The sequence below is a fragment of the Marivivens sp. ABH4_498 genome (assembly GCF_056160585.1).
This window is the reverse complement of the sequence record NZ_JBSWXL010000003.1, coordinates 281734-395818: the sequence shown is the minus strand read 5'-3', so window position 1 is coordinate 395818 and position 114085 is coordinate 281734. Positions and strand designations below refer to the sequence as shown.

General features: G+C 57.4%; 118 protein-coding genes (2 of these 118 running past the window's edge). 71 read left to right on the top strand and 47 right to left on the bottom strand.

Annotation, left to right across the window (positions count from 1 at the left end):
* Positions 1 to 199: the 5' portion of a histidine--tRNA ligase gene (gene hisS / locus ACXAGA_RS09315; protein WP_475117203.1), read on the bottom strand. Its footprint begins 1298 nt before the window's first position; 199 of the gene's 1497 nt are visible here — the first part of the coding sequence; the start codon lies at positions 197 to 199; its stop codon lies beyond the left edge, outside the window.
* A 117-nt stretch (positions 200 to 316) separates the two neighbouring features.
* Between hisS and ACXAGA_RS09310 the strand changes: the two genes are divergently transcribed.
* Positions 317 to 520, top strand: a complete 204-nt coding sequence (locus ACXAGA_RS09310) for a SlyX family protein (RefSeq protein ID WP_475117202.1) — start codon at positions 317 to 319, stop codon at positions 518 to 520.
* A 19-nt stretch (positions 521 to 539) separates the two neighbouring features.
* Here ACXAGA_RS09310 and ACXAGA_RS09305 read toward each other — a convergent pair whose 3' ends face one another.
* The 3 genes from ACXAGA_RS09305 to dnaE all read right to left on the bottom strand — a co-directional run bounded on the left by ACXAGA_RS09305 (position 540) and on the right by dnaE (position 5100).
* Positions 540 to 740 carry a YgaP family membrane protein gene (locus ACXAGA_RS09305; protein WP_475117201.1) on the bottom strand — a complete coding sequence of 67 codons (201 nt, stop codon included), beginning with the start codon at positions 738 to 740 and terminating at the stop codon, positions 540 to 542.
* Positions 741 to 828: 88 nt separating this feature from the next.
* Positions 829 to 1530, bottom strand: coding sequence for a hypothetical protein (locus ACXAGA_RS09300; protein ID WP_475117200.1), 702 nt, complete (start codon positions 1528 to 1530; stop codon positions 829 to 831).
* Positions 1531 to 1596: 66 nt separating this feature from the next.
* Positions 1597 to 5100: a DNA polymerase III subunit alpha gene (dnaE, locus tag ACXAGA_RS09295; RefSeq protein ID WP_475117199.1), complete on the bottom strand. Its 3504-nt coding sequence runs from the start codon at positions 5098 to 5100 to the stop codon at positions 1597 to 1599.
* 244 nt (positions 5101 to 5344) lie between these two features.
* Between dnaE and ACXAGA_RS09290 the strand changes: the two genes are divergently transcribed.
* From ACXAGA_RS09290 to ACXAGA_RS09260, 7 genes are read left to right on the top strand one after another with little or no spacing between them, the layout of a single operon-like run.
* Positions 5345 to 6688, top strand: coding sequence for a xanthine dehydrogenase small subunit (locus tag ACXAGA_RS09290; RefSeq protein ID WP_475117198.1), 1344 nt, complete (start codon positions 5345 to 5347; stop codon positions 6686 to 6688).
* Entirely contained in the window at positions 6685 to 8967 is a 2283-nt protein-coding gene (xdhB, locus tag ACXAGA_RS09285) for a xanthine dehydrogenase molybdopterin binding subunit (protein WP_475117197.1), read from the top strand. The genes ACXAGA_RS09290 and xdhB overlap by 4 nt, the downstream gene beginning before the upstream one ends.
* Entirely contained in the window at positions 8957 to 9880 is a 924-nt protein-coding gene (gene xdhC / locus ACXAGA_RS09280; RefSeq protein ID WP_475117196.1) for a xanthine dehydrogenase accessory protein XdhC, read from the top strand. Before xdhB ends, xdhC begins: the two co-directional genes overlap by 11 nt.
* Positions 9877 to 11388, top strand: coding sequence for an ABC transporter ATP-binding protein (locus ACXAGA_RS09275; protein ID WP_475117195.1), 1512 nt, complete (start codon positions 9877 to 9879; stop codon positions 11386 to 11388). Before xdhC ends, ACXAGA_RS09275 begins: the two co-directional genes overlap by 4 nt.
* Positions 11381 to 12466 carry an ABC transporter permease gene (locus tag ACXAGA_RS09270; protein ID WP_475117194.1) on the top strand — a complete coding sequence of 362 codons (1086 nt, stop codon included), beginning with the start codon at positions 11381 to 11383 and terminating at the stop codon, positions 12464 to 12466. The genes ACXAGA_RS09275 and ACXAGA_RS09270 overlap by 8 nt, the downstream gene beginning before the upstream one ends.
* On the top strand, positions 12466 to 13539 hold the full coding sequence (locus ACXAGA_RS09265; RefSeq protein WP_475117193.1) for an ABC transporter permease: 1074 nt from the start codon (positions 12466 to 12468) through the stop codon (positions 13537 to 13539). Before ACXAGA_RS09270 ends, ACXAGA_RS09265 begins: the two co-directional genes overlap by 1 nt.
* Positions 13540 to 13589: 50 nt before the next feature.
* Entirely contained in the window at positions 13590 to 14672 is a 1083-nt protein-coding gene (locus tag ACXAGA_RS09260) for a BMP family ABC transporter substrate-binding protein (RefSeq protein WP_475117192.1), read from the top strand.
* 54 nt (positions 14673 to 14726) lie between these two features.
* Here ACXAGA_RS09260 and ACXAGA_RS09255 read toward each other — a convergent pair whose 3' ends face one another.
* Positions 14727 to 17231, bottom strand: coding sequence for a GcvT family protein (locus ACXAGA_RS09255; protein WP_475117191.1), 2505 nt, complete (start codon positions 17229 to 17231; stop codon positions 14727 to 14729).
* A gap of 185 nt (positions 17232 to 17416) precedes the next feature.
* On the opposite strand from ACXAGA_RS09255, the gene panC reads away from it, so the two are divergent.
* The 4 genes from panC (at position 17417) to ACXAGA_RS09235 (ending at position 20199) form a co-directional block, all read left to right on the top strand.
* Positions 17417 to 18274, top strand: coding sequence for a pantoate--beta-alanine ligase (gene panC / locus ACXAGA_RS09250; protein ID WP_475117190.1), 858 nt, complete (start codon positions 17417 to 17419; stop codon positions 18272 to 18274).
* Positions 18271 to 19083, top strand: coding sequence for a 3-methyl-2-oxobutanoate hydroxymethyltransferase (gene panB / locus ACXAGA_RS09245; RefSeq protein ID WP_475117189.1), 813 nt, complete (start codon positions 18271 to 18273; stop codon positions 19081 to 19083). The genes panC and panB overlap by 4 nt, the downstream gene beginning before the upstream one ends.
* 111 nt (positions 19084 to 19194) lie before the next feature.
* Complete coding sequence (locus ACXAGA_RS09240) at positions 19195 to 19749, top strand: hypothetical protein (RefSeq protein WP_475117188.1); 555 nt, start codon at positions 19195 to 19197, stop codon at positions 19747 to 19749.
* Positions 19750 to 19836: 87 nt separating this feature from the next.
* A complete protein-coding gene (locus ACXAGA_RS09235) occupies positions 19837 to 20199 on the top strand; it encodes a YbaN family protein (protein ID WP_475117187.1) in 363 nt (120 codons plus the stop codon).
* On the opposite strand, the gene ACXAGA_RS09230 is transcribed toward ACXAGA_RS09235, so the two are convergent.
* Both ACXAGA_RS09230 and ACXAGA_RS09225 read right to left on the bottom strand, forming a co-directional pair.
* On the bottom strand, positions 20196 to 20657 hold the full coding sequence (locus ACXAGA_RS09230) for a pyridoxamine 5'-phosphate oxidase family protein (protein ID WP_475117186.1): 462 nt from the start codon (positions 20655 to 20657) through the stop codon (positions 20196 to 20198). The genes ACXAGA_RS09235 and ACXAGA_RS09230 overlap by 4 nt on opposite strands.
* Before the next feature lie 22 nt (positions 20658 to 20679).
* A complete protein-coding gene (locus ACXAGA_RS09225; protein WP_475117185.1) occupies positions 20680 to 21666 on the bottom strand; it encodes a 2-hydroxyacid dehydrogenase in 987 nt (328 codons plus the stop codon).
* Between the two features lie 117 nt (positions 21667 to 21783).
* On the opposite strand from ACXAGA_RS09225, the gene ACXAGA_RS09220 reads away from it, so the two are divergent.
* Together ACXAGA_RS09220 and ACXAGA_RS09215 are read left to right on the top strand one after the other, a co-directional pair.
* Positions 21784 to 22305: an SH3 domain-containing protein gene (locus tag ACXAGA_RS09220; RefSeq protein ID WP_475117184.1), complete on the top strand. Its 522-nt coding sequence runs from the start codon at positions 21784 to 21786 to the stop codon at positions 22303 to 22305.
* Positions 22306 to 22341: 36 nt separating this feature from the next.
* Entirely contained in the window at positions 22342 to 23247 is a 906-nt protein-coding gene (locus ACXAGA_RS09215) for a cation diffusion facilitator family transporter (protein WP_475117183.1), read from the top strand.
* Here ACXAGA_RS09215 and ACXAGA_RS09210 read toward each other — a convergent pair.
* From ACXAGA_RS09210 to nth, 4 genes are all read right to left on the bottom strand, one after another.
* Positions 23241 to 24323, bottom strand: a complete 1083-nt coding sequence (locus ACXAGA_RS09210; protein ID WP_475117182.1) for an alpha/beta hydrolase — start codon at positions 24321 to 24323, stop codon at positions 23241 to 23243. The genes ACXAGA_RS09215 and ACXAGA_RS09210 overlap by 7 nt on opposite strands.
* Entirely contained in the window at positions 24323 to 26341 is a 2019-nt protein-coding gene (locus tag ACXAGA_RS09205) for a M3 family metallopeptidase (RefSeq protein WP_475117181.1), read from the bottom strand. The genes ACXAGA_RS09210 and ACXAGA_RS09205 overlap by 1 nt, the downstream gene beginning before the upstream one ends.
* Before the next feature lie 125 nt (positions 26342 to 26466).
* A complete protein-coding gene (locus ACXAGA_RS09200) occupies positions 26467 to 27459 on the bottom strand; it encodes an adenosine kinase (RefSeq protein ID WP_475117180.1) in 993 nt (330 codons plus the stop codon).
* A complete protein-coding gene (nth, locus tag ACXAGA_RS09195; RefSeq protein WP_475117179.1) occupies positions 27456 to 28100 on the bottom strand; it encodes an endonuclease III in 645 nt (214 codons plus the stop codon). The genes ACXAGA_RS09200 and nth overlap by 4 nt, the downstream gene beginning before the upstream one ends.
* Before the next feature lie 173 nt (positions 28101 to 28273).
* Here nth and ACXAGA_RS09190 point away from each other — a divergent pair, with 173 nt between their 5' ends.
* On the top strand, positions 28274 to 28927 hold the full coding sequence (locus ACXAGA_RS09190; protein WP_475117178.1) for a YiaD family glycine zipper/OmpA-like lipoprotein: 654 nt from the start codon (positions 28274 to 28276) through the stop codon (positions 28925 to 28927).
* Between the two features lie 120 nt (positions 28928 to 29047).
* Here the strand turns inward: ACXAGA_RS09190 and ACXAGA_RS09185 are convergent, their stop codons facing one another.
* The 5 genes from ACXAGA_RS09185 to ACXAGA_RS09165 form a co-directional block, all read right to left on the bottom strand.
* On the bottom strand, positions 29048 to 29620 hold the full coding sequence (locus ACXAGA_RS09185) for a F0F1 ATP synthase subunit B (RefSeq protein ID WP_475117177.1): 573 nt from the start codon (positions 29618 to 29620) through the stop codon (positions 29048 to 29050).
* A 4-nt stretch (positions 29621 to 29624) separates the two neighbouring features.
* A complete protein-coding gene (locus ACXAGA_RS09180) occupies positions 29625 to 30152 on the bottom strand; it encodes a F0F1 ATP synthase subunit B' (RefSeq protein ID WP_475117176.1) in 528 nt (175 codons plus the stop codon).
* 80 nt (positions 30153 to 30232) lie between these two features.
* On the bottom strand, positions 30233 to 30469 hold the full coding sequence (locus tag ACXAGA_RS09175) for a F0F1 ATP synthase subunit C (RefSeq protein ID WP_067550029.1): 237 nt from the start codon (positions 30467 to 30469) through the stop codon (positions 30233 to 30235).
* Between the two features lie 57 nt (positions 30470 to 30526).
* The gene (locus ACXAGA_RS09170; RefSeq protein ID WP_475117175.1) at positions 30527 to 31273 is read right to left on the bottom strand and encodes a F0F1 ATP synthase subunit A; all 747 of its coding nucleotides are present in this window, start codon (positions 31271 to 31273) and stop codon (positions 30527 to 30529) included.
* Position 31274: 1 nt separating this feature from the next.
* Positions 31275 to 31607 carry an AtpZ/AtpI family protein gene (locus ACXAGA_RS09165; protein ID WP_475117174.1) on the bottom strand — a complete coding sequence of 111 codons (333 nt, stop codon included), beginning with the start codon at positions 31605 to 31607 and terminating at the stop codon, positions 31275 to 31277.
* A 227-nt stretch (positions 31608 to 31834) separates the two neighbouring features.
* Here ACXAGA_RS09165 and ACXAGA_RS09160 point away from each other — a divergent pair, with 227 nt between their 5' ends.
* On the top strand, positions 31835 to 32188 hold the full coding sequence (locus ACXAGA_RS09160; protein ID WP_475117173.1) for an ArsR/SmtB family transcription factor: 354 nt from the start codon (positions 31835 to 31837) through the stop codon (positions 32186 to 32188).
* On the opposite strand, the gene ACXAGA_RS09155 is transcribed toward ACXAGA_RS09160, so the two are convergent.
* Both ACXAGA_RS09155 and ACXAGA_RS09150 read right to left on the bottom strand, forming a co-directional pair.
* Positions 32151 to 33038, bottom strand: a complete 888-nt coding sequence (locus tag ACXAGA_RS09155; RefSeq protein ID WP_475117172.1) for a DMT family transporter — start codon at positions 33036 to 33038, stop codon at positions 32151 to 32153. The genes ACXAGA_RS09160 and ACXAGA_RS09155 overlap by 38 nt on opposite strands.
* Positions 33029 to 33904 carry a LysR family transcriptional regulator gene (locus tag ACXAGA_RS09150; RefSeq protein ID WP_475117171.1) on the bottom strand — a complete coding sequence of 292 codons (876 nt, stop codon included), beginning with the start codon at positions 33902 to 33904 and terminating at the stop codon, positions 33029 to 33031. The genes ACXAGA_RS09155 and ACXAGA_RS09150 overlap by 10 nt, the downstream gene beginning before the upstream one ends.
* A gap of 260 nt (positions 33905 to 34164) precedes the next feature.
* Between ACXAGA_RS09150 and ffh the strand changes: the two genes are divergently transcribed.
* The 10 genes from ffh to rpmE all read left to right on the top strand — a co-directional run bounded on the left by ffh (position 34165) and on the right by rpmE (position 40368).
* A complete protein-coding gene (gene ffh, locus ACXAGA_RS09145) occupies positions 34165 to 35676 on the top strand; it encodes a signal recognition particle protein (protein WP_475117170.1) in 1512 nt (503 codons plus the stop codon).
* A 3-nt stretch (positions 35677 to 35679) separates the two neighbouring features.
* Complete coding sequence (locus ACXAGA_RS09140) at positions 35680 to 36189, top strand: GNAT family N-acetyltransferase (RefSeq protein ID WP_086449912.1); 510 nt, start codon at positions 35680 to 35682, stop codon at positions 36187 to 36189.
* A complete protein-coding gene (locus ACXAGA_RS09135) occupies positions 36190 to 36486 on the top strand; it encodes a chorismate mutase (RefSeq protein WP_475117169.1) in 297 nt (98 codons plus the stop codon).
* 41 nt (positions 36487 to 36527) lie between these two features.
* Positions 36528 to 36893 (top strand): 30S ribosomal protein S16, encoded by a 366-nt coding sequence (gene rpsP / locus ACXAGA_RS09130; RefSeq protein WP_475117168.1) that lies wholly within the window; start codon positions 36528 to 36530, stop codon positions 36891 to 36893.
* A gap of 102 nt (positions 36894 to 36995) precedes the next feature.
* A complete protein-coding gene (gene rimM / locus ACXAGA_RS09125; protein WP_475117167.1) occupies positions 36996 to 37508 on the top strand; it encodes a ribosome maturation factor RimM in 513 nt (170 codons plus the stop codon).
* Entirely contained in the window at positions 37501 to 38301 is an 801-nt protein-coding gene (locus tag ACXAGA_RS09120; protein ID WP_475117166.1) for a hypothetical protein, read from the top strand. The genes rimM and ACXAGA_RS09120 overlap by 8 nt, the downstream gene beginning before the upstream one ends.
* 20 nt (positions 38302 to 38321) lie before the next feature.
* The gene (gene trmD, locus ACXAGA_RS09115) at positions 38322 to 39134 is read left to right on the top strand and encodes a tRNA (guanosine(37)-N1)-methyltransferase TrmD (protein WP_475117165.1); all 813 of its coding nucleotides are present in this window, start codon (positions 38322 to 38324) and stop codon (positions 39132 to 39134) included.
* Between the two features lie 80 nt (positions 39135 to 39214).
* Entirely contained in the window at positions 39215 to 39475 is a 261-nt protein-coding gene (locus tag ACXAGA_RS09110; RefSeq protein WP_475117164.1) for a hypothetical protein, read from the top strand.
* A gap of 272 nt (positions 39476 to 39747) precedes the next feature.
* On the top strand, positions 39748 to 40134 hold the full coding sequence (gene rplS / locus ACXAGA_RS09105; protein ID WP_475117163.1) for a 50S ribosomal protein L19: 387 nt from the start codon (positions 39748 to 39750) through the stop codon (positions 40132 to 40134).
* Positions 40135 to 40146: 12 nt separating this feature from the next.
* Entirely contained in the window at positions 40147 to 40368 is a 222-nt protein-coding gene (rpmE, locus tag ACXAGA_RS09100; protein WP_475117162.1) for a 50S ribosomal protein L31, read from the top strand.
* 109 nt (positions 40369 to 40477) lie between these two features.
* On the opposite strand, the gene ACXAGA_RS09095 is transcribed toward rpmE, so the two are convergent.
* Complete coding sequence (locus ACXAGA_RS09095) at positions 40478 to 41785, bottom strand: DEAD/DEAH box helicase (protein WP_475117161.1); 1308 nt, start codon at positions 41783 to 41785, stop codon at positions 40478 to 40480.
* Between the two features lie 333 nt (positions 41786 to 42118).
* On the opposite strand from ACXAGA_RS09095, the gene ACXAGA_RS09090 reads away from it, so the two are divergent.
* The 21 genes from ACXAGA_RS09090 (at position 42119) to hypE (ending at position 62131) form a co-directional block, all read left to right on the top strand.
* Complete coding sequence (locus tag ACXAGA_RS09090; RefSeq protein ID WP_475117160.1) at positions 42119 to 42928, top strand: division plane positioning ATPase MipZ; 810 nt, start codon at positions 42119 to 42121, stop codon at positions 42926 to 42928.
* Between the two features lie 88 nt (positions 42929 to 43016).
* Positions 43017 to 44294 (top strand): sensor histidine kinase, encoded by a 1278-nt coding sequence (locus ACXAGA_RS09085; protein WP_475117361.1) that lies wholly within the window; start codon positions 43017 to 43019, stop codon positions 44292 to 44294.
* Positions 44294 to 45286 (top strand): NADH-quinone oxidoreductase subunit B family protein, encoded by a 993-nt coding sequence (locus tag ACXAGA_RS09080; protein WP_475117159.1) that lies wholly within the window; start codon positions 44294 to 44296, stop codon positions 45284 to 45286. The genes ACXAGA_RS09085 and ACXAGA_RS09080 overlap by 1 nt, the downstream gene beginning before the upstream one ends.
* The gene (locus tag ACXAGA_RS09075; RefSeq protein WP_475117158.1) at positions 45283 to 46710 is read left to right on the top strand and encodes a nickel-dependent hydrogenase large subunit; all 1428 of its coding nucleotides are present in this window, start codon (positions 45283 to 45285) and stop codon (positions 46708 to 46710) included. The genes ACXAGA_RS09080 and ACXAGA_RS09075 overlap by 4 nt, the downstream gene beginning before the upstream one ends.
* Positions 46710 to 48932 (top strand): carbamoyltransferase HypF, encoded by a 2223-nt coding sequence (hypF, locus tag ACXAGA_RS09070; RefSeq protein ID WP_475117157.1) that lies wholly within the window; start codon positions 46710 to 46712, stop codon positions 48930 to 48932. Before ACXAGA_RS09075 ends, hypF begins: the two co-directional genes overlap by 1 nt.
* 205 nt (positions 48933 to 49137) lie before the next feature.
* Positions 49138 to 50226, top strand: a complete 1089-nt coding sequence (locus ACXAGA_RS09065) for a hydrogenase small subunit (RefSeq protein ID WP_086449897.1) — start codon at positions 49138 to 49140, stop codon at positions 50224 to 50226.
* 3 nt (positions 50227 to 50229) lie between these two features.
* Complete coding sequence (locus ACXAGA_RS09060) at positions 50230 to 52020, top strand: nickel-dependent hydrogenase large subunit (RefSeq protein ID WP_475117156.1); 1791 nt, start codon at positions 50230 to 50232, stop codon at positions 52018 to 52020.
* A 15-nt stretch (positions 52021 to 52035) separates the two neighbouring features.
* Positions 52036 to 52215: a DUF6732 family protein gene (locus tag ACXAGA_RS09055; RefSeq protein ID WP_086449895.1), complete on the top strand. Its 180-nt coding sequence runs from the start codon at positions 52036 to 52038 to the stop codon at positions 52213 to 52215.
* 3 nt (positions 52216 to 52218) lie between these two features.
* A complete protein-coding gene (gene cybH / locus ACXAGA_RS09050; RefSeq protein WP_475117155.1) occupies positions 52219 to 52995 on the top strand; it encodes a Ni/Fe-hydrogenase, b-type cytochrome subunit in 777 nt (258 codons plus the stop codon).
* Positions 52996 to 53290: 295 nt separating this feature from the next.
* Positions 53291 to 53902: a HyaD/HybD family hydrogenase maturation endopeptidase gene (locus ACXAGA_RS09045; protein WP_475117154.1), complete on the top strand. Its 612-nt coding sequence runs from the start codon at positions 53291 to 53293 to the stop codon at positions 53900 to 53902.
* Complete coding sequence (locus ACXAGA_RS09040; RefSeq protein WP_475117153.1) at positions 53902 to 54222, top strand: HypC/HybG/HupF family hydrogenase formation chaperone; 321 nt, start codon at positions 53902 to 53904, stop codon at positions 54220 to 54222. Before ACXAGA_RS09045 ends, ACXAGA_RS09040 begins: the two co-directional genes overlap by 1 nt.
* Before the next feature lie 7 nt (positions 54223 to 54229).
* Positions 54230 to 54613, top strand: coding sequence for a thioredoxin domain-containing protein (locus ACXAGA_RS09035; protein WP_475117152.1), 384 nt, complete (start codon positions 54230 to 54232; stop codon positions 54611 to 54613).
* 1 nt (position 54614) lies between these two features.
* Positions 54615 to 55448 (top strand): hydrogenase expression/formation protein, encoded by an 834-nt coding sequence (locus ACXAGA_RS09030; protein ID WP_475117151.1) that lies wholly within the window; start codon positions 54615 to 54617, stop codon positions 55446 to 55448.
* The gene (gene hybE, locus ACXAGA_RS09025) at positions 55445 to 56236 is read left to right on the top strand and encodes a [NiFe]-hydrogenase assembly chaperone HybE (protein WP_475117150.1); all 792 of its coding nucleotides are present in this window, start codon (positions 55445 to 55447) and stop codon (positions 56234 to 56236) included. Before ACXAGA_RS09030 ends, hybE begins: the two co-directional genes overlap by 4 nt.
* Positions 56237 to 57091 carry a hydrogenase expression/formation protein HupK gene (locus ACXAGA_RS09020; protein ID WP_475117149.1) on the top strand — a complete coding sequence of 285 codons (855 nt, stop codon included), beginning with the start codon at positions 56237 to 56239 and terminating at the stop codon, positions 57089 to 57091. It abuts the gene before it with no gap.
* The gene (locus ACXAGA_RS09015) at positions 57084 to 57413 is read left to right on the top strand and encodes a hydrogenase maturation nickel metallochaperone HypA/HybF (RefSeq protein WP_475117148.1); all 330 of its coding nucleotides are present in this window, start codon (positions 57084 to 57086) and stop codon (positions 57411 to 57413) included. The genes ACXAGA_RS09020 and ACXAGA_RS09015 overlap by 8 nt, the downstream gene beginning before the upstream one ends.
* Positions 57413 to 58219: a hydrogenase nickel incorporation protein HypB gene (gene hypB, locus ACXAGA_RS09010; protein WP_475117360.1), complete on the top strand. Its 807-nt coding sequence runs from the start codon at positions 57413 to 57415 to the stop codon at positions 58217 to 58219. Before ACXAGA_RS09015 ends, hypB begins: the two co-directional genes overlap by 1 nt.
* Positions 58216 to 59688, top strand: a complete 1473-nt coding sequence (locus ACXAGA_RS09005) for a sigma-54-dependent transcriptional regulator (protein WP_475117147.1) — start codon at positions 58216 to 58218, stop codon at positions 59686 to 59688. Before hypB ends, ACXAGA_RS09005 begins: the two co-directional genes overlap by 4 nt.
* A gap of 3 nt (positions 59689 to 59691) precedes the next feature.
* Positions 59692 to 59973, top strand: coding sequence for a HypC/HybG/HupF family hydrogenase formation chaperone (gene hypC, locus ACXAGA_RS09000; RefSeq protein WP_475117146.1), 282 nt, complete (start codon positions 59692 to 59694; stop codon positions 59971 to 59973).
* A complete protein-coding gene (gene hypD / locus ACXAGA_RS08995) occupies positions 59970 to 61112 on the top strand; it encodes a hydrogenase formation protein HypD (protein WP_475117145.1) in 1143 nt (380 codons plus the stop codon). The genes hypC and hypD overlap by 4 nt, the downstream gene beginning before the upstream one ends.
* Positions 61109 to 62131 (top strand): hydrogenase expression/formation protein HypE, encoded by a 1023-nt coding sequence (gene hypE, locus ACXAGA_RS08990; protein ID WP_475117144.1) that lies wholly within the window; start codon positions 61109 to 61111, stop codon positions 62129 to 62131. Before hypD ends, hypE begins: the two co-directional genes overlap by 4 nt.
* Here hypE and ACXAGA_RS08985 read toward each other — a convergent pair.
* The 6 genes from ACXAGA_RS08985 to ACXAGA_RS08960 form a co-directional block, all read right to left on the bottom strand.
* The gene (locus ACXAGA_RS08985) at positions 62128 to 63198 is read right to left on the bottom strand and encodes an AbrB family transcriptional regulator (protein WP_475117143.1); all 1071 of its coding nucleotides are present in this window, start codon (positions 63196 to 63198) and stop codon (positions 62128 to 62130) included. The genes hypE and ACXAGA_RS08985 overlap by 4 nt on opposite strands.
* 72 nt (positions 63199 to 63270) lie before the next feature.
* On the bottom strand, positions 63271 to 63486 hold the full coding sequence (locus ACXAGA_RS08980; RefSeq protein WP_475117142.1) for a formate dehydrogenase subunit delta: 216 nt from the start codon (positions 63484 to 63486) through the stop codon (positions 63271 to 63273).
* Positions 63483 to 64205 (bottom strand): formate dehydrogenase accessory sulfurtransferase FdhD, encoded by a 723-nt coding sequence (gene fdhD / locus ACXAGA_RS08975; protein WP_475117359.1) that lies wholly within the window; start codon positions 64203 to 64205, stop codon positions 63483 to 63485. The genes ACXAGA_RS08980 and fdhD overlap by 4 nt, the downstream gene beginning before the upstream one ends.
* A 5-nt stretch (positions 64206 to 64210) precedes the next feature.
* The gene (gene fdhF / locus ACXAGA_RS08970; RefSeq protein ID WP_475117141.1) at positions 64211 to 67096 is read right to left on the bottom strand and encodes a formate dehydrogenase subunit alpha; all 2886 of its coding nucleotides are present in this window, start codon (positions 67094 to 67096) and stop codon (positions 64211 to 64213) included.
* The gene (locus ACXAGA_RS08965) at positions 67093 to 68610 is read right to left on the bottom strand and encodes a formate dehydrogenase beta subunit (RefSeq protein WP_475117140.1); all 1518 of its coding nucleotides are present in this window, start codon (positions 68608 to 68610) and stop codon (positions 67093 to 67095) included. The genes fdhF and ACXAGA_RS08965 overlap by 4 nt, the downstream gene beginning before the upstream one ends.
* Complete coding sequence (locus ACXAGA_RS08960) at positions 68607 to 69065, bottom strand: formate dehydrogenase subunit gamma (protein WP_475117139.1); 459 nt, start codon at positions 69063 to 69065, stop codon at positions 68607 to 68609. The genes ACXAGA_RS08965 and ACXAGA_RS08960 overlap by 4 nt, the downstream gene beginning before the upstream one ends.
* Positions 69066 to 69352: 287 nt before the next feature.
* Between ACXAGA_RS08960 and ACXAGA_RS08955 the strand changes: the two genes are divergently transcribed.
* Complete coding sequence (locus ACXAGA_RS08955) at positions 69353 to 69547, top strand: hypothetical protein (RefSeq protein ID WP_475117138.1); 195 nt, start codon at positions 69353 to 69355, stop codon at positions 69545 to 69547.
* On the opposite strand, the gene trxC is transcribed toward ACXAGA_RS08955, so the two are convergent.
* Positions 69548 to 69973, bottom strand: coding sequence for a thioredoxin TrxC (gene trxC / locus ACXAGA_RS08950; RefSeq protein WP_475117137.1), 426 nt, complete (start codon positions 69971 to 69973; stop codon positions 69548 to 69550).
* A gap of 231 nt (positions 69974 to 70204) precedes the next feature.
* On the opposite strand from trxC, the gene ACXAGA_RS08945 reads away from it, so the two are divergent.
* The 3 genes from ACXAGA_RS08945 to ACXAGA_RS08935 are packed head-to-tail and all read left to right on the top strand — an operon-like array spanning position 70205 to position 71592.
* Positions 70205 to 70411 carry a cold-shock protein gene (locus tag ACXAGA_RS08945; protein WP_475117136.1) on the top strand — a complete coding sequence of 69 codons (207 nt, stop codon included), beginning with the start codon at positions 70205 to 70207 and terminating at the stop codon, positions 70409 to 70411.
* Between the two features lie 41 nt (positions 70412 to 70452).
* Positions 70453 to 70989: a DUF4329 domain-containing protein gene (locus tag ACXAGA_RS08940; protein WP_475117135.1), complete on the top strand. Its 537-nt coding sequence runs from the start codon at positions 70453 to 70455 to the stop codon at positions 70987 to 70989.
* Positions 70990 to 71046: 57 nt separating this feature from the next.
* A complete protein-coding gene (locus ACXAGA_RS08935) occupies positions 71047 to 71592 on the top strand; it encodes a gamma-glutamylcyclotransferase family protein (protein ID WP_475117134.1) in 546 nt (181 codons plus the stop codon).
* Here the strand turns inward: ACXAGA_RS08935 and gltX are convergent, their stop codons facing one another.
* Positions 71593 to 72915, bottom strand: coding sequence for a glutamate--tRNA ligase (gene gltX, locus ACXAGA_RS08930; protein ID WP_475117133.1), 1323 nt, complete (start codon positions 72913 to 72915; stop codon positions 71593 to 71595).
* 60 nt (positions 72916 to 72975) lie between these two features.
* Here gltX and ACXAGA_RS08925 point away from each other — a divergent pair, with 60 nt between their 5' ends.
* Positions 72976 to 73350, top strand: coding sequence for a metallopeptidase family protein (locus ACXAGA_RS08925; RefSeq protein WP_475117132.1), 375 nt, complete (start codon positions 72976 to 72978; stop codon positions 73348 to 73350).
* A gap of 77 nt (positions 73351 to 73427) precedes the next feature.
* Positions 73428 to 74345 (top strand): MBL fold metallo-hydrolase, encoded by a 918-nt coding sequence (locus tag ACXAGA_RS08920; RefSeq protein WP_475117131.1) that lies wholly within the window; start codon positions 73428 to 73430, stop codon positions 74343 to 74345.
* On the opposite strand, the gene ACXAGA_RS08915 is transcribed toward ACXAGA_RS08920, so the two are convergent.
* The 3 genes from ACXAGA_RS08915 to ACXAGA_RS08905 all read right to left on the bottom strand — a co-directional run bounded on the left by ACXAGA_RS08915 (position 74340) and on the right by ACXAGA_RS08905 (position 78263).
* On the bottom strand, positions 74340 to 75698 hold the full coding sequence (locus ACXAGA_RS08915; RefSeq protein WP_475117130.1) for a glutamine synthetase family protein: 1359 nt from the start codon (positions 75696 to 75698) through the stop codon (positions 74340 to 74342). The genes ACXAGA_RS08920 and ACXAGA_RS08915 overlap by 6 nt on opposite strands.
* A 108-nt stretch (positions 75699 to 75806) precedes the next feature.
* Entirely contained in the window at positions 75807 to 76487 is a 681-nt protein-coding gene (locus tag ACXAGA_RS08910) for a DUF1236 domain-containing protein (protein ID WP_475117129.1), read from the bottom strand.
* A gap of 114 nt (positions 76488 to 76601) precedes the next feature.
* A complete protein-coding gene (locus ACXAGA_RS08905) occupies positions 76602 to 78263 on the bottom strand; it encodes an NAD+ synthase (protein ID WP_475117128.1) in 1662 nt (553 codons plus the stop codon).
* Between the two features lie 142 nt (positions 78264 to 78405).
* On the opposite strand from ACXAGA_RS08905, the gene ACXAGA_RS08900 reads away from it, so the two are divergent.
* Positions 78406 to 79875, top strand: coding sequence for an MORN repeat-containing protein (locus ACXAGA_RS08900; protein ID WP_475117127.1), 1470 nt, complete (start codon positions 78406 to 78408; stop codon positions 79873 to 79875).
* 12 nt (positions 79876 to 79887) lie between these two features.
* On the opposite strand, the gene ACXAGA_RS08895 is transcribed toward ACXAGA_RS08900, so the two are convergent.
* Positions 79888 to 81414, bottom strand: coding sequence for a cryptochrome/photolyase family protein (locus ACXAGA_RS08895; protein WP_475117126.1), 1527 nt, complete (start codon positions 81412 to 81414; stop codon positions 79888 to 79890).
* Positions 81408 to 82046: an SDR family NAD(P)-dependent oxidoreductase gene (locus ACXAGA_RS08890; RefSeq protein WP_475117125.1), complete on the bottom strand. Its 639-nt coding sequence runs from the start codon at positions 82044 to 82046 to the stop codon at positions 81408 to 81410. Before ACXAGA_RS08890 ends, ACXAGA_RS08895 begins: the two co-directional genes overlap by 7 nt.
* 265 nt (positions 82047 to 82311) lie before the next feature.
* Between ACXAGA_RS08890 and ACXAGA_RS08885 the strand changes: the two genes are divergently transcribed.
* Both ACXAGA_RS08885 and ACXAGA_RS08880 read left to right on the top strand, forming a co-directional pair.
* Entirely contained in the window at positions 82312 to 83871 is a 1560-nt protein-coding gene (locus tag ACXAGA_RS08885; protein ID WP_475117124.1) for a 2-isopropylmalate synthase, read from the top strand.
* A 150-nt stretch (positions 83872 to 84021) separates the two neighbouring features.
* On the top strand, positions 84022 to 84888 hold the full coding sequence (locus tag ACXAGA_RS08880; RefSeq protein ID WP_475117123.1) for a hypothetical protein: 867 nt from the start codon (positions 84022 to 84024) through the stop codon (positions 84886 to 84888).
* 40 nt (positions 84889 to 84928) lie between these two features.
* On the opposite strand, the gene ACXAGA_RS08875 is transcribed toward ACXAGA_RS08880, so the two are convergent.
* Genes ACXAGA_RS08875 through flhA form a run of 3 tightly spaced genes read right to left on the bottom strand, consistent with a single transcriptional unit; the run spans position 84929 to position 88862 of the window.
* Positions 84929 to 85648: a sigma-70 family RNA polymerase sigma factor gene (locus ACXAGA_RS08875; RefSeq protein ID WP_475117122.1), complete on the bottom strand. Its 720-nt coding sequence runs from the start codon at positions 85646 to 85648 to the stop codon at positions 84929 to 84931.
* A 43-nt stretch (positions 85649 to 85691) separates the two neighbouring features.
* Positions 85692 to 86711, bottom strand: a complete 1020-nt coding sequence (locus ACXAGA_RS08870) for a P-loop NTPase family protein (protein WP_475117121.1) — start codon at positions 86709 to 86711, stop codon at positions 85692 to 85694.
* Positions 86712 to 86723: 12 nt separating this feature from the next.
* Positions 86724 to 88862 (bottom strand): flagellar biosynthesis protein FlhA, encoded by a 2139-nt coding sequence (gene flhA, locus ACXAGA_RS08865; protein WP_475117120.1) that lies wholly within the window; start codon positions 88860 to 88862, stop codon positions 86724 to 86726.
* Positions 88863 to 89047: 185 nt separating this feature from the next.
* Between flhA and ACXAGA_RS08860 the strand changes: the two genes are divergently transcribed.
* The 5 genes from ACXAGA_RS08860 to ACXAGA_RS08840 are packed head-to-tail and all read left to right on the top strand — an operon-like array spanning position 89048 to position 92245.
* Complete coding sequence (locus ACXAGA_RS08860; protein ID WP_475117119.1) at positions 89048 to 89656, top strand: LPP20 family lipoprotein; 609 nt, start codon at positions 89048 to 89050, stop codon at positions 89654 to 89656.
* Positions 89656 to 90759: a flagellar assembly protein T N-terminal domain-containing protein gene (locus ACXAGA_RS08855; protein WP_475117118.1), complete on the top strand. Its 1104-nt coding sequence runs from the start codon at positions 89656 to 89658 to the stop codon at positions 90757 to 90759. The genes ACXAGA_RS08860 and ACXAGA_RS08855 overlap by 1 nt, the downstream gene beginning before the upstream one ends.
* Before the next feature lie 3 nt (positions 90760 to 90762).
* On the top strand, positions 90763 to 91482 hold the full coding sequence (gene flgA / locus ACXAGA_RS08850) for a flagellar basal body P-ring formation chaperone FlgA (RefSeq protein WP_475117117.1): 720 nt from the start codon (positions 90763 to 90765) through the stop codon (positions 91480 to 91482).
* Positions 91483 to 91518: 36 nt separating this feature from the next.
* The gene (locus ACXAGA_RS08845) at positions 91519 to 91836 is read left to right on the top strand and encodes a flagellar biosynthesis anti-sigma factor FlgM (RefSeq protein ID WP_086449856.1); all 318 of its coding nucleotides are present in this window, start codon (positions 91519 to 91521) and stop codon (positions 91834 to 91836) included.
* Positions 91837 to 91855: 19 nt separating this feature from the next.
* Positions 91856 to 92245: a hypothetical protein gene (locus ACXAGA_RS08840; protein WP_475117116.1), complete on the top strand. Its 390-nt coding sequence runs from the start codon at positions 91856 to 91858 to the stop codon at positions 92243 to 92245.
* Positions 92246 to 92308: 63 nt separating this feature from the next.
* Here ACXAGA_RS08840 and ACXAGA_RS08835 read toward each other — a convergent pair whose 3' ends face one another.
* Both ACXAGA_RS08835 and ACXAGA_RS08830 read right to left on the bottom strand, forming a co-directional pair.
* On the bottom strand, positions 92309 to 92932 hold the full coding sequence (locus ACXAGA_RS08835; protein ID WP_475117115.1) for a hypothetical protein: 624 nt from the start codon (positions 92930 to 92932) through the stop codon (positions 92309 to 92311).
* Entirely contained in the window at positions 92932 to 93354 is a 423-nt protein-coding gene (locus ACXAGA_RS08830) for a hypothetical protein (protein WP_475117114.1), read from the bottom strand. The genes ACXAGA_RS08835 and ACXAGA_RS08830 overlap by 1 nt, the downstream gene beginning before the upstream one ends.
* Before the next feature lie 192 nt (positions 93355 to 93546).
* On the opposite strand from ACXAGA_RS08830, the gene ACXAGA_RS08825 reads away from it, so the two are divergent.
* Both ACXAGA_RS08825 and ACXAGA_RS08820 read left to right on the top strand, forming a co-directional pair.
* Positions 93547 to 94020: a hypothetical protein gene (locus ACXAGA_RS08825; protein ID WP_475117113.1), complete on the top strand. Its 474-nt coding sequence runs from the start codon at positions 93547 to 93549 to the stop codon at positions 94018 to 94020.
* Between the two features lie 47 nt (positions 94021 to 94067).
* Positions 94068 to 94235 (top strand): hypothetical protein, encoded by a 168-nt coding sequence (locus ACXAGA_RS08820; protein WP_475117112.1) that lies wholly within the window; start codon positions 94068 to 94070, stop codon positions 94233 to 94235.
* Between the two features lie 209 nt (positions 94236 to 94444).
* Here ACXAGA_RS08820 and ACXAGA_RS08815 read toward each other — a convergent pair whose 3' ends face one another.
* The 10 genes from ACXAGA_RS08815 to ACXAGA_RS08770 all read right to left on the bottom strand — a co-directional run bounded on the left by ACXAGA_RS08815 (position 94445) and on the right by ACXAGA_RS08770 (position 105685).
* Complete coding sequence (locus tag ACXAGA_RS08815; protein ID WP_475117111.1) at positions 94445 to 94786, bottom strand: hypothetical protein; 342 nt, start codon at positions 94784 to 94786, stop codon at positions 94445 to 94447.
* Between the two features lie 5 nt (positions 94787 to 94791).
* Positions 94792 to 95187, bottom strand: a complete 396-nt coding sequence (locus tag ACXAGA_RS08810; protein WP_475117110.1) for a flagellar export chaperone FliS — start codon at positions 95185 to 95187, stop codon at positions 94792 to 94794.
* 125 nt (positions 95188 to 95312) lie between these two features.
* Positions 95313 to 98516: an Hpt domain-containing protein gene (locus tag ACXAGA_RS08805; protein ID WP_475117109.1), complete on the bottom strand. Its 3204-nt coding sequence runs from the start codon at positions 98514 to 98516 to the stop codon at positions 95313 to 95315.
* Between the two features lie 59 nt (positions 98517 to 98575).
* Entirely contained in the window at positions 98576 to 98983 is a 408-nt protein-coding gene (locus ACXAGA_RS08800) for a response regulator (RefSeq protein ID WP_086449847.1), read from the bottom strand.
* Positions 98984 to 99043: 60 nt separating this feature from the next.
* Positions 99044 to 101539 (bottom strand): methyl-accepting chemotaxis protein, encoded by a 2496-nt coding sequence (locus ACXAGA_RS08795; RefSeq protein ID WP_475117108.1) that lies wholly within the window; start codon positions 101537 to 101539, stop codon positions 99044 to 99046.
* Positions 101540 to 101630: 91 nt separating this feature from the next.
* Positions 101631 to 102161, bottom strand: coding sequence for a chemotaxis protein CheW (locus ACXAGA_RS08790; protein ID WP_475117107.1), 531 nt, complete (start codon positions 102159 to 102161; stop codon positions 101631 to 101633).
* Positions 102162 to 102177: 16 nt separating this feature from the next.
* Positions 102178 to 103269 carry a protein-glutamate methylesterase/protein-glutamine glutaminase gene (locus tag ACXAGA_RS08785; protein ID WP_475117106.1) on the bottom strand — a complete coding sequence of 364 codons (1092 nt, stop codon included), beginning with the start codon at positions 103267 to 103269 and terminating at the stop codon, positions 102178 to 102180.
* Positions 103266 to 104078, bottom strand: coding sequence for a CheR family methyltransferase (locus ACXAGA_RS08780; protein WP_475117105.1), 813 nt, complete (start codon positions 104076 to 104078; stop codon positions 103266 to 103268). The genes ACXAGA_RS08785 and ACXAGA_RS08780 overlap by 4 nt, the downstream gene beginning before the upstream one ends.
* Positions 104075 to 105277: a chemotaxis protein CheA gene (locus ACXAGA_RS08775; protein WP_475117104.1), complete on the bottom strand. Its 1203-nt coding sequence runs from the start codon at positions 105275 to 105277 to the stop codon at positions 104075 to 104077. Before ACXAGA_RS08775 ends, ACXAGA_RS08780 begins: the two co-directional genes overlap by 4 nt.
* Positions 105278 to 105376: 99 nt before the next feature.
* Positions 105377 to 105685 (bottom strand): hypothetical protein, encoded by a 309-nt coding sequence (locus tag ACXAGA_RS08770; RefSeq protein WP_086449843.1) that lies wholly within the window; start codon positions 105683 to 105685, stop codon positions 105377 to 105379.
* 360 nt (positions 105686 to 106045) lie between these two features.
* On the opposite strand from ACXAGA_RS08770, the gene ACXAGA_RS08765 reads away from it, so the two are divergent.
* The 8 genes in view from ACXAGA_RS08765 to ACXAGA_RS08730 are tightly spaced (at most 52 nt apart) and all read left to right on the top strand, a layout consistent with a single transcriptional unit that may run on beyond the window.
* On the top strand, positions 106046 to 107182 hold the full coding sequence (locus tag ACXAGA_RS08765; protein WP_475117103.1) for a sigma-54 interaction domain-containing protein: 1137 nt from the start codon (positions 106046 to 106048) through the stop codon (positions 107180 to 107182).
* A gap of 10 nt (positions 107183 to 107192) precedes the next feature.
* On the top strand, positions 107193 to 107501 hold the full coding sequence (fliE, locus tag ACXAGA_RS08760; RefSeq protein ID WP_475117102.1) for a flagellar hook-basal body complex protein FliE: 309 nt from the start codon (positions 107193 to 107195) through the stop codon (positions 107499 to 107501).
* A gap of 28 nt (positions 107502 to 107529) precedes the next feature.
* Complete coding sequence (fliF, locus tag ACXAGA_RS08755) at positions 107530 to 109221, top strand: flagellar basal-body MS-ring/collar protein FliF (protein ID WP_475117101.1); 1692 nt, start codon at positions 107530 to 107532, stop codon at positions 109219 to 109221.
* 1 nt (position 109222) lies between these two features.
* On the top strand, positions 109223 to 110227 hold the full coding sequence (gene fliG, locus ACXAGA_RS08750; RefSeq protein ID WP_475117100.1) for a flagellar motor switch protein FliG: 1005 nt from the start codon (positions 109223 to 109225) through the stop codon (positions 110225 to 110227).
* A 3-nt stretch (positions 110228 to 110230) separates the two neighbouring features.
* Positions 110231 to 111031 carry a FliH/SctL family protein gene (locus ACXAGA_RS08745; protein WP_475117099.1) on the top strand — a complete coding sequence of 267 codons (801 nt, stop codon included), beginning with the start codon at positions 110231 to 110233 and terminating at the stop codon, positions 111029 to 111031.
* On the top strand, positions 111028 to 112377 hold the full coding sequence (locus ACXAGA_RS08740; protein ID WP_475117098.1) for a FliI/YscN family ATPase: 1350 nt from the start codon (positions 111028 to 111030) through the stop codon (positions 112375 to 112377). Before ACXAGA_RS08745 ends, ACXAGA_RS08740 begins: the two co-directional genes overlap by 4 nt.
* Positions 112364 to 112768: a hypothetical protein gene (locus tag ACXAGA_RS08735; protein ID WP_475117097.1), complete on the top strand. Its 405-nt coding sequence runs from the start codon at positions 112364 to 112366 to the stop codon at positions 112766 to 112768. Before ACXAGA_RS08740 ends, ACXAGA_RS08735 begins: the two co-directional genes overlap by 14 nt.
* A gap of 52 nt (positions 112769 to 112820) precedes the next feature.
* Positions 112821 to 114085, top strand: partial view of a flagellar hook-length control protein FliK gene (locus ACXAGA_RS08730; RefSeq protein WP_475117096.1) — the 5' portion only. 268 nt of this gene lie beyond the right edge of the window; 1265 of the gene's 1533 nt are visible here — the first part of the coding sequence; the start codon lies at positions 112821 to 112823; the stop codon falls past the right edge of the window.

Genomic DNA, 114085 nt, shown 5'->3' with positions numbered 1-114085 from the left:
CCACATCCGGCAGGAATTTACCCAAGGCTTCGACCGTTTCCACAGCCGATGTTTCCAGCGCCTCGAACCCGTATCGATGATACACTTCGGCGATCTGAGACAACATATGCGAACGCTCTGTTACCTCTGCACCGAAATAATCACGAAAGCCTTTGGGCGTGACTGCCTTTGGGCGGGGTTGTTTTTTAACCTTGGCCATCTGGTTCCTCGGGATTTGAATTCGCCCCCGCGTTTATAGCGGACAGGCCCCAAGGGCAACGGATAGGTTGAATATGTCGCGCTGGTATGACGAAACGGGACATGCTATCGCCAATTTATGACTGAGCACACCGCACTAGAAGAAAAAATCGCCCACCTCACCCGCACGGTAGAGGAACTATCGGACGTCGTCGCATCCCAAGGCAAAGAAATCGACGTATTAACTCGCCGCGTCGCCATGTTGCTGCAACGCGAAGCCGAACGCGAATTGGATATGGGTGACGGCATTCCGCTGGCGGATCAACGTCCCCCACATTGGTAAAACGATAGGCCCCTGCGGATTAACCGCGCGGGCAGGTATTGATACCGAAAATCGAATACAAAGGGCAGGTTTTCATCAGGCCCGTCGCCAGTGGCACGATACCGATCAGGTATAGCACACGATACTGCGCGTCCGCGTTCATGAAAAAACCAGCCAACAGTGCTAGTCCCACGACAATGCGTAGAACGCGGTCGATACTACCTACATTTTTGGAAAACATTTCGAGCTCCGAAATTACATTAGAATAATGCAATGTAATACCGAGCTGCATCAAAATCCAGCGATTCAACTGCGACAGAAACGCAGGGTCAGTGGTTGTGCACATCCACAGCAGACACAACGCCGTCTGATAGCAAAACGTTTATCCAATGCGAGTTGGTGCCGAAACGTTCATATAGCGTCAAAAACGTCGTGCGGTTCGCCAGCGCATCCAGTTGCGCGCCACACGGATCACCGTGCCCGGCACGGCAAAACCGTGCCTTGATCACTTCGTAGGCTTTGTCGGTTTCTGTGTAATCGTCGTTTGCAGTCGCGCTTTGATAGCGGACAAACTCATGTGTCCCCACATCGGCAAACAGTGCCATCGCGGCGGTAAACTGGCGCGCGCAGCCATCTGCAAAACCCGTCAGGTAATGGGTACGCGGCGATGCAGGATCACCGCCAGCATCGTATAGCGTATAGCCAGACTTTGTTTCGACCTTTTGGCCCAGATCGCGCGTCGACAACCCGCAAACAGCCGCCACATCACCATAGGTCAGAAACGCGCCTTGTTCGACCAATTCAACATTTCGGTCCGCAGTGGCGGCGCGGTTGCCGCGGAAAATCGACGACAAACCACGGCGAATGGCGCCCGAGTCCGGTGCATTCGTTTCGATCAGCGTGGCTTCGGTTTGTTGGTCTGGCAAATCAACGTCGTTCACGGTCGGAACGGGTTTCAACGACAGACATCCCGACAGACCAAACGCGGCTAGCATGACGCAAAAACGTGCTGAGAAACGAGTATTATTCATACAGACGGCATAGTCGCCCGCCATTTCGTCGTCCAGCCTAAAGACAGGCTGTGGGCGGCGATGCGCCTATGCTTCGACCACGTCCATAACCCCGTCCAAAGACCGCAGCGCGCCTTTGATTTCAGGGTTGATGGGGAAATCTTCGTTCAGTTCGACGTCAATTTCGCTAAGGTCGTCTCCATCGTTCAAAATCGTCAACGTCACCGGCCCGCGCGCGCCGCGCAGCTTTTGTTTGCGGGCATCCTCTAGCACGGCGGAAATATAGGTGATCGCTTGGGGTTCGTTGATATAGACCTGCAGCGCGGCTTCGTTCACGTCAGCGACGACCGTATCAATCGGCGAAATGGACCGCGCCAGCAATTTCAGCTGATCGGATTCCATCGTGGCTTCGACATTTAGAACAACGCGGTTGCCCGTTTCCAGATGATCGCGGCAGGCCTCTAACGTGTCGGAAAAAATCGTGACCTCATAGGCGCCCGTAGGGTCCGACAATTGGGCGAATGCAAAACGATTACCACGTGCCGATTTGCGTTCCTGACGGCCCGCAACATGGCCCGCCATTCGCATCACACCGGGGCTGTTGGCGGCTTTGGCGGTGACTTCGTCCAGTGTCAGGATTTTCTGGCGTTTCAGCGCGGTCATGTAATCGTCCAGCGGGTGACCAGACAGATAGAAACCGATCGCTTTGTATTCTTCGGTCAGGCGCTGCGCGGGCAGCCAATCGGGGGTGTTGACCAAACGCGGTTCGGGCAGGTCATCGCCCGCTTCGCCGAACAGAGACACCTGATTGGAATTTTTCTGTTCGTGGATCGCAGCCGAATACCCGACCAAGGATTCAAGGCTTTCGAACACGCGTTTGCGGTTGCTATCCAGCTGATCAAACGCACCCGCACGGGCCAGCATTTCCAGCGGACGTTTACCCACCCGTTTCAGATCCACGCGGCGGGCGAAATCGAATAGGGTCGCGAACGGTTTATCCCCGCGCCCTTCGACCACCAAATTCATCGCGTCCGCGCCCACGTTTTTCAACGCGCCCAGCGCATAGACCAGTTTCTGATCGACCACGTCGAACGTCGCCAGCGATCGGTTAACGCAAGGCGGGATATATTCGATGCCCAGACCTTTTTTGACCTCTTGGAAATAGACGGTCAGTTTTTCGGTCAGGTGGATATCGCAGTTCATGACGCCAGCCATGAATTCCACAGGGTGGTTCGCCTTGAGCCACGCCGTCTGATACGACACCACCGCATAGGCCGCCGCGTGCGATTTGTTGAAACCGTAGTTCGCGAATTTTTCCAAGAGGTCGAACACTTCGGACGCTTTTTTCTTGTCCACGCCGTTCTTGGCGGCGCCCTCTTCGAATTTGGGGCGTTCGGCGTCCATCGCCTCTTTGATCTTTTTACCCATCGCGCGGCGCAAAAGGTCAGCGCCACCCAGACTATAGCCCGCCATGACCTGCGCGATCTGCATCACCTGTTCCTGATACACAATGATGCCTTGGGTTTCGGCCAGAATATGGTCGATAGTCGGGTGGACGGATTCCAATTCTTTGCGGCCGTGTTTTACGTCGCAATAAACGGGGATGTTTTCCATCGGACCCGGACGGTACAGCGCAACCAGCGCAACGACGTCTTCAATACAGGTTGGTTTCATGCGCTTTAGCGCGTCCATCATACCTGTGGATTCCACCTGAAACACAGCGACCGTTTTCGCAGCGGAATAAAGTTTATAGGTCGCTTCGTCGTCCAACGGGATCGCGTTGATTTCGTTTTCCGCACCATGGGCAGGTTCATACAGCTGCGTGCCATCGGCGGCGACGTGCAGCGGGCGACCCGATTTGAAAATCAGGTTCATCGCCGACTGAATAACCGTCAGCGTTTTCAGACCCAGAAAGTCGAATTTCACAAGCCCCGCCTGTTCGACCCATTTCATGTTGAACTGGGTTGCGGGCATGTCCGAACGGGGATCCTGATACAGCGGGACCAATTCATCGGTCGGACGGTCGGCAATAACCACACCCGCCGCGTGGGTGGATGCGTTACGCAACAGGCCTTCGATTTTTTGGCCGTAGGTCAGCAGGCGATCCACGGTTTCATCGTTGCGCGCCTCTTCGCGTAGGCGGTCCTCTTGGATCAGGGCCTGTTCGATGGAAACGGGTTTGACGCCTTCGACGGGGATCATTTTTGACAGGCGATCCACCTGACCGAACGGCAGTTGCAACACGCGGCCTACGTCGCGCACGGCGGCCTTGGACAATAGCGCACCGAACGTGATGATCTGCGCCACACGGTCACGGCCGTATTTTTCCTGAACGTATTGGATCACCTCTTCGCGGCGATCCATGCAAAAGTCGATGTCGAAGTCAGGCATCGACACACGTTCGGGGTTTAGGAAACGTTCGAACAGCAACGAATAGCGCAGCGGATCAAGGTCGGTAATCGTCAGCGCATAGGCCACCAGACTGCCCGCACCCGAACCACGGCCCGGCCCCACTGGGATACCGTTATCTTTGCCCCACTGGATAAAGTCCGCAACGATCAAGAAATAGCCGGGGAACCCCATGCCTTCGATGATGTCTAATTCGAAATCCAGTCGTTCCTGATATTCTTCGGGCGTGACGGCATGCGGGATCACGGCCAGACGTTTTTGCAAACCATCATTGGCCTGACGGCGCAGTTCTGCGACCTCGTCATCAGCAAATTTAGGCAGGATCGGCGCGCGTTTGTATGCCTTGAACGCACAACGTTTCGCGATCTCAACAGTGTTTTCGATCGCCTCGGGCAGATCGGCGAACAGCGTGATCATTTCCTCGGCCGATTTGAAATAATGCTGAGGCGTCAGGCGGCGGCGCGGTTCGTTTTGGTCAACATAGGCGCCTTCGGCGATACAGATCAGCGCGTCGTGGGCTTCGTAAATGTCGGATTTATAGAAATAGACATCGTTGGTCGCGACCAGCGGAATATCCATGCCGTAGGCCATTTCAATGAACCCGCGTTCGGACAGGCGTTCGGCCTCTGGTGCGCCATCTTCGCCTGGGTGACGCTGGAGTTCGACGTACAAACGATCGGCAAATATCGACTTGAACGCCTGCATCAATTCTTCGGCTTTGCCGCGTTGCCCCATGCGCAGCAACCGACCCACGGGGCCATCAGGGCCGCCCGACAGACAAATCAGGCCTTCGTTATGGCGGCGCAGATCATCCAATTCGACCTGAGGCAGCCGCCCACCCGCGTCCACATACAGAACGCTGTTCAGCTTCATCAGGTTTTCGTAGCCGCGTTCGTTCTGGGCCAGCAGGACGATTGGCGCGGGGTCTTCGGGACGTTTGCCCGGTTCGGGTGCAATGAAACACATATCCACCTGACAGCCGATAATCGGCTGAATGCCAGCGCCCGACATATATTCGGAAAATTCCAGCGCACAGAACATGTTGTTCGTGTCTGTCACGGCAACGGCGGGCATGTTCAGGTGTTCGACCATACCGGCCAGTTTTTTCACCTTCACCGCCCCCTCTAGCAGGGAATATTCGGTGTGGGTGCGCAGATGGATAAAACGTGCAGAGTCGGTCATGCGCCAAAGCTATCCAATCCCGCCGCCTAGGGGAACAGGGACCGAACATTCATCCCCAACTTTGTCGTGATGCATATTTTTTCGGCATATGGCGCGTGAACGTGCGGGAAATTCGGGTTCAGGTCTTGCTTTGCGCGGTCAGTCAGGATTTGATCAACGGGACAAATTGGGTTGCCAGCGTCTACGCCGCATCGACGAACAGGCATACTCACGACGGATTTTGGTAAGGCGGCGGGTTTCACCGATGAATATTACGTTTCTTCTGAACGGAGAGACTGTCACAATGTCAGCGCCGCCAACGTTGACTTTGCTGGATTGGCTACGACAGGAAAAACACCTGACGGGCACCAAAGAAGGCTGCAACGAAGGCGACTGCGGCGCATGTACCGTCGTCGTACAGGACACCACCGGCGTTCGGGCGTTGAACGCGTGTATCCTGTTCATGCCTCAGATCGACGGAATGGCCATCCGCACCGTCGAAGGTTTCGGCGGCGACCATCCCGCACAAACAGCCATGGTCGAACACCACGGATCGCAATGCGGGTTCTGCACCCCCGGTATTGTTGCATCCATGGTGGCAGGTCACGCCAATGGCCGCACGGATCACGACACCGTTCTGGCGGGCAATCTGTGCCGCTGCACGGGCTATGCCCCGATCATCCGCGCGGCCAATGCGATGACAGGCGCACCCAAACCCGACTGGTTGGATACCGACCGCGAATGGGCATTGGGCGCGGCCCCTGCCCCGACGACCGTTGATGAACTGGCGCTGATCCTGATGGACACCCCTGATGCCACACTGATCGCAGGCGCGACCGATGTGGGGCTGTGGGTCACCAAACAACTGCGCGACCTGAAAACGCCCGTGTTCCTGAATAAATGCGAGGAACTGAAACAGATCACCGTCGGCGACGATACGATCCATATCGGCGCGGGCGTCACCATGTCCGACCTGCACCCCGTTATGGCCGAACACCTGCCCAGCTATGGCGAATTGATCCGCCGTTATGCATCCGTTCAGGTGCGCAACGCGGCGACCATCGGCGGCAATGTGGCGAATGGATCGCCCATCGGCGATAATCCACCCGCGTTGATTGCATTGGGCGCAACGCTGCACCTGCGCCGCGGAAACGTGCGCCGCGAATTGCCGATCGAAGACTTCTTTATCGACTACGGCAAACAGGACCGCCGCCCGGGTGAATTCGTGACAGGCATCACGATCCCGAAATCCGCGACGGATCTACAGTGCTACAAACTGTCCAAACGGTTTGATCAGGATATTTCAGCCGTTTGCGGATGTTTCAATATCACAGTGACGGATGGCACCGTGACCGCCGCGCGCATCGCGTTCGGCGGTATGGCTGGCACCCCGAAATTGGCGAAAACCGTGATGAAATCGCTGATCGGGCAACCGTGGACGCAATCGACCATCGATGCCGCCTGCGCCAAATTCGGTGACGATTTCACGCCTCTGTCCGACATGCGTGCATCTGCCCAATACCGACTGGACTCTGCCGCGAACATGCTGCGCCGCTACTACGCCCAAACCCAAGGCGTTCCCACCAACCTGTTGGAGCTGCGCCTATGACCGTCACCAAACCATTGCCCCACGACAGCGGGTCCATGCATGTGTCGGGCGCAGCGCGTTACGTCGATGACATCCCCATGCCGCCCACAACGCTGCACCTGTGTTTCGGCCAATCCCCTGTGGCCCATGGCGTCATCAAATCGCTGGACCTATCGGCGGTTCGCGCCGCGACAGGCGTTGTTGCCGTCCTGACCGCCGATAATCTGCCCCACGCCAATGACGTCAGCCCGTCGATCCATGACGAACCGCTGCTGTCCACCGGCACGGTCCACTACATCGGACAACCCGTATTTCTGGTCGTCGCCGATAGCCACCTGAACGCACGCAAGGCCGCACGGCTGGCGAAATTCGACATAACGGAACGGACTCCGATCCTGTCCTATGACGATGCCATCGCCGCGAAATCCTATTTCGAAGGCGGCCCGCGCACGTGGGAAAAAGGCAAAGCCAAACCCGCCATCAAATCCGCGCGTCATACCCTGTCGGGGCGCATTGAAATGGGCGGTCAGGAACATTTCTACCTAGAGGGCCAAGCCGCCGCCGCTCTGCCCCAAGAAAACGGTGATATGCTGGTCCATAGTTCGACCCAGCACCCCACCGAAATCCAACACAAAGTCGCCGAAGCCTTGGGCCTGCCCATGCACGGCGTCCGCGTGGAATGTCGCCGTATGGGCGGCGGTTTTGGCGGCAAAGAAAGCCAAGGCAACGCATTAGCCGTCGCCTGCGCCGTTGCCGCCGCGCAAACGGGCCGTCCGTGCAAAATGCGCTATGACCGTGATGACGATATGACGATCACGGGCAAACGCCATGATTTCCGCATCGATTATCAGGTCGGATTCGATGATCAGGGGCGCATTCAGGGCATCATTTTCGATCAATATACACGCGGCGGATGGGCGCAGGATTTGACCGCCGCCGTGGCTGACCGAGCGATGATGCATGCCGATAACGCCTATCTGCTGCCCAATGCGAAAATCACGTCGCATCGCCTGAAAACCAACATGCAATCGGCCACCGCCTATCGCGGGTTCGGCGGGCCTCAGGGGGTTGTGGGGATCGAACGTGTGATCGACCACATCGCCCATCATCTGGGCCGCGATCCTATCGATGTGCGCCGCGCCAATTACTATGCCGAAATGGGCTCTACCCCCGCGCAGCCCAACACGACCCCCTATAACATGGAGGTCAAAGATTTCATCCTGAACCAGATGACGGATCAGTTGATGGAAACATCCGATTACGCGGCCCGCCGCGCGGCAATTGCGGAATGGAACGCTAAGTCTCCGATCCTGAAACGCGGGATTGCGTTCAGCCCTGTGAAATTCGGCATTTCGTTCACGCTGACCCACCTGAATCAGGCGGGCGCATTGGTCCACCTATATGCCGACGGGTCCATCATGCTGAACCACGGCGGCACGGAAATGGGCCAAGGCCTGTTTCAAAAGGTCGCCCAAGTCGCCGCCCACCGTTTCGGCGTGACCACAGACCGCGTGAAAATCACCGCGACCGACACGGCCAAGGTGCCCAATACATCCGCCACCGCCGCATCATCAGGGTCTGACCTGAACGGCATGGCCGTGCTGGACGCCTGCAACAAAATCCGCGCCCGCATGGCCGATCATTTGGGCGGGGGTGCACCCGTGACGTTCGAAAACGGGCGCGTCAAATGGGCCGATCAGGACATCAGTTTCGCCGATGCCGCCCAGCGCTGTTATGCCAACCGCATCAGCCTGTCCGCGACGGGGTTCTACAAAACGCCCGACCTGTCATGGGATCGCGATGCTGGCACGGGCCGCCCGTTTTTCTATTTTGCCCATGGCTGCGCCGTGACCGAGGTCGTGATCGACACTCTGACAGGTGAAAACCGCATCCTGCGCGCCGATGTGCTGCATGACGCGGGCGCGTCCCTGAACCCTGCCATCGACAAAGGCCAAGTCGAAGGCGGCTATGTTCAGGGTGCAGGATGGCTGACCACCGAAGAACTGGTTTGGAACGATGCGGGCGTTTTGAAAACGCACGCGCCCAGCACCTATAAAATCCCCGCCTGTTCGGATCGCCCGCAGGTATTCAACGTCGATCTGATGAACACCGAAAACCCCGAGGCAACGATCTACCGATCCAAAGCCGTGGGTGAACCACCCTTTATGCTGGGGATTTCGGCCCTGCTGGCGCTGTCGGATGCCGTGGCTGCATGTGGGACCGCCTATCCCGACCTGAACGCGCCAGCCACGCCCGAACGCATCCTGAATGCCATCCAAAAGGTGCGCGATGGCGATTGATCTGGACACATTGACCAAAGCCACCGAACGCGGCCCCGTCGCCCGCGTGGTTATCACGCGTGTCGCCGGATCAACCCCGCGCGAGGCTGGCACCGAAATGTATGTCTGGGCTGACAAAACCGAAGGCACCATAGGCGGCGGACGTCTGGAATTTGACGCAATCGCCCGCGCTCGTGATTTGTTGGTGCATGGCGCCATTGCCGAACATGTCTATCCTTTGGGGCCGCGACTGGGCCAATGCTGCGGCGGGTCCGTCACCACAGTGACCGAAGTTTTCACTGCAACCGCTTTGCCCACGCTGCCCTATGTCCGATCGGCCACCCACCGCGGCCCCGTACCGCCACAGATCGCGCAAAAGGCCGATCGGTTATGCCCAACGGAACGACCCGTTCTTATGGATGGTTGGCTGATCGAAACCGCGCCGCCTACCGCGCGCAATTTATGGGTTTGGGGTGCGGGCCATGTCGGGCGCGCGTTGGTTTCCACCCTTGCCCCACTGCCTGATTTCAAAATCCACTGGGTCGATATTTCCGCGGATCGTTTTCCGGATCACATCCCAGACGGCGCGATGCAGATCATCGCAGCCGATCCCGCACGCATGGTTCAAAACTGCCCGCGCGAGGCCGAACACATTATCCTGACCCATGACCACGATATTGATTTTGCGCTGTGCCATGGCCTGTTGCACCATGGGTTTGGCGCGGCGGGGCTGATTGGGTCAGCCACCAAATGGGCGCGGTTCACCAGCCGTTTGATGCAACTGGGCCATGACAGACAATCGATCCACCGCATCGCTTGCCCAATCGGAGACCCAAGCCTAGGCAAACATCCTCAGGCTATTGCGTTAGGCGTGGGGGCCGCGCTACTGGCGCAAAATGTGATAACAACGACACCAAAGACGGGGACAGCGTGACGTTATTAAACCTAACAGGACTGACCAAAGCCTATCCGGGCGTTGTCGCGAATGACGACATCAGCTTTGCCGTGGGCAAAGGGGAAATTCATGCCCTATTGGGGGAAAATGGCGCGGGCAAATCGACGCTGGTGAAAACGATCTACGGATTGGTCAAACCCGACGCAGGCACCATGACGCTGAACGATGCGCCTTTCATCCCGCAAAACCCGCGCGAGGCCCGATCCGCAGGTATCGCCATGGTGTTCCAACATTTTTCGCTGTTTGACGCGCTGACGGTTGCTGAAAACATCGCGCTGGGCATGGAAACCCCGCCATCGCCCCGCGACCTAAGCGCTCAGATTACCAAAGTCTCCAACGACTACGGCCTGCCTTTGTCCCCCGAAAGCATCGTGGGCGATCTATCCGCAGGCGAACGCCAACGCGTCGAAATTATCCGCTGTTTGCTGCAAAACCCCAAACTGCTGATCATGGACGAACCGACCAGCGTTCTAACCCCCGGCGAGGTTGAAACCCTGTTCGGCACATTGCGCAAACTGGCGGATGAAGGCACCTCGATCCTGTATATCTCGCACAAATTGGATGAAATCCGCGCGCTGTGCCATCACGCCACGATCCTGCGTTTGGGCAAAGTCGTCGGCACCTGCAATCCGCGCGAAACGACCAGCAGCGCGATGGCCGAAATGATGGTCGGCTTTGCGTTATCGACCCCGAAAAAGGCATCGGATAGCACGGGCGAAACCGTGTTGGAACTGCGCGGCTTGTCGGCCCCTGCCCCGCATCGGTTTGGCACCGCTTTGCGCGATATTTCGATGTCTGTCAGCGCGGGCCAAGTGTACGGCATCGGCGGCGTCGCGGGTAACGGGCAAGACGAATTGGTTGCCGCGCTGTCAGGCGAAACCATGACCAAATCCGACATGGTGTGCCTGTCAGGCCAACCTATCGGCACCCTGCCCCCCAACGCCCGCCGCGCTGCTGGTCTGTGTGCCGCACCCGAAGAACGCAACGGCCACGCCGCGGCCCCCGATATGTCCCTGACCGAAAACGCATTGATGACGGGCAACACCCGCATGGGCCTGTCGAAAAACGGGTTCCTGAACTGGCACAAAGCCCGCGATTTCGCATCCCAGATCATCGAAAAATTCGACGTCCGCACCCCCAGCACCGAAACCGCCGCTCGTGCGCTATCAGGCGGGAACCTGCAAAAATTCGTTGTGGGCCGTGAAATCATGCAAAACCCCAAAGTGCTGATCGTAAACCAACCCACATGGGGCGTGGATGCAGCGGCGGCGGCGTCTATCAGGCAGGCTTTGTTAGATTTGGCGGATCAAGGGTCCGCCGTTGTCGTCATATCGCAGGATTTGGACGAAATTCTGGAAATCGCCGACAGCTTTGCCGCCCTAAACGAAGGCCGCCTGTCTGCCCCCGTCCCGACCCAAGGCCTGACCATGGAAAAAATCGGCCTAATGCTGGGCGGCGCTACAGAACCGGAGGCGGCACATGCTTAAATTAGAAAAACGCCCCCAGCCGTCGAAATTCTGGACCTATGCCGCGCCTTTGCTGGCTGTGGTCATCACCATCGTTCTGGGCATGGGGTTATTCGCGTTTTTGGGCAACGATCCGATCCTGTCGATCAAAACGATTTTCTGGGATCCTGTGTTCGGCGAATTTGCCTACATGGACCGCCCCGAGGTCATCAAAAAAGCCGCCCCCCTGATCCTGATCGCCATCGGTTTGTCGTTCGGTTTCCGCGCGGGCATTTGGAACATCGGCGCCGAAGGCCAATACATCATCGGCGCGATCTGCGGCGCGGGCGTCGCGCTGGCCTTTTACCCGACCGAAGCCCGCTGGCTGATTTTCCCGCTGATGATCATCGCGGGCCTGTTGGGCGGTTTGTTATGGGCGCTGATCCCCGCGATCTTGCGCATCTATTTCAAAACCAACGAAATCCTTGTGTCGCTGATGCTGGTCTACGTGGCCGAGGTGCTGATCAAAGCGTTCTCAATCGGTCTATTGCGCAACCCCGACGGGTTCGGCATGCCCGGATCGCGGAACCTGCGCCAATACGCATCCGCGGCAAATAACGAAGTCATCGCAGGCACAGGCATGCACTGGGGTGCGATCACCGCCGTCTTTGCCGTGATCGTCGCCTACATCCTATTCACGCGCCACCAATTCGGGTTCAACGTCCGCCTAGCAGGGCAAAGCCCCCGCGCCGCAGGATTTGCAGGCGTCAACGCGAACCGTCTGGTCATGCGCTGCCTGCTGCTGTCGGGCGCGTTAGCGGGCGTCGCTGGCATGTTCGAAGTCGCAGGCCCCGCAGGCCAGATCATGGGATCTTTCCCGTCGTTTTATGGCTTTACGGCAATCATCGTGGCGTTCCTTGGGCGGTTGCACCCCATCGGTATCCTGCTGGCGGGTCTGTTGATGGCGCTGACCTACATCGGCGGCGAAACGGCAGAACTGACGCTGAACCTGCCATCAGCGGCGATCCTGACGTTTCAGGGGATGCTACTGTTTTCGCTATTGGCGGTGGACGTATTGACCAACTATCGCTTTAAATTCGCAGGGGCAGAGGTACGCTAATGGACATCAATCCAATCCTGATCCTTGCCGCGCTGATGGTTGCGTCGACTCCGATCCTGCTGGCTGCAATCGGCGAATTGGTCGTTGAACGCGCGGGTGTTTTGAATTTGGGCGTCGAAGGCATGATGATCGTCGGCGCGGTCTGCGGTTTTATCGCGGGCCACAACAGCGGCAGCATGTTTATGGGGTTCACGGGGGCCGCGCTGGCAGGTGCCGCGGTGTCGCTGATTTTCGCGATCCTGACCCAATACTTGCTAACCAATCAGGTCGCCACGGGGCTGGGCCTGACCATGTTCGGTTTGGGCCTGTCGTCGCTGATCGGCCAATCCGCTGTCGGCACCACCGACCTAAGCCTGCCGAAACTGCCCATCCCGCTGCTGTCCGATATCCCCTTCATCGGCCCAATCCTGTTTCAACATGATGCGATCGTGTACCTTAGCATCGGGATCGTCGCGGGCGTCTGGTATTTCCTATCGCGCACCCGCGCGGGCCTGATCCTGCGGGCGGTGGGCGAAAACCATAACGCCGCCCATGCGTTGGGATATCACGTCCGTCTGGTTCGCGTTGCTGCGATTTTGTTCGGCGGGGCCTGTGCGGGTCTGGCGGGCGCCTATATCAGCCTTGTCCGCGTGCCGCAGTGGATCGACGGCATCACGGCGGGCGCAGGATGGATCGCGCTGGCCATCGTTGTTTTTGCCAGCTGGAAACCATGGCGCCTGATCGCCGGGGCCTATCTATTCGGCGGCGTGACCGTTCTGCAATTGAACCTGCAGGCGGATGGAACGCTGGCGCTGCTGGACCTGATCATCATCGTGGTCGCGGCCCTAACCATTGGCTACATCATCTACCGCGCTATCAAAACGACCCGTTTCGATGCGCGAACCAATATCGTGCCGCTGTCCATTGTGGGCATCGCGGCGCTTTACGCTTTGCTCAGATTGCTTGGCATGGAAACCATTCCTGTCGAATATCTGTCCATGCTACCCTACCTTGCGACCATCGCGGTTCTGGTGGGTCTACGATCGGGCGGCGCGGCTGCGTCGCTTGGCAAAACCTTTCATCCGTCGTCGTGACGGGTGGATCAACAAAACCAAAAACAATGTCCTACTTGGGAGTTTGAATAATGAAACGCAGAACGCTACTTGCCTCGGGTGCTGCCGCAGCGATGGCTGCTGTGACTGGCCTGCCAGCACGCGCACAGGAAAAAACCAAAGTTGGTTTCATCTATGTTGGCCCAATCAACGATGGCGGCTGGACCCAGCACCACCACCATTCGGCCATGGAAATGGTTGAACATTTCGGTGACGCCATCGAATTCATGTACCAAGAATCCGTGCCAGAGGGCCCAGACGCAGAACGCGCAATCACCCAGATGGCACGTTCGGGCGCTGACATCATTTTCACCACATCGTTCGGTTTCATGGACCCAACCATCAACGTTGCGGCCAATTTCCCGAACACCGTATTCGAACACGCAACCGGCTATAAACAGGCGGACAACGTGTCGGTCTATTCGGCCCGTTTCTACGAAGGCCGCGCGATCCAAGGTACGCTGGCTGGCCGCGTCACCAAAACCAACAAAATCGGCTACATCGCATCCGTGCCGATCCCAGAGGTTATTCGCGGCATCAACGCGTCCTATCTGCACGCGAAAAAGGTCAACCCAGACGTCGAATTCAAAATCATCTGGATCTTTGAATGGCTGAACCCTGCGAAAGAAGCTGACGCAGCCAAAGCGCTGATCGAACAGGGCTGTGACGTTGTTCTGCAGCACACCGATTCCACCGCGCCGCATCAGGCCGCGAAAGAGGCTGGCGGCGTTTACACATTCGGTCAGGCGGCCGACATGGCAGAATACGGCCCAATGCCGCGTATTTCGTCGATCATCGACAACTGGGCGCCATACTACATCGACCGCGTTCAGGCTGTTATCGACGGCACTTGGACGTCGACCAACACTTGGGATGGCATCGGCACCGGCATGGTTGGCATCGGCGAAGTGTCCGACGTTGTTCCAGCAGAATACAAAGCCGAAGCAGAAGCCATGCGCGACGCGATCGCAGCGGGCGATTATCACCCGTTCACCGGCCCAATCACCAAACAAGACGGCACCCCATGGTTGGCCGAAGGTGAGGTCGCAAACGACGGCGATCTGGCTGGCATGTTCTTTTACGTTGAAGGCATCGAAGGCGACATTCCGTCCTAATCGATCCTTGATCCTACAAAATCAAAGGGCGCCCAGTTGGGCGCCCTTTTCGTTTTAGCCATCCACGCGGATGTTTGCGTTCTTTGGATCATAGGGGCTGTCTTCGACGATTTCCGCGTCATACAGATCGCCCATGATTTTGACCTTTAGTTTGGTGCCCAGTTCGGCCAGTTCGGGTTTCACGTAGCCCATGCCGATCTGTTTGCCAAAGTGCACGGAATACCCGCCCGAGGTCAGACGACCAGCGTAGTCACCATTCGCATCGCGCAGGGATTCTTTGCCCCATGGGTCCGCATCCGCAGGGCCGTCGATCAGAACGGTCACACATTTCGAACGGATGCCTTTGGCTTCCATCGCGGCCTTGCCGTTGAATTCCTTGGACAGGTCAACAAAGCGTGGCAGGTCCGCCTCTAGCGGGGTCGCATCGCGGCCCAGTTCGGTGCCGAACGCACGGTAGGATTTTTCCTGACGCAGCCAGTTTTGCGCACGTGCTCCAACCAGTTTACCGCCGTGTTTTTCCAGCACAGGCACCAGCAGATCCCACAGATAGTTCTGCATTTCGATCGGGTGGTGCAATTCCCAACCCAATTCGCCCGTATAGGCCACGCGGATCGCGTTCACAGGGCACATGCCCAGTTCGATCTGACGGGCCGACAGCCATGGGAACCGTTTGTTCGACAGCGCAGTTTCGACGTCAGCATCGCGCATAACCTCTTTCAAAATGTCGCGCGATTTTGGACCTGCGATTGCGAACACGCCCCACTGGGTCGTAACGTTCTGAATTTCGATATAGCCGAATTCCGGTGCCTTATCCTCTGCCGCTTTGCGCAGGAAATCAGCGTCGTAATCCGTCCATGCGCCAGCGGACACAAGGTAATATTCATCCTCGGCCAAACGCACGATGGTGTATTCGGTGCGGGTCGTGCCCGCATCGGTCAGCGCATAGGTCAGGTTGATACGGCCCACTTTGGGCAGTTTGTTACAGGTGAACCAATCCAAGAATTGGGTCGCGCCTGGGCCTTTGACGATGTGTTTGGTGAACGCGGTCGCGTCGATCAAACCAGCGGTTTCACGGACGGCTTTCGCCTCTTCCATCGCGTACTGCCACCATTCTCCGCGGCGGAAACTGCGGCTGTCGTGGTCGAACGATTCAGGTGCATCCAGCGGGCCGTAATAGTTCGGGCGTTCCCAACCGTTGACCTGACCGAATTGCGCGCCTTTGGCTTTCTGGCGGTCATAGGCTGGCGCGGTGCGCAATGGGCGGGCCGCTTCGCGTTCCTCGTCTGGGTGGTGCAGAATGTAGACGTGTTCGTAGCATTCTTCGTTCTTTTTCACGCCGTATTCGGTGGTCATCCAGCTGCCGTAGCGTTTGGGATCCAGCGACGCCATGTCGATCTCGGCTTCGCCTTCGACCATCATTTGCGCCAGATAGTACCCCGTGCCGCCCGCGGCCGTGATGCCAAAGCTGAACCCTTCGGCCAGCCACATATTGCGCAGGCCCGGTGCAGGACCAACCAGCGGGTTGCCATCAGGCGTATAGCAGATCGGGCCGTTGAAATCGTCTTTTAGGCCAACCGTTTCCGACGACGGAATACGGTGGATCATCGACATGTATTCTTCTTCGATGCGTTCCAGATCCAGCGGGAACAGGTCCGCGCGGAAACTATCAGGCACGCCGTATTGGAAACAGGCAGGCGCGTTGCGCTCGTATGGGCCTAGGATCCAGCCGCCGCGTTCTTCGCGGACGTACCATTTCGCGTCGGCATCGCGCAGAACGGGGTGCTCTGGGTTGCCAGCGTTGCGGTATGCGACCAGTTCGGGATCAGGTTCGGTCACGATGAACTGGTGTTCGACAGGGATCGCAGGGATTTTGATGCCCAACAGTTTCGCCGTGCGCTGTGCGTGGTTGCCCGTCGCGGTCACAACGTGTTCTGCGTGGATCACCGTCTGTTCGTCGGTCGGAACTAGGTTACCACCGCGTTCGCCCATTTTGGTAACGGTGACTTCCCAATGATCACCAACCCATTTGTAGCCATCAACCTGCCATTTGCGTTCGATCAGAACGCCGCGCTGACGGGCGCCTTTGGCCATCGCCATGGTGACGTCTGCAGGGTTGATGTAACCGTCTTGCGGGTGGAACAGCGCGCCCTTTAGGTCTTCGGTACGGACCAGCGGCCATCGTTCTTTGATCTGCGCAGGGGTCAGGAATTCATGGTACACATCGGCGGTTTCCGCGACCGACGAATACAGCATGTATTCATCCATGCGCTCTTGGGTCTGGGCCATGCGCAGGTTGCCGCAAATCGAAAAACCAGCGTTCAGGCCGGTTTCTTCCTCTAGCGTCTTATACAGATCGACCGAGTATTTGTGGATGTGGGTTGTCGCATAGGACATGTTGAACAGCGGCAGCAGACCAGCCGCGTGCCACGTCGAACCGGACGTCAGTTCGTCCCGTTCCAGCAACATGACATCGTCCCAGCCAGCCTTGGCAAGGTGATAAGCGATCGAAGTGCCGATGGCGCCGCCACCGACGACTAAAGCACGAACATGGGTTTTCATTAAAGCGACTCCCGATTGGACTTGGGGCCACAATGCCCCAAATCGGCGCGGCGCAATTGAACCAGACGACACACAAACGCACAAAACCGACAGGTTATGACGTACCGTTAGCGTTATTCCCCTATTGGCTAACTTGCCGCGTTGCGGCGGGGCGGATAAACCTACGCCAAACACCGGGGGGAACAATGCAGATTTGCCGCACGATCAGTGACTTGCGACAGGCGGTCCGTTTGAAACGCAGCGCGGGCGAAACCGTGGGGTTTGTGCCAACGATGGGCGCGCTGCATGCGGGGCATATGTCGCTGGTGGCCGCCGCTAAATCGGCGAACGACGCCGTTGTCGTGTCGATTTTCGTCAACCCCACGCAATTCGGTCAGGCCGCTGATCTGGATAAATACCCCCGCACCGAACAGGCCGATCAGGACCTGCTGACCTCTGCCGGCGTTGACATCCTGTTTCTGCCGTCGGTTGATGTGATGTATCCCGATGGCGCAGAAACCATCGTCGAAACCACGAAACTGGCGAATATGCTGCACGGTCAGGTGCGCCCCGGCCACTACCGCGGCGTGTGCACGGTTGTGACCAAATTGTTCAATATCGTCCAACCGGACAACGCCTATTTCGGCGAAAAAGATTACCAGCAGCTACAGGTCATCCGCCGCATGGCGATTGATTTGGACATGCCCCTTTCCGTCCACGGCGTTCCAACCGTCCGCGAAGACGACGGGCTGGCCATGTCGTCGCGCAACATGCGCCTGACGCCCGCTGACCGCGCCGCCGCTGTCGTTTTGTCCCAATCGCTGGCGGCGGCTGATGCGGCCGCGCTGGCGGGGCATGATGTCGCTGGGATCGAAACCGCGATCCGTGATACCGTCGCACGCGAACCACGTGCCCGCGATCTGGTCGTGGACATCGTACAGGCCCTGACGCTTGCGCCCATCAGCGGCAAACCGGACGGGACCATCGGGATTATGATCTCGGCCATTTTTGGCCCAGAAGATGATCCCATCATGCTTATTGACCAAAGGGAGATCACCCTATGAGCGCTCAGAACGAAACCATCCGCCGCAACACGGTGCCGCAAATCGCCCGCCGCAAAGGCGGCGACCCGATCGTGTCCCTGACCAGCTATCACGCGCACACTGCGGCCATCGTTGATAAATTCGCGGACTTTATTCTGGTGGGCGACAGTCTTGGCATGGTCATGCACGGCATGGAATCCACCGTCGGCGTTCCGCTGGACCTGATGATCATGCACGGCAAAGCGGTCGTGCGCGGCACGAAAAAGGCTCTGATCGTGGTCGATATGCCGTTCGGCACCTATGAGGAAAGCCCCAACGTCGCATTCCGCAACGCCGCCAAAATCATGAAAGAAACCGGCTGCGGCGCGGTGAAACTTGAAGGCGGCAAACGCATGGCGGAAACCATCCGTTTCTTGGTTGAACGCGGCATTCCTGTGATGGCGCACATCGGCCTGACGCCGCAATCGTCGCACGTCATGGGCGGGTTCAAAACCCAAGGCCGCGACGAGGACACATGGCCTCTGCACGAAGAAGACGCCAAAGCCGTCACCGACGCAGGTGCCTTTGCCGTGGTTCTGGAAGGCATGGTCGAGCCATTAGCCGCCAAAATCACCAAACAGATCGATATCCCGACCATCGGCATCGGCGCATCGGCAGACTGTGACGGCCAAATTCTGGTGTTAGAGGACATGCTGGGCCTGAACCCGTGGACCCCGAAATTCGTCAAGGTTTATGGCCAGTTAGGCCCAATGATCGAAGACAGCGTAAAACGCTACGCCGAAGACGTGAAATCCCGCGCCTTTCCGACCGAAGATCAGGTTTACCGCTGATCTGACACGCAGCGTAACACATCGTGACAAAGGCCCCATTGCATGTGGGGCCTTTTTGTCTTCATTGGGGATCGCACTACCCTAACAGGTAGATAGAAAGGTAAACTTCATATGAACCGTCGCGCATTTTTTACTCTTGCCTCTGCCGTTGCGATTTCCGCATGTGCGCCGCTGGCCAGCACAAACCCGATTGCCCGCGAAGTCCGCCAAACCCTGCAATTCAGCAGTGTCACCGTGAACACCCAAGGCACCGCATTTGACAGCAGCCGCGCATCCGAATTCAGCAGCGCCCTGTCGGGTGATCTGCGCACGGCGCTGGAAACCGAATTCGTGGACCGCATGGACCCTGCGGGCGTTCAGATGATCGTGGATGTGGCCCGCCTGAATGTCGCTGGTTCGACAACCACCGCATTCGGACGCGATCAATCCACCCTATCGGGGTCCGTTCGCGTGCTGGATGGCGACGCGCTGTTGGGAACATATGCGATTCAGGTCGCTGTCGGTGATCCTTCGCAAACGACGACCGGCGCCTTGGTCAGCAGTGCGATCAATTCGGGCGGCGCGTATTACCGCGACCTGATCGACGGCTTTGCCCGCGACGCGCGTGTTCAGGTTCTGGGCGCTGATCTGCCTGGCGAACGCCTATTGCGTCAACTACAGAACTAAATCCCTATTCGGCCCCTGCACAAACGTGGGGGCCGTCCTATACTGTCTACCATGACAGTTGATCCACGCCCTTTATCCCGAAACCCGATGATGCGCCTAATTTGGATGGCGCTAGGTGCGCTTGCGCTCATTGCGGGACTGATCGGGGTCGTACTGCCAATTGTCCCAACAACGCCATTCATCATTCTGGCCGCCTTTTTGTTTGGCAAAGGCAGCCGCACCGTTGAACTGTGGTTAATCAATCACCGGACATTTGGCCCCATGATTTTGGATTGGCGCAAAAACGGTGCAATTGCCCCACGATACAAAGCCATGGGGCTATCCATGATGGCCGCTGCGTTCGCGCTAAGCCTGTATTTGCGCCTACCTGCGACCGCATTGACGGCCCAAGCGGTATGTTTAATCGGCGCGGCAACCTATATTCTGACCCGTCCGAATGGATCGGCCTAATCGACGGCGCGCACACCGTAGGTTTTGAACGATTCCCGAATTTTCTGCGCTTCGGTCGTGTCAGGAAATTTGGTGTAGCTGGGCGCAACAATCGGCGACACGCGGATCGCATCGACCAAAATGATGGACCGCACTTTGAAATTCGGACCGGCCATCGCGATCAAAGGCCCTGCGCGATCATCGTATTCTGGCGTATCCGCAGGGATCAGCCGCGCATCCCCGTGTACCTTGTATCCTTTTTGGCGGAACACATCGACAAAACTGACGCAGACTTTGCTGTTTTGGCCGATATTCCTGTGGGACACAGGGCTGGCGATTTCAGCGATCATCAGCTCTGTTTCAGATGGAGCGCAGAAAATTTCCTTGGGGCTCACATTTGGTTGACCTTGATCGTCGACCGTCGCCAGCCAGCATAGAACGGCGCGGTCTATGGCTGTTCTTACCTCTCCTGTGAACATCGCTCCTCCAACTTTGTTCAGGTTAGATCATTTCGGGCAAAACCATATCGGGCGGCCTGTGCCCGTCTGCAAATGTATAGGCGTTCAGGATCACGCGTTCGCCCATTTCAATCCGCCCTTCGACGGTGGCCGACCCCATATGGGGCAGCAACACAACATTCGGCAATTCGCGCAGACGCGGGTTCACTTCGGTTCCGTGTTCGAACACATCCAGACCCGCGCCCGCAATTTCGCCCGCCCGCAACATGCGGGTCAGCGCGTTTTCATCGATGACTTCGCCGCGCGACGTGTTCACGATCACCGCGGACGGTTTCATCAGTTTCAAACGGCGTGCGTTCATCAAATGGAACGTGCCGGGGGTATGTGGGCAGTTGATCGAAATGACATCCATATTGGCGACCATCTGATCCAGACTGTCCCAGTAGGTCGCGCCCAATGCCGATTCCGTTTCGGTGCGCAAACGACGGCGGTTGTGATAATGAACCGACATTCCCAGCGCCGAGGCCCGACGCGCCAGCGCCTGACCGATTCGACCCATACCCAGAATGCCCAATTTGCGGCCACCGATACGCCCGCCCATCATCGCGGTCGGGGACCAGCCGTTCCAATCGCCCTTTTGCATTTGGGCCATACCTTCGGGGATGCGGCGCACGACCGACAGGATCAGCGCAAGCGCCATATCGGCGGTGTCTTCGGTCATCACGTCAGGCGTGTTCGTCACCATGATCCCGCGTTGGCGCGCGCCTTCGACATCAATGTGATCAACGCCTGCGCCGTAATTGGCAATCAGTTTCAGCGAAGGACCAGCAGCCTCCAGAACCTCGGCATCGATTGTATCGGTCAGGGTCGGCACCAAAACATCCGCGCCTTTGACCCGCGCCAATAACTCTGGTCGCGACAACCACGTATCATCGTTTCGCAACCGCACATCGAATAGTTCGGACATGCGGGCCTCGACCGGTGCTGGCAACCGTCGCGTGACAACAACACTCAATTGTTTACCCGGCATCTTCGCCCTTTCTGCTGCTTTTCAATTGCTGCGGTTAATGGCAGATTGCCCGTATGATCGGCGCGATACAAGAGCAGCAACCTGCCGCAGCGCAGCAACAGTCATACAGGTGACCTAATGTTCAGTGTTTTGCGCGGTTTTCTCACCGCTTTGGCGATTATTGTTGCATTACCTGCGGTTGGACAAACCGAAAATCTGGAAATCGGGACTGAATCCGGCCCTGTCACTGGCCTGCCGATGCCGCGATTTGTGTCGCTAAAGGCGAACGAAGCCAACGTCCGCCGCGGTCCATCCACCACGCACCGCATTGATTGGGTATTCACGCGCCGCGATATGCCACTGCGCGTCACGGCCGAATATGAAAACTGGCGCCGCGTTGTGGACCGTGACGGTATGGGCGGCTGGGTGCACTACATCATGCTGTCCGGCGTTCGCACTGTGATCATCGACACGGACATGCAGCCTCTGTTTGCACGCCCCGATGACACCAGCCCGCAAAACGCATTATTGGAATCGGGTGTGGTCGCCCGCATCGACGAATGCACGATCGACTGGTGCAAAATTCGTACAGGTGGGTATCGCGGATGGGCCCCGAAAACCGCGCTATGGGGCGTTGGAGAAGACGAAGTTTTAGACTAAGTCTGAAACATACCCCCTGAGCAAAGGACGCAGCATATGTCCAACCCGAACCGATTAAACCTGTCTGCAGGGGTCTTTTCCGTCTGTGTCGCCGTCAGCCTGGTTCTGGCCAAACTGTGGGCGCTAAGTCAGACAGGGTCGCTATCTATTGCCGCAACCTTGGCCGACAGCGCGCTGGATCTGTTGATGTCGATGGGCGGATTGGCGGCCATCGCTTATGCTGCAAAACCTGCGGACTACGATCACGCCTTTGGCCATTCCAGCGCCGAAGATTTGGCCGCGTTGGGTCAATCCGCATTCATCATCGTGTCTGCCTTTGCGATTTTAGCGGCGGCTGGCGTGCGGTTCATCACGGGCAGCAGCGGCACCATTGAAAATGAAATGGCGGGCATGTCTGTGATGGTCTTGTCGATTGTTTTGACTGTCGCCTTGGTCAGCTATCAGGCCTTTGTGTCCAAACGCACGGGCAACCGCGTGGTTGCCGCCGATAGCCTGCATTACATCGGCGATTTGATCCCTGCCATTGGGGCGATCATTGCGCTATGGGCCAATCGCCAATTCGGGATCGGCTACATCGACAATATCGTCGCCATTTTGGCTGCGCTGATTATGATCGGCGGCGCCGTGAAAATCGGCAAAGGTGCGTGGGATGCCCTGATGGATCGCGCAGCGGATGACGACACGGTTGCATCGATCGAATCTATCGCAGGTAATTTCGCGGGCGTGCACGGGTTTCACGACCTAAAAACACGCAAAGCAGGCAGCCGCGTTTTCGTGAACCTGCACATCGAATTGGACGGCGCACAATCGTTAGAAGACGCCCATGCGATCGGTGCCGCCCTACGCCGCAAAATCGTCGAGGCTCATCCCAATGCCGATGTTCTGATCCACAAAGACCCTATCGGCGTTCAGCCCCACCCAGACGACACGCGCCATCACTGACCAAACACGACCTGCCGCAACGCACCGCCGCCGAATTGGTTGAACACAAACGCGGTGCCCGTTGAAAAATCTGGGCGGCCCGTGTCGTTTCCCTGCAGGTCTGAATACAGGCTAGCGACATTGATAAATCGGCTGTGTCCCAATGGGTCCGCGTTCACGGCGGTGATATCGATGACCACGACCTGATCAAACCACGGTGCGGTAGCAATAGTCGGATCATCTACGGCCAATCGCCCTAAACGATCACGCCCTCCGCTGATTTGCGCCGACAAACCCAAAGCGCGATCTTGGGGCGAGACCAATAAAATCATTGGTTCGCGCATCTGCCCCACGGTCTGCATCTGATGGGAAAAGACAAAGGGATCAATGTCCGGCGCGGCCATGATGATATTCAAACGATCCAACGTCGCTGTATCGTTTTCCAACCGCAACGTCCGCAGGGCCTCCATCGTTAGGAAACTGCCCATGGAATGCGCGAAAACCATGGTTTGCCCTGTTTGGTCGGTCAGTTCATCCATCAAATCGGCCAAGGCGTCGCGCGAAAATAACGCCGCCTGCCTATCGCCAATATATTCCAGCGGTTTACCCGCTGATGGCCACGTAAACAGGATCGGCACGCCGCCTTCGCCTGCATCGGCGGACAGCTGCGCCAACCTGTAAACGGCCTCTTGAAACCGAGCATTGTAGCCGTGCACGAAAACGCCAACCTCTTGGGTATTGCTTTGTGCCTTTGCGTTTTTCACGGCGCGATAAAACGCGTCCGCATCCAAATCACCCTGCCCGACAACGGCGTATTCGTTCGTCAAATCGGGAAAATCCGATGGGAAATTGATTTCGCCGTCCGCGCGATTTTCCGGCACCGACACATCATAATACATATGACGCACGACATAGTCGGGGCTGCCGTTCCATTCGCCTGTCACCGCGTCGCGTGCGCGCGTCGTGGCAACATAAACGCGGATAATTTCGGTATCTGCATCGCTTGGGTCTATCGGGGTCAAAACATCGAAATCCGGGCGCTGCGTACAGCCCGCAACGCCCAGAAATACGAACAACGCGATGACCCAGAAACGCATCACGCCGCAATCAGGCCCCTGCCCTTTAGCAATGCCTCGACCCCTGGCAAACGACCACGGAACCGCGTGTATAGGTCGGCCGCATCCACCGTGCCACCAACCGACAGGATGTTTGCCTCTAGCGATTTGGCGGTTTCGGGATCGAACGGATTTCCGGCCTCTTCGAACGCGGCAAAGGCGTCTGCGTCCATCACTTCGGACCACATGTAACTGTAGTAGCCGCTGGAATATCCGTCGCCCGAAAAGACATGCGCAAAATGCGGGGTCGCGTGGCGCATACGGATCGCGGATGGCATTCCGATGCCTTCCAACACCTCGGCCTGTTTTTGCATCGGATCGGCAGGGGCATCGCCCAAATGGAATTCCAGATCCACAATGGCCGAGGCTACATATTCCACCGTTTGGAACCCCATGTCATAGGTCGCAGCGCCCAACACTTTGTCCAGCAAATCCTGCGGCATCGCGTCCCCTTCGGGGTTCACGGCGAATTCGGCCAGAACCTCGGGGACCTCTAACCAGTGTTCATATAGCTGGCTGGGCAATTCCACGAAATCACGCGCAACGCTGGTGCCCGACATGGATTCGTACGTCACATCCGACAGCATCTGATGCAGCGCATGGCCGAATTCGTGGAACAATGTGCGCGCATCGTCATAGGACAACAGCGCAGGTTCCCCATCCGCTGGTTTGGCAAAGTTGCAGACGTTGATCACGATGGGGCGAATATCCCCCGCCAATTTCTGCTGAGACCGCATCGCACTGCACCACGCGCCCGACCGTTTCGATCCGCGCGCGAAATAATCGCCCATGAACAACGCCACATGTTCGCCATTTCGGGTCACCTCGAACAGGCGCACATCGGGGTGGTATTTCGGGCCTTCGACGGCGGCAAATTCCAGACCGAACAAACGGTTTGCACAGGCAAACTGCGCCTCGATCATACGGTCCAGTTGGAAATAGGGTTTGACCTCTGCCTCGTCCAAATCATGTTCGGATTTGCGGCGGATGGCGGAATAGTAATGCCAATCCCACGCCTCTAGCGGGCCCTGATTGCCGTCATTATGCAGCATGGTTTCCAGAACCGCGGCATCGCTGGTTGCGGCGGCCTTGGCTGGTTCCCACACGTTCATCAGCAGATCGCGCACCGCATCAGGGGTGCCTGCCATTTCGGTTTCCAGTTTGTAATGGGCGAAATCAGCGTACCCCAACAGGTTCGCGCGTTCCTTGCGCAGGGCCAGAATTTCGGCCGCAATCGCGCGGTTGTCGGTTTCGCCGCCGTTGGCCCCGCGGGCGGTCCATGCCTCGTATGCTTTGCGGCGCAATTCGCGGTCTGGGCAGGTTTGCAGAAACGGCACGATGACCGAACGGGACAGCGTCACAACGGGGCCGTCCTGTTCTTTGTCCTTGCCCGCTGCACGTAGCGCCGATTTGACGTAATCGGGCATGTCGGCGATCTGGGTTTCGGACACAGGCATGAACCACGACCGTTCATCCGCCAACAGGTTTTGGGTGAACTGAGTGCCCAGCACGGACAGACGGGTTTTCACCTGCTTCAACCGATCAGCATCCGCGCCGGTCAACTGAGCGCCCGAACGGACAAACCCGCGATGGGACAGATACAGCAGGCGCTGCTGTTCATCGGTCAGGTTCAGATCATCGCGCCTATCCCACAATTGCTGAACCCGCGCGAATAGCGCTTCGTTCGATGTCACCTCGGACCAGAATTCGGACATTTTCGGGGAAAAATCGCGCATCAGCGATTCCCGTTTGTCATTCGCATCCGCGCCCGCCAGCGCATAGAACGCGCCCATCACGCGGTCCAGCGTTGCGGTGGCGGTTTCGGTCGCTTCGATCGTGTTTTCAAATGTCACATCGGGGGTCGCGGTGATCGCCGCGAAATTCGCGCGGGCATCGGCCAGTGCGGCATCGACGGCGTCCGCGAAATCATCATCGGAAATCTGGTCAAAGGGCGGCAAACCAAATGGCGTATTCCAGTCAGCTAGCAGTGGGTTGGTCATCGAAAACTCCTAATCGTTACACCAAACGTAGGCCCGCGACCGACCATGTGCCAGAGCCTAATTACGAAAAAGCCCCCGCCCGATTTAATCGGACGAGGGCAGAACCAAGTAACTGAGCGATGGGATCACAATAGACCGTGCTTTGTGAACAAATCCTTTAGATCGCTTTCAGGACGTGCACCAATGTGGCTGATGACTTCGCTAGCCGCGACACAGCCCATGCGGCCACAGGTTTCCAGATCATGACCGTTGGTCAGACCCCACAGGAACGCGCCCGCAAACAGATCGCCCGCGCCTGTCGCATCCTGAATATCGGTCGGGACCGCAGGGGCCAGCCAACGCTGATCGCCCGACAGGATATGCGCGCCATGTTCGCTGTCGGTGCAGGCAACGATTTCAACCTCTTTCGCGGCCATGGCCAATGCGGCATCGAAATCTTCGGTTTCGTACATCGACAGCATTTCCGCGCGGTTACAGAACAACAGATCCACGTCGTTCTGGATCATTGTGCGGAACGCGTCGCGGTGACGGCTGACGCAGAACGGATCGGACAAAGTGATCGACACCTTGCCGCCCGCGCCTTTGCAGGCTGCGATGGCTTTGGCGAACGCTTCGTGGCTGGCGGGGCCGTCGAAACGGTAGCCCTCTAGGTAAATCCATTCGGCATCCGCCATCATGGATTCGTCAATGTCGGACGGTTCCAAAAATTCGGTCACGCCCAGATAGGTGTTCATCGACCGTTCGCCATCAGGCGTCACGATCACGATGCAGCGGCCGGTTTCCTGCGGCGCATCTTTGCCCGCCAGTTTGGTTTCATACACGGCCCCCTGCGCGCGCAGATCGTGAGCAAAGATCGCGCCCAGCTGGTCATCCTTGACCTTACCGACATAGGCGGTTTTGCCGCCCAAATGCGCAATGCCTGCGATGGTGTTCGCAGCCGATCCGCCCGATACCTCTTTGGCGGGGCCGACGCGCGAATATAGATCAACGGCGCGGTCCATATCGATCAGCTGCATGATGCCTTTTTCGATACCAGCATCGGCCAGAAATGCGTCTTCGGCGCGGGTCAATACGTCAACCATGGCGTTGCCGATACCGACGACCTGAAACTTTTTCATAGGTTTTTATCCTCAAACATACATAGATCGCGGATCAGACAGGCCGCGCATTTGGGTTTTCTGGCGGTGCAAGTATACCGCCCGTGCAAGATCATCCAGTGGTGAGCGTGCAGTGAAAAATCGACGGGGATGTGGTCTTCGATCGCGCGTTCGACGGCAACAACGTCTTTGCCCACGGCCACGCCCGATCGATTGCCGAACCGAAAGATATGCGTATCCACGGCCTGCGATGGATAATGCCACCACATATTCAACACAACGTTCGCGGTTTTGCGCCCGACCCCAGGCAGGCTTTCCAACGCGGCGCGGGAATTGGGAACCTCTCCGCCGTAGTCGTCGACCAGAATTTTACTTAGCTTGATGACGTTCTTTGCCTTGTTGCGATACAGGCCGATCGTTTTGATGTGTTCTATCAACTGTTCTTCGCCCAGATCCAGCATCTTTTGCGGCGTGTCGGCGATTTTGAACAATTCGGCAGTGGCGCGGTTCACGCCTTTGTCGGTGGCCTGCGCGGACAAAGCCACCGCAACAACCAACGTATAGGCGTTCACGTGATCCAATTCGCCTTTCGGCTCGGCCTCTGATTCCTGAAACCGGCTAAAGATTTCGCGGATCGTTTTGTAATCAAGCTGTTTAACCATGCCATCGGGTATGCCCCCAGCATCAGGATCAAGCAAGCGTCCAATGGGCGGAAAACCGTCTAATCAGAGGGTAAAACCAGTGCGATATTGGATAACATTCGCGTCTGCACCATATAGGATAGGCAACTGACGCGGGAATCTTGCGTCTCTGATTGGATTAGGAAAGACCTATTATGATTGCACGTACTTCGCTTGCTTTTGCGACCGCTGCACTGGTTGGGGTTTCGGCATGTACCATGACCGACCCGAACAACCCAAATCGTAACACACAGACCGGCGCTGTCGTTGGTGCTGGGCTTGGCGCTCTTGTCGGGATCGCATCGGGCGACAACGTCGAAGAACGCCGCCGCAACGCTATTTTGGGCGCTGCTATCGGTGGTGGTTTGGGCGCTGTTGGCGGGGCAAGCCTAGACAAACAAGAAGCCGAACTGCGTTCGCAGCTTGGCAGCCAAGCATCGATCGTCAACACCGGCGAACAGCTGATCGTGACGATGCCTCAGGACATCCTGTTCGCAACCGACAGCGCGACGCTGACCGGTGCGCTGCAGAACGACCTGTACACCGTTGCCCGTTCGATCAATGCCTACCCGAACACAACCGTTCAGGTCATCGGTCACACCGATAACACCGGCGCTGCGTCCTATAACCAACAGCTGTCTGTGCGCCGCGCGCAGGCCGTCACATCGGTTCTGATCAACGCAGGCGTGTCGGCCAACCGCATTCAGGCCTTTGGCCGCGGCGAAGATGCACCAGTCGCGGACAACCTGACACCAACAGGCCGCGCACAGAACCGCCGCGTGGAAATCATCATTATCCCGAACGGTTAATCGAACCGCATTCGAACCAAACCGGCCGTCCCTTTTGGGGCGGCCTTTTTCGTTGCCCCTAAAAACGAAAAACCCCGTTGGCCGAACCAACGGGGTCATTCAAATCGGAGCTACCGAACCTTAGTGCAGTTTTGCGTCTACGGTTGCGATTGCGTCATCGATCAGTTTGTTTGCCGAAGCAGCGGTCATCTGCTTTGCCACAACGTCACGTGCTGCGGACACAGCTACGTTGATTGCGCTGTCGCGAACTTCGCGCACGGCCGATGCTTCGGCGTTAGCGATCTGTTCTTGTGCAGCAGTCAGACGGCGCTGAACGGATTCAGCAATGTCCAGTTTCGCTTGAGCCGCAGCTTTTTCAGCTTCTTCTTTTGCGGTTGCAACGATGCGTGCGGATTGCTCCGCCACTTCTTGTTGCTTGCGCTCGTAAGATGCCAACAAAGCTTGCGCTTCTTCGCGAATAGCTTTGGCTTCGTTCAGTTCCTTGCTGATCGAGTCAGCGCGGCCATCCAGCATTTCGCCGATTTTGCCAGGAACCTTAAAGTAGACCAAAACACCAACGAACAACAGGAACGCCAGGGTTACGATCAGATCACTGTTCGATAGCGAATAGAAATCTGCCGAAAATGGGTTCTTGCTAGCGGCCAGTGCTGGCTGCGCCATCAAAGCAAAAGCGGGGATTAGAAGTTTTTTCATAATCTCAGCCTTTCATCTGATTAGCGACAGCAGCGTCGATCGCTTTGTCGTCAGTTGTACCGCCCATCGCAGCGACCAGTTCCGCAGCCGTAGCCTTGGCAACTTCGGAAACGCTATTCAGTGCGTTTGCGCGGATTTCAGCGATAGCCTTTTCGCCTTCGGCAGCTTTGGCAGCGATTTGTTCGTCTGCTTTGGCCATCTCGACTTTCAGGTCAGCCTGAATTTGCGCTTTGGTTTCGTCAACGATACGGGATGCTTCTGCGCGGGCGTCGGCCAGTGCTTTGTTGTAAGCTTCTTCAGCTTCAACAGCTTTGGCTTTCAGCTCTTCTGCAGCTGCAAGATCGTTGGTGATCGTTCCGGACCGCTCTGCCAGAACCGCACTAATGCGCGGCAGTGCAATGCGGGACAGCACGAAGTAGATCACGACGAGCGTGACCAGAAGCCAGAAAATCTGGTTCGAAAAGGTCGATGGATCCAGCTGCGGCATTGCTGCGCCGCCACCGTGTTCGACCGCTGTGGTAGTGTCTGCCATCTCGTCTCTCTCCGTCGGACCCTAGTTAATATCGGGGGCGCAGGATCTGCGCGCCCCGACCGTAAGGATGCGTCAGATGATTAGACTGCGAACATCAGCAGCAGAGCAACCAGGAACGAGAAGATGCCCAGTGCTTCTGCGAATGCCAGACCGATGAACAGAGTCGCGGTCTGCGATGCAGCTGCCGAAGGGTTGCGCAGAGCGCCCGACAGGTAGTTTGCAGCAACGTTACCAACACCGATAGCTGCCAGGCCGGAACCGATTGCGCCCAGGCCAGCACCGATGAACTGACCCAATTGTGCGATATTGCCTTCCATGATTGTATCTCCTTACGATGGAATTGGCTGGATAGTGAATTCAGACTTGCGGTTATCTTAGTGCGCTGGGTGCAGCGCATCTTTCAGATAGATGCAGGTCAGAATGGTGAATACGTACGCTTGGATGCCTGCAACCAGAACTTCCAGGCCGTAGACTGCTGCGATAGCAACAACCGACAGCGGAGCAACAGCTGCAATAGCGGCGAAACCTGCGAACACTTTGATCATTGCGTGGCCTGCGGTGATGTTACCGGCAAGACGGATCGAGTGGCTGACAGGGCGTACGAAGTAGGAAATAACCTCGATCACAGCGATGATCGGACGCAGAGCCATTGGCGCTTCGGACGGCCAGAACAGGCCCAAGAAGCTGGTGCCGTTTTTCACGAAACCGATCACGGTCACGATGATAAACACGCCAAAGCCCAGAACAGCGGTCACTGCGATGTGCGAGGTTGTGGTGAACGACATTGGCAGCAGGCCAAGGAAGTTCGCAAAGAAGATGAACAGGAAAACAGTGAAGATGTATGGGAAATACTTCACGCCGTCGTGGCCGGCGATGTCTTCGACCATTTTGTAGATGAAACCGTAGAACAATTCGCCGATCGACTGGCTGCGCGACGGTACGATCGCACGACCGCGGCTGCCCAGCACGAACAGGCCGACAACACACAGAACAGCCAGCGCCATCCACAGTGTTACGTTGGTGATCGTGTACCAGTGCACTTCGGTGCCGCCGAACAGTGGCTTCACGATGAATTGGTCAAACGGCTTGATTACGATTTCGCCTGGTGCTGCGTCTGCCACGTCACTTTTCCCCGTTTTTGCCGGACTCTTTGTCCAACAGTTGCGTCTGTAATTCCTGAGCAGAGCCAATCACGGTTTTCACCCCGGCGGCAAAGCCCAGCAAAATGAAAATCACCAGGAAAATCGGTTTGGTGCCCAAGGCGTAGTCCAATCCGTACCCGATGACGAAACCGATCAATAGACCGGCAACTAATTCGGTGACCATCCGCCACGCGTGCTGCGCTTGGGAATAGTCTTTCTTCATGTGGTGGCTTTCGGACGTTTCCGCCTTGGCCTGTGCGATCCGTTGTTCCAGAGCCTCCAATCGATCCTGATCTTTCGGTTCTGTAGCCACGTTTCGCCCCACATTCGGTTGGCGCCTTGCTATGGCGAGACGGGCAATGAGTCAACAACCCGTGAACACGAAATTGTCGCACCTTAACGCATTGATAAGTATAACTTTTTACCTCGGCCCGTTTTATCCACAGTCAGGCACCCCACCCCATAGGCGTGTATTTGGCCCGAAATCCGTTATTCAACCAATCGGTTGACCTTTTGCGCGGGGTATCATTAATCGCTGTTATGGCAGCATCACTTGATACCATCTTTATGGCTTTGGCCGACCCGACCCGCCGCAGGATCCTGTCCATGCTGCTAGAGGACGATATGGCCGTCACCGACGTTGCCGAACCGTTCGAAGTGTCGCTGGCCGCGATTTCCAAACACCTGACCGTTTTGGCGGATGCGGGTTTGATTTCGCAAGAAAAACGCGGCCGTGTGAAATGGTGCAAACTGGAACCCGACGCCCTGCGCGAAGCCAGCGTTTGGATGCAGGGCTTTGGTCAGATGGATGGACTGGATTTGGACGCGTTCGAATTGTTTCTTGCGTCCGAAGGCGTCATTCCCGAAGAAGAAGCAGAAGCGCCAGCAGAGTAAGCCCGACCCCCGCCAATACGATCACAGGCGGCAGATACCCGTGGCGGACGATTTCCCACACGATCACCCATGATGGCACCAGATAGGTATAGGCCATCACTTTGGACGACGGCAGGCGCATGGTCGCGTATAGTAATAGTAGCGACGACAGCGACGTCGCGAACACCGCGATATATAATAGTGTCATCCAGACCAGCGGGCGTAGCGCGGCCCAATCGGTCGCTATCAAATCGCCCCAGCCATAAATCGTGATCAAAACGGCCGAGGTCAGCAGCGTACCGAATGTGTACGTGATCACGGGCGTGCCGAAATTCCAACGGCGGGCAAAGGGCGTGTAGAACGCGTGACTGACAACCCCGATGAAATAGATCGCTTCGCCCCTGCCGACCTGAAACGCCATCAGCGCGTCAATGTCTCCGCGAAAGATGACCCAGACCGCCCCCGCCCCGCCAAAGGCCAGCGCAATCGCAATCCGCCGCGATACAAACTGCTGCACGATAAAGATGCCAAAGATCGCCGCCAATATCGGTGTCAGCGTAAACACTGCCGACGCATTGACGGGCGGCGCGGTTTTTAGCCCCACAAACATCAACACGAAATAGGCGACATACATGGACCCTAGGCCCAGATACCGCCACGGTTTGACGAAATGTTCACGGCCCGCGTTGCCCTGATAAATCGCCACCCCGCCCAGAATGATCGCAGCGATCCAGAACCGAACGGCGTTAAATGCCGTCGGCGCAATGTCATTGGCAACGCTCCCGCCCAAGGAAAAAGACCCCGCCACGACGAACGAGAACAACAGCATCGCGGCGTGGCCCTGCATGTGGGCCGATAGTTTTAGTCCCAAGTGCCCGCCTGTTCCTTTAGGAAGGACAGGAACTGTTTGACCTTGGGCGTGCGGTGCAGGTCCACATGGGTCACCAGCCACAGATCGGCAGACCATTCATCGCGGGCATCCATGATTTTGACGATGCCGGGCATGGTCGAAATTTCATAAGTCGGCAAAAACCCGATCCCCGCCCCTGCCGCAATCGCATCGCGCAGCGAACGGTTGTCCATGGTGCGATAGACGATCCGCTCTAGCGGGACTTTGTTCATCAGCCAACGATGGAACGGCGCGCGGCTGTCGTCATCGTCGTGACTGACAAAGTCATGGTTGGCCAAATCATCATCCGCGGTCGGCATGCCTTTGCGGTCGATATACGACTGGGATGCAACCATCGCCGTGCGTTGATTGATGAATTTCTGAACCACATTGTCAGGCTGATCCGGCGCGGCACCTGCGCGGATCGCAACATGCGCTTCGCCGTATTCCAGACGGAACAGGCGGTCGCCCGTCAGATACCGCACCCGCAGATCGGGGTTGGCCTGCTGGAATTTCACCAACACAGGCGTCAGCATCGTGGAAAAAGACGCCAGCGACGTCACCGTCAGATCACCCGACACGCCATCGCCCTGCCCGCGCAAACGCGCGCCCAGCTGGCTGAACTGATCGTCGGTTGCCTGCGCGACCTTTAGCAGATCGTGGCCTGCTTCGGTCGGGGTGTATCCGCGCGCGTGGCGTTGAAACAATTTCACGCCAAGTCGCTGTTCCAACGCATCGATGTGACGGATAACCGTTGCGTGGTGCACGCCCAAAACGTCGGCAGCGCCACTAACCGTTCCCAAACGCGCGACCTGATATGCGGTGCGCACTTCATCCCAATGTTCCATTGAAATCAGCCTTTTCTATTTCTTGGCCCATATTTATTAGGTTTCACGCCCCCCGCAAGGGTTCATGCCGACTTGACTCAGATGTGATGCGGGCGTAACAGCAACCCAAATCCCCCGGAAGCCGAGTCTTCCGGTCCCTTCCCTATATGGGGGGATCGCCGTCCATCAGCGCGTTGCGCCCATGGGCGCGATTGAGGTTTGAGCGGTCGGCACCTATCTGTCGGTCATGTGAGTTATACAGGTCTTTGGAGGGCCATGGCATGTTTGAAAATCTATCCGAACGCCTTGGCGGGGTCTTTGACCGTCTGACGAAACAGGGCGCGCTGTCCGCTGATGATGTAAAAACCGCCCTACGCGAAGTGCGCGTTGCCCTGCTAGAGGCTGACGTTTCGCTGCCTGTCGTGCGGTCGTTCATCAAATCCGTTGAATCCAAAGCCACCGGCAGCGCGGTCACCAAATCGATCACGCCGGGCCAGCAGGTTGTGAAAATCGTTCACGACGAACTGATTTCGGTACTGTCCGGCGACGAAGGCGACGACCGCCTAAAGGTTGATACTCCGCCTGCGCCGATCCTGATGGTCGGTCTGCAAGGTTCGGGTAAAACCACCACCACCGCGAAACTGGCCAAACGTTTCAAAGAACGCGACGGCAAACGCGTGCTGATGGCATCGCTGGACGTGAACCGCCCTGCGGCGATGGAACAGCTGGCGATCTTGGGTCAGCAGATCGGCGTCGACACCTTGCCGATCGTCAAAGGCGAAGACCCCGTTGCCATTGCGAAACGCGCGAAAACGCAGGCATCGTTGGGCGGCTATGACATCTATATGCTGGATACCGCGGGCCGTCTGCACATCGACGCCGAACTGATCCAACAGGCCGCGGATGTCCGCGACGTTGTTAACCCGCGCGAAACCCTGCTGGTTGTTGACGGCCTGACAGGTCAGGACGCCGTGAACGTTGCGACCGAATTCGACGATAAAATCGGCGTGTCGGGCGTTGTTCTGACCCGTATGGACGGTGACGGCCGTGGCGGTGCGGCGCTATCGATGCGCGCGATCACCGGCAAACCGATCCGTTTCGTGGGTCTGGGCGAAAAACTGGACGCGATCGAAACATTTGAGGCCGAACGTATCGCTGGCCGCATTCTGGGCATGGGCGACATCGTTGCGCTGGTTGAAAAGGCACAGGCAACGCTAGAGGTCGAACAGGCTGAACGCATGATGAAACGGTTCCAGAAAGGCCGTTTCAACATGAACGACCTGAAAATGCAGCTGGAACAGATGATCAAAATGGGCGGCATGGACAGCCTGATGGGCATGATGCCCGGCATGGCGAAACACGCTGGCAAGATCAAAGAGGCTGGCTTTGACGACATTATGCTGCGTCGCCAGATCGCTTTGATCAATTCGATGACGAAAAAAGAACGCGCCAACCCTGAACTGATGCAGGCCAGCCGCAAAAAACGCGTTGCCAAAGGCGCAGGCCTAGAGGTGTCGGAACTGAACAAACTGCTGAAACAGCAGAAACAGATGGCCGACGTCATGAAAAAGATGGGCAAAATGGGCAAAGGCGGCGCGCTGAAACAGGCTGTGAAACAGATGTTCGGCAAAGGCGGAATGCCCGAAGGCATGCCAGACATGAACGATCCAAAGGCGATGGAACAAGCCGCCAAAGCATTGGGCGGCAAACTGCCCGGTTTGGGCGGCATGGGCGGCCTAGGCGGAATGGGCGGCCTGCCTGGTGGTCTGTCGGGCCTAGGGAAAAAGAAATAATCGATGGAGACCATCGAAACCCAGCGCCTTATTCTGCGCGAACCCAAACTTTCGGACATCGACACTGCGATCGAATTTTTCATGTCCGACCGCGCTGCCGGTATCGGCGGCCCGCTGGACTATGGTCGGGCGTGGCGGATGTTTGCGACAGAATGCGGTCACTGGGCGATGTTGGGCCACGGCATGTGGATCGTCACCCGCAAAGGCGACGATACCCCACTGGGCATGATCGGCCCTTGGACGCCGGGCGACTGGCCTGAAAACGAAATTGGCTGGACCATTTGGGATCCAAATCTAGAAGGCACAGGCATCGCAACCGAAGCCGCCGCCGCCGCCATCGATCACGCGTGGCGCGTTCTGGATTGGGACACGATGGTCAGCTATGTGGGCATCGGCAACACCCGCTCCGCCCGTCTGGCAGAAAAGCTGGGCGCGGTTCTGGATGAAACCGCCGCCCAACCCGAAGGCAAAGCCGTTTGGGTGTATCGCCACCCGAAACCAGAGGATCTGTAAATGACTGACACCGTTGAAAAAGCCGCCTCCCTACTGCGCGGCCACCGCGAAAGCATCGACCGTCTGGATGCGATCCTTGTCTTTACCTTGGCCGAACGTTTCAAACACACCCAAGCGGTGGGCGTTCTAAAGGCTGAAAACGAACTTCCTCCGTCTGATCCCGTGCGCGAAGAGGCACAGATCAAACGGTTGACCGACCTTGCGGGACAGGCCGATCTGGACCCTGAATTCGCTAAGAAATTCCTGAATTTCGTCATTCAGGAAGTGATCCAACACCACAAACAACACCAATCCTAACGGCGCTGCGCCGTTACCACGCCATTCAAGGAGATTAACCCATGGCTATGAAAATCCGTCTCGCTCGCGGTGGTTCGAAAAAACGCCCTCACTACGCAGTTGTTGCAGCTGACTCGCGCATGCCACGCGACGGCCGTTTCATCGAAAAACTGGGCACCTACAACCCACTGCTGGCAAAAGACAGCGAAGACCGCGTTAAGCTGAACATGGAACGCGTTCAGTACTGGCTGGACCAAGGCGCTCAGCCTACCGACCGCGTATCGCGTTTCCTAGAAGCTGCTGGCGTTGTTGCTAAGAAAGAGCGCAACAACCCGAAAAAAGCTGTTCCAGGCAAAGCTGCACAGGAACGCGCTGCTGCAAAAGCTGAAAAAGCTGCTGCCGCTGCAGAAGAAGCTGCTGAAGAATAATCAGCACAGACCGTTCGGCCCCACGCGGGCCGAACGGTTTCCTATTGATTTTGTGGCTGTTTTGCCAAATCTTAACCCCAAGATTTCGCCAAGGAGCCTACCATGACTGACCGTGTGATCGTTGGCGCAATTGCCGGTGCCTTTGGTGTCAAAGGCGAAGTGCGCCTGAAATCCTACTGCACCAATCCCGAAGATATCGCCGAATACACGCCCCTTTACACCCAAGAGGGCCGCGCATTCCCCGTGATCGTCGTGACCGGCATGACCAACAACGGCCTGACCGTGCGGATGGACGGCATCGTCACGAAAGAGGACGCCGACGCGTTGAAAGGCACACCCCTATACGCGGAACGCGATGTGCTGCCGACGCTGCCGGACGACGAATTCTATCATGCCGACCTGATCGGGCTAGAGGTGTTTGACACGGGCGGCGCCCTGCTGGGCGCTGTGCGCGCGGTGCAAAACCACGGCGCGACTGACCTGCTAGAGGTGCACAAGGCAGGATACAAAACCACGATCCTTTTGCCGTTCACCATGGCGAACGTGCCAACCGTTGACCTGACCGCAGGCCGCATCATCGCAGACCCGCCCGAAGGCCTGTTCCCAGATGCCTAAAACGCGCCGGATTTTACTGCACCCCGGATTTCACAAAACGGGCACCAGTTCGATCCAGCATTTCTTTTGGCTCAACCGCGATCTGATTGGCGAACGCGCGCATCTGTTCATGTTGCGCCATATGAAACCTGCGACCCAGATCGCGCACCGCTATTCGCGCACGGGCAACCCGCTAGAGCTTGCCGATCTGGTGGATCGCCTGACAGACGTCTTTGACGCAACGCCCGAAGACAACCGCGATATTTTGATTAGTTGCGAAGCGTTGTGCGGTCACCTACCCGGTTGGCCCAAGGTCGACACCTATGTCGCCGCCCCCGTCATCATCGATTACACCGCCGAGTTTTTGAAGGATCGGTTTCAGACGAAAAACCTGGAAATCGTTCTGACGACGCGCGGCGAGGATGACTGGCTGTTTTCGGCCTACCGCCATCACCTGAAAGGCCAGCGGTTGACGTTAGACTGGGATGACTATCGCACCCGCTACGCCGCCTCTACGGATTTTGCGCCTGTGTTTTCCCAATTGCGCGGCGCCTTGGGCGACTGCGTGACGGACCTGCCGCTGGAACAATCGCAGACCCACCCCTTTGGCCCGGGCGGAGCGCTGCTGAACCTGTTCGGCTGGACCGATCTGACAGGCTTTGCTGCCGTTGGGCGCGGCAATCAGGGGCCCGAACAGGCGCTTTGGTCCGAATTCCTGACGCTCAACCGATCCGACCTGTCCGACGACGCCCTGCGCGACGCCAAAGATGCGCTGGCGCAAAAGGCCCAGCTTGGCGGCTGGCGCAGAACCTGAACTTCGCTTATGACGCTGACATGACCGACGATACCCCAAAACCCCGCGCTCTTGGCCGCAAGGTCATCCGCCCCACGCTGAAACCAACCGACCTTTTGACGGAAAAACCCGAATGGGTCGGCACGTGGACGGCGCAGATCATCACGCTGATGCCTGACGCCTTTCCGGGTGTTCTGGGCGAAAGCCTGACGGGCCGCGCATTGAAAGACAGCAAATGGGCGCTGCGCACGATCAATTTGCGCGATTTTGGGGTCGGCAAACATAAAAACGTCGATGATACGCCTGCGGGCGGCGGCGCGGGCATGGTCATCCGCCCCGACGTTCTGGACGACGCGATCCAACATGCGGGCCAATTTGCACGCGGGAATATGCCGCTGATCTACCTGTCGCCACGCGGCAAACGGTTTGATCAGGCGATGGCGCGCGAATGGGCGTCATACGACGGGCTGACCATGATTTGCGGCCGTTTCGAAGGCATCGACCAACGCGTGATCGACGCCTACCGTATCCAAGAGGTTTCGCTGGGCGATTTCGTCATGACAGGCGGGGAACTAGCCGCCCAAGCCATGATCGACGCCACCGTCCGCCTGATCCCCGGCGTTCTGGGCAACGCCGAAAGCATCGAGGACGAAAGCCATTCCAACGGCCTGCTGGAACACCCCCAATACACCCGCCCGCAAACGTGGCGCGGGTTAGAAATCCCCGAAGTCCTCACCTCTGGCCACCACGCCAACATCGAAAAATGGCGCAAAGAGCAGGCTGAGGAGCTAACGAAAGAACGTCGGCCTGATATGTGGGAAAATTGGCAAGCAGACTACAAGCGCAAAAACTGACAGCGACACACCTAAAGGTTGATATTAACCTGCACCTATGCTTAAACGGTTGAATTCAATTTTCATTATGGTGCAGACTAATGCGTGATTTTTTCATCCGAACATCTGAAAAAGTAGTAGCGGTTTTTATTGGGCTACTGGCCCTTAGTATGGTCGGTATTAGCATCTTTCTGTTCGTAACACCCAGCTACCAAGGTGGCGGTGTTCTTTCAGGTATTTTAGCATTGGTTTTCGGGTCTGTGTACGTGTTCTTGATCGGTGGACTGATGTACCTAGGATTTGGCATTTACCACAATACCAAGCGCACCACCGAGCTCCTTGAGGCCTTGAATAATAAATGAGCCGTTTACGGGGCATCAGCCCGCGTAAGACTTGCCCCCTGCCCCCCAATCGCCTATACGCGCGGTGTCTAGGGTATCTTTGATTCCACTAGGCCGTTTTCTATTGCCTTGCGCGGTTTTCTTCGGGCGTGTTTCGGGCGGTGGGAAATAGACCAAAGCAACACGACCTGAACCCTCTGGCGGGCACTGCGGTGAACCCGAAAGAAGACCAAGAGCTCTGGGGACGTAAGAAACTTTGTGGGACTAACCACAAGCATTGATAGGAGCATCAGATGGATCTGATCGCACAAATCGAAGCGGAACAAATCGCTTCTCTGGGTAAAGACATCCCAGATTTCAAAGCGGGTGACACCATCCGCGTTGGTTACAAAGTAACCGAAGGTTCGCGTAGCCGTGTTCAGAACTACGAAGGCGTTTGCATCAGCCGTAAAAACGGTTCGGGCATTGCTGGTTCGTTCACCGTTCGCAAAATCTCGTTCGGCGAAGGCGTAGAGCGCGTATTCCCACTGTACTCGACCAACATCGAAACCATCGAAGTTGTACGTCGTGGTAAAGTACGTCGCGCGAAACTGTACTACCTGCGTTCGCGTCGCGGCAAATCGGCACGTATTGCCGAGCAGACCAACTACAAGCCGCTGAACAACGGCGCAGACGCGTAAGGAGACGGCGAGATGAAAAAAGACATCCACCCAGATTACCACTTCATCGAAGTAAAAATGACCGACGGTTCGACCGTTGTCATGAAATCCACTTGGGGCAAAGAAGGCGAAACGCTGGCTCTCGACATCGACCCATCCGTGCACCCAGCATGGAACGGTGGTTCGTCGCGTCTGATGGACCAGGGCGGCCGTGTATCCAAGTTCAAAAACAAATACGCAGGTCTGGGCTTCTAATCCCTTTCCTTTCGGATTTAACGGAAACGCCGCGCAGGTTTTGCGCGGCGTTTTTGTTTTGTCAGGGCGCATAAAAAAACGCAGGCCGCGGGGCCTGCGTTTTCGTATTTTAACCGTTGCTGCGTTTCTGCTGCGGTTTACGGCGACGCTGTCCGCCGTTTGGTTTGGCCGCTGCTGGCGCTGCGCCTTGGGGTTTGCCGTCACGCGGTTTGCCGCGACCACGGCCACCGCCGCCTCCGCCTTTGCCGAAACGGCGTGGACCGCCGCGTTTTGGTGCAGGCTCATCCGATTCCCACGGACGACCCGACGCCACAGGGATCGATGCCTTGAGCGTTTTTTCGATGTCGCGCAGTTCCGCCATTTCATCAGGTGCACAGAACGCAATCGCCGCGCCATCGGCGCCCGCACGTGCGGTACGGCCAATGCGGTGCACGTATTGATCAGGCACGTTTGGCAGTTCGTAGTTATAGACGTGTTTCACGCCCGGAATGTCGATACCGCGTGCTGCGACGTCGGTCGCCACCAGAATGCGCACTTTGCCTTCTTTGAAATCCTTGATCGCGCGGTCACGCTGACCTTGGGATTTGTTGCCGTGGATCGCCGCAACGGCGAACCCTTTGCTGTCCAGAATGCGGGCCAGTTTTTCCATGCCGTGTTTGGTGCGGCCGAACACCAGCGCCAGTTCGTCGCGGTGTTGGTCCAGCAGTTCGATCAGCAGGTCAACCTTGGCCGCTTTGGCGATAAAATGGACAGACTGGTCGATCTTTTCCGCCGCTTGGCCCGGAGGGTTAACCTGAATACGGACAGGGTTGTTCAGATAGCTGGCAGCAATTTCCGACATCTGTTTTGGCATGGTCGCCGAAAACAGCATGGTCTGACGTTCCGCAGGCAGCATGGTCGCAATTTTGCGCAGCGAATGGATGAACCCTAGGTCCAGCATCTGGTCGGCTTCGTCCAGCACCAGAAATTCGGTGTCGGACAAGGTCACGGCGCCGCGGTCGATCAGGTCCAGCAGACGGCCAGGGGTCGCCACCAGAACGGCGGTGCCTTTTTCCAGACGGCGCGCCTGACCCGAAATGCCAGCGCCGCCAACGACCAGAACCGTTTTCAGGTGGGTGTCTTTGGAAAACGCAGCAAGGTTATCCGCGATCTGTTTCGCCAATTCGCGGGTTGGGGCCAAAATCAGCGCACGTGCGGTTTTGGGTTTATTTTTGGTGCCGTTTTTCAACAGCGCGTCCAGCATAGGCAGACCGAATGCAGCGGTTTTACCCGTGCCGGTTTGCGCAAGGCCCATCACGTCTTTGCCGTTCATGGCGTGCGGGATGGCTTGGGCCTGAATGGGGGTCGGTTCGGTGATACCCATTTCGGCAAGTTTATTGATCAGGCGGGGGGCCAGCCCCAGCATATCGAAATCCATAATAATCCTGTTCCGCGCCACGCAATGCGGGCGCTATTGGCCGGCGAACCGGCGTTGCAAGAGTTGCGCCGGTCGCTCGCATCGGGCCGAATGCCATAATGCCGGAACTGCGCGGCCCCTTGCGTGATGTTGGGAACCTGTTGGGATACTGCGTTGCGCCCTGTTTATCGGCGCAGACCTCACGCGGGTCGGCATGTATCGTGAGCTGCACATGCAGCATTTCCATGCACAAGTCAATGGGGCAGTCATCCACAGGAAATCGCGCTTTGGCGTCTTTTCCTTACCCATAGTCGGTCATATAGTGCCGATAACAAACAACATTGGGGTGTTCGCGTGGCGCATATTATTGTCGTCGGTAACGAAAAAGGTGGGGCCGGAAAATCCACTGTTTCCATGCATGTGGCCACGGCGCTGGCCCGTATGGGGCACAAAATCGGCGCGATTGATCTGGACCTGCGCCAGAAATCCATGGGCCGCTATCTGGATAACCGCGCCAAATTCGCGGAAGCCGAAGGTCTGGAATTGGCGATGCCGCTGTATCGCGACCTGCCAGAAATCGACCAATCCCAACTGGAACCAGGTGAAAACGCGTTTGACCGCCGACTGTCGATGGCCGTGGCCGATCTGGAACAGACCTGCGATTTCATCCTGATCGACTGCCCCGGGTCGCACACACGTCTTAGCCAAGTTGCCCATTCGCTGGCAGACACGTTGATCACGCCGCTGAACGACAGCTTTGTTGATTTTGACCTGCTGGCGCATATCAAATCGGACGGCGAAACCATCACTGGCCCATCCGTTTATTCCGAAATGGTCTGGAGCGCCCGTCAGCTGCGCGCTCAGGCTGGTCTGAAACCGATCGACTGGATTGTTGTGCGCAACCGTCTGGGTGCTCAGGCCATGGTCAACAAACAAAAGATGGAAGCCGCGCTGGCCAAACTGTCCAAACGCATCGGTTTCCGCACTGCGCCCGGTTTCAATGAACGCGTGATTTTCCGCGAATTGTTCCCGCGTGGCCTGACTCTTTTGGATCTGCGCGACGTTGGCGTGACCAACCTGAACATTTCCAATCTGGCCGCGCGTCAGGAACTACGCGAACTGATCAAGGAACTAAATCTGCCGGGCGTGACCCCTGATTTCTGATCTACCTGATTGATCAACAACCAAAAGTGGTTACGTTAGTCCCCCAGAGGAGCCTAACGTGACCCACGATCCATCCATCTCTGCCGGTATGGCCGATGTTTCAGACGAAACATGGGTGGATGTGATGCGCGCCGTCGACAGAACCTATGCGGAACTGGTCGACTATCAAACCCAGCTAGAGGCGCGAAATGCCGAACTGGACGAAATGCGCAGCTTTATGGCGTCGGTCTTTGCGTCGGTGTCGGACGTTCTGATCGTGGTCGACCGTTATGGCACCGTCGAACAGGCCGCTGGATCGTTCGAGGCGCTGCTGGGCATCCGCCCCGCTGATGTGCAGGGCCAGCCCCTATCGACCATCGGCAACGACCCGCGCCTGCATGACGCCGTCAAAAGCGTGATCCAAACCCGCATGGCCGCCCGCGCAGAAATTGACCTGCCCACGCCTGATGGCCCTACCCCGCTGGACATGTCCATCGCGCCCCGCTTCGGTGACCGCGGCAAAAGTCTGGGCGCAGTTTTGATCGGCCGCCCTGTTGGCGAACTCCGTCATGCCTATTCCGAACTAGAGGACAGCCACCGCGCCCTGCAAGAAGCGCAGACCCATCTGGTGCGCAACGAAAAACTGGCGTCGCTGGGCCGCCTGCTGGCAGGCGTTGCGCATGAATTGAACAACCCGATTTCGTTCGTCTACGCCAACACCCACGCATTGGAAAAATACGTATCGCGTTTCGTCACCTATTTCGAAGCCGTCGAAAACGGCGCATCGCGTCAGGACCTGATTGCCCTGCGCCAAGACCTGCGACTGGGCCGCGAATTGTCGAACATGCGCACCGCGATTGATGGCGCGCGCGATGGCGCCGAACGCGTGCGCGACATCGTCGAAGATTTGCGCAGGCTATCGGCGGACGGCACGGGTGATTTTGCCCCCTTTGATCTGGTTGAAACCACGCGCGTTGCCACTCATTGGGTCGTGCGCGGCATGAAAAGCCACGCCCCAATCCATACCGATATGCTGCTGAAACTGGCTGCGATGGGGCGTGACGGGCATATCCAACAGGTGATCATGAACCTTGTCCAAAACGCGCTAGACGCTGTCGAAGGCATGGACGGCGCCGAAATCCATATCCGCGTTGGCCAGCAGGGCGACATGGCATTTGTCGAAGTTACCGACAACGGCCCCGGTATCGGCCCTGACATCGCGCAATCCATTTTCGACCCGTTCTTTACCACCAAACCGGTTGGCAAAGGCACGGGGCTGGGCCTGTCCATTTCCCACAAAATCGCCGAAGAACACGGCGGCAGTCTGGCCCTTATCCCTAAGGACAAAGGCGCATGTTTCCGCCTAAGCCTGAAAGGGGCTGATTGATGAAAGTCCTATGGCTTCAGGCCTCTGGCTGTGGCGGCTGCACCATGTCGCTGCTGTGCGCCGAAAACCCCAATGTGTTCGACCTGCTGGCATCGGCGGGGATCGAATTCGTCTGGCACCCTGCCCTGTCCGTCGAAACAGGCCACGAAGTGCGCGCCATTCTGGACGACATCGAACAGGGCCGCACCCAGATCGACATTCTATGCGTCGAAGGCGCGATTGCGCGCGGCCCGCGCAACACGGGCAAATATCAGATGCTATCGGGTACGGGCCGGTCGCTGCTTGATTGGGTGACATCGCTGGCCCCGCACGCAAAACATGTGGTGGCTGTGGGCAGCTGCGCGGCCTATGGCGGCGTGACCACTGCGGGCGGCAATCCGTCCGATGCTGTGGGTCTGCAATTCGACGGATCGCATCAGGGCGGGATTTTCGACGCTGATTTCCGCGCGCACGGCGGGCTACCTGTCATCAATATCTCTGGCTGTCCGATGCACCCCGACTGGGTCACCGAAACATTCCTGATGCTCGCTGATAACAGCCTGACCACCGCCGATCTGGACGGTATGGGCCGCCCCCGTTTCTTTGCCGATCATCTGGTGCACCACGGCTGTTCGAAAAACGAATTTTACGAATACAAGGCATCGGCCCGCGAACTCAGCCAAATCGGCTGCATGATGGAACATCTGGGCTGCGTCGGCACCCAAGCCGTGGGCGATTGCAACATCCGCCCGTGGAACGGATCGGGGTCCTGCACGCGCGGCGGATATCCCTGCATAAACTGCACCGCCCCCGAATTCGAAGAACCGCGCCACAGCTTTACCGAAACGCCAAAAATCGCTGGTATCCCTGTGGGGCTGCCCACTGACATGCCCAAGGCATGGTTTATGGCGCTGGCATCCCTGTCCAAGGCCGCGACACCCAACCGCATCGCCACCAACGCCGAAAGCGACAGGATAGACGTGCCTCCAACCTTGCGTGTACCCAAATCATGACCGACCGAAATCTGCTTGTTGGCCCCTTCAACCGTGTCGAAGGCGACCTAGAGGTCCGTCTGGACGTCCGTGATGGCGCAGTCGCGGCGGCCTACACCAATTCGCCGCTGTTTCGCGGGTTTGAAATGATGATGCTGGGCAAAGACCCGCGCGATGCATTAACAATCACGCCGCGTATTTGCGGGATTTGTTCGATCAGCCAATCAGCGGCGGCGGCGTTTGCTTTGGCGGATGCGGCTGGGGCGGACATGCCAGATCAGGGGATGCTGATCGCCGCGATTCTGCACGCGGTTGAAAACCTTGCCGATCACCTGACGCATTTTAACCTGTTCTTTATGCCAGATTTCGCCCGCCCCGTGTACGCGGGCCGCACGTGGCACGATCAGGCCGTCGCGCGGTTCACGGCACAACAGGGCTCTGCCGCGCGCGACGCTGTGACAGCCCGCGCAGAACTGTTGCATATCGTCGGGCTGCTGGGCGGGAAATGGCCCCACACATTGGCGATCCAACCCGCTGGCGTTACCAAAGCGCCCACCCTATCGGACAAAGTCCGCATTCAAACCGCCCTGCGCAGCTGCCGCCGATATCTGGAAACCACCTTGTTCGGCGCACCAACGGAACAGTTTGCCGCACTTAGCGCCCGCGACAGCCTGATGGACTGGACGTCTGGGGATGCGGGCCTGTTTTTGCGGATCGCGGCGGATACAGGGCTAGACGATATCGGGATGGGACCGGGTCGGTTCATGTCCTTTGGGGCGTATCCTTTGCCTGGAAAACGGGCCTTTGCGGCGGGTATGTGGGATGGTGCGCTGCACGACGTAGACACCGCCCAAATCACCGAAGACATCAGCCACGCATGGATGCTGGGCGACACGGCCCACCCAACCGATGGGCGCACCGCCCCAGATGAGGACATGCGCGATGACGCCTATAGCTGGTGCAAAGCGCCACGTCTGAACGGCAAAACCATCGAAACGGGCGCCTTTGCCCGTCAAATCATCGACGGCAACCCATTGGCCCGCGATCTGGCGGATCGCCCATCAGCCATGGCACGTGTTGTGGGCCGCCTGATCGAAATCGCCCGCACCCAGATGTTGCTAGAGGATCTGGCCGCTCAAATTGATCCCAAGGACCGTTTCATGGGTCCGTGGGACATGCCAAAATCGGGCCAAGGCCAAGGATTGGTCGAAGCCGCCCGCGGGGCATTAGGTCATTGGACTCGGTTCGAGAACGGCAAAATTACGGGCTATCAAATCATCGCTCCAACCACATGGAATTTCGGCCCGCGCGATGCGGCCGGCACCCCCGGCCCGTTAGAGGCCGCGCTGGTTGGCGCCCCTGTTGGTGACGACGAAGAAACGCCCATCGCGGTGCAGCATATCGTGCGCAGCTTTGATCCTTGTATGGTGTGCACGGTCCACTGATGGCTTTTCAAATCCGCATTCGGGGCCAAGTCCAAGGCGTCGGGTTTCGCCCCTTTATCTGGCAGCTTGCCCAGCGATTTGGCGTTGAAGGGGACGTGCGCAACGATGCCGAAGGCGTGTTGATCCGTTGCGTCTGCGTCGATGATGGGTTTCTGAATGCGATACGGGGGGAAACTCCTCAATTAGCGCGGATCGACGCGATCGAGGTGTCGGAAATCGACGCCGCATTGGGCAAAGGGTTCACCATTGCCCAAAGCGGGGCCAAGGGCGCGGAAACACGCGTGACACCTGATGCCGCGACGTGCCCTGACTGCGTCACCGAAATCCGCAGTTCGGGCCGCAGGCAGGGGTATGCGTTTACCAATTGCACCCATTGCGGGCCGCGTTTCACGATCCTGAAACAGCTGCCATATGATCGCGCGCAGACATCAATGGCGGTTTTCGACATGTGTGCGGCCTGTGCGGCGGAATATGCCGATCCCGCAGACAGGCGGTTTCACGCGCAGCCCATTGCCTGCCCCGATTGCGGGCCGCATGTCTGGATCGAACCCGCAGCAGATGACCCTATTGCGAATGCCGCGCGACGGCTACAGGACGGGCAAATCATCGCGATCAAAGGGTTGGGCGGGTTTCACCTATGCTGTGATGCCACAAATCCAGCGGCCATAGCCGAATTGCGCCGCCGCAAGCATCGCCCGACAAAACCGCTGGCCCTGATGGCCCCAATCGACATGATCGAAACCTATGCGCAAATCAGCGATGCCGACCGCGCGTTGATCACCGATCCTGCCGCGCCGATTGTTTTGTTGGACAAAGCGGCGCCTTTGCCTGACGAACTGGCCCCTGATCAAATACAGCTGGGATGGATGGTTCCCTATACGCCGCTGCACCACCTGATTTTGGACGCGGTTCAGCGACCGCTGGTGATGACGTCGGGCAACCTATCTGGCGAACCGCAAGTGATCGCCAATGACGAAGCCCGCGAAAAGCTGACGCATTTTGCCGATGCGTTCCTTATGCACGACCGTGATATTCAGCGGCGGCTGGATGATAGCGTCGAACGGGCCGATCCGCCGATGGTTCTGCGCCGCGCGCGGGGGCGTGTGCCAGGCACGATCCCGATGCCCGCGGGGTTTGAAACGGCTGCGCCCGTCATTGCCTATGGCGGACAGATGAAGTCGGCGATCTGTTTGACGAAAAACGGGCAGGCTCTGTTGGGGCACCACATGGGCGATCTGGACGACGCGCTGTGCGCCCGCGAATTCGAAAAAGCCGTTCGGGATTATTCCGACCTGTTTGACCACACACCCAAAGCGGCGGCGGTTGACGCGCATGACGGATACCGATCGACGCAGTTCGGCAAACAGTCCGACCTGCCCCTGATCGACGTCTGGCACCATCACGCGCATATGGCGGCCTGCATGGGGGAAAACGGGTGGCCTTTGAACGGCGGGCCCGTCGTTGGGATCATTCTGGACGGCACAGGACTAGGGCCCGATGGCACGTTGTGGGGCGGTGAGGTTTTACTGGGCGACTACGCCGGTTTCGAACGGGTCGGCGGATTGACTCCAGCGCCTTTGGCGGGTGGTGATATGGCGGCCCGCGAACCGTGGCGCAATGCGCTGGCCCGTTTGGACCAATGCGGAATGGGCGATTGGGCGGACGCGCTGTTTGCCCATGCGCCACGCGACATCCTGCGGCGCGCTGTGGCTGCGGGATTGAACGCGCCGGTGTCGTCCAGCGCTGGCCGATTGTTTGACGCGGTCGCGGCCGTTTTGGGCATTTGCGCCGACAAACAAACGTTCGAAGGCGAAGCCGCGATGCGCCTAGAGGCATTGGCACAAAAGGCATCGCCAGATGACATGGCGTTTTATTACGACATCACGACAACGGGGTCGCGCATCGACCCCGCCGACATGTGGGCGATGATCCGTTACGATTTGGCGCTGGGTGTGGCGGTGGAAACCATCGCGCTTCGGTTCCATTCGGCGCTTGCGCGGGCCTTTGCCCAATCGGCCGCAGAAGCGGTGGCAAACAATCAGGCACGCGCGATTGTCCTGTCTGGTGGATGCTTTCAAAACGCGCTGCTCCATAGGTTAACCTGCGACTGGTTGACCGCGCTAAAGATCGACGCGCCGGTTCTGGTTCACAAAACGACTCCGGCCAATGACGGCGGGTTGGCCTTTGGTCAGGCGCTGATCGCGGCGGCGAAAACCATCTAACCAGCCAGACGGAAAGTCGGTTAGCAAGCGACCGCTCGCAACCGCAGCGATCCCCCCATAACTCATTGAATTAAATACGGTATCCCATTGTATGCGATAACCGTCACTATGCAGTATTATTGCAACCGCTCCCCCCGCATTCTTTGAAACACAATGCCCTTAGTGCGTCCACGCCACGGGGCCCTGAATGAAACGGGAGGGACAATTGTCGCAAATTGAAACGTTCTACGAAGTGATGCGTAAGCAGGGGATTACCCGCCGCTCCTTCATGAAATACTGCTCGTTGACGGCCTCGGCATTGGGATTGGGCCCAAGCTTTGTACCGCAAATCGCGCATGCAATGGAAACCAAACCACGTACGCCTGTGATCTGGGTGAACGGTCTGGAATGTACGTGCTGTTCGGAATCGTTCATCCGCGGCGCACACCCGTTGGCCAAAGACGTGGTTCTGTCGATGATCAGCTTGGACTATTCGGAAACGCTGATGGCCGCCGCTGGTCACCACGCCGAAGCCGCGCTGGAAGAAACCATCGAAAAATACAAAGGCAACTACATCCTAGCGGTCGAAGGCAACCCGCCTCTGAACGAAGACGGCATGTTCTGTATCGTTGGTGGCAAACCGTTCGTGGAACAGCTGAAACACGCTGCGAAACACGCAAAAGCCGTGATTTCGTGGGGCGCATGTGCGTCGTATGGCTGTGTTCAGGCTGCTAAACCGAACCCGACACAGGCAACCCCAGTTCATAAAGTGATCACCGACAAACCGATCATCAAAGTTCCAGGCTGCCCGCCAATCGCCGAAGTTATGACCGGTGTTATCACCTACATGCTGACGTTCGACCGTCTGCCTGAACTAGACCGTCAGGGCCGCCCTGCGATGTTCTACGGTCAGCGTATCCACGACAAATGCTACCGCCGTCCGCACTTTGACGCGGGCCAGTTCGTCGAAACGTGGGACGATGAAAACGCCCGCAAAGGGTACTGCCTGTACAAAATGGGCTGCAAAGGGCCAACCACCTACAACGCATGTTCGACCGTTCGCTGGAACGAAGGCGTGTCGTTCCCGATCCAATCGGGTCACGGCTGTATCGGCTGTTCCGAAGACGGGTTCTGGGACCAAGGGTCTTTCTATGACCGCGTGACCGACCTGACCCAATTCGGCATTGAAAAGAACGCCGACCAAATCGGCACCGCTGCTGCGGGTGTTGTTGGTGCAGGTGTTGCCGCACATGCCGCGATTTCCGCGCTGAAAGCCGCCCAACGAAAAACTCAAGACAAGAAAGAGGAGGCATAAGGCATGGTCACGACTCCTAACGGTTTCAACATCGACAACACGGGCCAACGTATCGTCGTTGACCCTGTGACCCGTATCGAAGGTCACATGCGTTGCGAAGTGAACGTTGACGAAAACGGCGTTATCCGTAACGCAGTGTCCACCGGCACCATGTGGCGCGGGCTGGAAGTGATCCTAAAGGGCCGCGACCCACGCGATGCGTGGGCGTTCACCGAACGGATCTGCGGCGTTTGCACCGGCACCCACGCGCTGACGTCTGTTCGCGCGGTAGAGGACGCGCTGGGGATCGAAATCCCTGACAACGCGAACTCGATCCGTAACATCATGCAGCTGAACCTGGAAATCCACGACCACGTTGTGCATTTCTATCACCTGCACGCGCTGGACTGGGTTAACCCTGTCAACGCATTGCGCGCCGACCCCAAAGCGACGTCCGAACTGCAGCAGATGGTTGGTCCAAACCACCCGCTGTCCAGCCCGGGCTATTTCCGCGACGTTCAGAACCGCCTGAAACAATTCGTTGAATCGGGTCAGCTGGGCATTTTCAAAAACGGTTACTGGGACAACCCTGCCTACAAACTGCCGCCCGAGGCAGACCTGATGGCAACCACCCACTACCTAGAGGCGCTGGACCTACAAAAAGAGATCGTGAAAGTTCACACCATCTTTGGTGGTAAGAACCCTCACCCGAACTGGCTGGTTGGCGGCGTACCTTGCCCGATCAACGTCCATTCGACCGGTGCGGTTGGCGCGATCAACATGGAACGCCTGAACCTTGTGTCTTCGATCATCGACAAATGTATCGAATTCAACAAAAACGTATATCTGCCAGACGTGATCGCCATCGGCGGTTTCTACAAAAACTGGCTGTACGGTGGCGGTCTGTCGTCCAAAGCCTGTCTGGCCTACGGCGATATTCCTGAAAATCCGAACGATTTCTCTCCGGATCAGCTGCACCTGCCACGCGGCGCTATCATCAACGGCAACCTGAACGAAGTTCATGACGTTGACGTGCGCGACCCAGAACAGGTTCAGGAATTCGTTGACCATTCGTGGTACGAATACGACGAACCGGGCAAAGGTCTGCACCCATGGGATGGTGTGACACAGGCGAAATACGAACTGGGCCCGAACACCAAAGGCACCCGCACCAACATCCAAGAGCTGGATGAAGCTGCGAAATATTCGTGGATCAAGGCACCTCGTTGGCGCGGTCACGCGATGGAGGTTGGCCCGTTGGCGCGCTACGTCATCGGTTACGCCAAAGGCCACGAAGACATCAAAGATCAGGTCGACGGCCTGCTACGCACCATGGATCTGCCGTTTGACGCGCTGTTCTCGACCCTGGGTCGTACCGCCGCGCGTGCGTTGGAATCCGAATACTGTGGCCGTTTGCAGAAACATTTCTTTGATAAGCTGGTCACAAATATCAAGAACGGTGACGAAAGCACTGCAAACGTTGCGAAATGGGACCCAAGCACTTGGCCCAAAGAGGCAATCGGTGTTGGCATGACCGAAGCGCCACGCGGCGCATTGGGTCACTGGATCAAAATCAAAGACGGTCGCATCGAAAACTACCAGTGTGTTGTTCCAACAACTTGGAACGGTTCGCCACGCGACACCCAAGGCAACATCGGCGCATTCGAAGCGTCGCTGCTGGACACCCAAATGGAACGTCCAGAAGAACCCGTCGAAATCCTGCGCACCCTGCACAGCTTTGACCCATGCCTTGCGTGTTCGACCCACGTGATGTCGCCAGACGGCGAAGAGCTGACCACAGTCAAAGTCCGGTAAGAGGAGACCGTACTCATGAAAAAAATCGCAACCTCGATCCTGATGCTGTCCGCGACGTCCGCGGCAGCACACTCGGGCCATGATGCAGCGCTTTCGGGCGTTGCACACTGGACCCTATCGCCGCTGCACGGGCTGGGCGTGATCGCATTGGCCGCTGTTCTGTTTGGTATCCGCACCTTTTTCCAAAAGGAGTGATCCATGTCAGACCAGTCCATTCACACACCCAACCGCGACGTCGAACCGCTGCGCACGTCGCAGCTGACCGGTGACGCAACTGCCGAAGACATCGAAAGCATCCGCGTTCGCACATCCGTTTTCGTTTACGAATGGCCCGTGCGTCTGTGGCATTGGCTGAACGCGCTGTGCATCATGGTGCTGATCTTTACGGGTTGGTTCATCGCATCACCGCTGCCGTCGATGAATTTCGCCGAAGCCACGCATCAGTTCGTCATGGGCTACATGCGTTTCGGCCATTTCGCCGCTGCGCAGATCATGACCGTGGCGTTCTTTGGCCGGATTTATTGGGCCATCGTCGGCAACCACCATTCCAAACAGCTGTTCTATTTACCGCTGACCAACAAAGAATGGTGGAAAGAGATCGCGTTCGAAATTCGTTGGTATCTTTTCCTTGAAAAAGAGCCAAAGAAATATGTGGGCCACAACCCGCTGGCACAGGTCGCCATGTTCTTTTTCATGACCTTGGGCCTGTCGTTCATGATCATCACCGGCTGGGCCCTATACGCCGAAGGCGCGCAGGCAGGTTCACTGTCCCATAACGTCATGGGTTGGCTGATCGGCTGGGTGGGCAACACGCAGATCCTGCACAGTGTTCACCATCTGGGCATGTGGTTCATCATCATCTTTATGATCATCCACATCTACGTCGCCATCCGCGAAGACATCATGTCCCGCCAGTCCATGGTGTCGACCATGATCTCCGGCACACGGACATTCAAAGACGATCGCCCCGAATAACCCTCCCATCAGGTTACGGACGATTCAAACGGGCACTTCGGTGCCCGTTTTTTGTTGCGCGGCTGTCGATGTGGAAACTAAATTATCAATTTAGACACAAAATGAATATCAATCATCCACTACGCTGCCTTGCGGCATCCCATTGCATACAAAAAAACACCATTTGGACAGGGGGTTAGCGAATTTTCTCACGACTGTACGTTTTTTTGCCACCGTAAAACCGACAACTTTATTGTCACTTAAACCAAGGGTCGGAAACGCAAATTCCGTCACAGGCAAAGACTAGGGGGGACATATGGCACAACAGGTGCTTATCTTGGGCATTGGCAACGTGCTGTGGGCCGACGAAGGTTTCGGTGTACGCTGCGTGGAAACTTTGGCGGACCAATGGTCCTTTCCTGACAATGTGAAACTGCTGGATGGCGGCACGCAGGGCCTGTACCTGCTCCCGTTTCTAGAAGAATCCGATGTTCTGATCGTGTTCGACGCGGTGGACTACGGTCTGGCCCCAGGCACGATGAAAATCGTCAAAAACGAAGATGTGCCCGCATTCATGGGCGCCAAGAAAATGTCGCTGCACCAGACAGGGTTTCAGGACGTCATCGCGACTGCACAGCTGATGGGCTACTGCCCGGACGAAATGTTGCTGATCGGCTGCCAACCCGAGGAAATCGAGGATTACGGCGGCGGCCTGCGTGACATCGTGGCGGCGCAAATCCCAGCGGCGATCGAAATCGCACTGGATCGTTTGGCCGAACTACAGATCACGCCAACCCGCGGCGAAGGCGACAAATCCAACCTTGCCGATCCATCGATCCTGCGCAGCGCGTATGAGGATGGCCGCCCATCCGAAGAAGAAGCCTATCGCAAAGGTGATGACCGTTTCCTAACGCTGAGCGCGAAATAATGTGCGTCGGCGTTCCTATGCAGGTCATCGGATCGACCGGTATCGTGGCTCAGTGCCAATCGGGCGATCTGCATGAAATCGTTGATCTATCGCTGGTCGGCCCTGTGCCTGACGGCACTTGGTTGCTGACGTTTCTGGGCGCGGCCCGCGAAATCATCACCGAAGACGAAGCACATAAAATCACCGCCGCGCTGGACGGCCTACGTTCGCTTATGGCGGGCGGCGATCTGGGCGATGCCTTCGCCGATCTGGAATCGCGCGGTCCACAGCTCCCACCACATCTCGCGGCTGCCGCAGCCGCTGGCAAAACCACCGCATGAGGCTGCAATGACCCATCCGCTAATTGATCGACTGACGACCGAATTCGGCTATCCCGTTTTGTCGAACGCAAACGACCTAACCGAATTCACATCCCGCGACGGCGCGCACTGCGTGTTCATCCCGGGCGACGCGACCCGCAATCTGGAAACCCCCGATGTGGCGGTTGTTCTGCCTGAACTGAAAATGACGTTTCAGGGCAAATTCGACTGCGGCGTGACCGCTGACGCTTTTGAAACCGATGCGAAAACCGCGACGGGCGTGTTCAAAACCCCAGCGCTGGTTTTCTACCGCGATGGTCAGGTCATCGGGTCCATCCCAAAGGTCCGCGACTGGAGCGAATACATGACCCGCATCCCCCAAATCCTAGCGCTAAAGCCTGAAGGAGTCTGATATGTCGAACTTTGTAATGCCCCCGACCGGCTTTGGCCCCGGATCGCAGCCTTTGGCAGAAGACGACGAACTGCAGTACACCATCATGCCGCAGGACATGCGCACCTATGCGCCGCATACCCCTGAATTCGAAGACGCATCAGACGTCGCGGCTGGCACGCAATTCATGCACGACGTTGCAGCGGCCTGTGCGAAATGCGCGGTCGATATGCAGTCCTACAGCTTTGATTTGTCGGGCTTTGACGACACCAACCGCGCGTTCATAGCCGACACCTTGGGCGAAGGCGAAGTTTCCCTGCGTCTACGCGGCATCCCTGCCGTCCGCGCGCAAGAATCGTTCTTTGCCGGCGTTTGGCTGCTAAAAGGCGAAGGCGTGAACCGCGTCGAAGTCGCCCCCATCCCTGCGCTGGCCCTGACCCGCGCCCACGACGCGCACCGCCCTGCTCTGTTGACCGCTGCGCCGAAACCTGCGGGCATCGCGAACGCGCCTGCGCTGCTGGCCGAACTGATCGACAAATCCGCCAGCTATCAAAAAGGCATGGTGCCGCACGTCATCAACCTGACCCTGCTGCCCCATACCGAACCGGATCTGGAATGGCTGGACGCCGCATTGGGCGAAGGATCGGTCACCGTTCTGTCGCGCGGTTACGGCAACTGCCGCGTGACCTCGACCGCGCTGGCGAATGTCTGGCGGGTTCAGTTCTTTAACTCGATGGACACGCTGATTTTGGACACGTTCGAAGTCACCGACATGCCAGAGGTCGCATTGGCCGCAGACGAAGACCTGCGCGACAGCGACGCGCGCATCCGCGACGTGATGGAGACAATTAAATGAGCGGGTTCGAGGGATCTTTTCTAGGCGCGACTGACAAAATCAGCCCGCTGGCCATCATGGAATGCAAAATCTGCTGGACGCCTTACGATCCTGCAGATGGCGATGATTACCGTCAGGTCGAACCGGGCACAGCGTTCACCGCGCTGCCCGACGACTGGTCCTGCCCGAACTGTTCGGCACCCAAAGAACAGTTCATGGTGCTAGAGGACCCAGGCGCAGAATCCATGGTTCAGGCCCGGGAATTGGACGAATTGGCGAAACGTTTGGAATCCGATTTCCGCGAAGTTTGGCACGCGAAAATGCGCGACGTTCCATTGGTGAACAAAGTGCTGCACGTGCAGGCCCTGGGGTTTCAATACTGGAACGAACGCCCGCTGGGCATCGTTATCACGCCGTGGTTCATGAACCTGTTCATGCTACCGAAAGAGGGCGAAGATTGGTCCAATCTGGTTGCTGGCGAAAAAGAAACCATCGGGTTCCCGTCGGGCGATTACGAATTCATCCATAACGTTCGCGAACAATCGGGCGGGTACAAAGCCTGTTCGCTGTTTTCGCCGATGGGGGATTTCAACACTCAGGCGCAGGCCGTTGATGTCGCCCGCGCTGTGATGGTTGAACTGTTCAAGGATGAAAACCGCGCGGAAACCGACCGCCGCGAAGACATCCGCGCCGCCCGCGAGGCCGAAATCGCTGCTGCCGAAGCTCCCGAAGCCGAAGAGCCCGAAATCGATCCAACCCCGTCGCGCCGTCAGGTAATCACGGCGGGCATGTCGGCAGAGGCTGAATAAATGCTGGATCACCGCATCACATATCACGTGACCGCGCCGCAACCGTTGCCTTTGCAGCGGTTGTTCGCGGGCAAATCATGTCATGATGCGGTGACCGTTCTGCCGCGCCTGTTCAACCTATGCCGCGGCGCACAAGATATCGCGGCGCGTTTGGCAACAGGCACGGACATCCCCCCGACCCTAATAAAAACCGCCGCGGACGAAGCGTTGCGCGATCACGTGTTGCGCCTATACGTTGCGTTGCCTCAGCGGTTGGGCGTGTCGGTCGATATGCCAACCCATTGGACAGGCAAACCCGATGTCATCCTGTCCCATGCGATTGGCGCGATCCCGACGACTCTGACCGATTTTCAGGATTGGATGCGATCGGGCCATGGCATCGCCCCTGTTTTTGCCGCCATCGACGCGGCATTTCCAAACCGCACGTGTGATACTGGGCTGCTGCATCCTGCAACGGACGACATGCTGTTCAGCCGCGCGCCGATGGAAAATTCGGTCGCTGGCCGCCATGCAGATCACCCGTTGATGCAGGCCATCGCGGACCACTACGGGCACGGTCCACTGTGGCGCACGGCTGCCCGCCTGCTGGACCTGCACCACGAACCCGACTACCGCGATACGCCCTTTGGCGCGATTGTCACGGCGCCGCGTGGCATTTATGGATTGCGCATTTCATGCGAAAACGATCAAATTACGGACATTGAACGGATCACCCCGACGGATCACCTGACCACGCCGGACGGCATTCTGGAACGGTCGCTGCACAGCCTGCCCGACCCGTCCAAACTGTCGCTTTTGATGGATATTCTGGACCCCTGCACCCCAATCACAGTGAAAGAGGCCGATCATGCATGAAATGTCCTTATGCGAAGGCATCCGCACCGTGATCGAAGGCGCAACAGACCGCCCCGTGACCAAGGTCCGCGTTGAAATCGGCAAATTCGCGGGCGTTGAAAAGGACGCGCTGTCCTTTGCCTTTGACGTGGTGATGCGCGGATCCGTGGCCGAAGGCGCGGAATTGATCATGATCGATCTACCCGGCCGCGCCCTGTGCTATGACTGTATGAAAGAGGTCGAAATCGACCACCGTTTAGACCCCTGCCCCGACTGCGGCGGCGGGAAACTCATGCCCCAAGGTGGGGACGAAATGCGAATTAAAGACCTGGAGGTTAAGTGATGTGTACAGTTTGTGGATGCGGTGACGCCAAAATCGAAGACCACCACCTTCATGACCATAGCCACGGTCATCACCACGGCGATATCCATTTCGGCCACGGCCCCGCCGGCGTCGAAGTGCCAGGCATGAGCCAAGAACGGTTGATCGAAATTGAAACCGATATTCTGGCCAAAAACGACCGCTACGCCGATGCAAACCGCGCCGTTCTGGCGGGGCTAGAGGCGTTTGCGATCAACCTTGTGTCCTCGCCCGGATCGGGCAAAACCACCCTGCTGTGCAAAACGATCGAAGCTTTGGGCGATGCGCCATTGGCCGTGATCGAAGGCGACCAGCAAACCGCCAATGACGCCGACCGCATCCGCGCAACAGGTGCCGCCGCCATTCAGGTCAACACGGGCAAAGGGTGCCATTTGGACGGCCACATGGTTGGCCACGCGATGGAACACCTGAACCTTGCGAACGGGTCGTTCCTGTTCATCGAAAACGTCGGCAACCTTGTGTGCCCTGCATCATTTGATCTGGGCGAAGATTGCAAGGTCGCGATCCTGTCGGTGACCGAAGGCGAAGATAAACCACTGAAATACCCCGATATGTTCACCGCCGCCCGCGTTGCGATTTTGAACAAGGTCGATCTGGCGCCGCATTGTGATGTGAACATGGACCTGTATGTCGAAAACCTGCGCCGCGTGAACCCGAACATCGAAATCATTCAGGTGTCCGCCCGCACAGGCGAAGGCATGGATCAATGGATCAGTTGGCTGAACGCGCGCCGCGCTGAAAAATCCCACCCGAGGGCCGCCGAATGACCCTACCCACGGTCCTATTGGTTGATGACGAACCGCACAGCCTTTCGGCGATGCGTATGGCGCTAGAGGATGATTTCGATTGTCTGACCGCCAACAACGCCGAAGAGGCCGCTGCCCTGATGGAAGACAACTATGTGCAGGTCATTTTCTGTGACCAGCGCATGCCGGGCAAATCGGGCGTCGAATTCCTAACGGATGTACGCGACCGTTGGCCTGAAACCGTGCGGATCATCATCACGGGCTATACCGAAACCAACGACATGATCGCCGCGATCAATGACGCTGGGATCTATCAGTTCGTCACCAAACCGTGGCACCCCGATCAGCTGCTCATGGCCGCAAAAAACGCGTCGCATCTGTTCGAACTGGCCCGCGAAAACGAACGGATGTCGCTGGAACAGAAATATCTGGGCCAAACGATGGAGGGCCGCCTAGAACAACAGCGCAAAGCCTTGCGCGAAGGTCTGGGTTTCGAAAACGTGCTGCGTGCGCCGAATTCGCCATTAAATCCTGTTTTGACGGCAGCACGCCAATACGCATCATTTGATGTGCCTGTTTTGCTAATCGGCGAAGCAGGCAGCGGCAAAACCCAGATTGCCCGCGCGATGCATTACACGTCGCTGCGGTCTGATCGGTCGTTTTTCGAACTGAACTGCGCAGGCATGACGCCCGAGATGATCGAACTGGAATTGTTCGGTGCCAAACGCGGCGCGATCGCGGGTATTCAGTCGAACAAAATCGGCCTGCTGCAAAAGGCGGATCGCGGCACTCTGTTCCTGAACGGGATTGAAACCCTATCGCCCGAACTGCAACTGGCCCTGCTGCGCGTTGTAACCGAAGGCGCGTTTCAGCCGCTGGGCGGGCATGAAACCATGACCACGAACATGCGCCTGCTGACGGGCAGCCATATGGACCTGCGCGCCCGCGTCGCTGACGGGCTGTTCCGCGCCGATCTGTACTATGCGCTGTCGGTCACCGAACTGAACATACCGCCCCTGCGCGGACGCCCTGGTGACATTGCCGTTCTGGCCCAGCACCTGCTGTTCGAATCCGCGCAGCGTCACGGCAAACCGGTGCATGGGCTGTCTGACCAAGCGCTAGAGTTTTTGGAAAACTACGACTGGCCCGGCAACCTAAAAGAATTGGAAAACGAAGTCACCCGCATGCTGATCTTTGCCCAAGGTCGCATTTTGGGCCCTGAACTGATTTCGCGGAACATCCTGCAGGCGGACCCATCGGGTGACGGCGACGATCGCCGAGCCGAAGAAGTTCTGACCGCCGAAGGCACGTTAAAAGATCGGGTCGAACTGATCGAAATGCGCATTCTGCGCGAAACTCTGACCCGCCTGAAATGGAACAAAAGCCGCGCCGCTGCCGAACTGGGCCTGTCGCGCGTTGGTCTTCGGGCGAAATTGGATCGCTACGGCATCAGCCCGCAGGCGCGGCAGTCGCAGCAAGAGGAGGAATAGGTCATGTGTTTAGGTATCCCCGGCCAGCTTGTGGCCATCACCGATGAAACGCGCATGATGGCCATGGCCGATGTGTCAGGCGTCAAACGCGAAGTGTCCTATGCCCCTGTTTTGACGGGCGATCCTGCCGATCTGGTGGGCAAATGGGCGCTGATCCACGTGGGTTTCGCCATGGCCATCATCGACGAAGTCGAAGCCGCTGCAACGCTAGAGGCCTTGCGCGATCTGGGCGAGGCCCAAGAGGAATTGGAAAACATGGCAGAGGGGGCGAAAGCGCTCGCATGAGATACGTAGAAGAATTCCGCGACCCGCAGGCAGCCAAAGCTCTTCTGTCGAAAATCGAAAAAGTCACCGCCGAAATCGGCGCGACCAAAGAAAAACCGGTCCACATCATGGAAATCTGCGGTGGGCACACCCACGCTATTTTCCGCTACGGTCTGGATCGCCTGACGCCCGAAGGCATCGAATTCATCCACGGCCCCGGTTGCCCTGTCTGTGTGCTGCCCATGTCGCGCGTCGATGAATGCGTTGAAATCGCTGAAAAAGACAACGTGATTTTCACCACCTTTGGCGATGCGATGCGCGTACCGGGCACCCGTAAATCCCTGCTACAGGCCAAAGCCGACGGCGCTGATATCCGCATGGTCTATTCCCCGCTGGACGCGCTGGAACTGGCCCGCCGCAATCCCGAAAAAGAGGTCGTATTCTTTGGCCTTGGGTTCGAAACCACCACGCCGTCCACAGCGCTGTCCATCCAACAGGCTGCCCGCGAAAGTCTGACCAATTTCAGCGTGTTCTGCAATCACATCACCGTCCCCGAACCGATCAAGGTGCTGCTGGACGATCCCTATATGGTGCTGGACGGTTTCGTTGGGCCGGGTCACGTGTCGATGGTCATTGGTATTCATCCTTATGATTTCATCGCACAAGATTACGGCAAACCGATTGTCGTCGCGGGTTTCGAACCGCTGGACCTGTTGCAATCGGTGTTGATGGTTCTGGAACAAATTCGCGACGGACGGGCCGAGGTTGAAAACCAATACGCACGCATCGTGCCTGAACATGGTAACCCCGTATCCATCACCGCGATGGCCGATGTTTACGAACGCCGCCCATCGTTTGAATGGCGCGGTTTGGGCGAAATAGACAGTTCGGGCCTGCGCATCCGCGACCAGTACAAAGCCTTTGACGCCGAAGAAAAATTTGGCATCGGATATGCAACGGGTCAGCGCAGCGTTCAGGAACCTGACGGCTGCGAATGCGGGGCCGTGATGACGGGCCGCATCAAACCCACCGCTTGCCCGAAATTCGGCAATGGCTGCACGCCTGAAATGCCGCTGGGCGCGCTGATGGTTAGTTCCGAAGGCGCCTGTGCCGCCTATTGGCAATACGGCGGACGCCGCGCGGTGGAGGCAGCGGAATGAACAAAATGCTACGCGACGAACGTGTTACCCTGTCCCACGGCGGTGGCGGCAAAGCGATGCGCGATCTGATCCAATCGGTTTTCACGGATGTTTTCGAACCCGAAAGCGGCGAAGATCAGGCGCGTTTGATGTCGGACGCCCTGTTGGAAAAGGGCGCGAAACTGGCGTTTACGACTGACAGCTACGTTGTGACTCCGGTTGAATTTCCGGGCGGTGACATCGGCAAAATCGCGGTTTGCGGCACGGTCAACGATCTGGCCGTGGGCGGAGCGAAACCGCTGTGGCTGTCTGCGGCGTTCATCATCGAAGAAGGCACCGAAATCGCGCTGCTGCGCCGTATCGTGGCATCGATGAAGGCCGAGGCGGACAAAGCAGGCGTGAAAATCGTGACGGGCGACACCAAAGTCGTTGGCCGCGGCAGCGCCGATCAGGTGTTCATTACCACGTCGGGCGTTGGCGTGATCCCTGCCGATCGTGACATCCGCGCCGATAGCATTCAGGACGGCGACGTGGCCATCGTGAACGGCGTCTTAGGCGATCACGGCGCGACCATTCTGGCGGCGCGCGGCGATATGATGCTGATGTCCGACCTGCAATCCGATTGCGCCGCACTGGGCCATCTGATGGAGGCCGTATGCACCGCCGTGCCCGTCCGCGCCTGCCGTGACGCAACTCGCGGCGGCATTGCCAGTTCGCTAAACGAAATGGCCGAAGCCGCAGGTCTGTCCATCGAACTGGACGAAACCACCCTGCCCCTACGGGCCGAGGTCAAAGGCACCTGCGAAATCCTAGGGCTTGATCCGCTGTATCTGGCGAACGAAGGGACTTTGGTTCTGTTCGTGGCGCCTGAACACGCGGATGCGGCGCTGGCGGCCATGCGGTCGGTCGATACGGGCCGCGATGCTGCGATCATCGGGCGGGCCAAGGCTGGCGCGCCCATGGTCACCATGAAAACCGCATTTGGTGGCAGCCGTATTGTGGATATGCTGGTGGGCGAACAGCTGCCGCGGATCTGTTAAATCCCGCGGCGCAGCATCAGTTTCAAAATGATTGGCGCGAAGGCGATCACCATCGTTATTCGCGCCAAATGATGCACTGAAATATAGGCCACATCCGCGCCCATCGACAGCGCGACAAGGCTCATTTCCGTCAAACCACCCGGCGCATAGGCCAGTATGACCTGTTCGGTGGTCTGATCAAACAACGTGTGGAATGCCACCGCGAAAATCAGGGTCAGCGCCAGCGTGATCAACGTGGCAACGAATGACAAACGCATCGACCGCGCGACCATGCCTTTGGGGGTGCCCACGAACCGCACGCCCAATGCTGTGCCCAAAAAGACTTGGCAGATGTTCACCAACAACGACGGCGGCACCGAATGGGTCATGTCGGTCACATGCACCAAAGCCGACAAAACCATCGGCCCCAACAACGCGTGCGCAGGGAATTTCAGTTTCTTGCCCATAATCGTGCCGAACACAGCGCAGCCGAGCATCAACAGAAAATCGCGCAGCCCCATCGGGTCGTAATTGCCGTTCGACAGGTTGCCCGAAACCTCTAACCCCAGAACAACGCGGAACCAGAATGCCACGACCGCAATGGTGATAACGATCCGCGCGGCATGGGCCAATGCGATGCGGCGACCGTCTGCGCCCATCGCTTCGCCTATGATGACCATATCGTTCACGCCGCCCGGCATTGCGGCGAAATAGGCCGTCGTGCGGTCATAGCCGCCCACGCGCGTGTAGATCGGCACCAACAACGCCGCAGCCACCGCCATGTAAAACGCCAAAAACGCCAGCGATACGATCCAGCCGCCCGCACTGGCCAAGATTTCAGCGGTGAAACCAGACCCCAGCATAACGCCAATTACGGCAATCACAGGGGTGCGCAGTTTATGGATTGTTTGGGCAGGTAGGCCCAGCATAACGGCCGTAAACGTGAACAGCATCGCCCCCAACATCCACGGTAGCGGCAGGCTGAAATAGTAAAACACCGCGCCGCCCGATGCGCCAATCACGTGGGAAATCAGGATACGTTTCCAGCTAGCGTTCAGAAAAACAGAGCTGGGCTGGTTCAGTGGCACGATAAATCCGTTGGGTTACGTCAAGTTGCCTCTGGTATACGAATGTATGCAATTTCCCGCAACGGCGACAGCTTACGCTTTTTGGAATAGCAGCTTTGCACCTTTGTGGGCCAAGGGCGACAATCCTTCGCCGCCCGCATCCAAATGCGCCGCCAGTTGGTCGCGCATCCGCGGTTCCCAAAAATCATGCAGATGATCCGCCACGCGATCCGCCTGATCATCCCCCGGTTGGGTTTCGAAAAAGGTTGCGATCTGGTTGACCATATAAACCATCTTTTCCGTTTTCATGGGTGTATCCGTTCAGGGTGGGTAAAAGTTTCGAAATGATCCCCGCGCGATAATGCGGCGACGGTCAGGTTTGCATTTTCCGCGATTTCAATGGCTTGGGCCGTGGGGGCAGACACCGCGATCAGGATGGGCGCGCCCAAAATGGCGACCTTTTGCACCATATCGATGGACACACGGCTGGTCAGGACAATCGCGCCCTGAGCAGGGTCGATGCCCCGCTGCATCAGGGTGCCAATCAGTTTGTCCAACGCGTTGTGGCGGCCTACGTCTTCGCAGGCTGCGATGATGTCGCCCTGCCAGAATGCTGCGCCGTGCACCGCGCGGGTTTGGTCATGCAGCGGTTGGTGGTTCCGCAAATCCGCTGTGGCGGCGCGCACCTGATCGGCGGTCATGGTGAAATCCGATGCCACGCGCGGCACATCGCGCGTGGCCTGATCCAGACTGTCGATCCCGCACAGCCCGCAGCCCACAGGCCCCAGCATAGAACGGCGTCGTTCGGCCATACGATCCGCAGCAGTATCGGACACCCACATGCGGACCTCGAACCCTTTGGGGTGTTTGATAACCTCTAGCGTTTCAATTTCGTCGCCGCGCGTCACGGTGCCTTCGGTCAGGGCGAACCCGATCCCAAAGGCTTCCAGATTATCAGGCGTTGCCATCATCACCGCCTGCGTCGTGCCGTTAAACACGATCGCAACGGGGATTTCCTGTGGCAACACCCGTGTCATTCGGCAGCGGGCAAAATACGGCGCGAGGCGGCGGCTTGGGCATTATAGTCTTCTTGCCAATCGGTCGGGCCGTTGGACAGGCTGACCTGCACCGCTGTGACCTTGTATTCAGGGCAATTGGTGGCCCAGTCGCTGAAATCGGTCGTGATCACATTGGCCTGCGTATCTGGGTGGTGGAACGTCGTATACACAACGCCCGTGCTGACCCGATCCGTGATCTGCGCCCGCAGCGATGTTTCGCCCGAACGGGACGCCAGTTTGATCCAGTCGCCATCTTTGATACCGCGCAGTTCGGCGTCATGCGGATGAATTTCCAGCACGTCCTGATCATGCCAGACGGTATTTTCCGTGCGGCGCGTCTGCGCACCCACATTGTACTGCGACAGAATACGCCCCGTGGTCAGCAGCAGTGGGAAACGCGGCCCCGTTTTTTCATCTGTCGCCACATATTCGGTGACGATCAAACGACCCTTGCCGCGCACGAATCCGTCGACGTGCATCAGCGGCGTGCCCTCTGGGTTCGCGTCATTGCACGGCCACTGGATCGATCCTTTTTCCTCTAACGCTTCATAGCTGACATTGGCGAAACTTGGCGTCGTGGCCGCGATTTCGTCCATGATCTGGCTGGGGTGCGTATAGGTCCAATTCGCGCCCATCGCATTGGCCAACATCTGAGTAATTTCCCAATCCGCATAGCCGTTTGACGGGGCCATCACCTTGCGCACGCGGTTGATGCGGCGTTCGGCGTTGGTAAATGTGCCGTCCTTTTCCAAAAACGACGATCCGGGCAGGAACACATGCGCGTAATTCGCGGTTTCATTCAGGAACAGGTCGTGGACGATCACGCATTCCATCGCCGCCAAACCAGCGGCCACATGTTTGGTGTCTGGATCGGATTGCAGGATGTCTTCGCCCTGACAATATAGGCCCTTGAACGTGCCATCGACGGCTGCATCCAGCATATTGGGAATGCGCAGACCCGGTTCAGGATCAATCGGCACGCCCCACGCGTTTTCGAAAATCTCGCGCACGTCGGCGTTTTTCACATGGCGATAGCCGGGCAATTCATGCGGGAAAGATCCCATATCGCACGATCCCTGCACGTTGTTCTGACCGCGCAGCGGGTTCACGCCCGCCCCGTTGATCCCGACGTTCCCCGTCAACATCGCAAGGTTCGCAATCGCGATCACGGTGGTCGATCCTTGGGAATGCTCGGTCACGCCCAAACCGTAGTAGATCGAAGATTTCCCCGCTGTCGCATATAGCCGCGCGGCGGCCCGCAGATCCTCTGCGGGAACGCCGGTGAGCAGTTCGGTGGCTTCGGGCGAATGGCGTGGATCACTGACGAAATCGGCATAGGCCAGATATTCATCCCAATCGCAGCGGGTCCGCACATAGGATTGATCAATCAGGTTTTCGGTGACGATCACATGCGCCATCGCGCTGACAACGGCCACGTTTGTGCCCGGACGCAAAGGCAGATGGTGATCCGCCTGAATATGGTTCGATTTCACCATATCCGTGCGGCGCGGATCGACGACGATCAGTTTTGCGCCCTGACGGATGCGTTTTTTCAACCGGCTGGCAAAAACGGGGTGCCCATCGGTCGGGTTCGCGCCAATAATCATCGCGCAATCGGTTTCTTCGACACTGTCGAAATCTTGCGTTCCGGCCGAGGTGCCGAACGTCTGCCCCAAACCATAGCCCGTTGGCGAATGGCACACGCGCGCGCAGGTATCGGTGTTGTTATTGCCAAACACCGCACGGGTCAGTTTTTGAACCAGATAGGTTTCTTCGTTGGTGCAGCGCGACGACGTGATCACGCCAATCGATTTCTGACCGTATTTTTCCTGTAATCCACGCATACGCGTCGCGGCAAAGCTCAGCGCTTCGTCCCATGACACTTCTTTCCACGGTTGATCGACGCTGTCGCGGATCATCGGGTTTAGAATGCGGTCTTTGTGTTTGGCATACCCATAGGCAAAGCGGCCTTTGACGCAGGAATGCCCGCGGTTCGCTTTGCCGTGTTTATAAGGCGTCATGCGCACCAATTCGTCGCCGCGCATTTCGGCCTTGAACGAACAGCCGACACCGCAATAGGCGCAGGTCGTTACGACCGATTTTGTCGGCGTGCCCATTTCGATCACGGATTTTTCTTGCAGCGTCGCCGTTGGACAAGCCTGAACGCAGGCGCCGCACGACACGCAATCGGACGTCAGGAAATCGTCGCCAGCTGCCCCTGCCGACACGCGGCTGTCGAACCCTCGACCTTCGATGGTTAGGGCGAATGTTCCCTGCACCTCTTCGCAGGCGCGGACGCAGCGGGAACAGACAATGCATTTCGCGGGATCATAGGTGAAATACGGGTTGCTGTCGTCTTTGGGAATGAACTGAGGGTTCGCTTCGCCGTTTTGGCGCACGTTGAAATGGGTTTGTTTCGGCTGATACCGCACATCGCGCAGACCAACGATGCCCGCCTGATCCTGCAATTCACAATCGCCGTTCGCCGCACAGGTCAAACAATCCAGCGGGTGATCGGAAATGTATAATTCCATCACGCCTTTGCGCAGTTTTTGCACCTTTGGAGATTGGGTTTTGACAACCATACCTTCGGCCACGGGCGTGGTGCAGGACGCAGGCGTGCCGCGGCGGCCTTCGATTTCGACGACGCATAGACGGCAGGATCCGAACGCCTCTAGGTTATCAGACGCGCAGAGTTTCGGGATATCGATCCCCGCCAGCGCAGAGGCCCGCATGACAGACGTGCCCGCAGGAACGGTCACATCAAACCCGTCGATTTTCAGGGTGACGGTTTTATCGGATTTCGACGCAGGGGTGCCCAGATCGCGGTCATCGCCCCATGGGATGATAAAGTCCTTCATTCCGCTGCCTCCTTTGCGGATTGAAATTCATCGGGAAAGTTTTGCAGCGCGGACATCACAGGATACGGCGTGAACCCACCCAGCGCGCATAGCGATCCGTCTTTCATGGTATCACATAGGTCGGTCAGCAGTTCGATCGCGTCTGTATCGCCCTGCGCAATTCGGTCGATGGTTTCCACCCCGCGCACCGCCCCGATACGGCACGGCGTGCATTTGCCACAACTTTCCACGGCGCAGAATTCCATCGCGAACCGCGCCATGCCCAGCATATCGGCGGTATCATCAAACACCACGATGCCTGCGTGACCAATCAATCCGCCTTGGCCGTCGAATTCTTCGTATCCAAAGGGCGTGTCGAATTTGGACACAGGCATATAGGCCCCCAGCGGGCCGCCAACCTGCACGGCCTTGACCGTGCGGCCCGATGCCGTGCCGCCGCCGATTTTGTTCACAAGATCACCCAAAGGCATCCCAAAGGCTGTTTCAAACAGCCCCCCGAATTTCACGTTGCCCGCAATCTGGATCGGCATGGTGCCTTTGGATCGGCCCAGCCCGAAATCTGCGTAATGCTGTGCGCCTTTTTCGAAAATCACAGGAACGGTCGCCAGAGAAATGACGTTGTTCACAACCGTGGGGCGGCCCAAGAATCCCTCGAGCGCGGGCAAAGGCGGCTTGGCGCGCACGGTGCCGCGTTTACCCTCTAAGCTGTTCAACAGCGATGTTTCTTCGCCGCAGACATAGGCCCCAGCGCCAACGCGGATTTCGATGTCGAACTGATGGCCCGATCCCAAAACGTCACCCAAAACGCCATTGGCAAGGGCGATATCGCAGGCGGCGTTCATCTGTTCGATGGCGTCAGGATATTCGGAACGTATGTAAACGAACCCTTTGGTCGCGCCGACACCGATGCCCGCGATGGCCATGCCTTCGATCAGGGTAAAGGGATCGCCCTCCATGATCATGCGGTCGGCAAAGGTGCCGCTGTCGCCTTCGTCCGCATTACAAACGATGTATTTCTGCGGGGCATGGGCCAAACGCACCGTGTCCCATTTGATGCCCGTCGGGAAACCCGCACCGCCGCGACCGCGCAGGCCAGACGTTTTCACCTCGTCCACAATGGTTTCGGGCGTCATTCCAATGGCGCGGCGCAGGCCCGCCAAACCACCGTGCGCCTGATAATCGTCCAACGACAGCGGGTCGATTTTGCCCACACGCGCAAATGTCAGGCGGGTTTGCGCGGCGAAAAACGGCAGGTCTTCGACATTGCCCAAGGCTTTGTCGCTGTCGCCTTCAAAGATCGCTTTGACGTCGGCAACGGTCACGGGACCATACCCAATGCGACCCTGCGACGTTTCAATTTCGACCAAAGGCTCCAACCAGATCATGCCGCGCGTGCCGTTGCGGATGATCGTCGCATCGATACCGCGTTCGGCGATTTCAGCCTGAATAGCAGCGGCCACGCGGTCTGCGCCTAACGCTTTGGCGGCGGCGTCACGGGGGATGTAAATTTTCATGCGCCGACCTCTTTCAGGATTTCATCGAAACGGGCCGTATCGACGCGCCCTTCTAATTGGCCATCCACCATCACGGCGGGCCCGCAGGCGCATAGGCCCAAACAATAGACAGGTTCGATCGTCACGCCGCCCGATGTGGTGCCATGCCAATCACCGCCCAACAACGACAAAGCCCGATCCGACAGCGCATTTGCGCCTACGGCCTGACAGGCTTCTGCGCGGCAGACTTTGACCACATGTTTGCCCGCAGGGGTTTTGCGGAAATCATGGTAGAAACTGATGACGCCGTGCACTTCGGCGCGGCCGATATTCAATGCTGCGGCCAGTTCAGGCACGGCGATTTCAGGAATGTGACCCAATTCGGCCTGAATATCATGCAGCATCGGCAGCAATGGCCCCTCTAGATGGGCGTGCCGAGCAATGATTTCGGAAACGGTCTGGACTGTCTGCGACATCTGGAGCTCCGGTAATTTGGCGCAAGATGCGCGCAATCACCTGCCCAATCAATATCAAAGAACCGTCAAACGATAGGGAATTTCTATCAAAATTCGGGCGATTCGATCATTTCAGCCGCCCACAAACCAAACTGATGCGAAAAATTATCCACAAAATCCGATTTCAGGCGATCCAAAGGGATAGATCACACGCCAGAGGAATACGGGACCGACTCTGCAACCTGAAAACGGATTATCAATATTTATCGCGTTTAACGAGTACACCACGAACAAGAGGATAAGGCCAAATGATCATTCTATTTCTGACCAGCAGCTTTCTGGGCCTTATGGTGGCAATCGGCGCAATGACGTTTCTGCACCTACCCATCCTGCCCGCGTTCGCGCTGTATTTGGGTCTGGGCATCGCCCTGCCGCTATGGTCCATCGTCAATCAGATGAAACCAAACCGTGCCAAAGCGATCGCCGAACACGCGCCGTTCTGATTATCCGTTGATCCAGCGCATAATGTCAGGCCCGCGCATGGCGCCGGGTTGGCGTTTGACCTCTTTGCCTTTGGCAAAATAGATCATCGTTGGAATGCCACTGATCCGATATTTTGTATTAGCTGCGCGGTGTTGGTCGGTATTCAACTTGGCCAAACGCACCTTGCCGGCCATGGCAGCGGCGGTTTTTGAAAACTCTGGCGCCATCGCGCGGCATGGCCCGCACCAAGGGGCCCAAAAATCAACAATCAGCGGCACATCATCGTTGCGCGCTGCCTTTTGTAGGGTCGTCAAATCGACTTCGACAGGTTTGGAATTCATCAGTTTGCTGCCGCAGGTCGCGCATTTTGGGCCAGCGTCCAGTTTTTCGCCGGGTACGCGATTGACCTGACCACAGTCCAGACATGTGATTTTCATTCCAGCCATTTGCGCTCTCCTGCTTGCGACACATAAGGGATATAAGATGTGTCAGAGCCCGACACAACCCGCAGTGTCAAAAGCTTTACTTGATTAATTCCAACTTCCTGCCATGCTAGTAGGTGCGAGTTACGACCTATTTCGACACTGTCTCCTTTTTCGGCCCAGTTCTTCGATCCAGTACTGACAAGCCGAGCCGCTGCAATACCGCGAGCGGACGTTACTAAAAGGAGTCTCACGATGGCCACTGGCACCGTGAAATGGTTCAACACCACCAAAGGCTACGGCTTTATTGCGCCTGATGGCGGCGCAAAAGACATTTTCGTTCACATTTCCGCAGTCGAGCGTTCGGGTCTGCAGGGTTTGAACGAAAACCAGAAAGTCAGCTTTGAACTGCAGTCCGGCCGCGACGGTCGCGAATCTGCAATTGATCTACAGCTGATCTGATTTAGGTTGATTTATTTCATGGGCGCAGGAATGCTGTGCCCATGAAGTTTTTTACGTCCATCTGTTTCTTACTGACCGCGTTTGTCAGCCCTGCAATTGGGCAGACGGTCAGCCCCGTGGCCGAAGAACAGGCCTATATCGTCAAAATTTTCGAAAAAATTCAGCCGCGATCCTTTGCGCTGAACCGCGAGATTTGCGGTTACATCGGGCGCAACGACGCGGGCCGTTTGGTCAGCAGCCGCCTAAGCACCGGTTCCGAAGCCGGATGCACCCTACCACTCTGGCCCACAAAATTCGAAGTCATCGCGTCGTTCCACACGCATAGCACCTATAGCCCCGAATATAATTCCGAAGTGCCATCATCGACCGATATGGAATCGGATGAGGCGTCAGGCATTGATGGATGGATTGCGACCCCGGGCGGACGGCTGTGGTACGTGGATTCGTCGGAAATGGTGGCGTATCAGATTTGCGGCCACCACTGCGTGCCCCAAGACCCCAATTACATCGAAGAACCAGGTGAAAACATAAAACCCTACTACAGTTACCGCGCCATTCTGAAAGGCGAAGGTTACTGACGGTCGATTATTGGTCACGACCATCCTATATGACGGGTACCCAAGTAAGAGACACCAATGACCCACCCCCGTTTTTTCGGCTATGGCAGCCTCGTTAACCTTACCACCCATGAATACCCCGACCCGCAGACCGCCACGCTAAAGGGCTGGCGCCGCGTTTGGCGGCACACGTCCATCCAAGAGCCCGCATTTCTATCGGTGGAACCATGCGACGACACCGTGTTGCTGGGTGTCACAGCGCAGGTACCGCATGGAGATTGGGTCGCTTTAGACGAACGGGAGTCGGGATATCAGCGCAAAGATGTGACCCATCTGATCGACGGCGCCCAGATGCCGACTGCGGTTTACGAAGTCGAAGCACGGCATTACGCGGCGCCTTCGGTCAATCCGATCCTGCTGTCCTATCTGGATGTCGTTGTGCAGGGATACATGGATATGTTTGGCGATGACGGGGCGCAGCATTTCTTTGACACGACGCACAATTGGGGTCCGATCCTGAATGACCGCGCCGATCCGCGTTACCCCCGCGCAAGAAAATTGACCGCCGCACAGACGGCGACGGTCAATGAATATTTAGCAAAACTGGGTCAGCCGCAGGACTGATTACAGGCGCGGTTTTACCTGCATCAGCTGCATCACATCGCCCATGTCAGGGCCGCGTTCGCGGCCTGTGACGGCCTTGCGCAGCGGCATGAACAGGCCCTTACCTTTGCGGCCTGTTGCCTCTTTCACGGCCGATGTCCATTCACCCCAAGTGTCTGCGGTGTATGGCGGTTCGCCCAGCAGGCCCAGCGATGTTTCGATCATTTCGCGATCTTCGTCCGCAACCAGCGCAGGGGCGCCATCGCGGAACAGGGTCCACCAGTCCTGCATGTCGGACAGGAACGTGATGTTTTCGCGCACGACCGACCAGAAAGTTTCGGCCAGATGTTCAGGCACGCCCAGCGCCAGAACGTCGGATTTCACGGCCTCGAACGGTTTCGCGGCGTTAATGCGCGCGGTCAGAGGTTTCAGATCCTCGACATCGAATTTGGTCGGAGCCACGCCGAATTTCGACACGTCGAAGCCGTCGATCACCTCTTGTACGGTGTCGCGCAGTTCAACAGGGTCAGAGGTGCCCAAACGCGCCATCAGCGACATGATCGCCATAGGTTCGATGCCTTCGCCCTTCATGTCTTTCAGGGACAAGGTGCCCAGACGTTTCGACAGCGCCTCGCCTTGCGGGCCGGTCAGCAGCGAATGGTGGGCAAAGGTCGGAACGGTGCCGCCCAGCGCCTTGATCATCTGGATTTGGGTTGCGGTGTTGGTCACGTGGTCGGACCCGCGCACAACGTTGGTGATGCCCATTTCGGTGTCATCGACAACGGACGCCAGCGTGTACAGGAACTGACCCGAATCTTTGATCAGAACAGGGTCGGACACAGACGATGCGTCGATCGAAATGTCGCCCAGAATGCCGTCGGTCCATTCGATGCGTTCCCAATCCAGTTTGAAACGCCAGTGCGATCCACCGCGTTCTTCGCGTAGGCGGTTCTTTTCGGCGTCGGACAGGTTCAGCGCGGAACGGTCGTACACAGGCGGTTTGCCCATGTTCAGCTGTTTCTTGCGTTTCAGGTCCAATTCGGTCGGCGTTTCAAAGCATTCGTACAAACGACCCATTTCGATCAATTTGTCTTTGGCTGCGGTGTAACGATCCAGACGTTTGGATTGATATTCTACGCGATCATAGGTGATGCCCAGCCAGTCCAGCGCATCCATAATCCCGTCAACATATTCCTGTTTGGAACGTTCTTGATCGGTGTCGTCGATCCGCAGGATGAACGTACCACCCTGTTGCTTTGCAATGCAAAAGTTCATCAGCGCAGCGCGCAGGTTACCAATGTGCATCCAGCCAGTTGGGGACGGGGCAAAACGGGTTGTTGTCATGTGCATCTCCTGTTCGTTCTGCCTCTTTCATATTGGGCTATAAATGTCCATATCGGGGTTATGGACTATACCGCACCGACCAACGACGAAATCGCCGAATTGGCCCGCAAAACGGCCGATCATTTCCCTGCGCCGTTCAACGAACACGCCCGCGCCGTTGCGATTTGCGTCGATGACTGGCCCGAGGATGACGACGAAGACGACCCCTATACCCTAACGGGGCTATATGTCGGCGTGCCGCTAACACAAAAAGGGTTCGCCGAAAGCGTCGATGACATCGTCTGGCTGTTCCGCCGTCCTATCATCGATGAATGGGCCGAACGGGGGGACGTGACATTGGCCGAATTGGTCGCGCATGTGACGACCCATGAATTTGCGCATCATTTCGGCTGGACCGACGATCAGATCGCTACGATTGATCGCTGGTGGGAATAATCCACTCACGATAGTTTGAACAGTCTATCATCCAGCCCGCCCTATTTTTTCAATTTATATAAATAGGGAGACTACTAATGACCATTACACGCCGTCAGGCTCTATTATCGGGTGCAACTCTACCAATCGCGAGTTTTGCTATGACCGCCTCTGCAGCTGGGCATTCCGCTGCGCCTGAACCCACACCGATTACCCACCGCACGTTTCACCTGGGCGAATTCGAGGTAACGACCCTACTGGCGGGCAGCCGCCCGATGGACAATCCCCAAGGCACCTTTGGCATGAACGCAAGCGCCGAAGAATTCGAAGCCGCCTCTGCCGAAAACTTTATCCCAGCTGACCGCAGCGTGAATTTCTTTACCCCAACGATCGTGAACACAGGGTCCGAAGTTATTCTGTTTGATACAGGCCTATCTGCTGACGGCATCACGTCGGCTTTGGCTGGGGCTGGCTATGCGGCGGATGACATCACGCATGTTGTGCTGACCCACATGCACGGCGACCACATTGGTGGTTTGTCGGGTGACAACGGTGTGACCTTTGCCAATGCAGCGTATGTCACGGGACAGGTGGAATACGATCACTGGGCCGCGGCAGGAAACGATGGTTTCGACGCAAAGGTGCGTCCACTGGCGGAAAAGATGACGTTCTTGGGTGATGGCGATGCGGTGCGTTCTGGCATTACCGCCGTTGCAGCCCATGGTCACACGCCGGGCCACATGGGGTACATGCTGGAATCGAACGGTAGCCAGTTGCTGCTCATGGCCGATACGACCAACCACTATGTTTGGTCGCTACAGCACCCCGAATGGGAAGTCCGATTTGACATGGACAAAACCGCTGCTGCAGAAACGCGCAAACGTATTTTGGGCATGGCTGCGGCTGACCGTTTTGCGGTTGTTGGTTATCACATGCCGTTCCCCGGACTGGGGTACATCGACACACGATCCGAAAACGGGTTCCATTTCGTGCCGCACAGCTATCAGCTGTTATAAATTCGGCCCGTATAGCTGCCATTCGGCATCAGTGACCCATAGGGCGAGTGTTTCCCATTCGCCCTTTTTCACTGCCGAATAGGTGGCGTGTAAATCCGCGCCCAAGATGGATGTCATGGCATCCGATGCCGCGAACAGATCAATCGCCGTATCCCAGCTGGTTGGCAGTGCGGGATATGCTGCGCCGCCGTCGGGCCCTTCGGCCCCTGCGCCCATGCGTTGTTCGATCCCGTCCAGCGCCGCGCCCAAGGTCACAGCCGCCACCAAATAAGGGTTTGCATCGACGCCGCCGATACGGTGTTCGAAATGGCGGGATTTGGGGCTGCCTGCAGGCACGCGCAGGGCAACGCCGCGATCTTCGACGGCCCAAGTATTCGTGGCTGGCGAATAAACTTTGCGCGCGAAACGGCGCCACGAATTCAGGACGGGCGCGAAAACCAGCATGCTATCCGCCATGGATGCACGGATACCCCCGATAGCCGACAGCATCAGCGGGGATAGATCATCGCCCTGATCCGCAAACAGGTTCGCCCCGTTTTCATCGGCCAGCGATAGATGCAAATGCATCCCCGATCCCGAACTGTCACCAAACGGTTTCGACATAAAACAAGCGTCCATATCGTACCGCCGCGCGGTCATGCGGATCAGGCGTTTGGCGCGGATAATATCATCCGCCGCCGACATCAGGTCGCGATAGCGCAAGGTCAATTCGAACTGCCCCACCGCATATTCGGAAATCACCGTTTCCAGCGGCAGGTCCATCGCCGCAGCGCCCGCATAAACATCATCAAAGAACGGCGCCATTTCGTCCAGTTCATCAACCGACATGCAGTTGGTGCCAGACAGCCGCCGCCCCGTCATTGCGGCGCGCGCGGGTTGAACGCGGCCCTGATCATCGCGTGCGCGGTCTATCAGGTAAAATTCCAGCTCCATCGCGCCCATGGGGGTGAAACCTGAGGCCCCAGCCCGCGCGACCTGACGCAGCAGCGCCCCGCGCGGATCGATAGGATGCGGCGCGCCGCTTTCGGCCTCCATCTGCAACAAAACCTGCCCGCGTCCGGTGGCCGGCATAAACCCTAGCGTTCCCGCAACAGGCCAACAGCGGCTATCGCCCGTGCCGCCTGTCACGCAATCAATCGCATCATCCACGTCGTGGCCCGATACGTCCTGTGCGAACAGGGTCGCAGGCATTCCCCTGCCCGATTTGAACAAAGGCACCAATTCGTGACGGCGGATGATTTTGCCCCGCCCGATCCCGTTCAGGTCGGTCAACACAATGTCGATGGCCGACACATCAGGATGAGCGTCTAGGAATGCTTCGGCTTCGGCAATTGGGGCGCGGTGCGTGGTCATGGCGTGTCTTTCGTTATGCACCCATGATGTCTGATCCAAAACCAAATCGTTCACAACAAAAAACGGCGCAGGAAAACCCGCGCCGTTTCGTCAATTAGTCAGGTGATATTAGCCGATAACGTCAACAATAACGTTGGTTTCAGCATCCACCACAACGGTCTGGCCGTTTACGTTCAGATAGTCAAAGGCGACCTCGGGAGTGTCATAGGTGGTTACGGTTTCAGGAATGCCCGCACCCACGACGACTTCACCGTTCAGCCAGACAGCCTCAACCGGGTTGGTTTCGATGAACGTGATGGTTTCTGTGGTTGGTTCCACGGTTGCAGCACCAGCCGCCGCACCCATCATGCCCGTTGCGGCGATCACGCCAACAGGGCCACCCAGACCGTATGCGATCAGCGCGCCAACCGCACCGCCAGCTAGGCCAGCACCGGTTTCTTCGGCTTCGGTTGCTTCAACGTCGACCATTTCAACGGTTTCAACAGTTGTGATTGTTGCCTGAGGCAGCGTTACAAATTCTTCGCCTTCGGTGATGGTCAGGTATGGGGCGTAGGACCAACCTTGGACGCCGTCATAGGTGACTTCGCACCATTCGGCATTTGCCAGACAGCCGTCGACCATTGCCATTTCGCCACCCGGAATGACAGCGACAGGTTCATACCATGCACCTGGACCCGAACGCACGTTCAAGTCGGTTGCTGCGGTTGCGGACAGCGATTGGGCCATTGCAGGTGCCGCAGCCATCAGTGCGATTGCAGACCCCATAAGAGCAGTTTTGATCGGTTTCATTTCGAACTCCTTTCAAAGCGACGTCAGTGCCGCTGATTTGAAAGGACAACATAAAAGGGCGCGAAACCGTTCCGCGCCCTGACTTAGCCGTGATGGATATTCACGAAACCGTGATCACATGGAACTATCGCGGAAACGGTTCACAATCGGATAACGGCGGTCCATCCAGAACGCCCGTTTTGTCAGGCGCGTACCCGGAGCCGATTGGAACCGTTTGTATTCGCTGATGTAAATCAGGTGTTCCACCCGTTTGACCGTATCGTGGTCGTACCCACGCGCAACCAGATCGGCGACGCTGGATTCTTGATCAACCAAACCTTCTAGGATCGCGTCCAGAATGTCGTAGGGCGGCAGGCTGTCTTCGTCTTTTTGGTCGGGGCGTAGTTCGGCGCTGGGCGGTTTGTCGATGATCGACACAGGGATCACTTCGCCCGCGGGGCCGTCCATCCACGGACGGTGATGCGCGTTGCGCCAGCGGCACGTTTCAAAGACGCGCGTTTTGTACAGGTCTTTGATCGGGTTATAGCCGCCGTTCATATCGCCATAGATGGTGCAATAGCCCACCGCGACTTCGGATTTATTGCCCGTGGTCAGCAGCATTTCACCGAATTTGTTCGACATCGCCATCAGCAGCAGACCGCGCAAACGGGATTGGATGTTTTCTTCGGTCAGATCGGCATCGCGGCCCGCAAACAATGGGGCCAAGGTGTTGGTGATCGCGTCGCGGCCTTCTTTGATCGGGACATAGTCGTAGTGAACGCTCAGACGCTTTGCGATATCTTCGGCATCATCCAACGACCCTTGGGACGTGTATTCAGACGGCAGCATCACGCAGCGCACGTTTTCCGCACCCAACGCATCCACGGCAATGGTCGCAACCAGCGCGGAATCGATACCGCCCGACAGGCCCAGCAGCACCTTTTTGAAACCCGTTTTACGCATGTAGTCGCGCAGGGTGATCACCATCGCATGGTAATCGCGTTCCCAGTCATCGCCATAGATAGCCATTTGGCCGGGCGTTGCTTCCCACCCATCGGCGGTGCGGGTGAAATCGACGTGTTCGATGCATTCTTCGAACAAAGGCAGCTGAACGGCCAATTTACCGCCACGGTTCAACACGAACGACCCGCCGTCAAACGCCTGATCGTCCTGACCACCGACGGTGTTCACATAGACCATTGGCACATCGTTTTCGACAACACGCGCCACCATATGGGACATGCGGCGATCGAATTTACCGCGGTAATAGGGCGACCCATTCGGTACGACCAACATTTCCGCGCCGCTTTCGCACATGGTTTCGGCTACATCGCGGAACCATGCGTCTTCGCAGATGGGCGATCCGATCCGCAGCGGGCCCGCATCATATGGGCCCTGAATAGCGCCGCGATTAAACTGGCGCACTTCGTCGAACACATTGTAGTTCGGCAGGAAATGTTTCAGCTGCACGGCCGCGATCTGGCCCTTTTTGCAGATGAAATAGGCGTTATAAAGCCGGTCATCCCGTTTCAGCGGCCCGCCGATTGCCAAAATGGGGCCGTCCGCGCATTCGGCGGCCAACGCCTCGATCCGTTTTAGGCAGGCATCGTGGAATGCGGGTTTCATCACCAGATCTTGGGTCGAATAACCCGCGATGAACATTTCAGGAAACGCGATCATGTCGCTGCCCGCATCACGTGCGGTTTCCCATGCGGCGCGCGCTTTGGCGGCGTTGCCTTCGATGTCGCCCACGGTCGGATTCAACTGGGCCATGGTGATGCGGAAAGTGTCGGTCATGTGCAGCCTATCAATCAGTTGGGCCTAGATTTAACAGAACCACAGGCAAGGGAAAGCCGTTTGACGCCAACAGCCAGCTAAAGCGTTGTAAGATATGCCCATGTCGATTAACGTCTGCGGTGCTGAAACAGGGAAGACCACAATGACTCGGAACGTTGCGCTGGTAGGCGGGGTTGCATTTGCCTTGATGGCAGGGGCGTCCATGGCACAGGACATCCAAACAAAACAGTACGAGGACGGCGGCGTCTACGAAGGCGAATTCGTCGATGGTAAACAGCAGGGTATCGGCACGTATCGCCTGCCCAATGGTTATGAATACACAGGTGAATGGGTCGATGGCCGCATCCAAGGCATGGGAACCGCGCGTTTCCCCAATGGATCGGTCTACGAAGGCCAATTCACCGAAGGCAAACCCAGCGGAACCGGCAAAATCACCTTTGCTGACGGCGGCACCTACGAAGGTGACTGGGTTGACGGCAATATTACAGGGTCGGGCATCGCCCAATACGCCAACGGCGTGACCTACGAAGGCGAATTTCGCAACGCCATGCACCACGGCACAGGCACGATGACCGCGACGAACGGCTATTCCTACGTCGGCACGTGGGTCAACGGCGTCAAAGACGGCAGCGGCACGATCACCTACCCAGACGGCACCGTTTACGAAGGCGAATTGGCCCGCGACGACCGCGAAGGCGCGGGCAAACTGACCATGCCCGACGGCACCGTTTACGAAGGCACTTGGGTTGCTGGCCAAATCGAAGGCACCGGCCGTTTGGTCCAACCCAATGGTGACATCTACGAAGGCGATCTGGTCGCTGGCCGCCGCGAAGGCACAGGCACCGTCACCTATTCCAACGGCGATATTTATCAGGGCGGATTTGCCGACGACCGCCGCCACGGTCAGGGCACATTCCGCGGCACCGACGGCTATGTCTATGTCGGCGCATGGGACAACGGCGCGATGTCGGGTCAGGGTCAGGTCACCTATCCCGACGGGTCCGTTTACGTTGGCGAATTTGCGGACGACCTGCCGAACGGCACGGGCAAAATCACCTATCCAGACGGTTCGACTTACGAAGGCGAATGGGCAAACGGCGTCATCGAAGGCCAAGGCATCGCCACCTACACCAATGGTCTGGTCTACGAAGGCGAATTCAAAGCCGCGAAAAACCACGGCTTTGGCATCATGCGCTACGGCGATGGCTACACCTACGAAGGCGAATGGGCCGACGGCCAACGCGAAGGCAAAGGTGTTGCCACTTATGCCGACGGGTCCGTTTATGACGGCGAATTCGCGGATGGTCAGCGGTCGGGCACCGGCACGATCACCATCCCCGACAATCCGGCGACCGAAACCGATGAAACCTTTACCTACACAGGTGATTGGCAAAACGGCGAAATCGCGGGCTTTGGCGTGGCGACCTATTCCAACGGCGACAAATACGAAGGCATGTTCGTATCCGGCCGCCGTCAGGGCGCGGGCACGATGACCTATGCGTCGGGCGAGGTTGAGACAGGTGAATGGAGCGATGATCTATACGTCGCCGAAGACACCACCGACAAGGCCACAACCGACGAAACGGCGACCGAAGACACGACAGCGAACTAAGGCTAATCGGCCTTAGACCACATCGCCGGCGTCCAGTTTCGACAACCAGTTTTCCGCATCAGACAGGACCGCCTTTTGGCGGTCTTCGTTCATGCGGTCCCACGTGCGATAGATATTGCCCATGCGGTGGTTATCTTTGAACCTGTCGCGATGACGATCCAGAAAATGCCAATACAACAGGTTAAACGGGCACGCATCGGGGCCTGTTTTATCTTTGACCTTATAGGCGCAGGATTTGCAGTAATCCGACATTTTGTCGATGTAATTGCCGCTGCTGACATAGGGTTTGGACGCGATCACACCGCCGTCGGCAAATTGGCTCATGCCTATGGTGTTCGGCGCCTCGGCCCATTCAAAGGCATCTGCGTAGACCGACAAATACCATTCATGCATCTGATGCGGATCGATCCCCGCCAATAGCCCGAAGTTGCCCGTGACCATCAGGCGTTGGATATGGTGCGCATAGGCATCCGTGCGGGTCTGTTCGACGGCCTGCAAAATGCAGTGCATTTTCGTGTCGCCGCCCCAGTAAAACCAAGGCAAATCGCGGTCATGGCCCAGCGCGTTGCGCCCCACATATTCGGGCCCGTGCAGAAAATAGATGCCGCGCACATATTCACGCCAACCGATGATCTGGCGAATGAACCCTTCGACTGCGTTTAACGGGGCATCGCCGTTGCGATAGGCATCTTCGGCGGCCTGACACGCCTCTAACGGGGATAGCAGGCCGATGTTGATGTACATCGAAATGATCGAATGCCACAGGAACCGCTGCCCCGTCAGCATGGCGTCCTGAAAATCGCCAAATTTCGGCAACCCGCCTTTGACCCAATGGGTCAGTTGCCGCCGCGCCTGTTCGGTGTCGGTCGCAAACCAGAACGGACGCAGGTCGCCGAAATGGTCATCAAATTGCGCCTCGACCATATCCAGCACGGCGTTCACCGTGTCATCGGGGGTGAAATTCATCGGGCCGTTGAAATCCACCTGACCGGGCGCGGGTTTGCGATTGTCGTGGTCATAGTTCCATTTGCCGCCCTCGGGCTGGTCACCGTCCATGAGCAGCCCCGTTTTGCGGCGCATGTCGCGGTAGAAATATTCCATCCGCAGCGCTTTGCGCCCGTCTGCCCAAGATTCAAAATCGGAATGGGTCGCCACGAAACGGTCATCGCCGAATTGATGCACGGGGATTGGCATATCCTCTAACGCGGAAATCAGTCGCCATTCCCCTGGTTCGGTAGCGATAATTTCATCCGCGCTGTGCTGCGACGCATAGCGCAGCAATTCGCCCGTGATCGTTCCCGAATTTTCAGGATCGTCCAATTCGGAATAGGCCACCGTCCACCCGTCATCGCGCAGACGACCCGCGAATTTCCGCATCGCTGACAGGATCAAAGCGATCTTTTTGGGGTGGTGTTTGACATAGGTCGCCTCGCCCATGACCTCGGCCATGACGACAATGTCTGTATCGGTGTCCGCTTCGCGCAAGGCGGACAGATTGGGCGACAGTTGATCGCCCAGCACCAAAACCAGTTTCACCATGGGATCGGTTTTCCAGCGTAGTCATAGAAACCACCCGTTTCGGTGGCGCCGTCCAAAACGTCCAACAACATCCGTGCGGATTCGGTTGGTTGCAGTTTCTTGGCTTTGTAATTGGCGGTGAATGACGTCTCGACCGTGCCGGGGTGCAGGGCCAAAACGACAGCATCGCGGTGGGTGCGTTTCATTTCCAGCGCCGCGCCGCGGATGATCTGGTTCGCGGCGGCCTTGGAGGCGCGATAGCTGTGCCAGCCGCCCAAATTGTTGTCGCCAATCGACCCGACCCGCGCGGTCAAAACGCCCAGACGCCCGTTCGTGGCCAGTTTCGGTGCTGCATGTTTCAGCACAGTCGCCACGCCAATGGTGTTCACCGCAAAAACCCGCGCCATCACATCCGCATCAATGGCTGACAGTGATTTTTCGGGGGCCGCGCCATTGGGGGCCAGAATGCCGATCGCCACGAAAATACGGTCAAACGGGCCGTCCAGATCGCCGATCAAACGCGCCACGCTGGCGTCATCGCAGACGTCCAACCCATCGCCCGACCGCGACAGACCAACCGTGTCGCCATCCATCACCTGCACCATGGCCGTGCCGATGCCGCCCGATGCGCCTATCACCAAATTTCGTTTCATGATCGGGAAATAGAGCCCGCCCCGCCCCATTCCAGATGGAAAATCACCATGGCAGGGTCAATTCGGCCTTTTCATCATGGGAATCATGGCTATAGTCCGACGCCATGACGCGCTTGACACATATCACCATTGATGCCGGCTCCTGCCGTGCTGTGCCTTCGCGCGGCCTTCTACTTCTTAGCAGCCTCTGAGCGTGCCTTCCGGCGCGACCGCTCAGGGGTGTTCTAGCGTCGGGCAAAGCTAAGAAAAGACAAGGAATACAGACATGACCAAAGACCGCGTGTTGATTTTCGACACAACCTTGCGTGACGGCGAACAGTCGCCAGGCGCAACAATGACCCACGACGAAAAACTGGAAATCGCAGAGATGCTGGACGACATGGGCGTCGACGTCATCGAAGCCGGTTTCCCCATCGCGTCCGAAGGCGATTTCCGCGCCGTATCCGAAATTGCCCAGCGTTCGAAAAATTCGACGATCTGTGGTCTGGCCCGCGCCAATTTCAAAGATATCGATCGCTGCGCCGAAGCCATCAAACAAGCCGGGTCCGGCCGTATCCACACGTTCATCGGCACATCGCCGCTGCACCGTGCGATCCCGAACCTGACCATGGACGAAATGGCGGACAAAATCCACGAAACCGTCAGCCATGCGCGCAACCTGTGTGACAACGTTCAGTGGTCGCCAATGGATGCGACGCGCACCGAATGGGATTACCTGTGCCGCGTGATCGAAATTGCGATCAAAGCAGGCGCAACCACGATCAACATCCCTGACACCGTTGGCTACACCGCCCCTGCGGAATCTGCGGACCTGATCAAACGCCTGATCGACACCGTGCCGGGTGCGGACGACGTTATTTTTGCAACCCACTGCCACAACGATTTGGGCATGGCGACGGCGAACGCGCTGGCTGCTGTGGCTGGCGGTGCGCGTCAGATTGAATGTACCGTCAATGGTCTGGGCGAACGCGCGGGCAACACCGCGTTGGAAGAGGTCGTAATGGCACTGAAAGTGCGCAACGACATCATGCCGTTCACCACCGGCATCGACACGACCAAGATCATGAACATCTCGCGCCGCGTTGCGACTGCTTCGGGTTTCCCTGTGCAGTTCAACAAAGCGATCGTTGGTAAAAACGCATTTGCGCATGAATCCGGCATTCACCAAGACGGTATGCTGAAAAACGCGGAAACGTTCGAAATCATGCGCCCCGAAGACGTGGGTTTGGCGGGCACTTCGTTGCCGCTGGGCAAACATTCGGGCCGTGCGGCACTGCGCGCGAAACTGGACACGCTGGGTTACACCATGGCGGACAACCAGTTGAACGACCTGTTCGTCCGTTTCAAAGATCTGGCCGACCGCAAGAAAGAAGTGTTCGACGACGACATCGTTGCGCTGATCCGTCAGAACGACACGGTCGAAGACGTGCTGAAACTGAAATCCCTGCGCGTTGTCTGCGGCACCGATGGCCCGCAAACCGCTGATCTGGTGATGACCGTTGATGGCGTTGAAAAATCGGTCACCGCGACAGGCGACGGCCCTGTTGATGCGACATTCAACGCGGTCAAAGAAATCTACCCTCATGGCGGACGTTTGGACCTGTATCAGGTGCACGCCGTGACCAAAGGCACCGATGCCCAAGCCACCGTTTCCGTAAAGCTAGAGGAAGACGGCCGCATCGCAACGGGTCAATCGGCAGACACCGACACTGTGGTCGCTTCGGCCAAGGCGTATATCAACGCGATTAACCGCCTGATCGTGCGCCGCGAAAAATCGGCGCCGGGCGACGATATCAAATCGGTCAACTACAAAGACTCGGTTTAATCAAACGGGCGGCCCTTCGGGGCCGCTTTTCTTTTGGACGGGTTTGGTTCCAAACGGCTAGTCGATGCGTGAAAACCCCGCAGGCATCTAAACAATATCTGCCCCGCTACGTTTAGGTTTTTGATAGCAACTCAACTAGCAAGGGACGCCATGCAAACCTCGACCGAAACGGCCGCGAAAAAGCCGCACGTTCCCCATCGGTATTATACCACGGGCGATTTTCTAGACCTGATCAACGCCCTGCGAGGTTACGACCCAGGCGCCGCATCCCATACTTTGATGGGCCTGTTGCGCATGGCAACCCGCGGCACGGCATCCCCCGTCGAACAGACGGCCCTGCGCATCGCGGGCCTAGCCGATCTGAACGGCACCGAATTTAACCTGACTGACGAAGCAACCGACCTGCTACATTGTTTCAGCACCGGCGAATTCAGCGGCGAAATGGCGGACCGTAATGAACAGCGTCCTGCCGTTGCAGAACCAGAAGACACGACCGATTATCTACAAGCTGGCGGCGAACCTGAGCCGCTGGCCCGTCTGAACATCGGCGGCACCAATTACCTGATCGGCGAATTGTCCGACCTGAACATGCTGGCGTATCGTCTGGACACCGATCTGGAATGGACACACCTGAAAAACACAGTCGAAGAAGGCTGGTCCGAAATCGCTGCTGAAATCATCGCGGCGACCCGTGACACCACACATGACTACATCCGGATGCACATGATCCATCGCCGCAATGCGCAGGTGGGTGAAAACACCGTTCTGTTTGAATTGTTCGGGTTCGAATGGTTCATCCGTTTCGGCGAAAACAAATGCGAAACCCGCGTCGGCGGCATTGACTGGACCGAACTGGATATCGAAGGCCTAGACCGCGAAGAGGACATGTCAAAAATCGCTGTCAAAGCATTGCTGACAGCTGTTCCAAACGCATCCGAACGCTTTGCCGACGATATCAAAGAATGGTCGCTGCGGCTGGCGGCTGGCGCAATGGTCATGCCAGCGTTCAACATCTGATCGCTGATATAACCTATCAGATATCAGGGGGGCGGGTTGATTACCCGCCCTCTTCCATTTCTGCGATGAATTTGCGCAGGCGTTCGACTGCTGCTTTTTTGATTTGGCTGACGCGGCCCGTCGTGACGCCCAACACTTTTGCGATCTCGTAGACGTTCAATTCTTCGACGTAGTACAGCTGTAACAACAGGGCCTCGCGTTCGGGCAATTGTCCCAGCGCGCGGCGCAACATGCCCTTCATCTGCTGGTTTTGCAGTTTGTCTTCGACGGTATGCGCACCGTCTGAAAACAATTTGGACTGGTCGGTGTACAACTCATCCAAAGACTTCACTTGGCTGGCTGCGAAACGGGTTTCCCATTCCTCTAGCTGGCCAACCTCGATCCCTAACTCTTCGGCGACTTCTTCTTTTTCGGGGGCACGCATCAGCGCCTGTTCCAGCTTGGCCGTTGCGGCGCGTACCTTTTGCTGCATCACAATGGTGCTGCGGCAAACGCTGGCGTTATCGCGCAAGAAATCCACGATCGATCCCCGCACGCGGATCGCAGCATATGACCCGAATGACGCGCCCGCCTTTGGTTTGTAACGGCGGCTTGCATCGATCAGGCCCATATAGCCGACCTGCAGTAGATCATCGACTTCGACCATGCGGCCAACGCGACCATACATGTGCCACGCGATTTTGCGCACGATATGCATGTGATCCGCGACCAGTTTATCAGGCGAAATGGTCTGTTCGGAATAACCTTTGGTTAGCAGCATTTGCGTACTCCCTTTTGGGCGGGTTGGGTACGTGGTTTGGTCATTAGCGGCCTCCTGACACTGGGGTCAGCCATCCATTGGCGATGGCGCGGATGTCCGCGCGGCAAGGCCGCTGCAAAGCGTCAACCAGTCCTGCACCCTGCCCCCACAGGGACAGTTTCAGACCAACCGCCGCGATGGCGCAGAATTCTTCGGGCATGGGGGCCCATTCATCGACGCGCGTAAAACAAACGCGCGGGTTCAGATGGGACCACTCTTTCAAATGGCGTGCCAACAGCGCGGGATGCATCCCCGTTGGCAGGCACAGAATGATTTCGGTTTGGCCTTCGATCACCAAAGTTTCGGCCAATCCCGCACAAGTGACATCCAGATCAAAAATCTGCGGAGCGGCCTGATCGATCAGCCCCCAATCGGGGCGCAGGCGGATTTCATTCACCAACGGACGTTCGACATTCAAGCCCAGCAAACGCGCCTGCCCTGTCAAACGATCCTCGGACATCAGGCGTGCTTTGCGGGGGGCGATCAGGCGCGGCACCACATTGGTGCGTTCGGTCATCATCAACGTCGCCATGCGCGCCGCCAACGTGGATTTACCAGCGCCTTGCGGCCCAACGATCAGCGTCCGCGCTGCGCGGCCAGCAAGGTAATTTTCATCCAGAACAGCGCCGCATAGGTCGCTAAGGAACCCGTCCTCTTGGCCCGCAGGCTGGCCCAATTCGACCCACAGGTCCGCCACAAACCCAGGCGCCAATCCAGGCCATCCACCAGACTGTTTCGCCATTGTTGGGCGAAATGCGGGCTGATGCGGATTATTATCGCGGATGTCGCGCGGATCAGGACCAACAGGTTGACCCGACCGTTCGGCCAATACTTCGCCAAAGGTTTTGTTCATTGGCGTCATGCGCGGCGGCTTGCGGCGTTTGGGTGCTTCGGTCGTGGCGCGAACCTCGACCTGACCATTCTTTTGTTTGGTCGACAGGATATAGGCGTCTTGCCCCAGTCGTTTGACGACCTCGTCCATGGCAAGGGCAGTATCAGATGCGCGTACAACAATCGTAGACATGGTTTACCTCACTCAACGGGCGCCATTAGGGGCGGGAATGCCGGCCTGACCGCCGATAACGGCGACGACCTCGACTCGGCGGGTATCGGGCAGTTCATTGATGCCGATCACGATGGCATCGGGCATATGCGGGCGCAGGAACGCAGCGAACGAACGGCGCAGCGGGCTGGCGACCACGATCACAGGGGTGCGGCCTTCGCCTGCGGCTTTGTCGGCGGCTTCGGAAATCGAAGTGATCACCGTGGCGGCCAAACCGTTGTCGACGACCAGACCGCCATCCAGATCACCCGCCTGACGAGCGCGGATCAGGATTTGTTCCAATTCAGGGTCCAGCGTGATCAGCGGCAAAGGCTGCGTGATCGACCCCAATTGCTGCAACAACAGCGGCGTCAACGAAGGGCGCAACGCCTCGGCCATTTCGATAGGCGGCAGGTTGCGGCCCGACAGTTCGGCCAAACCTTCCAGAATGCGGCGCAGGTCCGAAATCGGGATACGGCCTGCCAACAGGTGACGCAGAACCGCCGTCAGCGTGTGCAAAGGCACCAGTTTCGGCACGACCGAAGTCACAAGCGTAGGCGTTACTTTGGACAGGTTATCCAACAGCGCCTGAACATCATCAGGGCCAATCAGGTCCGCCGCGTTGGATGTCACAACTTGGCTTAGGTGCGTTGCGATCACGGATTCAGGTTCGACAACCACATAGTCGTCGGATTCCGCTTCGGTGACTTGTTGCGGCAGAATCCAGATCGCATCCATGCCGAATGATGGGTCTTTGACTTCGATGCCACGCAGTTTGCGGACCGACGCGCCACCGGGCAACGCCAGTTTGCGGTCAGGGTACACCTGATCTTCGCCCACGATGCGGTGGCCTATACGGATGCGATAGGAATTAGGCGGAAGGCTTAGGTCATCGCGGATACGCACGCCAGGCACAACGAAACCCATCGCTTTGGACAAATCTTTGCGGATGCCAGTGATACGCGACACCAGCGCGCCGTTTTCCCCGCCCGCCATCTGGATCAGGCCATAGCCGATCTGCAACGAAATCGGAGCGTTGTCGGTGACGTCTTCGGGAACGATGCCTTCGGATTCTTCGCTGTCTGCTGGGGCCGCACCACCACCGCCGCCACCTGCCTGAGGCCCAGCGCCCGGCATGACTTCGCCATCGACGGCATCTTCGCCGTCTTCGCGGGAAAAATACGCCATCGCGCCAGCACCAGCCGCAGCCAGCAGGAACAGAATGTTCGGCATCCCAGGCACCATGCCCAGCAACGCCATTACGCCCGCCACAGGCACCCACGCGCGGCGCAGGCTCATTTGTTTACCGATCAGTTCGGCCATGTCGTGGCTGGACGATACGCGGGTCACGATCACTGCGGTCGCAATCGACAACAGCAGCGACGGGATCTGCGCGACCAGACCGTCACCGATGGACAGCAGGATATAGGTTTGCGCAGCGTCCCCCGCCGACAGGCCATGCTGGATGGTGCCGATCAGGATACCGCCCAGCACGTTGATGACCAAAATCAGGATACCGGCAATCGCGTCGCCTTTGACAAATTTCGACGCACCGTCCATCGCACCGTAGAAATCTGCCTCGGCAGCGACGTCAGCCCGACGCACTTTGGCGTCTTCGGGTGTCAAAAGTCCGGCATTCAGGTCCGCATCAATCGCCATCTGTTTGCCCGGCATCGCGTCCAAAGTGAAACGCGCGGACACTTCGGACACGCGGCCCGCACCTTTGGTAATCACCACAAGGTTGATAATCACAAGGATCGCAAACACCAACAGACCGACCAAAAAATTACCCGCGATCACAAATTCGCCAAAGGCTTGGATCACTTTGCCCGCGGCCGCGCTGCCGGTGTGGCCTTCGCTTAGAACGATGCGGGTCGATGCAACGTTCAGCGCCAGACGCAGAACCGTCGCGATCAGCAAGATGCTGGGAAAGCTGGAAAAATCCAGTGGTCTATAGCTGTGTAGCGCGACCATCAGAACCAGGAGCGACAACACAATATTGGACACGAAAAACGTATCCAATAGCACCACAGGCAACGGCAAAACCATCATCGCCATAATCGCCAAAATGCCGATCGGCAATGTCATGTCGCCCAAACGGCCCAACATAGATGTACGCGCAACTGTCGCCATTATGATAAACCTTTGGATGTGTGCAGGATCTGGGATCGCATGTGGTGTCAGGTCCGATTGTCGGTTTCATTCGGACGTTGATCTGCAAAGGCCGTGCCAGTTTGTACGGTTGCGCGTGCTGAAAACTTGGCACGGGGTTTGCAGACATTGGGGCAATTCGAACCCGCCCTTTAGGAGCCGAACCCGTGACACTAAGACAGTACAAACGCCCTGCGCTGATCGGCCTTGCCGTTGCGCCTTTGTTGGCGGCCTGCATGGACACCAACATGACAGCCCAAGACGCCCTGCCCGAAGACCCCAGCGCCTATAGCGCCGAAATCGCGCAGCTGCGTGACGATCTGCAAACCTTGGAAACTGCGGGCACAACAATCGCAGAACCAACCCGCGTTACGGCCCCTGTCGTGGTCCATACCGCCGACGGCCAGCCGACCGCTGCCGCGCCAGATGCAACCGTTGCGATGCCATTCATGATCGAAGGTCTGGGCTTCGCCCAAATCGCCAATCAGCCCGGCGCGACGACGAACCAGAAACGTCTGATGGCCCTACGCGCCGCCCGTTTGGATGCGCTGCGTGACCTGACCGAACAGGTGCATGGCATCCACATCAACGCGTCAACCACCGTGGGTCAGGCCCGCGTCATCAGCGATACCCTGTCCGCATCGGTCGACGGCACCATTCGCGGCGCCCGCACCGTTTCGATCAACCCCAAAGGTGCTGACGGTTACGAAGTGAAACTCGCGTTGGACGCCGACACTGTCGCCTACATCGTTCGCGCCGCCCAGGGAGCCCTGTGATGCTGCGCCGGTTTCTGATCCTGATCACTTCGCTATTGGTGCTGGCCCAGACGGCCACGGCCCAAGACGCCATTCGCGTCGAAGCCGAAGGTTTCGGATTTGTCACCGGCAGCAACGATACAGAGTCCGCACGCCGTCGCGCGCTGATGGACGCGCTACTAAACGCATCCCTAGCAGGCGGAGCCGCGATCAAAGCGCACAACGTCGTCAACATGGGCCGCATAGAACGCGACCTGTTGATCGTGCGCCCGACGGGCCGCGTGATGCAGCACAATATCATTCATCAATCGCTGAACGGTCACGTCTGGACCGTGCGCATTCAGGCAATGGTGGGCAATGACGCGCTGACATCCTGTCAGGCCGCGAACAGGTTGCACATCATCACCTATCAGCCGCGCATATCGGTGTCGCCGAACGCTCCGTTCTGGACGGAACAGGTGGCCTATGACGTGGTTCAACAGCTGTATGCGGTGCTGGATCGCCACCGCGCGGTCGAAAGCCTGCGCATCACCGACCGCGCTATGCCTGTAGGCCTGTCCGATGCCCGCGCCGCCCGTGACTACACCGTTCTGACCCAAGGCGACGTGCGCCTTACCTCGGGCGATTTCGGCTTTGCCCCGGATATCCGTGTTGATGTCGTGGCCCAAGGCCGCCGCAATTTCGCACAACTGACCATGGCGCTGGCATTGGTTCATTCCGACGGCAACGTGACCCGCCACGATGTCATCCGCCAGACGCCAATCCCCGGCCCGAATGTTTTGGGCAACGCTGCGGCCATAACCCAGCGCACGCGCGGTCAGATGATCAATGACCTGTCCCAAGGTTTGGCGCAGGAATTTGATGATTTGCTCAGCATTCAATCCTGTTCGCCACTCACGTCTGTTCTGGCTGCCTCTGGCGATTATCTGTCGGTCGATGTCGGATCCCGTCAGGGCCTGACGCGCGGCGCCGTGGCATTCACGGCAGACCACGGCCACAGCGTCCAAATGTTGGAAATCGTGTCGATCGCGAACCGTACGGCCACTTTGCGCCCGATGGACCCAACCGTATCCGCATCACAACTGGTTGGCCGTCCAGTACGGTTTTTGGAAACAGGTCTGTAACGGATGCGGGCGCTATGGATCATCGCCCTGTTTGCGTCCCCTGCCCTAGCGCAGGCGGATTACAGTCGCGGCGTATCTGGCGTTCAGGCAGCAGAATTGGTTGCAGATGCCATGCGCGCAACGGGTATTCAAAACCCGCGCCCGAATGCGCCAATCCGCCCTTTTCCCGCGTGTAACGCAACGCCAACCGTTAGCCCGCTGAATGGCGGATGGGCGACGGCAGAAATTTCGTGCTCCAGCCCGCGCTGGACCCGCGCGATGCGTACAAATTTGCCCGCGCCGCAGTTTCAGCCGACCGAACGCCCAAACCGCGCGGTAGCGCCGGACGTGGACCAGATGATGGTCGTTGCGTTGAAACGTTCGATGCAAATCGGCGAAATGATCGGCCCTGCGGATGTGACTCTGGTACCCCGTTCCACACGGTCTGCAGCGGATATTTTTGTTGATCCACAATTGGTTATCGGTCGCCGCCTGAAATCAACGCTGGGTGCCGAACAAATTTTGCACCTGCGCCACCTAGAACCCGACTGGCTGGTCCAAAGCGGCACGCCTCTTGCACTACAAGTATCAGTTGGGGCGATTTCAGTCGTCGCCCCTGGTGAAGCACTAGAAAATGGAAGGTTGGGCGATGTTATCGAGCTTCGAAATCTATCGTCCGGGGAAATTGTGAACGGAATCGTAAATGGCGAGAACTCTGTCATTTTACGGCCTAACATTCCTTAAATACCTGCCGTTACTGGCCACGAATGGAGGTCTCAGATGGTTGACTCAATTAACTCGGGTGGCGCCCCGCAGTTAAAGCGCGCTGCAGACGACGCCGCGAGCGCGGCACGTCTAAAAGGTAATAAATCCGCCGGAACGGCTGTTCCAGCGTCGCCAGTTGCTGGCGCGCCGGCGGGTGACACTATGGAAATCAAATCAGCGATCGTTAGCGTTCCGCAGGAACTCAAGCAGCCGCCGATCGAATTGGCTTTGGTGACCAAGTTGCAGGAACAGATTGCGAATGGAGATTATCCGATCGATCTGGATGCGATCACGGATAGCCTGTTTGAAAGCTATCTCGAACTGAATTCTTGACTACACCGGAGAGCACGGCATGACTTTGCCTGGATTGATGACGCCGACGGTACTATACGCCGCCGCTGCCCTGCTCGGGGCTTTCGTGATTGCGTTCTACACCCTGCGTGTTCGCAAAGCACGGGCTGCCGTATGCAGCCAAACAGAAAACGTGGATCTGATCGCACAGATCGATGAACGCCTGTCGGGCGTCGCCAACCGGATCGAAGCACATCAAGCGGACCTGATCCACCGCGTACATGACGACATTCGCGGCCTGCAATCCGATATGGACTGGCTGGCCGGTGAACGCATGATCGAAGAAGCCATCGCAATGGCCCGCACAGGCCAAAGCGCATCCCATATCAGCACCGAACTGGGGCTAAGCGTAGAAGACGCAGAAACCATCGCACGGTTTCGCAAACATTAAGACACGATAAATCGACCATCTAAATGCGGCCCTGTCATTTGACAGGGTTTCGCATTTTGTGGGTTAGCGGATTACATTGCAGGCGGGTTGGGGAACGGTTGCAGTGTCACACCAGCTATCAAAGGCCATACGCGCTTCGGTCTGGGCTTTGATCTGATCGCGCGCCGATAGACCGCGAAACGTTTCATCACGCAGCGTTGCCGCCGCATCCAGCCCCGCCACAACCGACAATGATTGCCACACATAGGTCTGCACCAGATCAGGGCGCGGCAATAGATCCGATTGGATGATGGACTGCGCCAACATTGCTTTGGCATCGCCTTGGGCGATTTTAGGGGCCAATTCGGCCGACAAAACATCGGCCAATGCCGTGCGTTCGTCGCGCGAAATGGAATCCGCGACGCGGCCAATCAACACTTCGGCCTGCTGGACGCCCTGCAATTTCGCGCGCCAGGCCCAAACAAAGGCATCGCTGTAGTTTTGCGGCACGCCTTGGCCGGCGTAGAACATCAGGGCCAAGTTGAATTGGGCGCGCGCGTTTCCGTCATGGGCCAATTCACTATAGGCCGCAGCTGCGCCTGCTGGATCGCCAGCGGCATACATATCCATCGCCTCTTGCAAACTGGATGCTGGGGCGGGCGCGGCCAGACAGGCCACAACGGATGATATGACGAACAGACGTTTCATTATCGCCCCGCAACCATCGACAGGCGTAGATACAGCAGTTTGCGACGCGGCGCGCCGGGGAACCGCTGTTCGTAAACAACGATCTGCGGACGGGGCGTGCCAACGGTCACAAAATCGATCGAAATTGTGCGCGGCAGATACACGCCATACGCAGCCAAAGTTTCCACAGGCCCTGCCGCGAAACGGTCACGGAATTGGTTATCGATCCAGATCCGCGCCAAAGCTCGGCCCAAGATATCAGGCAAATATTTTTCAACATCTGCTTTGTCTTTTAGATGAGTTTCCCGACGCACCAACGCAAAATCAACCGGCGCGGGTTCGGGCTGGTTTGAAACCGACTGAGCGGTGTGTTGATTTTGTGACGTGCGGGCGGGCAACGTGTTGTTGAACGGCACTAATGCACGGCTGGTGGGATTATTCATTGGGTCGTGATCCAAAAAGGGTGAACCTGTTAGAAATCAAAACGGCAGAATGTCCCGCAATGTTAGTTCCGAAGGCATAGTTTTTGCTAAAAAAGCTATCCTTTTGATTTTCCACATTTCGGCTTTGGTACAGCAACAAAATCAGACTTCCGCCCGTAATTGAATATACAGGCTTTCAATTTCGGACCCATCATGGACAGCAACAAAATCATCAGCTTTGTCGGCTTTATCATGGTCATGGTGCCTTTTGGCATGGGGCTATCGGGCACGTTGTCCGGTGCGCCGGAAATTACCGCCGAAGAACCCGAGGTCGCCGTGTCCAACGAACCTGCACCGCCGGGCAAACCCGACTACATCGCCTATCCGCAGATGACCGTCAGCATCCCGCAATTCGATCGCAAGGTCGCTGTGGGCCTGTCGTTTATGGTCGATCAAGGCACCCCAGTCGCCGAAGGCCTGTGGGAATCCGTTGGCAACCGCGATGGCCGTCTGGATGCTGTTGTGACACAAGCCATCGAAGAAGCCGGCCTTCAGGCGCGTGACACCCAAGGATTGCGCCGTCTGATCCCGACCATGGTGCGCCATGCGGTCAACCTACAGGTCGGCACCGACGATGACCCCAGCCCCGTCCGCGAAGTGTTGATTACCTCTTACGCGATGCAATGATGGCATGAAACTTGCTCTGATACTGCAACCCAGTAAAGGAGCCTGCCATGAATACCCAACCACGCACCTTAACCCGCGCTGTCCCTGTTAAGCCTGCGCCGGCCCCTGCCCCGCATGCTGATACCGTCATGATCGAAATCACATCGTTTGACGATCACGGCCGTGCAACAACGCGGCACGCGTCTTTGTCAGATTATTTGAAAGACCCGAAATAACCCGGCCTAGTGCCGGGTTTTCCGCCACATCCAATATTTCACAACGAATCCTGGAACGCCGACAATCGGTACGATCATCGCGATCGTCATCGGTGTCGGCGTTATTGCACCAAATGGTGTGGCAATGTCGGGCATAAACCCGATCAAGAAAATCAAAGCCGCAGCAGACGGCAAAAACACCCGCAGAAACAGGCATAGACGGCAGGCGGTCATGACCGCCCACCAGGCACTGGGCGTGCCGATTCAATACGGCGATACGCGGGGCGGTTTTTATCGCCCAGACGCTGGCCACGTAGTTTGTCTTTTAGGATATCCTCGGCGGTGCGGACCGTGCGCTCTGCGGCTAGCAGAGCCTGCCTCAGCGTTGCTTTGTCGCCTTCGGTCATGGCGCAGCCTTGCATACGGTCGGCCATGTAACGCAGGCGATTGCTGAGTTCGATGACCAGTTCATTTTCGCCTTTTTTCGCGGCATCCAACACGTCGTGCCCCAAACCACCCATCAGGATGGCCAACATGGCCGGGCGTTCGACATGAGCGCGTTTCAGGTCCATATGGATCACTCCGGCGCCTTGGCCTGACCGCCGATTTCATCCCATGCGGACAGGATACCAGCGATATGCTCTGCGCCTTGTTCCAGCTGCGCCTCGGGGTTCTTTGCGAATGCCTCGGCGACCTGTAGACGGCAGAATTCGTAGACGCGGAACAGGTTGGTGGCGATCTCTCCGCCTTTGTCGAAATCCAGACTGCTTTGCAGAATGTAGATCGCTGTAAACGCGCGGTTGACGTGCTGCGATGGATAGGCCCCGCCGTTGGCTTTGGACGCCGCCATAACCCGCAGGGATTTTTCCAGTTCGCGTAGTGTCACGCCAATGATTTCGTGCGGATCGGTAGGTTCGACCGGTTTGATCGTTTCGGCCTTTCGATAGGACGATCTGGCGTTTGCAAATGTCATCTCGACACCTCTCCTGACATGGGTCCGCGTTTCCTCGTGGTTAAATTAAAGAACGTCAGATCCAGAAAAATGTTAGTCTGGAACGCCAACGAAAAACGGCGCCCCTAGGACGCCGTTTGCAAATGTCATGCCGCTTCGACCGCATCGGACATTAAAGAGTTGGTCGAAAGCACCATTCCGACCTCGCCCCCTGCCAAAAGCGCGATACCGGTCAGGTTCCGCATCTGCCGCAGCACCCCGCGCAATGGCCGCAACAGCACCAGCTGCTGCCCCAGCAGTTCATCGACAGGCACAGCCAGTGTTTTATCACCGACACCCAATACAACGAACACACGGCGGTTTCCGTTGGCATCAGCGTCCCGCAGGCTTGTCGCTTTGCGGTCGTCCATACAATGCACGCTGATCATTGTGCCGTCTTCCATACGCAGGACCATACGGCCATTCGCGGCTGAAATCGGACGCAGAGCGGTTTCGCGCGGTTGAACAATCGACTGGATCGTATCCACAGGGATCACATAACGGATACCACCGATGCCTACGACCATGCCCTCTAGAACGACCATCGCCAGAGGCATCGAAATATGGAACCGCATGCCTTTTTGGCCGGGTAGTTCGATCAGGCGCAAATCGCTGGATGTCGATTTCAAATGTAGATCCAGCTGAGAGCGAAGGCCCGCTTCGTCCATTGCCTGACCGTCGTCTTCGATCGTCACCAGAACGCGTTCATCATCGCGGTGGAACGACATATGAATGTTCTGCGGCGCCTTTTCACCGCTTAGACGTTCGGTCAGCAACACGCGCAGCATTTTGCGCAAATGTTCCATCAACGTGACGTCGATCGACATTTGGCCGCCCGCGCTGGTCATTTTCGCCTCTGTCTTGTTTTTACGCGACAGGGTGCCGACCAAAGCCTCTAGCGGGCGGATCAGCATGTCCAGCGGACGCGAACGGATCGCAACGGTCTGTTCTTGCAAATGCGCCATCTGGCTGACCAGCTGCGCTTCGACCTGTGCGGCCTCTTGCAGACGGGACGTGAATTCCGACACCACCTTGCGGATGGTCGAACTGCTGCCTTCCAGATCTTTGTCCGCCATACGCAAGGCGGCATCGACGCTTTCTGCCAGACCGGTTTCCGCCAGATCGGACAACATATGATTTACCATCGCTTGGCTGGCGGCGACTTCGGAAATGCTTTCCAACATTTCAGAGGTCAAACCAGGGCCCTGACTGATGGGCTGATCAACGTCGCCCGCCAACGCACCTGCGTCTTCGGATTCTTCGGCTGAATGATCTTCCAGAACTTCGTCGATGCTCAGCAGTTTGCCGGACGGGTCCATTTCCGTCAGCGCCGACAGAACTTCGGTTTCGTCCAAAGGCGATGCGATCAAGAAATCGAACAGCGTTTCTTCGTCACGGAAAACGGTAACGTTCGTGATCGAATGAATGGTCGGAGCGCTGATCCATTCCAGGAATTTTTCCGCCAGTTCAACATCGCTGTTGATGTCGGTGCGGATGATCACGAAATGGTGGTTCGCTTCGATCGACGCAGACGCCGCTCGCACGCTTTCTGGCGATAGAACGCGGTGGAAACGATCCGGCAGGCGCAGACGGCGTTCAATGGCCGTGGCGGTCATGGTGCCTTCTTGGGCGAATGCCGCGTTCGACGCCTGTTCAAACAGGATATCCAGATTTTCGGTGTCCGGAATTTCGCCCTGTTCCAACGCGTCGAATACCAATTCGATCGTGTCGGTGAACCCGCGCGCGATGTGCATCAGAATGCTGTCTGGCGCCGAATGCGATGTTTGAACACGGCCAAACAAATCGATCAGGGACATAGCCAGCTGACCAGCTGTATCCAGTTTATGATAGATACAAGCGTGGAAAATCAGACGCATGTTGCGCGAAAATGCGCTGTAATGTTTATCGACTTCGCCGCCTTTTTTCAGGCCAATCAATGCACCGTCGACCGCTGCCAGCGTGTCAAAGGCATGTTCGGCACACCATGCACGCAGCAATTCGGACGGGCTGATCGAAGATGCGGCTGCTTCGTCTTTCAACACGCCTTCGACGGCGGCCAATTCTTCGTACAGGTACAGTTCGGCAGCGCGATATTCTTTGGTATTCGACGCTTCTTCGATGCGTTTGGTTGCATCGCCGACACGGATCAGGCCGCGGCCATCGCTGACCTCGCGGATATGCCCAGCGGCCGTGGCCACGCGTTCTGGATTTGGCTCTTCGCCAACGCTCCAGTTCGTGCCAATGTCGGACAATACGGCCAAAGCCTCCTTGATCGCGTCAAAGAATGTCGCGTCAGAGGTGTTTTCGCTGATCACTTCGTCTGTCAAATCCAGACGGGTCAATTCTTCTAGGCGCAGAACCAAAGCCGCCAACAATTCGACACCGGTATCGGCATCGGATTCGGGGTGTTCCATAAACGCAGCCAGCGTTTCGGCCCATTCTGTCAGACCCATCTGTCCGGCTGCGTGATGCAGGTTATCTGCCTCGCGTTTCGCAGCCGTATAGGTCGCCGATGCGTCACCGGCATAATCGGTCATATACTGGCGGAATTTCGCAATGGCGCCTTCGGACATACCGCTGAAAATATCGCGGTAGCTTGGGTCGTCGATCAGACGTTTCGATGCAGCCTGAACCGGCATGTCGGCATCGCCAGATGCGTCAGCGGTGACCTCTTCTGGGGCCGCTTCTGGCTCGGATGGCTCTTCTTGCGCGGCGGCTTCGGGCGCGGCGGCCTCTTCGGCCGCCGGCTCTGTCGGTTCTTCCGGCTCTGCCTCTGCTACAGGGTCTTCGGCAGGTTCGGGGTCTGCTTCGGGTTCAGGTTCAGGTTCAGGTTCGGTAACAGGTTCTGCTGCGTCCTCTACCTCGGCTGGGGCCGCATCACCGCCAGCCGCCGCTGCAGGGTCTTCTCCTTTGCAGCGCGCGATTTTATCGCGCAACTGGTCCATCAGCTCTTCGGAACTACTGCCATCAACGTCTGCGCGGTTTGCGGACGTCTGTTCCAACATTTCGCGCAAAACATCGCCCGCATATAGCAGGATATCGATGATTTCTTCGTCCAGCGGAACGCCATCGTCGCGGACCAGACCGATCAAATCTTCGGACAGGTGTGCGCGGCTTTCGACGGTCGCCAGACCCAGAACGCGGCTGTTGCCCTTGAAGGTGTGCACAGCTCGGAATAGGGCACTGACGTGTTCGCCAGCAGATGCTTCATCCCCTTCTTGTAGGGCAAGCAGAGCGTTTTCCATCTGGTCGAGCGATTGCGCACCGTCGTCCAGATAGAGAGCCCAAATTTCGTCCATTTCGTCAGACATAGCTATCTCACTTCAAGGTTGTAGTTGGCAGCAAAGAAAGAGCAATAAGCGTGCCTAAATCACGCGTTGGCGAATTGTTCGCGCATCACGCGCGCCAGTTCATCGCCTGCTTTTTCTTCTAGGTCGTGCGAAACGGTGCCCGATGGTTTTGCAACAACGCCATCCGCACCCAGTTCGCGGGCTTTGGCAGCGTGGGCCGAACCCGATACAGCAACCGACGACAGCATGACGATTTTTGCGCGGGTTTTCAGTTTCGCGTGACGCAGGAATTCCAGACCGTCCATCACCGGCATCTCGATATCCAGCAGGATCAGGTCGATGTTCGGAACTTCGGACAGTTTATCCAGCGCCTCTTGGCCGTTGGATGCCTGTGCTGCGACTTTGAAGTCAGGTAGGGTCTTGATAAAGCTGGCGATATACAAGCGCATCATCGCAGCATCATCGACGATCATTACGTTGTGTGTCATTTCGTTTTCTCCTGTAGAAAAGGTTGGGTCGATAACGTCGTCACCGACCCAAATACTCGATTAAAAGTTGCCAAATCCGCGTTCGTCACGATCGCTGTTGCGGTTCATCGTGCCGGTGCGTGCAGGCGCCATCGGTGCCATGTTGGCGTTACCTTGGGCCGCCAGCATCTGCTGGATCTGCGCCATCATTTCAGGCGATACGCCGTCTAGGCCCGGCATCGAAGGCATGGCAGAAACCGTGCTGCGCAGGTTAAAGCGGCCTACTTCGCTACGCATGCTTTCGGTCGCGGACTGCATCTGCGCGGCGGATGCGGCCAGTTCGTCAGCTTGCTGGCTGGTTGCCAAAGCCGATTTCGCGATTTCCGAAACAGCCACGTTGATCTGTGCCACACCGCGGGACTGTTCATCCGAAGCCGTTGCGATATCGCCGACCAGAGTGCGGACCTTTTCGATGTCTTCGACGATCGATGTGAACGCGCTGGATGTTTCGTCTGCGATGCGTACACCATCCTGAACGCGGGTCGATGCGCTTTCGATCAGTTCGCTGGTTTCGCGTGCCGCTTTGGCGGAACGTCCTGCCAGGTTGCGAACCTCTTGGGCAACGACTGCGAAACCGCGACCGTGTTGGCCTGCACGTGCTGCCTCGACAGCGGCGTTTAGTGCCAGCAGGTTGGTCTGGAATGCGATTTCGTCGATGACCTTGATGATCTTGGCGATATCTTGGCTAGATGCGCGAATGCCGTCCATTGCGGTGACCATTTCGCCGATCTTGATCTTACCGTCAGCGGCAACAGTCGATGCGCCGACAACCAGATCACGGGCCGAAGATGCCGCAGTTGCGTTCGATTTCACCTGCGATTCAGTTTCTTCGGTCGAGGACGATACTTCATCCACCGAAGACGACTGGATCTGGCTGTTGGTTGCCAATGCCTGCGACGACTGCGACATTTGTTCGACAGTGGTCGTGATCTGTTTGACCTGGCTGGTGATGGTGCCGAATGCTGCGTTCAGGCTGGTAAATGCTGCCTCGAATGCGCGCATGATCGAACCGTACGAACCGCGGAATTCTGCAGTGTTCACGGTGGTGTCCAGTTTGCCCTGAACGATGCCGTTCGACAGACGTTCGATTTCTGCGATCACTTCGTTAAAGTTGGTGCTGATCGACATCATCGTATTGATCACGTCACGGAACGAACCGCTAAAGTCGGCTGGGTTCACATCGATGTCAAAGTTACCGTCAACAAGGCTTTGTGCGATGCCTTCGACCGACGAAACAACGTTTTTAAAGTTGCCGCGAACCTGTTCCATCGCGTTGTTGATGAACGCTTTTTGACGTGGGAACTGTTCCAGCTCGGCATCAAAGTTACCGTTCGCCAGCTCCAGAACAAAGGCGATCGCCTTTTTCTTGGTGTCGATGTGCTGGTTCACCATGTCATTCACGCGGCGACCCACATCTTCGAATGTGCCGGTCAGTTTTTCGGTATCAACCACAACGTCGATGTCGCCCAGATCATGCGATTTGGCCATGTTGCGGATTTCGCCCAGTAGCGCATCAACGTTTTTCGCGTTGTCCTGCAGAACCGCCTTAACACCGTCCATTGCATCGTTGATGAACGCTTTCTTGCGTGGGAAACGTTCCAGTTCAGCGTCAAAGTTGCCTTTGCCCAGTTCAACCGCGAAACCAATCGCTTTTTTCTTGGTTTCAATGTGCTGGTTGACCATGTCGTTCACGCGGCCACCCACATCGGCCAGGGTGCCCGACAATTTGCTGGTGTCTACGATGTGGTCGATATCGCCCAGATCGTGCGCTTCGGCCATCTGACGGATTTCCGCCAACAGGGTGTCAACGTTATGCGCGTTATCACGCAAAATAGTGCGCATGCCTTCCATCGCGTCATTGATGAACGCTTTCTTACGAGGGAAGGTTTCCAGTTCAGCGTCATAGTTGCCTTTGCCCAGCTCAACCGCGAAACCGATCGCTTTTTTCTTGGTTTCGATGTGCTGGTTGACCATGTAATTCACGGCATTCAGCGCCTTGGCGAATTCGCCGGTAAAGGCGGAATCGTCGCAAACAACGTCGATGTCACCTTCGTCATGGGCGTTCGACATTTTTTCGATTTCTTCGACCATACGCAGCGCTTCGGAGGTTGCGTTTTTCGAATCCGTCTGGTCGCTCCATTCCACGATCACAGCCTGCAGGTCGCCGTTTTCGTCGAAACGAGGCACCGCGATGAAATCAAAGTGGTGACCGCCAACCGACAGCGACCCGTCGTAACGGCCGTCCAAACCGGCAGCCATGCTACGCTGGTGCGATGGGTCTTTGTGGAAATCATCGATGCAGGTGCCGACGATTTTGCTTGCGCGGAAATTCGGCAGATCGTTGCGAATATCGCCTTCCATTTTTTTGAACATGTCGATCGCTGCTTCGTTTGCATAGCGAACGACAAAGTCTTTGTCGGCGATCGTGACGGGCGTGCCCATCATGTCCAGCATTTGAGCGGAGTCCAGGCCACCGATCACTGCCTGGGCGTCTTTGTTCATCGTAGTCGTAACCATTTCATTGGTCCTTTCAGGAGTGTTGGCGCTTGCCTCAGGAGTGTCCGCCTTTGCGGTCTTGTTGTTCTTTTTTGCATTCATGGGTTCAGCCTCACAGCAGGTCTGGCGGCAGGGTCACGTCGCTGTCAGACACCAGAACACCGGTATCCAGCAGGATCGAAACGCGGTCGCCAACTTTGCCGATGCCGGAAATGACGGATTTGCCGCCTTTGCCGAATTGGCCGTGTGCATCCACCTGCGTTGGTGGAATTTCCAGAACTTCGGACACGCCATCCACGATCAGACCGATCAGGGCGTCGTCCACATCCATAACGATAACAACCGTGCGGTCGTCATAAGGGCGTTCCGACATGCCAAAGCGCAGGCGCGCATCCATCAGGGGGATCACTTTACCACGCAGGTTGATCACGCCTTTGATGTAGTGGGGCATATCAGGCACGGACATAATCCGTTGCATGCCAACAATTTCGGTCACAACGCCGATGCCTACGCCGTATTCTTCGTCGGCTAGGGCAAACGTAAGGTACATATCATCGACGTTATCGGCGTCGTTGAATGCGGCCTCACCACGGGCGGCTGCCGCGGTCATGGCGTCTTCGGTTACTTCTGCAGCTTGGTTCATGGTGAAGTCCTCGCGGTTACAACTTTGGTGCGCGCGACCGGGTATCGGACGGCGCCATGGCTTCGGTCATTTTCGACGGAATGGTTTCAAGAGGCAGGAGCGTATCAGTCGCCCCCATGTTATGCGCGGCCTGCGGCATGCCGTAGACAACACAGGATTCTTCGTTCTGGGCGAATGTCGCGCCGCCTGCTTTGCGGATTTCCAACATGCCTTCGGCGCCGTCGCGGCCCATGCCGGTCAGGATCGCAGCAGAACACCGGCGGCCCGCCAGTTTCGCAACGGATTTGAACAACACGTCTACCGCTGGGCGCGAATAACACACAGGTTCGCCGTCAATCAGCGCAACGCGGTAGCCTACGCCGTGTTTCAGCAAAATCATGTGTTTGTTGCCGCCCGGAGCCAGCAAAATACGGCCCGGCTGCACCACATCGCCATCGCGCGCTTCGCGGACTTCCATCGGGCAGATGGTATCCAGACGACCGGCAAACGATGCTGTGAAACCTTCTGGCATGTGCTGAACGATCACAATGCCGGGGGATTCCGCAGGGAACAAAGGCAACATCGAACTTAGCGCCTGAATGCCGCCCGTTGACGCGCCAATTGCGTGTATCCAGCCGCTGGCGCGGCCGCGCGGCACTTCGAATGCGGCGTTGCCACTGACAGCTTTGTTCAGGATCTTTGCGCGGTCTACACCGGGGCGCGACGTTGCGGCCTCTTTCAGGCGGCTACAAACATCGACCATCATCCCCGCAAGGCCCGCGTTGGTGCCCATTTTAGGTTTGCTGATGATATCAACCGCGCCCGCTTCGACCGCCTGAAACGCGATACTGCGGTTTTCGGTCGTTGCCGACGAAATAACGACCGTCGGGACGGGGCGCGTTTTCATGTAGCTGCGCATGAACGTCAGACCGTCCATGTTCGGCATTTCCAGATCCAGCGTAATCACGTCAGGGCGCAGGCGGGTCATCATGTCGAACGCTTGTTCCCCATTTGACGCAAAACCAACCACCTCTAGTTCCGGATCGCGTTCGATGCCCATCGCCAAAACACGGCGGATCATCGCACTGTCGTCGACAATCAAAACGCGGATTTTACGTTTCACACTCATGCCGCGCTCCCGGGGCGGCGGCTCATGCTTGTGCCGACGGGGGTCCAACGGGTGGACAAATCGCGTACGCTTTCGGTCACGGATGTGATCAACCAACCGTTCGGTTCGGTTACATCATAGATCGCATCGACCGTTGCCGACTGATCTTTGATGTCAAAATAGTACAGAATGTTGCGGCAAAAAACGACTTGGAAGTCATTTTTGAACGGATAAGGCCGCGTCATAAGGTTCAGACGACGGAACGTGCAACGGTTCCGAATTGCGTCGATCACCTGATACTGGCCCATGCCGATGGGTTTGAAATATTTCTGCAGGTATTCGTGCGGCACCTGTTCCAGCTGCCGCGCACCAAAGATGCCTTCCTCGGCGCGTTCAACAACCGGCGCGGAAATATCTGTGCCCAAAATCGACACGCGGCGCAGCGCATCCATGCCCAACGCTTCGGCGATGATGATAGCCAGAGTGTACGCTTCGTCGCCCGACGAACAGGCCGCAGACCAAATGCGAATTTCGTTGCGGTTCGCGATGGTCGGCAAAATGGTGTCGCGGAATTTATCCAGAACGTCCTGTTCGCGGAAAAAATATGTGTGGTTGGTCGATGCGGCGTGCATGACGGCCAATTGCAGATCGTGTTCTTGGCTGTCGTTCAGCCGACGCGACATATCTGCCAGACGGTCGATGCCGAATGACCGCTGAACGCGCCCCAGACGCTGTAGCAACAAATCTTTTTTCTGGTCCGTGTAATTGATCCCACATCGCTGGTTCAGCCATGTACGGATTTGTTCGAAACCGACTTCTTCGTGCATCATTTTGCTGCTCCGGATGCCAGACGTTCACAATCAAGAACCAGCGCGACTTCGCCTGTTCCCAGCAATGCGCAGCCCCAGCTGGCGCGGACCGAAGCAAGCCGTCCGACCAGAGGTTTCATAACCACCTGCTGACGGTCCAAAACTTCGTCGACGGGGATCGCGATCGATCCTGTCGCCGTGTTGAACACAACCAAGATGGGCGGCACGGGTTTGCGTTCAGCGTCCGCATCCACTTCGTTGAAAAATTGATCCAGCCGCACAATCGGGATCATCGACCCACGCAATTTCAGCAGCTCGCGTTTGCTGTCAGCCGATACATTCATCAGCTCGTCGCCTTCGGGGCGTGCAATTTCGGACACCACGTCGATAGGAACAGCGAACAGTGTTTTGCCCAGACGCAGGATGATACAATCCAAGAAAGCCAGCGACACAGGGATAAACAGAGCAACCCGCGTGCCTTTGTTTTCCCAGCTGTCTACCGTGATACGGCCGCGCAGCGACGTCATGGTGCTGTTCAGAACGTCCATACCTACGCCGCGGCCCGACAGATTGCTGACGGTATCGGCGGTCGAAAAACCAGGTTCGAAAATCACGCGCCACAGCATCGAGGGTTCTGGCTCTTCCTCGGGACCAAAGAACCCACGCTCGCGCGCTTTGCCAAGGATTTTGTTTCGGTTCAAACCCCGACCGTCATCTTCGACAACGATACGGACCTCTGATCCGATTTGCGATGCAGACAGAAGGATACGGCCTTTGGCGTCTTTGCCGTTTTCAACGCGTTCCTCTTGGCCCTCTAGACCGTGGTCAGCAGAGTTACGAATGACGTGAAGCAATGGATCGTACAGTTTGTCGGCAACCATTTTATCGATCGCGGTATCGCCACCTTCGATCACCAGATCGATTTTTTTGCCGGTCTGACGTTCCAATTCGCGGATCATACGGCGCAAACGTTTGAACACGTCGTCCATCGGAACCAGACGCAATTCGGTCGCCACGTCCTGAACTTCGCGCACGATCATCGTCAATCGGTGTACGGCTGCGTCAAACGACGCCAGATCCAACCCCTGTAGATCAGGGGAATGCACTGTTTCGGAAACCGATAGGGACAATTCCCCGACCAGATCCATAAGCCGACCAATTTTTTCGGACGACACCCGGACCAGTCCGGTATCATTCGTCGTCTCTGCTTGTGCGCTCATTCGTCGTGTCCTTGATTACAACTTAACAATGATCCCGCTAGGAACCCGAGGCATATCCGCCCCGCCTCTTGCAAAAGGCGGGCCAACCCGAACAGGGTTTTACGCGGCCTCGTCGTCTCCGCGTTCAAAGTTGTAGATACAGACGCCGTCAAATCCGGTGGATTTGAACAAGAACGTCTTTTTCATAGAGTCTAAGAAACCGCCGTGCTGTTTCTCGAACGATTTCAAATCACCGACGTTTCCAAAGAATACGTTGATAGCGACGTCACCTTCTTTCGAAATGACAACATTCAGCCCATTCAAGTTGCAGCTAGGAATGGCATTACCCATTGCCTCGATCACAAATGGCGCTGCCACTTGTGCTGCATCAAGATTAGGGAACTTTAGGTGGTATGTTTTAGAAAGCATGTCGGCCCCTGGTCCTTCGAGTGTCTCGGGATTGTGAACGGAGCAAACTGCCGAAATGTGATGTATCCTAAAGTATGTATTTGTAAAAAACGTTGAAAAACCGTGGTTTTTCACCAATCGGAATACCAAACCATACGGTTGGAATTCCGTACCTGCCCAAAAGAAGTGTCAGAAAAAGACCGACCGCCTGAATCCTGTCTTTGACAACAGACGGATTCCCGACATCTTGGTCCTGCACCCCCATCAACGGCAGTTAATTTCCCCATTTTAGTGGGGTTTTAAATTTTTTTTCATTTTTTTGAATCAAGTTGGCACGGTCCCTGCTTTTCCAGTTTCGAACCCGAAACAAGGAGACAGCAAATGACGCAGATCCACATCATCGCAGACGATTTCACCGCAGGCCCCGCCCTAAATGATCTGCTGCTGCGTCGACGCGTGACTTCTGTATGTGGCCCAATCGAAGGCGCCGAAGCCGAGGTTGTTGTTGCCTCTGCCGCGACCGAAGCGAAACTGGGCGGCACCCGCGGGCTAATCGACACTGTACGTAAATGCGGCGCCAAGACCGTCATCATCGTGGCAGAGAATGCAGGCTTTTACACCGAGACACAGGAAATGGGTGGTCGTCTGATCCGTATCGCTCTGCCTGCCTCGGACGCGCCGACACTACATAATGCGCCGCTGCTGACGCTGGCGAATGTTGTTGGCGGCACCGTTGGCGCAATGGCGCTGGCAACCGCATCCACCGGCAAACTGATTGATCTGGCCCGCCGCGTTGCGAAAACAGACGTAACAGTCTTTATCAACGGTCCAACCGGTTCCGGCAAAGAGGTTCTGGCCCGCCAGATCCACGCATCGTCCCGCCGCGCGGACGCGCCATTCGTTGCCATTAACTGCGCAGCGATCCCTGAAAACATGCTAGAAGCCATTTTGTTCGGTCACGAAAAAGGTGCCTTTACCGGCGCATCGACCGGCAACAAAGGTATCATTCGCGCAGCCGACGGCGGCACCTTGCTGCTGGACGAAGTGTCGGAAATGCCGATGGGCCTGCAATCGAAACTGCTGCGCGTGTTGCAAGAACGGTCCGTCACCCCGATCGGTTCGCAAAAAGAAGTCCCAGTAGACATCCGCGTTGTTGCCACATCGAACCGCAACATGCCGCAAGAGGTGAAACTGGGTAACTTCCGCGAAGACCTGTACTACCGTCTAAACGTATTCCCACTGGCAACCCAAGCGCTGAACATGCGCACCGAAGACGTGCCCGTTCTGGCGATGGTTCTGGCTGCGCGCCACTGCCCGTCGGATATGGCGCTGCCAATGATTACCCCTGACGCAATGGCTGCGCTGCAGGCGCACGCATGGCCGGGCAACGTTCGCGAATTGGAAAACGTGATCCAGCGCGCGCTGGTCCTGTGCGAAGACAGCCGTATCACCGCAGACGATCTGATCATCGACGCAGGCGAAACGCTGGTTCTGCCCGAAATGGCACACGCTGTCTAAGGACTGACCAATGAGCATCTCTGGCATCAATTCCGTCCCATCCCCGCTACAGGCGCTGCAATCGGCCAAAGCCGAAGCCCAAACGCCTGCATCGAACGGTCCCGATTTCGGCGAACGGATCAAAGGCGCAGTCGATGACCTGAACGAAGCCCAAGCCCAAGCGCGCGCCAGCGCAACCGCGTTCGAATTGGGAACTGAAAATGATCTGGCATCCGTGATGGTCGACCAACAGGTTTCATCACTGTCGATGCAGCTGACGCTTCAGGTCCGCAACAAAGCTTTGTCCGCGTATCGCGACATCATGAACATGCCGGTCTAACGACCGCCCCCGTTTAAGGCGAACATAAATGTCTGTGGCAAATACCAACCCAACCGATCAGAACCGTTCACTCGCGGCAACGGCCAGCGGTGCGCTGTCGAACGTCGCAGTCATGATGCGGCAACCAGCCATCCAACGCGCCATGCCTGCGATCATGATCGTTGCCATGCTGGTTGTCGGGTTTCTGGCTTGGGCGCTGTTGTCCGAACCATCGCGTACTGCGCTGTATCCGGGCATGGCCGAAAACGACAAATCCCAGGTCGTCGAAACCCTGCGCGCCACCGGCATTGACGTCACCATCGACAACGGCACCGGCGATGTAATGGTCGCGTCCAAAGATTATTATTCGGCCCGTATGGCACTGGCATCCGCTGGCCTGCCACAAAGCGTGCCAACAGGCGGCGACATGATCACCGACCTGCCGATGGGCGCATCCCGCAGCGTCGAAGGCGCGCGTCTGCGTCAGGCCCAAGAATACGATCTGGCCCGTTCCATTTCCGAAATCGGCATCGTGCAAGGCGCCCGCGTTCATTTGGCTTTGCCTGAACGTTCTGCGTTTCTGCGCGACACCGCCCCGCCCCGCGCGTCGGTTTTCCTGCAACTGGCTGCTGGCCGTTCGCTGGACCGTGGTCAGGTTGATGCCATCGTCAATCTGGTGTCGTCCTCTGTTCCGGGCATGGCCCGTCAGGATGTGACCGTCGTTGACCAAATGGGCCGCCTGTTGTCGCGCGGCGCAGATGAAACCGGTCTGATGCTGTCGGACCGTGAATTGGAACACCGCGTCCAATTAGAAGGCCTGTACCGCAATCGCATTGAATCGCTGCTGGCCCCTGTTGTCGGCCCTGACAACATGTCTGTGCAGGTCACCGTTGAAATGGATTTCACCCGCATGGAAACCACATCGGAAATGCTGGATCCAAACGGTTCGGTCGTTCTGTCGGAACAAGAATCCCTGTCCGAAAGTTCAGAGGGACAAGCGCGCGGCATTCCGGGTGCGGTATCCAACGCCCCGCCACCCGAAGCAGCATTGCAAACCTTGACCGATGAAGAAGCGACCGCAGCGACAGAAACAACAGGTCCGACCAATCGTTCGACCTCGACCACTCGCAACTACGAAGTCAGCCGCACCGTCACCGCAACCCAAGCCCCCGGCGCACGTGTCGTTCGCATCAGCGCCGCCGTGCTGGTCCATGCCGAACCCGCTGCCGAAGGCGAAGAAGGCGCATCCGGCCCCGATCTGACCAGCCTAGAACAACTGGCCCGCAGCGCGATTGGGTTCAACGCAGAACGCGGTGACAGCGTGACCGTCATGGCGCAATCGTTCCAGCCAATGGAAATCGCCTCTGGTTCCCCGATCAAAAGCGTCACGTGGTTGCCAGATGTTCTGCGCCAAGTCGCCATTGTCGTTGCGCTGGCTGTGATCGGTCTGGGTGTGGTCCGTCCAATTCTGGATCGCGTCCTAGTGCCTGCCAACACCGCAATCGAAGCGGCCCAACCAATGGGCTCCACCGCAATCGAAGTCGGCGAAGGCGAAAGCCTGACAGACGTCCAGAAACGCCTGAACAGCCGCCGCATGGAATTGGCCGAAGCCGCCATTGGCAACGATGTGAGCCGTGACGAAAAATTCGAAGTCATGCGACAGCTCGCTGCCGAAGACCCCGCACGTATCGCATCGGTTCTGCACCGTATGATGTCCGACGAAATCGACCAGGTATCGTAACATGGCAACACCTTCAGTCACCAAAACCCAAAAGGCCGCTGTTCTGATGATGCTGTTCGGCGAAAAAGCCGCCGCAGACATCCTACGCAACCTTGCCCCGCGCGAAGTGCAGCATCTGGGTTCGGCCATGTATCAGGTCAATGATATCGACAATGATACGCTGGACGAAATCATCGAAGAATTCCTGATCGCCCTGCGCAAGGAATCCGGCATTGGTCTGGGTGCGCCCAATTATATCCAGAACATCATGACCGAAGCGTTGGGCGACGACAAAGCCCAGTCCGTTCTGTCGCGGATCAACCCGCTGGACACCAACAAACCGATTGAAATTCTGGATTGGATGGACGCCCGCGCCATCGCCGAACTGATCGCGGATGAACACCCGCAGATTATGGCGCTGGTTATTGCCTGTCTGGATTATGGTCTAGCGGCCGAAGTTTTGGGCCTGCTGCCCGACGAATTGCAGGGCGATCTGGTCCACCGCATCGCAGCCCTGAACACAGTCCAGCCTGAACCGCTAAAAGATCTGGAACAGGTCATGCAGCGCAAATTCAAACAGTCGTCCACCATGCGCGCCAGCCAAATCGGCGGCGTCAAAGCGGCGGCTCGCATCCTGAACTTTACCCGTTCGGACATGGAACAGCGTATTCTGGGCAACCTGCGCAAAGAAGACAAAACACTGATGCAGTCGATCGAAGACAACATGTTCGTCTTCGACAACCTGATCAAATCCGACGACCGTTCGATGCAGACTCTGATGCGTTCGGTCGATGCCGAACTGCTGGTTCTGGCGCTGAAAGGTGCCGACGAAGAACTGCAAGCGAAATTGCTGTCCTGTATGTCCACCCGCGCCGCCGCGAACATCCGCGACGAAATGGAGGCAATGGGCCCAGTGCGCCTGACCGAAGTGCAAGAAGCACAGAAACAAATCGTCGCTGTTGCGCGGCGCATGGCCGACGAAGGCACAATCGTGCTGGCAGGCCGTGGCGGCGAACAGATGGTGTAACCCATGACCCAGCCAGAACCACGCAAAATCCGCCCTGCCGATATTTTGGAAATGATCCGCTCGAACGCGGAACAGGGATTTGTCGAACGCAATTTTCGCGAACCGGCCGATGCGTCCAAATTCGCGGCCAAAACCATCGCCGACAGCGCGACAGTTATCGAAGACGCGGACAACATCGCCCCCGTCACCGAAGCGCTGGCACCCGGCATCCCAGAGGCCGAGGTTGAACACCGCATCGCCGCTGCCCGCGCCGCCGCAAAGGCCGAAGGCATCGCCGAAGAACGTGCGCGGCTAGAAGGCGAAATCAATGATGAACGCGCCCAGCTAAACGAAGCCAAAGCCGCGTTCGAACGCGCCATTGCGCGTCTGTCCGAACTACACCCCGAAGACAGCGCCCAGATTGTCAGCACGCTGGACATTGCGATCCGCCGTTTGGCCAGCGAACGCGCGGGCATGGAAATCGACATCATGCCTCTGCCCTTTCTAACGCGGATCGAATCCATCGCAGACCGCGTGTCCCAAGGTATCCGTTCCGTTAAAATCCGCCTGAACCCCGGCGATTTTGCGGCAATCGAACCCTACATCGGCACCAGCGAAACCATTGATCCCGACATGCTGTCGATTGATCTGGCTTTGGGGCGCGGCGATGTGATCGTGCGGTCAGACGCTGTACGGCTAGAGGATGTGATCGCGCCAAACGATCTGACCGCTCAGCCTGCGAATGAAAAATCCGCTGCGGAAAACAGCAGTCGCGCGCCAACGGCGAAACCCTCTGCGAAAAAATCATCGGGGTCGGACACATGAACCCTCTGATCCAACAAATCGCGGGTCGCGTTGCGAACGCTGATGCGATGTCGACCCACATCACGGGCCGCGTTCTGAAATATGACGGCCTGATCGTGGAAACATCTGGCTTTCCTGCAACGCCGGGTGCGCTGTGCGAAATTGACGCTGAAACAGGTGACACCGTGCAGGGCGAAATCATTGGTTTCGCCGATGGCCGTAACCTTGTGTTTCTCGACACGCCCGGTGCTGCGATTATCGCGGGGGCGTCTGTGCGGTTGCGCAATGGCGGACGTATGGTGGCCGTCGGCGATGCGTTATTGGGCCGCGTGATTGACGCCGAAGGTAACCCCTTAGACGATCGCCCCGAACCGTTTTGCACCGACGAATGGCCCCTAGCGGGCAAAGTGATGAACCCGCTGGCCCGCACAGGCGTGACCAAACCGTTGGACGTGGGCGTGCGCATTCTGAATGCATGCCTCACCGTCGGCCAAGGCCAGCGTGTCGGCATTGTCGCGGGATCTGGCGTGGGTAAATCCGTGCTGATCGAAATGATGACCCGCTTTACCGAAGCCGACGTTGTTGTTGTCGGCCTGATCGGGGAACGCGCGCGCGAAGTCGGCGCTTTTGCCCGCAGTCTAATGGGTGGCGAAGCTGCCAATAAACTGTGCATGGTCGCTGTGCCCGCTGACCGTTCCCCGTTGCTGCGCCTACGCGCCGCGCGCCGCGCAACTGCGATTGCCGAATATTTTCGCTCAAAGGGCAAACAGGTTCTGCTGATTATGGACAGCCTGACCCGTGTTGCCCACGCGCAGCGCGAAATCGGTCTGGCATTGGGCGAACAGCCCACCGCCAAAGGGTACCCGCCTTCGGTCGTATCGATGATCCCGAATTTGATCGAACGCACCGGCCCTGGGTTACCGGGACAAGGGGCGATTACCGCGATCTATACTGTTCTGGCCGATGGCGACGACACAACGAACGACCCCGTGGTCGATACCGCCCGCGCAATTTTGGACGGTCACATCGTGCTGTCCCGTCGCCAGACTCAGATGGGTCTGTATCCTGCTGTTGATATTCCGCAGTCGATCAGCCGCGTGATGAACGATGTTGTCACCCCGGAACATCGAACCGCCGGCGCACGTATTCGCCAGCTGATTTCGCTATACATGGACAACCGCGACCTGATGCTGATGGGCGGCTACACCCCGGGCCAAGACCCCGATCTGGACGAAGCCGTCCGCCTATGGCCCGCAATGCAAGCCCTGATCCGCCAAGACCCGCACGACCCATCGCCCTACGCACAAAGCGTCGAAGCCGCGATCGCTCTAACCACACCAGCAGGAACCGCAAATGCGCAACCGTAGTGACCTATACACGCTGATGGCCAAAAAAGAGGCCGCCGTAAAAGCCGAAAAAATGCGCGAACTGCGTCAGATCACGACGGCGCATAGTCAGGCCGAAATGCTGTCTGAACGTTTGCGCAGCATTTTGGATGAACGTCAGGTCAAAGGCCCCGTTCTAGCGGCGCAATTGCGCAGTGCGTCATCACTGAATACCAAAATCGCAGCCGAAGCCGCCGTGCAATCCGAACGCAAGGTCGAACTTTCCAAAAAACTGGAACAGTCCCGTACGGAATTCGCACGGCAAGATTACAAGGCGCAGTACCTTGTAAACGCTGCCGCAAAGGCCCGCGCAGAAGAAGCCGACGAACGCGAAGCACGCGAAATGGCATCGCGCCCCGTCCCGCGCCGATAGTTGGCACAAACTTTGCAATCACTGCCGTGAAGCGATTGAAAAAAGGCTTACCATGGAACCGATCAACATAGCTGAGTCAAAAACAAACAGCCTTGTACCTGCCGCCGCTGGCAAAGCTGGCAAAGCAAGCAGCCAAACAGCCCTGTTTGATCGCCTGATGGCGACCGTCGCACCTGTGGGGGACACGGGTGAATCCGCCGATCTGTTCGGTATCCCCACGCTGGCCGAAGGTCTGACCGAATTCGATTTGGCCAATGGGTCGCCTTTGACAGATGGCGATGCATTACCAACCGAGATGCCCGAAATTCTGGCCCTTTTGGAATCCCAAGAGGCCGAGGCAGACTTTGACCCCGCTCTTTTCAATCGCTCGGCGGCCAATGTGAATCTGCCCGTCAAAATCGTCGGCCAAACCATGGACCAGCCGCAAGTCATTCCCGGACAGGCACCCGATAGCGCCGAACCCGTTGCGGACGGAACGGACCTGACCGAAACCACCGAAATCACAGCCAGCGTCGAAAATCCTGAAATTGCCGTTGCTGCGGTGGTTGCGGCCCCTGTTGCGATGGCCGCCGCGCAGGCCGATGTGGCGACAGAAAACGGCGACGACGTCGTGGCCGACGCAGCGACAGACCCAACCGCGGCAACCAACGCGGCCCAGATCCCGCTGGCCCAGCAAAAACAACCTATCGAATCCCAACAGCAACCAGCCCAGATTGTCGCAGCCTATGCGCAAGCAGAGGCAACAGCGCCCCAGACATCTGGCAAAGCGTCGAAACCGGTTGCAGTGCGTTCTGCGGCACCTTCGGGTGTGGCAAAAACGCCGGTGGGCGCGATGCAGGCCCAATCAAATCCATCTGAGACCCCCCAACCACAGATTGGACCTGCATCGCAAATAAATTCAGACGCCGACAGTTCGGCGGATAGTGATGGCGGTGACGCAATCGACGTGTCCCCAACCAAACGTCGGGGCGCCCTGCGTCCGTCCCAAATGGGCGCGGCCATGACGAACACGGCCATACCGACGGCAAAATTCGAAAACATGCTGGCCGAAGCGACCAAAGTTCAGGCCGCCCAGCCAGCCCAGCCACAAACCGTTGACGCATCGGGCCAACCTATCGAGCTGACCGAAGCAACAGGTGAACCGATCAATGAAACGCAGACCGAAACTGCGCCGATCGACACGACTCAGGAAACCTGGATGGAGGATCTGACAAACCAGATCGAAGCCAGCTTTACCGAAAACGGCGGTGATATTGATATCGCGCTGACGCCCGAAACTTTGGGCGGGTTGCGCATCCGAATGGAGGTCCGCGATGG

Bases quoted from the DNA above. Each gene is read 5' to 3' on its own strand.
- ACXAGA_RS09055 (WP_086449895.1), top strand. From the start codon at position 52,036: ATGAAAAAAATCGCAACCTCGATCCTGATGCTGTCCGCGACGTCCGCG.
- ACXAGA_RS09200 (WP_475117180.1), bottom strand. From the start codon at position 27,459: ATGAAAAAGTTTCAGGTCGTCGGTATCGGCAACGCCATGGTTGACGTA.
- ACXAGA_RS08980 (WP_475117142.1), bottom strand. From the start codon at position 63,486: ATGAAAACGGAAAAGATGGTTTATATGGTCAACCAGATCGCAACCTTT.
- ACXAGA_RS08835 (WP_475117115.1), bottom strand. From the start codon at position 92,932: ATGAAACGTCTGTTCGTCATATCATCCGTTGTGGCCTGTCTGGCCGCG.
- ACXAGA_RS09140 (WP_086449912.1), top strand. From the start codon at position 35,680: ATGGAGACCATCGAAACCCAGCGCCTTATTCTGCGCGAACCCAAACTT.
- ACXAGA_RS09035 (WP_475117152.1), top strand. From the start codon at position 54,230: ATGACCCATCCGCTAATTGATCGACTGACGACCGAATTCGGCTATCCC.
- hypD (WP_475117145.1), top strand. From the start codon at position 59,970: ATGAGATACGTAGAAGAATTCCGCGACCCGCAGGCAGCCAAAGCTCTT.
- ACXAGA_RS08810 (WP_475117110.1), bottom strand. From the start codon at position 95,187: ATGACATTTGCAAACGCCAGATCGTCCTATCGAAAGGCCGAAACGATC.
- ACXAGA_RS08885 (WP_475117124.1), top strand. From the start codon at position 82,312: ATGACCAAAGACCGCGTGTTGATTTTCGACACAACCTTGCGTGACGGC.
- ACXAGA_RS09110 (WP_475117164.1), top strand. From the start codon at position 39,215: ATGCGTGATTTTTTCATCCGAACATCTGAAAAAGTAGTAGCGGTTTTT.
- ACXAGA_RS09150 (WP_475117171.1), bottom strand. From the start codon at position 33,904: ATGGAACATTGGGATGAAGTGCGCACCGCATATCAGGTCGCGCGTTTG.
- ACXAGA_RS08955 (WP_475117138.1), top strand. From the start codon at position 69,353: ATGATCATTCTATTTCTGACCAGCAGCTTTCTGGGCCTTATGGTGGCA.
- ACXAGA_RS09310 (WP_475117202.1), top strand. From the start codon at position 317: ATGACTGAGCACACCGCACTAGAAGAAAAAATCGCCCACCTCACCCGC.
- ACXAGA_RS08765 (WP_475117103.1), top strand. From the start codon at position 106,046: ATGACGCAGATCCACATCATCGCAGACGATTTCACCGCAGGCCCCGCC.
- gltX (WP_475117133.1), bottom strand. From the start codon at position 72,915: ATGACAACAACCCGTTTTGCCCCGTCCCCAACTGGCTGGATGCACATT.
- ACXAGA_RS09120 (WP_475117166.1), top strand. From the start codon at position 37,501: ATGCCTAAAACGCGCCGGATTTTACTGCACCCCGGATTTCACAAAACG.
- ACXAGA_RS09255 (WP_475117191.1), bottom strand. From the start codon at position 17,231: ATGAAAACCCATGTTCGTGCTTTAGTCGTCGGTGGCGGCGCCATCGGC.
- ACXAGA_RS08800 (WP_086449847.1), bottom strand. From the start codon at position 98,983: ATGACACACAACGTAATGATCGTCGATGATGCTGCGATGATGCGCTTG.
- trmD (WP_475117165.1), top strand. From the start codon at position 38,322: ATGACCGACGATACCCCAAAACCCCGCGCTCTTGGCCGCAAGGTCATC.
- ACXAGA_RS09205 (WP_475117181.1), bottom strand. From the start codon at position 26,341: ATGACCAACCCACTGCTAGCTGACTGGAATACGCCATTTGGTTTGCCG.
- ACXAGA_RS08785 (WP_475117106.1), bottom strand. From the start codon at position 103,269: ATGAGTGTGAAACGTAAAATCCGCGTTTTGATTGTCGACGACAGTGCG.
- ACXAGA_RS08915 (WP_475117130.1), bottom strand. From the start codon at position 75,698: ATGACCACGCACCGCGCCCCAATTGCCGAAGCCGAAGCATTCCTAGAC.
- ACXAGA_RS09080 (WP_475117159.1), top strand. From the start codon at position 44,294: ATGAAAGTCCTATGGCTTCAGGCCTCTGGCTGTGGCGGCTGCACCATG.
- hypC (WP_475117146.1), top strand. From the start codon at position 59,692: ATGTGTTTAGGTATCCCCGGCCAGCTTGTGGCCATCACCGATGAAACG.
- ACXAGA_RS08965 (WP_475117140.1), bottom strand. From the start codon at position 68,610: ATGAAAATTTACATCCCCCGTGACGCCGCCGCCAAAGCGTTAGGCGCA.
- fliG (WP_475117100.1), top strand. From the start codon at position 109,223: ATGGCAACACCTTCAGTCACCAAAACCCAAAAGGCCGCTGTTCTGATG.
- ACXAGA_RS08890 (WP_475117125.1), bottom strand. From the start codon at position 82,046: ATGAAACGAAATTTGGTGATAGGCGCATCGGGCGGCATCGGCACGGCC.
- ACXAGA_RS09190 (WP_475117178.1), top strand. From the start codon at position 28,274: ATGATTGCACGTACTTCGCTTGCTTTTGCGACCGCTGCACTGGTTGGG.
- ACXAGA_RS09225 (WP_475117185.1), bottom strand. From the start codon at position 21,666: ATGCCGGGTAAACAATTGAGTGTTGTTGTCACGCGACGGTTGCCAGCA.
- ACXAGA_RS08775 (WP_475117104.1), bottom strand. From the start codon at position 105,277: ATGAGCGCACAAGCAGAGACGACGAATGATACCGGACTGGTCCGGGTG.
- ACXAGA_RS08925 (WP_475117132.1), top strand. From the start codon at position 72,976: ATGGACTATACCGCACCGACCAACGACGAAATCGCCGAATTGGCCCGC.
- ACXAGA_RS08920 (WP_475117131.1), top strand. From the start codon at position 73,428: ATGACCATTACACGCCGTCAGGCTCTATTATCGGGTGCAACTCTACCA.
- ACXAGA_RS09135 (WP_475117169.1), top strand. From the start codon at position 36,190: ATGACTGACACCGTTGAAAAAGCCGCCTCCCTACTGCGCGGCCACCGC.
- ACXAGA_RS08945 (WP_475117136.1), top strand. From the start codon at position 70,205: ATGGCCACTGGCACCGTGAAATGGTTCAACACCACCAAAGGCTACGGC.
- ACXAGA_RS09220 (WP_475117184.1), top strand. From the start codon at position 21,784: ATGTTCAGTGTTTTGCGCGGTTTTCTCACCGCTTTGGCGATTATTGTT.
- xdhB (WP_475117197.1), top strand. From the start codon at position 6,685: ATGACCGTCACCAAACCATTGCCCCACGACAGCGGGTCCATGCATGTG.
- ACXAGA_RS09075 (WP_475117158.1), top strand. From the start codon at position 45,283: ATGACCGACCGAAATCTGCTTGTTGGCCCCTTCAACCGTGTCGAAGGC.
- ACXAGA_RS09060 (WP_475117156.1), top strand. From the start codon at position 50,230: ATGGTCACGACTCCTAACGGTTTCAACATCGACAACACGGGCCAACGT.
- hypF (WP_475117157.1), top strand. From the start codon at position 46,710: ATGGCTTTTCAAATCCGCATTCGGGGCCAAGTCCAAGGCGTCGGGTTT.
- ACXAGA_RS09005 (WP_475117147.1), top strand. From the start codon at position 58,216: ATGACCCTACCCACGGTCCTATTGGTTGATGACGAACCGCACAGCCTT.
- panC (WP_475117190.1), top strand. From the start codon at position 17,417: ATGCAGATTTGCCGCACGATCAGTGACTTGCGACAGGCGGTCCGTTTG.
- ACXAGA_RS08780 (WP_475117105.1), bottom strand. From the start codon at position 104,078: ATGATGCACGAAGAAGTCGGTTTCGAACAAATCCGTACATGGCTGAAC.
- hypE (WP_475117144.1), top strand. From the start codon at position 61,109: ATGAACAAAATGCTACGCGACGAACGTGTTACCCTGTCCCACGGCGGT.
- ACXAGA_RS09185 (WP_475117177.1), bottom strand. From the start codon at position 29,620: ATGAAAAAACTTCTAATCCCCGCTTTTGCTTTGATGGCGCAGCCAGCA.
- ACXAGA_RS09260 (WP_475117192.1), top strand. From the start codon at position 13,590: ATGAAACGCAGAACGCTACTTGCCTCGGGTGCTGCCGCAGCGATGGCT.
- ACXAGA_RS08825 (WP_475117113.1), top strand. From the start codon at position 93,547: ATGGACAGCAACAAAATCATCAGCTTTGTCGGCTTTATCATGGTCATG.
- ACXAGA_RS09020 (WP_475117149.1), top strand. From the start codon at position 56,237: ATGCTGGATCACCGCATCACATATCACGTGACCGCGCCGCAACCGTTG.
- ACXAGA_RS08960 (WP_475117139.1), bottom strand. From the start codon at position 69,065: ATGTCGCAGACAGTCCAGACCGTTTCCGAAATCATTGCTCGGCACGCC.
- ACXAGA_RS08845 (WP_086449856.1), top strand. From the start codon at position 91,519: ATGGTTGACTCAATTAACTCGGGTGGCGCCCCGCAGTTAAAGCGCGCT.
- ACXAGA_RS08745 (WP_475117099.1), top strand. From the start codon at position 110,231: ATGACCCAGCCAGAACCACGCAAAATCCGCCCTGCCGATATTTTGGAA.
- nth (WP_475117179.1), bottom strand. From the start codon at position 28,100: ATGGTTAAACAGCTTGATTACAAAACGATCCGCGAAATCTTTAGCCGG.
- rimM (WP_475117167.1), top strand. From the start codon at position 36,996: ATGACTGACCGTGTGATCGTTGGCGCAATTGCCGGTGCCTTTGGTGTC.
- ffh (WP_475117170.1), top strand. From the start codon at position 34,165: ATGTTTGAAAATCTATCCGAACGCCTTGGCGGGGTCTTTGACCGTCTG.
- ACXAGA_RS08910 (WP_475117129.1), bottom strand. From the start codon at position 76,487: ATGAAACCGATCAAAACTGCTCTTATGGGGTCTGCAATCGCACTGATG.
- ACXAGA_RS09095 (WP_475117161.1), bottom strand. From the start codon at position 41,785: ATGGATTTCGATATGCTGGGGCTGGCCCCCCGCCTGATCAATAAACTT.
- ACXAGA_RS08830 (WP_475117114.1), bottom strand. From the start codon at position 93,354: ATGAATAATCCCACCAGCCGTGCATTAGTGCCGTTCAACAACACGTTG.
- ACXAGA_RS09270 (WP_475117194.1), top strand. From the start codon at position 11,381: ATGCTTAAATTAGAAAAACGCCCCCAGCCGTCGAAATTCTGGACCTAT.
- ACXAGA_RS08880 (WP_475117123.1), top strand. From the start codon at position 84,022: ATGCAAACCTCGACCGAAACGGCCGCGAAAAAGCCGCACGTTCCCCAT.
- ACXAGA_RS08855 (WP_475117118.1), top strand. From the start codon at position 89,656: ATGCTGCGCCGGTTTCTGATCCTGATCACTTCGCTATTGGTGCTGGCC.
- ACXAGA_RS09160 (WP_475117173.1), top strand. From the start codon at position 31,835: ATGGCAGCATCACTTGATACCATCTTTATGGCTTTGGCCGACCCGACC.
- ACXAGA_RS09305 (WP_475117201.1), bottom strand. From the start codon at position 740: ATGTTTTCCAAAAATGTAGGTAGTATCGACCGCGTTCTACGCATTGTC.
- ACXAGA_RS08900 (WP_475117127.1), top strand. From the start codon at position 78,406: ATGACTCGGAACGTTGCGCTGGTAGGCGGGGTTGCATTTGCCTTGATG.
- ACXAGA_RS08815 (WP_475117111.1), bottom strand. From the start codon at position 94,786: ATGGACCTGAAACGCGCTCATGTCGAACGCCCGGCCATGTTGGCCATC.
- rpsP (WP_475117168.1), top strand. From the start codon at position 36,528: ATGGCTATGAAAATCCGTCTCGCTCGCGGTGGTTCGAAAAAACGCCCT.
- ACXAGA_RS09265 (WP_475117193.1), top strand. From the start codon at position 12,466: ATGGACATCAATCCAATCCTGATCCTTGCCGCGCTGATGGTTGCGTCG.
- hypB (WP_475117360.1), top strand. From the start codon at position 57,413: ATGTGTACAGTTTGTGGATGCGGTGACGCCAAAATCGAAGACCACCAC.
- ACXAGA_RS08840 (WP_475117116.1), top strand. From the start codon at position 91,856: ATGACTTTGCCTGGATTGATGACGCCGACGGTACTATACGCCGCCGCT.
- ACXAGA_RS08740 (WP_475117098.1), top strand. From the start codon at position 111,028: ATGAACCCTCTGATCCAACAAATCGCGGGTCGCGTTGCGAACGCTGAT.
- ACXAGA_RS09085 (WP_475117361.1), top strand. From the start codon at position 43,017: ATGGCCGATGTTTCAGACGAAACATGGGTGGATGTGATGCGCGCCGTC.
- flhA (WP_475117120.1), bottom strand. From the start codon at position 88,862: ATGGCGACAGTTGCGCGTACATCTATGTTGGGCCGTTTGGGCGACATG.
- ACXAGA_RS09180 (WP_475117176.1), bottom strand. From the start codon at position 30,152: ATGGCAGACACTACCACAGCGGTCGAACACGGTGGCGGCGCAGCAATG.
- ACXAGA_RS09030 (WP_475117151.1), top strand. From the start codon at position 54,615: ATGTCGAACTTTGTAATGCCCCCGACCGGCTTTGGCCCCGGATCGCAG.
- ACXAGA_RS08735 (WP_475117097.1), top strand. From the start codon at position 112,364: ATGCGCAACCGTAGTGACCTATACACGCTGATGGCCAAAAAAGAGGCC.
- fliF (WP_475117101.1), top strand. From the start codon at position 107,530: ATGTCTGTGGCAAATACCAACCCAACCGATCAGAACCGTTCACTCGCG.
- panB (WP_475117189.1), top strand. From the start codon at position 18,271: ATGAGCGCTCAGAACGAAACCATCCGCCGCAACACGGTGCCGCAAATC.
- hybE (WP_475117150.1), top strand. From the start codon at position 55,445: ATGAGCGGGTTCGAGGGATCTTTTCTAGGCGCGACTGACAAAATCAGC.
- xdhC (WP_475117196.1), top strand. From the start codon at position 8,957: ATGGCGATTGATCTGGACACATTGACCAAAGCCACCGAACGCGGCCCC.
- ACXAGA_RS09300 (WP_475117200.1), bottom strand. From the start codon at position 1,530: ATGAATAATACTCGTTTCTCAGCACGTTTTTGCGTCATGCTAGCCGCG.
- ACXAGA_RS08875 (WP_475117122.1), bottom strand. From the start codon at position 85,648: ATGCTGCTAACCAAAGGTTATTCCGAACAGACCATTTCGCCTGATAAA.
- ACXAGA_RS08935 (WP_475117134.1), top strand. From the start codon at position 71,047: ATGACCCACCCCCGTTTTTTCGGCTATGGCAGCCTCGTTAACCTTACC.
- dnaE (WP_475117199.1), bottom strand. From the start codon at position 5,100: ATGACCGACTCTGCACGTTTTATCCATCTGCGCACCCACACCGAATAT.
- rpmE (WP_475117162.1), top strand. From the start codon at position 40,147: ATGAAAAAAGACATCCACCCAGATTACCACTTCATCGAAGTAAAAATG.
- rplS (WP_475117163.1), top strand. From the start codon at position 39,748: ATGGATCTGATCGCACAAATCGAAGCGGAACAAATCGCTTCTCTGGGT.
- ACXAGA_RS08790 (WP_475117107.1), bottom strand. From the start codon at position 102,161: ATGAACCAAGCTGCAGAAGTAACCGAAGACGCCATGACCGCGGCAGCC.
- flgA (WP_475117117.1), top strand. From the start codon at position 90,763: ATGCGGGCGCTATGGATCATCGCCCTGTTTGCGTCCCCTGCCCTAGCG.
- ACXAGA_RS08895 (WP_475117126.1), bottom strand. From the start codon at position 81,414: ATGGTGAAACTGGTTTTGGTGCTGGGCGATCAACTGTCGCCCAATCTG.
- ACXAGA_RS09175 (WP_067550029.1), bottom strand. From the start codon at position 30,469: ATGGAAGGCAATATCGCACAATTGGGTCAGTTCATCGGTGCTGGCCTG.
- ACXAGA_RS09240 (WP_475117188.1), top strand. From the start codon at position 19,195: ATGAACCGTCGCGCATTTTTTACTCTTGCCTCTGCCGTTGCGATTTCC.
- ACXAGA_RS08820 (WP_475117112.1), top strand. From the start codon at position 94,068: ATGAATACCCAACCACGCACCTTAACCCGCGCTGTCCCTGTTAAGCCT.
- ACXAGA_RS08905 (WP_475117128.1), bottom strand. From the start codon at position 78,263: ATGACCGACACTTTCCGCATCACCATGGCCCAGTTGAATCCGACCGTG.
- ACXAGA_RS09215 (WP_475117183.1), top strand. From the start codon at position 22,342: ATGTCCAACCCGAACCGATTAAACCTGTCTGCAGGGGTCTTTTCCGTC.
- ACXAGA_RS08795 (WP_475117108.1), bottom strand. From the start codon at position 101,539: ATGGTTACGACTACGATGAACAAAGACGCCCAGGCAGTGATCGGTGGC.
- trxC (WP_475117137.1), bottom strand. From the start codon at position 69,973: ATGGCTGGAATGAAAATCACATGTCTGGACTGTGGTCAGGTCAATCGC.
- ACXAGA_RS09235 (WP_475117187.1), top strand. From the start codon at position 19,837: ATGATGCGCCTAATTTGGATGGCGCTAGGTGCGCTTGCGCTCATTGCG.
- ACXAGA_RS09210 (WP_475117182.1), bottom strand. From the start codon at position 24,323: ATGCGTTTCTGGGTCATCGCGTTGTTCGTATTTCTGGGCGTTGCGGGC.
- ACXAGA_RS08805 (WP_475117109.1), bottom strand. From the start codon at position 98,516: ATGTCTGACGAAATGGACGAAATTTGGGCTCTCTATCTGGACGACGGT.
- ACXAGA_RS09040 (WP_475117153.1), top strand. From the start codon at position 53,902: ATGTGCGTCGGCGTTCCTATGCAGGTCATCGGATCGACCGGTATCGTG.
- ACXAGA_RS08870 (WP_475117121.1), bottom strand. From the start codon at position 86,711: ATGTCTACGATTGTTGTACGCGCATCTGATACTGCCCTTGCCATGGAC.
- ACXAGA_RS09230 (WP_475117186.1), bottom strand. From the start codon at position 20,657: ATGTTCACAGGAGAGGTAAGAACAGCCATAGACCGCGCCGTTCTATGC.
- ACXAGA_RS09015 (WP_475117148.1), top strand. From the start codon at position 57,084: ATGCATGAAATGTCCTTATGCGAAGGCATCCGCACCGTGATCGAAGGC.
- ACXAGA_RS08770 (WP_086449843.1), bottom strand. From the start codon at position 105,685: ATGCTTTCTAAAACATACCACCTAAAGTTCCCTAATCTTGATGCAGCA.
- fliE (WP_475117102.1), top strand. From the start codon at position 107,193: ATGAGCATCTCTGGCATCAATTCCGTCCCATCCCCGCTACAGGCGCTG.
- ACXAGA_RS09045 (WP_475117154.1), top strand. From the start codon at position 53,291: ATGGCACAACAGGTGCTTATCTTGGGCATTGGCAACGTGCTGTGGGCC.
- fdhF (WP_475117141.1), bottom strand. From the start codon at position 67,096: ATGAAGGACTTTATCATCCCATGGGGCGATGACCGCGATCTGGGCACC.
- cybH (WP_475117155.1), top strand. From the start codon at position 52,219: ATGTCAGACCAGTCCATTCACACACCCAACCGCGACGTCGAACCGCTG.
- ACXAGA_RS09290 (WP_475117198.1), top strand. From the start codon at position 5,345: ATGAATATTACGTTTCTTCTGAACGGAGAGACTGTCACAATGTCAGCG.
- ACXAGA_RS08940 (WP_475117135.1), top strand. From the start codon at position 70,453: ATGAAGTTTTTTACGTCCATCTGTTTCTTACTGACCGCGTTTGTCAGC.